Raw genomic sequence first — 112483 nt, 5'->3', positions numbered from 1 at the left:
GTTGACCGACACGGTTTCCGAGGAAATACCGCGATATTGGCCGCGTACGGTCATTTTCGAGACCTCGCCATTGGCTATTGGTTTGAGCGAGCGCAGGACCTTGAGTTTTTCATCGCGCAAGGCATTGGCATCGTCCGATGCCGGTGGTTCCATAGCCACCAGGCACAATAGTTGCAGCATGTGATTTTGGATCATGTCGCGCAAGGCACCCGACTCGTCATAATAGCCGCGCGTGCCTGCACCGACAGTTTCGGCCACGGTTATCTGGACGTGGTCGATATGGGCAGAGTTCCATATCGGCTCGAACAGCATGTTGGCAAATCGCAACGCCAACAGGTTCTGGACCGTTTCCTTACCGAGGTAATGATCGATGCGATAGACCTGATCCTCACGGAAAATCTTGGCGACGCCATCGTTAATTTCCACCGACGATTCCAGATCGTGGCCCAAGGGCTTCTCGATGACAACGCGTGAATCACGGCGATAGAATTTCTTCTTGGCCAGATATTCCGCTATCGGCTCAAACAGATTTGGCGCTACAGCCAGATAAAAGGCACGAACGATTTTGGGATCTTCACGCAACGCTCCCTTGAGATCGCCCCAGCCTGCCTCATTGCTTACGTCATTGACGATGTAGGAGAAGATCGAGACGAAACGGTCGATAACCGCCTTGTCGTGATATTCCTTGCCGACAAATTCATTGACGGAGGTGCGTGCTACCTTCTGGAAATCCGCGTCGCTCAATTTTGAACGCGATACCCCGATAATCCGGGATTGTTCGTCGAACTGACCGTCCTTGAAACGATAATAGAGCGCAGGAATGAGCCTTGCGCCTGGTCAAATCGCCCGTGGCGCCGAACACAACATAATCAAATGGCTGGACTGGAATAATACGGCTGGACACGATAGAATAGTCCCTTCAATGCAAGGTTCAGGCCGGCGCGAAATTCTGCTTGGCTAGGATCAGGGCGCCATGCAGTGGTTCAAATTTGGGCATGACAACAAAACTGCCATAGCGCTTTTCAAGTAACGGAAACAGGGCTTGCCCGAATCCGCCAACTATTGCCATGACCTTGGCGCCGCGCGCCTTGAACCAATTGGCATAAGCATCAATGTAGGTGAGTTGCAACTCCATCAGTTTGATGGCGACCGCATCCCCCTGCTGGTAGTAGTCAATGAACATCGGCATCAACGCGCCATAGTCGGCCGGGTTGCGGTTGTCATCGAATGACCAGTCCATCACTGCGTCATTGTTGCCGCCGAGCTTTGCAATCACCGCCTTGGTGAGTGCGGATTCGTGAGCAAGGCCATCCGCGGCCTCGACAGCAATTCGGACAAGCTCCCGCCCCAATATCGCACCCGACATCTGGTCGCCAATCTCAAATCCCCAACCGCCTATCTGATGACGCTGGCCATCGATGATGGCCAGGCCCGCCGAGCCGGTGCCAACAATTATGACGGCGCCATCCTCACCACCCAGAGCGCCAGCGTGGGCGATGTCGATATCATCATAGACCCGCACCTGGGCAAACGGCCAATTGCGGGTTGCAAATTCTTCACGAGCCGAAATCAGTCGACCGCCGGCCATGCCAAAACAGGCATGTGTACTGGCGGTGGCAGCATAGTCGAGCCCGGCTTTTTCGAATACTTCACGCGTTCCGGCACTAATCGCTGCATAAGCAGGGTTGCCATCGTCAATTTGCAGGTTGGACCGGCCATTGCGGACTTCTGCAAGCGTCTCGAGATTTTCGTTGGCCAGACGGACGCGGCAATTGGTGCCACCACCGTCTACGCCGAGATAATATCTGGGCACGCTTCCCACTCCGTCCTATATGCTGGACCTACATCGAATAATTCGCGCGGACCATAGTGCGAAAGATCATTAGACGAAAGTAGGATAAGGGACAAAATTGGCAGGCGAAGAGCCTGTTTGTTCATGGCAAGGTTGCGCTGAGCGCAAGTGCGACCTCCAAGGAGAGAAAATGATGGTCGGCCATGTACTCGTTTTGGGGGTGCCCGCTCTGGAAAGACCGGATTTGCTGAACGGTTGGCACTTAGGGCGGGACAACATCCAGCCTATCTGGCAACCGCCGAGGCCCTGGATGAAGAAATGCGCCAGCGGATCGGCAATCACCAACGGACGCGCGATCAACGGTTTACCACCATTGAGGAGCCGCTGGACATCGCCCCTGGCCTGTTGCGCGCCGCCAGTAACCACGACGTGATTCTGGTTGACTGCCTGACGCTGTGGATCTCAAACCTTCTGGGCGCCAATGAAAGCGTGGCGGACGCTGTTGATGGCCTCGAGTCCGCGTTGGCAAAAATCGAGGATTGCAGAATTATTCTGGTGTCGAACGAAGTTGGCCAAGGCATCGTACCTGACAACGTACTGGCGCGCATATTTCGGGATCTAGCTGGATCGACCCACCAGCAATTGGCGGAAGTGTGTGCCGATGTATATTTCGTCACCGCCGGATTGCCGATGACGCTAAAGGGGCAGACGGTTGACCCGTCCGGTCGACCGCTGACAAAATTCTAGCCAAGAGCCGACAGCATCAGCAGCGCGACAATTACGCTCAGAGCGAGGAGAATATTCAAGGTCGCCCGGTAGAGTTGGAGCGCGCGCAATATGTCGCTTGCTGCAAGGGCGCGCTTGCCCTCCCCCATTATTGCCAAATCGAGGGTTTCTCCGTCATAGTTGCGTGGCCCGCCCAATGACAAGCCGAGCGCCCCGGCAAAGGCGGCCTCGGGCCAACCTGAATTGGGTGAGACGTGGTTCACGGCGTCACGACCAGCTGTTGCCCAAGCTCGGTCGGGACTGGCGTAGGGGACGATAAAACAAGCAGCAGTTATCAGGATCGCGCTGAGCCGGGCCGGGATCCAGTTTACAAGGTCATCGAGTTTTGCTGCTGCCCATCCATAGTCGCGATATCGTTCGTTCATATGACCTACCATTGAATCGGCGGTGTTGATCGCCTTGTAGGCGACGATCCCCGGCAGGCCGAAAAGTACAAGCCAGAACCAGGGCGCAACGACGCCATCCGAGGTGCTTTCGGCAAGAGTCTCAATGGCGGCACGACTAATCTCGGCCTCATCCAGGCGGTCAGGATCGCGACCAACGATCTGGCTGACAGCGTCTCGACCAGCGTCGAGCGAAAAGTCGAGGGCCTCAGCGACAGCGGCGACCGCTCGTCCAAGTTCCTTTTGCGCAAGCAGAGGGGTCGCCAGCAGCATTTCGAGCAGCCATCCCTGTGGAATCTGGCGGGTCAACTGCTGGACAAGAAGTGCCGCCAGAAGGGTGACGCCAAGCAGGACGGCCATGCTGATTATGCCCGCTTCGCGTCGTTGTTGGGCAATGCATTCACGGCGATCGACGCGGGCTTCAAGATAATCAATGAGCCTTGCCAAACCAGATGACCGGATGGCCAATGGCATTCATCAGGTGCGACGGATAACCGGTGTAGCGTTCGATCAAAAGCGCAAGGGGGGCGATAAGTACGTGCATCAGGCAATATCCATGGGCTGGGCGAGCGCCAGAAGCGCGTCGAGGTCCAAATGCGATTCGAGATGGACAGCAAGTGCGTTAAGCGCGGCGTCGACACCGACCTCGTATGCCAGGGCACTGGTAGCGACTCCCAAAAAGGCGGCGCGAAAAGCGTCCGAGGCAAACACACCATGCAAATAGGTGCCAATGACCTGACCGTTGGCGCTGCGCGCGCCTTCGGGCAGGCCGTGGATTTGCGCAAACGGTCTGGCACAATCGGGACCCTGGGTAAGTCCCATGTGCATGTGATAGCCGGTTAGTGACTGGCCACCGGGCACTTCTGAACCATTAACGACGCCCAGTGTTTTTTCGGGTGCCAGAACAGTCTCAATATCCAGCAGTCCTAGTCCATCACTGGTGCCCGGTGCGCCTTCGATGCCATCGGGGTCGGCAATGGTGCGCCCCAACATCTGATACCCACCGCAAATACCGACAATGCGGCCGCCCGCACGATGGTGGGCGATAATATCAATGTCCCATCCTTCGCACCGCAAGAACGCGAGATCTGAGCGCGTAGCCTTGGAGCCCGGCAGAATGATCAGATCGGCGTGGGGCGGCAACGGATTACCCGGTTCGACAATTACCAAATTGACCTCCGGCTCGGCACGCAATGGATCGAGATCGTCAAAATTAGCAATACGGGGCAGACGCGGTACAGCTATGGTCAGGCGACCGCCGCTGGTCTGACGTGGTGCGTCGAGCGCCAGAACGTCTTCGGCGGGAAGCTTTGCCGCGTCCGAAAACATGGGTAGTGGTCCAAATACCGGTCGTCCCGTGTGTTCGGCGATAAAGGTCTTACCGGCACTGAACAGGCTCGGATCGCCTTGAAACTTGTTGACAAGCGTTGCCACGATCATGTCCCGATCCTTTGGCGCGATGACAGCGAAGGTGCCAACGAGCGCCGCGATAACGCCGCCACGCTGGATATCTCCAATGACAATCACGGGTACTTGCGCCGCACGAGCGAAACCAAAATTGGCAATGTCACCGGCCCGCAAATTGACCTCCGACGCGCTACCTGCACCTTCCACCAGCACAAGGTCGACGTCGCTTGCCAGCTCACGAAAGGCGGCAACCACATCTGGCAACAAGTCACCGCGCTTCTTGAAATAGTCGCGCGCCGACATCGAGCCTGATCCGCCTGCCGCGGACAACTAATTGGGCGCCTGTTTCCTGTTCCGGCTTAAGCAGTACCGGGTTCATGGCGGTGGTCGCGGACCGGCGCGCCGCCCGCGCCTGCAAGGCCTGGGCTCGCCCTATTTCGCCACCATCCTCGGTCACCGCCGCATTGTTTGACATATTTTGCGGCTTGAACGGCGCGACTCTGAGACCGCGATTGGCCATGGCGCGGCACAACCCCGCCACGATCATGGATTTGCCGACGTCGGAGCCGGTGCCCATGAACATAAGCGCCCGAGCCTGTCATGGCGTGCCCACATCTATGACGTGAGCATATGAGCCCATGGTCCGTCCGATGGCGGCGCCCATCGGTGGCAGCGCCTCGCCCCGGGCGTCATTGGCGTGAAAAAGCGGCGGCAGACGCGATTGTTTGGCCGAGGAATAGTGGAATTCATGCCCGGCGAGTAATTGTGGCCAGGGCAAGGCGCTTTGATGCGCCAAACGGCGGTAACCAAGGATGCGCTTGGGGCGATCAATCTGCGTAACAACCGGCAGCAACCCTGTCATTTCGTGGGGAATACCGGTTTTGTCGAGCAAGACCTCGCCCATGACCATGAAGCCGCCGCACTCGCCATAAATGAGGGCGTTTCGCTGTTGAGCCGCCTTTAAGCCGGCCTTGAATTTTGCGGCCGCCGCAATGCCGGCCCCGTGCAATTCAGGATAACCGCCGGGCAAATATATAGCATCGACTCCCGCATCGGGGGCCTCATCTGCCAATGGCGAAAAAAACGACAGTTCCGCGCCTGCGGCTCGCCAGCCGTCCAGCAGATGCGGATAGAGAAAGGCAAATGCATCATCTCGGGCAATGGCAATGCGCTGGCCCAACGGCGCGAGCCGCGCCACGTCCGACTCGTTCTGGATTGGCCGAGCCAACTCCAACAATTGGGGCAGATCGATGTAATTGCCCATGGCCTCGGCGGCTTGAGCCAGAAAATGATCGAACACGTCGATTTCAGCGGGAAGAACCAGCCCCAGATGGCGCTCGGGCAGCACCAATTGCTCATTGCGCGGGATTGCGCCGAGGCAGGGAATACCGGTCGCCGACAGCGCTTCGCTCAGCATTTTTTCATGTCGGGTACTGGCGACACGGTTGAGCACCACCCCGGCAATCTGCACGCCAAATCGCCAGTTGGCAAAGCCCGCCACCAAGGGAGCAATCGACTGGCTCTGTTTGTCGGCATCAACGACAAGCACCACCGGCAGTTCCAATAGTTCTGCCAGGTCTCCGGTCGATCCAGCGCCGTCAGCGGCACCGTCAAACAGGCCCATGACGCCTTCAATCAGCAAATAGTTGGTATCGACGTTGGCTGCCAAATATTGGAGACGGTGCCCGCTCATAGCCCACGGATCAAGATTGATCGCCTGACGTTGTGCCGCCCGCGCCAACAAGATCGGATCGATATAGTCCGGCCCGGTTTTTGCGGGCGCCACGTCAGTGCCCCGCTGATTTAGGGCCGCGAGCAGACCCAAGGTGACTATTGTCTTGCCTGAGCCTGATCGCGGCGCGCCAATCACCAGCCCCTTAACCAAAACTGTTCTCCCGGGCGGGGCCGGTATACCAATCCAAAGCGTCGCGATAGGCGCTGACCGGCCCGACAACGACAATCGCGGGCGTGGGCACATCGGCTAGGTCACTTGCCGCTGCGAGTGTGGTTTCGACAACAGTTTGCTGGGGCGAGGCTGCATTGGAGACGATAGCGAGACGGTCAGTAGGATCACGACCGGCTGCCAGAAGTTTTTGAACTATGGTGTTCAAATGCTTGACGGCCATGAACATGACGATCACCGGAGCGGCCTTGGCAATCGAGGGCCAGTCCAACGGCGAGACATCGCCGGTTTCATCGTGACCGGTCAGAAAGATGACCGCGTGGTTGGTTTCACGGTGGGTAACTGGAATGCCTGCATAGGCCAGTCCTCCCAAGCCGGAGGAAATACCTGGCACGATGCGGAACTTTAGGTTGGCGCGAAACAAGGCCCCGGCCTCCTCGCCGCCGCGCCCAAAAACGAAGGGGTCACCGCCCTTGAGCCGCAAGACGCGTTTGCCCTTGCGTGCCCAATCGATCAATTGCAGCGTGATGTCGGCCTGTTTCGGACTTGGCTTGCCGCCGCGTTTGCCGGCAAAGATTTTTTGCGCACGTGGATTGGCGTGTATCAAAAGGCGATCGCTGACTAGCGCGTCATAAAAAATTACTTCAGCCTGACCCAAGGCGTGGTAGCCCAATAGAGAAATGAGCCCTGGAGCGCCAGGCCCGGCACCGACCAACCAGACAGAGCCAGGTGCAAAATCAGGGAAATCAGCAGCATCGAGCGCTGCGAAATGCCCGCGGCGCACCAGCAAGGACTTTAGCCAATCCAACATTGTATTCCCCTGTTCGGGAACAGCTTATATAGGTCTTTGCCATGAGTGAAACCGTTGATACGCCTGTCCCCAACGCAAACGCGCTTAGGCGTGGCTGGACGACCGGTGCCTGCGCGACCGCTGCCACCAAATCGGCCCTGTCGGCGCTATTGGGCGGCGGATTTGACGATCCTGTGGTCATTCCGCTGCCCGGCGGTCAACGACCAGGATTTTCGCTCGCCCACGAGGCGCTGGGCGATGGCTTTGCCGAGGCGGGCATCATCAAGGATGCAGGCGATGATCCAGATGTTACCCATGGCGCGCTGATCATGGCCTCGATCAGTCACGGATCGACTGGCACCGGGGTTCAGTTCAGGGCAGGCCGAGGTGTCGGCACCGTTACAAAGCCCGGCCTGCCTCTCGCCGTTGGTGAACCGGCGATCAATCCGGTGCCGCGAAAAATGATGACGGCAGTGGTGACCGAAGTAGCCGGACGGTTTGGTGTTGCACCGGATTTTGTCGTTACCATTTCAGTGCGCGACGGCGAACAGTTGGCGGCAAAAACCTGGAATCCACGCCTCGGCATTTTGGGCGGACTGTCGATTTTGGGCACGACCGGCATTGTTATTCCCTACTCATGTTCGGCTTGGATCCATTCGATCCATCGCGGCATCGATGTGGCGCGGGCGATAGGGCTGACTCATGTTGTTGGCTCGACCGGCGACCTCTCGGAAAAGGCGGCGCAGGCGCGGCTGGGGTTGCCAATTGAAGCCTATCTGGACATGGGCGATTTCGCCGGGGGGCTATTGAAATATCTCAAGCAACATCCGGTGGAACAGCTAACTATTGCCGGGGGCTTTGCCAAGTTGGTCAAGCTCGGGCAAGGGTCGCTTGACCTGCATTCGGGGCGCTCGAGCGTCGAATTGGACGGATTGACGGCAATGCTGGCGGCCATGGGCGCGAGCAAAGAGCCTGCTGGCGAAAGTACCATTGGCGAATACAGCAAATGAAGTTTTGGGCATGGCCGCGGGTTTCCGGCTGGCTGATGCGGTGGCAAAGGCCGCCAAGGCACGGGCCGAAAGGGCGCTAGGAGCGACCAAAATTGCCGTCGGCATTCTGGTCGTGGATCGTGCCGGTGCAATTGTGGGTGAGGCCTAGGTGAAAATCCTGATTCTTGGCGGCACAGCAGAAGCACGACATCTAGCGGCAGCGCTGGTGGCGTTGAACCATGACGTAACGACGGCGTTAGCTGGTCGTACAGTAGCGCCGCTGCAGGTGTCGGGACAGCTTCGGACGGGTGGGTTTGGCGGCGTCCAGGGGCTTGCGACCTATATCGCAGCAGAAAATTTCGAGCGCGTGATCGACGCGACGCATCCATATGCCGAACAGATTTCTCGCCATGCGGCGCTAGCATCGCAGCACACATCGCGACCGCTGTTGCGCCTGTTGCGGCCCGGATGGGAGGAGCAACCGGGTGCGGATTGGCAGCGGGTGGCCGACATGACTGCGGCAGCGATGGCGTTACCCAAGGGCGCTATTGTGCTGCTAACGACGGGTCATCGAGGGTTGGAGGCGTTTTCAAAGCGGGAGGATTGTCGCTTTATCGTCCGACTGATTGAAGCGCCAACAACCGTGTTGGCCAGTAACATGCACCTCGTCTTGTCCCGCCCACCCTATTCTATTGATGATGAAACCCGGCTTATGCAGTCAGAACAGATCACCCATCTGGTCAGCAAGAATTCTGGCGGTGTGCAGACCATGGCGAAACTGGCGGCGGCGCAGGCGCTGGGCGTTGGCATCATCATGATAAATCGGCCCGACTATGACTATGGCACGGCAGCCGCCAGCGTCGACAATGCGTTGGGGCTGCTCTAGCCCGACTGCTTTGACTTTTTCTTCTTGCCGACATTGCGCAGCACATGGGCGAACTGGGCGTCGTACAATCTGGAATCCTTGAACCGGGTCTGCCCGAACACCTGACCGACAAAAATCAACGCGGTTCGGGTGATTTTCTCCTCACGGACCCGCCCGCGCATTTCAGCAAGCGTGGTCACAATGATTTCTTCATCCGGCCATGTCGCGCGATAGATGATAATGACCGGGCAGTCGGATCCATAATGGGGCGTCAACGCGGTTTCGACATAGGCCAGATTGCGGATTGAAAGGTGGATAGCCAGCGTTGCCTTGGACGCACCGAGAAGCTCGAGCCGCTCGCCCTCGGGCACCGAGGACGCCTTGCCCGATGTGCGGGTAAGGATGATGGTCTGGGCGATTTCGGGGAGTGTCAGTTCTGTCTGCAGTCGCGCCGCTGCACCGGCAAAGGCGGGCACGCCCGGCACGACTTCATAGTCTATGCCCAAACCATCAAGCCGCCGCATCTGCTCGGCTACGGCGCCGTAAATCGAGGGGTCGCCAGAGTGCACTCGGGCGATATCGTGTCCGATTTCGTGGGCCAGCCTTATGTCCTCGATAATCTGATCAAGATGCATGGGTGCAGTGTCCTTGACCAGCGCGCCGGCTGGGGCGGAAGCCACGATTTCGGGGGGCACGAGCGACCCTGCGTACAGACACACAGGACAACGTTCGATCAATCGTTGGCCGCGCAGCGTAATCAAGTCGGCAGCGCCGGGGCCTGCGCCAATGAAATAGACTGTCATGGCAGGCTCTTTCGTTCGTATCCTCGTGGCGTATAGGCGTAGGTCTGGCCATTGCCGCGCGTCAAAGAACGCGACGATGAGGCGCCGAACAGGACAATGGTCAGCATGTCAATCTCGGTCGGATCGAAGGCGGCAAGTGTGGTGATGCGCAGGTTTTGTTCGGGCCGACCGACATTGGTACCAATAACGACCGGTGTATCGGATGGTCGGTTATCGAGATAGATGGCTTTGGCGTGTTCGATCAGATCGGTGCGGCGTTTCGAGCGCGGATTGTAGAATGCGGTAACAAAATCACCCTCGGCGGCCGCATGCAGGCGTTTGATGATGTGGTCACGAGGGGTCAGCAGATCCGAGAGCGAAATGGCACAGAAATCGTGCCCCAGCAGGGCGCCCGCAGCGGCCGATGCAGATTGCAGCGCCGAAATTCCGGGATGGCTGGCCACGCCGACCCGCCGAGCCGCATCGGAGACGGCGCGCGGGCCGGATGCGTCAAGCAGTTCATAGACCAGCGCTGCCATGGCGTAAATTTGTGCATCGCCTGAGCAAACGAGCGCGACTGTTCGTCCGGTGGCGGCCAATTCAAGAGCGTGGCGGACGCGGGGTTCTTCATCGCCGAGTGGAAATCGATGCTCGGTCTGGTCGTTATGCACGTCGGCAATCAGGTCGAGATAGAGGCCATAGCCCACCCAGTCGGTTGCGGCATCCAGCGCCCGAACGGCAGAGACGGTACGCGAAGTGGCTTCGCCAGGGCCAATACCAACGATGTGCAACTGGCCAGACGCCCGGCCAAAATTTGCGATCTCTATCGGGCTTGGCGCCTTGCCAATCGCACAGGTGGCACGTTTGGATTTTTGCTTGGGCACCAGCAATGTGCCTGCCTTGAGCGCTACTGCCTCACAAACGCCGGGCGTGCCGGTTTCGGCGTCGACGATGGCAGAGGGGGTTACCAGCCGGTCACGTTCCTGATTGAGTTCGACCGCAGTGAACACCCGTAGAGGCACGCCGAAATGGGTTGCCGCTGCGTGCAGGGCCGTCTCATCTGCCTTGAGATCAATGCTGCCAATCGCCGCCAAGGATAATGGTGACAGATCGGCGTCGGCGAGAGTTTTATCAATCAACGCGATAACTTCGGCTGGCTCCACGTCCCTCTCGCATCCAACGCCCGCAACCAGCGTTTTGGGATGAATGACCAACCCCGGCGCGGTGCGCTTCTCGGTTATCGAGATGACAACGGTACCGGCACGGTCGAGCGTATATCCTGCATCGGCGAGCCAGGGGGCGTCACCCTCAAGTTTTACCGCAGCCCCACCGAGTAGCGCGGCCATGGCCGCCTTTGCGGCGGTGGGATCGGCCAAGGCATAGCCTTGCGGCGGCTCGTCGAGTGCACGGGTAAACCGAGCATCAGACGCGGTGGTAAGCGCGGCGATGCCACCAAGCCCCTCGGCTAATTGTCGCGCCAGCATGTTGGCGCCGTGGTGGCCACCCAACAAGGGCACAATGTGGGTGCCATCTGCACTGACGGCAATCACTGGGGGTTCAATATGCTTGTTGCCGATATGGGCGGCCAACAGGCGAACAAGAATGCCAGCGGCGCAGACACCGATTATCGCTGTTCCGGCAGTGAACAGGCGCGGGATGGCCGATTTGCCGTCAGTGATGATGGTGCCGCCGGTCATGGCCGCGATTGCCTTGGCGGTCGGCAAGCCGTTGGCGGCGAAGCATATTATGGCAGGTTTCAAGTCTTGGCCCAGGCTTCCTCTCCGGCAGAGCAGAGAATAATCGAGAAATAGGGGCGCGCGTCGTGCGCGAAATCGGCGAGTTTGGTAATGCGCTGGTTTTGGCCGCTGGCGTATTCGATGACTACGGCATTTCTGGCATGCCCGGTTTGTTCGAGCAGCGCGCGTATGCGGTCGAAATGCCGCCCCAGTTTAATGATGGCGGCGGCGGGCGCTGAGTTCAGTTCAGCCTTCAATCGTTCATCGCGCAACGGCGCGGGCAGGATTTTTAGTGTCTCGTTGCGCGCCGCCAGTGGACGGACAATGGCGGCGGCAGCGGCGGTCAGCGAGGTAATGCCCGGAACAACTACGACGGGCGCGTTGATCCGCTCGAGCAGATACATGGCGGAGCCGTAAAACAGTGGGTCACCCTCACAGAGATAGGCTACGTCGCGCTCTGCATCGAGTTGCGTCTGAATGACGCTCGCGCCCTGATCATAGGCGGCTTTTCCCGGTGCCCGGTCGCGCCGCATCGGAAGACAAATTGGCAGGAGTTGAGCGGATGGGTTGAGATAGGCGCGGGCGATGTCGAAGGCCATGGCGCCTGCCTGTTCGGTCGTCGGATACGCAATGGCTGGCATTGTCGCCAATAGTCGCGCCGCTCTGAGTGTTAGCAGTTCAGGATCGCCCGGTCCCGTGCCGATCAGATACATGGTGCCGGTCATGGTTTTGTCACTAGATATTGGGTGACGGCCATGCGCGGGCGAAGGGCGCGATGGCGACCGATTTGATCGAGCACAGCGGTTTCAATACGCACAATGTCACCGCCAAGACTGAACTGTCGCTCAAACAATGCCATCTCCCCTTCGACCGTCACGGCATTGGCAAGTAATCGACCGCCGGGGCGCAGCGCTTCCCAACAGCCATCAAACAGCGCGCGATTGCCGACATTGCCGCCTAGGAAGATCGCGTCAGGTGTTGGCATTCCCTTCAGATTGGTCACGGCATCGCCGGGCTCAATTCGCAATTGCGGCGTCCCGAGTGCTTCGGCGTTGGTAGCGATCAGTTGCAAGCGAGATGCTGACTTTTCAAAGGCGATCGCCTGACAGTCGCGCGCACTCCTGAGCCATTCGATGGCGATTGAACCGCACCCGGCGCCGACGTCCCAAAGCATGGCGCCGGGGAAGGGTGCGAGCTTGGCAAGGCTTGCGGCGCGCACTTCGCGTTTGGTCAATTGGCCATCGGAAACAAAGGCTTGATCGGGCAATCCCGGCACCGATGGTAGCAGCGCGGCACCATCGCTGGCGACGCAATCAATGGCGAGTACATAAAAGTCGGAAATGGTGGCGGCGTCAAAATGTTCCGCCACTGCGGGGACAATCCGCTCGTCGGGGGCGCCCAGATTTTCCACAGCCGTCATCAATGAGGCGCCATAACCACGATCGACAAGAATTTCGGCAACGCTGTTGGCGGTACCTCGGTCGCTGGTCAATGCCAGAATTCTGTTGCCGGGCTGAATATGGGCGTGAATGGTTTCGGACGGACGCCCATGAAGCGAGATTGTTGCGACGTGCTGAAGCGGCCAGAGCAAGCGCGCCGCCGCGAGTTGGAATGCCGATGGATGGGTATGGATGGCAATCTCGTCGCGTCCATAGCGCTTGGCCAGCGTGGCACCAATGCCAAACCACATTGGATCGCCGGTTGCCAGAATGAGTGTCGGTTTACCGCGCCGGGCATCGATCTGGTCCAGCATAGCGGACAGTGGCGACTGCCATGGTAGGTGGCGAGGGTCACCATCGGCGAAGCGCGGCGGCCCTATGATGGTATCTGCGGCAGCGACTATCGCTTGCAACCCAGGCGGTAAGTCAGCAAGACCACGCTCCCCCACCCCAACGATATCCAGCCATTTACTCATTCGTCGTTGGCCAATTTCGCAATGGCGTTGAACGCCGCACTGGTGATGGCCGAGCCTCCACGCCGTCCCCGCACTGTTACAAAGGGTATGCCGGCCGCATTCGTAGCCAGCAGCGCCTTGCTTTCGGTCGCGCCGACAAAGCCCACGGGCGCTGCGATAATGGCGGCGGGGCGGTCGGCAGCAGCAGCGATCATATCGAGCAGGTGAAATAGCGCAGTCGGCGCGTTACCGATCACAATAATGGCGCCCGCCAGCCGGTCCTGCCATAATTCCACGGCGGCCGCAGAACGGGTGGTTTTGAGCGATTCGGCCATTTTTTCAGTGAGTGGATCGTTGAGTGTCACCACTAGATCGTTGGCTTTGGCCAGGAATTTGGTGATGATACCGGCGCGGACCATTTCACAATCACACAATACCGGTTTTTCAGCGTCGAGCGCTTTGGCAACAGCCTCGACCACATCAGCTGACCCGATTATGTCGTCGGCCAGATCGACCATGCCGCAGGCGTGAATCATGCGGATGGCGACGGGGCGAAGAGCGGACGGCAAGCCTGACAGGTTCGCCTCATGCTCTATCGTGGCAAAGCTTTGAGCGTAAATACCGGCGGGGTCACGCACATGTTGCATTCGCCTACCCCTTATTGCGCTGGCTCTGGGCAAGTTTGCCCTGAATTTTCGGCAGAGTTACCGGCCCTAGCGGATGGTTTGCATGGGGATAGGGATGGTGGTGGTGATCGCCATGATCGTGACTGTGGCCAGCTTTTTTGTTGAGCAAAGCATGATCATGACTGTGACTGTGACTGTGACTGTGACCGTGATCATGGTCACCATGAGGCTCATGGCTATGGAGTGGGGTCCATGGCAGATCATGGGTCTTGCAAAAGGCCTCGTCGCGGCAGGAGGCGTCGCAATCGCCGTCGCAAGGGCAGTTTTCCAGTCCGCCACCGACGCCTTCTACATGATGGTGGTGGCTTTCCTGAGCCATGCCGATTTCGGCCTCAAAACCCAAAACCTGCTCCCGATATTTGCACATGGCACAGTTCATCAGGTTCTGGCCGACCAGCATTTCCTCGAGCCGTTCAACGACGGTGTCGATGACAAGTGGATGATCGTTTAGGTAGGGTGCGTTGAGAATTTCGACACCTGGGTATTTTTTCTGAGCCTCATCGGCGGCAGCATAGATGCGGTTGACCAAAACGCCGGTGAAGAGGAAATAAGGGAAAACCACGATGCGACGATAGCCAAGCTTTACCGCATGATCGAGCGCCGGGGTGACCAGCGGGAAAGTGACGCCGGAATAGCAGACCTCGCCCCAGCCAAAGCCCATGCCCTCCCAGATCATGCGCATGATTTTGGCGACATTGGAGTTGGCGTCGGGATCGGATGAGCCACGCCCGACGACCATCAATAGTGTCTCATGCCGGGCAATGGACTGATCCGGTGCCCCTCTGATTGCCTGTTCGATCCGCTCGCCCGCGGCGCGGATCATTTTTAGATCGACGCCAAGCTCGCGGCCATAGGTGATGTCAAAATCGTCGTGGCTGGCGGCGTAGGTGTTGAGTACCGAGGGAATGTCGTTCTTGGCGTGACCGGCTGCAAACAGCATGCCCGGCACGGCGAATACTTTTTCGACACCCTGTTCACGCAACCGGTCCAGCCCCAGATGAATCACCGGATTGGCAAATTCGAGATAGCCGTACTCGACCGGAATGCCTGGCAGTTTTTCGCGGAGGCGCTCGGCAAGAGTGGCGAATTCACCCACGGCCAGCTGATTGCGGCTGCCGTGGCCACACAGCATGATGCCAGTATTGGGTGGCAGGGTAAGCGGGGTCGAAATGCTCATGATCGCCTCTTGGTTTGAATCAAAGAGGCAGGTTCGCGAAAAAACCGTAGCAGGCTCCGGACTTGGTCCCCGATTTGGGTCGACCGCACCGAACTCTGTTTCAGTTCCTGTGTGGAACGCTGCGCTGATGCAGGTTCTATTGCGCCAGAACTGCGTGGTCAATCAAAGGCTTGCCGGATATGTGGCGGCAATCCGTCGCTTTTGAAAATCAATTGCAAAAACAATGACTTGCCGACAGGTTCGGCAATTGTTATGCCCGCCATTCAGTCTTGAGGGATACTGCTGGCCGAACTATGGGGCAACATTTGGCGGACAAATCATCACGGCAGACCATGATCGTTGCGAGCGTCAGCCTGGCAATAGGGCTGCTGGTGCTCGGGTTGAAGGTCGTGGCCTGGCGCGTTACGGGATCAATCGCGCTCTATTCGGACGCACTTGAGTCCGTTGTCAATGTGGTCACCGCTATAGCCGCGATCATGGCGGTCAGGCTGGCCCAAAGACCAGCCGATGCCGCCCTGCCCTATGGCTATCACAAGGCCGAATATTTCTCCGCTGTCCTTGTCGGCGTGATGATCATCGTTGCGGCAATCCTGATTTTTCGAGAGGCTTTTTGGGGTTTTTCGCGCCGGAGTTCACGGACGCGCCACTCAACGGGCTGTTGACAAGCGCCGGCGCGACAGTGATCAACGGTATTTGGGGCGTGGCACTGTTGCGGTACGCACGCAAGGTCCGTTCGCCGGCGCTTCGCGCGGACGCCAAACACCTGTTCACCGACGTTGTTTCAACCGCTGGTGTGCTCATTGGCCTCGTCCTTGTGGTGGTGACCGGCTGGGCAGTCCTTGACCCATTGCTGGCGGCGTTTGTGGCTCTGAATATTTTGTGGTCGGGTTGGGGTGTCATCCGTGAGAGTGTTGGCGGACTAATGGATGTGGCGACACCACCGTCAACGCTCACGACCATTCGTGAAGTCATTGCCGGCAATGCCGACGGCGCCCTTGAAGCCCACGACATTCGAACCCGGCAAGCCGGAAAACTGACCTTTATCGAATTTCACCTGGTGGTACCGGGCGCCATGAGCGTTGATGACGCGCACAATATCTGCGATCGGGTTGAAGCGGAACTGCGCAAAGCGGTTGAGGATGTGCAGGTCACCATTCACGTTGAACCCGAAGACAAAGCCAAACATTCCGGCATCGTGGTGGTCTAGGCTGCACCCGGCGCTTGCCGAAACAATAAGCTGCAGGCAAACTGACATGATGCGCGCTATTTTCGTGATTGCCATGTTGATCTGCGTTACGCCAGCGATGGCGACAGCGTGGGGACATTATTCAAATTTGCGATTCGGTTACGGCATTGATATTCCACCGGATTTCGTTGGGTCTGGTGAGAGCGACAATGGCGATGGTCAAAGGTTTGAGCGTCCGGTGCGCGCCCAATCCCTTGTTGTGTGGGGTGGAAATGCACTGGAGGGGTTCGAGGACGAAACTGCGGAGCGCATGGAATATCTTACCGACGATGGCTGGAATATCACCTATCAGGCCACGACGCCGACCTGGGCCAGCTTTTCGGCGGTCTCGGGCCAACGCGTTTTGTACCAGCGCCTGATTGCGCTCTGTGGCGGCAGCCAATATGGGGCGTTTCAGCTCAAATATTCGATGCCGGACATCGCGACCATGAACGCGGTCGTTGAGCGACTTGTGACGTCTCTGAGCGTCGAAACATCAAAAACCTGCCGACAATGACCTCAATCGGCTAAAATTCGATGCCAGCCTGGGCTTTTACACCGGTGCGAAACGGATGCTTGATTTCGGTCATTTCGGTGACCAGATCGGCAATTTCGATCAACTCATCCTTGGCATTTCGGCCGGTGACAATGACGTGGGTATCACGGGGCTTGTTTTTCAGCACCTCGATGACCTCCTCGAGCGGCAGATAGTCGTAGCGCAGGCAAATGTTGAGTTCATCAAGCAACACCATCTTGTAACTGGGGTCGGCGATCATCTCTTTGGCCTGTTTCCAGGCGGCGGCGGCGGCGGCGAGGTCGCGCTGACGATCCTGGGTGTCCCAGGTAAAGCCCTCGCCCATGGCACGAATGGTCACAAAGTCCTGAAATTTTTCCAGAATATCGCGTTCACCCGTGCCCCATGCGCCCTTGACGAATTGGACAACGCCAACCTTGAATCCGTGACCAATGGCGCGAAATACCATGCCGAAGGCGGCCGTGGATTTGCCCTTTCCCTTACCGGTATGGACGATCAACAGGCCGCGCTCTTCGGTTTTCGTCGCTAGCATGCGGGTGCGCGCTTCCTTCTTTTTACGCATCTTTTCAGCATGATAGGCGTCGCGCTCGGCTTCAGTCATTAAGTCGGTTTTCTTGGGGCGGTCAGACATGGGGGTCTCCTCGAGAAGAGCGTAGGCGGAGTTGGAGCGAGGTGTCCAGAGGCCACGCGTGATGGCTTCACGGAATTTTTTCAGCAATTCATCATAGCCGAAGCTATTGTTTTTCTTGATGAAATCGCGCGTGCTCTCGTCCTCGACGAAGGCTTCGAAGGCGAGGTCGAAATGGTGCGTTTTGACAGCGCCGGTGGTGGCGGCGAAGGCGAACATGTAATCAACAGTGGCGATGATTTCGAAGGCACCCTTGTAACCATGACGGTGCAAGCCATTGATCCATTTAGGATTTACCACGCGCGAGCGCATGACTTTGGCGATTTCTTCGGTTAGCGTTCGCGTTAACACATGCTCAGGGCGGGAGTGATCGTTGTGGTAGGCGGCGGGTTGACTGCCGGAAAGGGTTTCGACCGTCACGGCCAGCCCTCCCTCGAACTGATAATAGTCGTCGCTATCGAGCAGATCGTGCTCGCGATTGTCCTGATTGTGGACCACCGCATCAATCTGGGAAAGGCGCGCGGCAAAGCGGGCGCGCTCGGGAATGCCTGCTGCCTGAACCCCATAGGCATATTGCCCCCAGTTGAGGAAGGCGTCGGCCAGATTTGCCTTGGTTTGCCACTGACCAGAATCCATCAGGCCCTGCAGCCCGGCACCGTAAGCGCCCGGTTTTGAACCGAAAATTCGATGACCGGCCGCGAGGGCGGCATCGGCCTCACTCGAGCCAGAGGCCATGAGTCCGAGCGCGTCGGTGCGCATGCGGGCGGCGACGGGGTTTTGATCCTCAGGCTCGTCCAAGGCACCAATGGCACGGATAGCGCGGTCGAATAGGGCGATCTGGGCCGGGAAGGCGTCGCGAAAAAAGCCCGAAATCCGGAGGGTCACGTCAATGCGGGGACGACCCAGCCTGGCCAAGGGAATGATTTCATAGCCCGAGACGCGCAGTGAGGACGGGTCCCATTTTGGCTTGGCACCGATAAAGGCCAGAGCCTGGGCGATATCGTCGCCACCGGTGCGCATATTGGCAGTGCCCCAGACAGAGAGCGCCAGGGACTTGAGGTAGACGCCATGATCCTGAAAGTGGCGCAGGATGGTGTTTTCCGCCGATTGGCGACCCAATTCCCAAGCGGTTGGGGTGGGAACGGCGCGATTGTCGAGCGAGAAGAAATTTCGGCCCGTCGGCAGCACGTCCAGGCGGCCGCGCGAGGGGGCACCGGATGGGCCGGGGGCGATGAACTTTCCATCGAGACCGTCAATCAAGGCCTTGATTTCATTGGGACCGCTGGCGGCAAGGCGAGGGCGGATGGTGGTTTGAACGGTTTGCAGAACCGCCTTGGTGGCAGTCCATTCCGGTTCTGGGGATGTGCCTGAAACAAGGCTTGCGGCAAGGGTTTCGAGCACCTCGACCATGTCACCATTGGTGCGCACATCTGTTAGCACCGTGTCAGCGTTGAGTGTCACCTGGGGACCACACCATGGGGAACCGAGTCTCTGCGCTCAGCGCATCGAAGCCCAATTTCAGATCATCGGCCAAAGCGCGAATGATGGACGCCTCGCCGCCGCCATTATCCCCGCGTGGAACACGCGCCAGTGCCACGATCAGATCGCGCTCCAAATCACCGGTGGGCGACTGGCCAAAAATATGCAGGCCGTCGCGGATCTGGGCTTCCTTGAGATCGCAAAGGAAGTTGTCGATTTTGGCCAGCGCCGCGTCGGGATCGTCCGGCAGGGCGATGTCGCGATCAAGGCGGGTGTCGCGGGTGAAATCGAGAATGCGGCGCTTGAGATCGCTGAGGCGGCGGCGGTCCATGCCGGAGGCGGCGTAATATTCGTCGAGCAGGGCTTCGAGATCTTTGAGCGGGCCATAGGTTTCGGCCCGCGTCAGCGGTGGGACAAGATGATCAATGATGGTAGCGCCGGTGCGCCGCTTGGCCTGAGTGCCCTCGCCGGGATCATTGACAATGAATGGATAAAGATGGGGCAATTGGCCCCAAAGCGCGTCAGGGTAGCTGGTTTCATCGAGCGCCGTCGCCTTGCCGGGAAGCCATTCGAGATTTCCGTGCTTGCCATTGTGAATGAGGGCATGGGCGGCAAATTCGTGGCGCAACCAGAGATAGGCGGCAAGGTAGGCGTGGGGCGGCACGAGATCGGGATCATGGTAGTTGGCGGTTTCGTCACGATCATAACCGCGGGCGGGCTGCAGCAGAATGGTGAGGTTGCCAAAGATCAGGGCCGGGAGATGAAAGACGTCGCCGCGCAGGAACGGGTCGGCTTCGGGTTGGCCCCAGCGGGTGGTGACTTCCGTTCGGATTTTTTCGGGCAGCGCAGCGAAGAGCGTATTGTAGCGGGCAAGGGTCAGTTGGGCTTTGCTGGCGCCGCGCTGCGGGTTGGCGTTGGTTGGGCCGGCCTGCAACGATTCGATCAGTGCATTGCCATTCTCGGGAACGTCGAGGCGGTAGCCTTCGGCCTTGAGAGCCTTGAGAATTTCGACGCTCGATTGGGGTGCATCATAACCGACGCCATTGGCCAGACGGCCATCGCGGATGGGATAGTTGGCAAGAATCAGCCCGATTTTGCGTTGCGCACGCGGGGTGGCGCGCAGGCGGGCATAATTTTGGGCCAAGTTCGTGGCGCGGGCGATGCCCGAGGCGTCGGGGGCATAGGCCGAGAGCGGACACTGGCTCCGGTTGTGCCAGAGGGCCTGTTGCTTGTGGCCCACGAGGATGGCGCCGATGCGGCCATCAAGTTCGGGCATGACCACCTGCATCGCCAGGTCCTTGGCAGAGAGGCCCTGCGGGTCGGCTTGATATTGCTCAATAGGACGCCCGCCTTGCAGCAGCTGGATGATGGGCGCGTCAATTTCCGCAAAGGGATTGGATTTTGCTTCAAGCCCATCGAGGCCGAGCGCGAAACCGGTCAGGTTCAGGATGGCGGCTGGCTGGAATCGGGCCAGTGCATTTTGTACGAACCGTACGCATGCCCCTTCCTTCAGCGACGAAATGACCAGTGGGACCGGAACGAGATCGGCTGCCGTCAGAGCAGCAATCAAGGCTTCGAGCGTGGCCGTGCCCGCCCCTTCGAGCGCTGCGCGATAAAACAGGATCGGGATATTGGCGACCGCATCCGGCACCGTTTTGGCGTTGTAGGCGGCAAGGGCTTCGGGTTCGGTTATGCCCAAAGCCGGGTGCCACAGGCCGAAACGGGCAAAGGGGGCCGGGGCGAAATCCTTATCAGCATCCCTGGCCAATCGTTGCGCGCCCAAGGCGTGCGGCGTTGCCAACTGGTTGAGGGCTGCAAGGATCCGGTCGGCATTGTCGGGACCACCAGCGGTAAAAAGGGCGTGCAGGGCTGACCAATCATCGGGGTGGATGGTTGATCGATGCCGCAATATGGGATCGGGATTGGCGTCGCCGGGGAGCAGCGCCAGCGCGATCTTGTGGTTGGCACATAGGGCTGTCAGTTCGTCTACGCCATATTGCCAATAGGCAGCGCCGCCCAAGAGCCGCACGACGACGATCCTGGCGTGACGCACGGTTTGCTCCAGCCAGAGATCGACCGAATAATTGTGAGACAGGCGCAAGGTATTGGCGAGGCGCAGCCCTGTTTCGCCAGAGCGATCGGCAGCGCCGGCGAGCATGGCCAGTTCGCTATCGGCGGCGGAGGCAAAGATCAGCGCGCCCGGCGTCTGGGCCAGATCGATGGCTTCTCCATCCTGCTGGATCGCGCCAGCCTGGGCCGAAAGCAGATGCATCAGGCCGCAGCGCCGTTAAGGCTGGCGGTGATGGCGGCGTGATCAAGCGGTTGTTCGCCAATGACCACAAGGGCTGTTTCGCGCGTTTCGCCATCGGCCCATGGCCGGTCGAAATAGGCGGTAACGCGCGGTCCGACCGCCTGAATGGAGAGGCGTGCGGGCGAACCGTCGATGGCGGCAAAGCCCTTGAGGCGCAACACATCATGGGTTCGAATTGTCGATTCAATGGTGGCCAATAGCTGATCCTTGCCCGAAACTTTTGGCAGGCGGATGGAAAAACTGTCGAAATCATCATGCTCGTGGCCTTCGCCATCATGTTCAAGTTCATGATGGCTCTGGCGCTGTTCGATATTGTCTTCGGTGGACAAGCCGAGGCCAAGCAGTGCGCCGAGGTCAACATGGCCATTTTGAGCGTGGATGATGCCGGTGCCCGGACGTAGTTCAGCGCGGAGGACCGCTTCGATGCTGGCTAATTGTTCAGCCGTTACCAGATCGGTCTTGTTAAGAACGATCAGATCGGCGGCGGTCAATTGGTCTTCAAACAATTCGCCCAACGGGGTTTCGTGGTCGAGCATGGCATCGGCCTGTCGCTGGGCATCGACGGCGGCTTCGTTTGAGGCAAAGCGACCTTCGGCCAGAGCGGCGGCGTCGGCAACGGTGACCACGGCATCGACCGTGACGCGGGATTTGATTTCGGGCCAGTTGAAAGCCCGGATCAGGGGCTGGGGCAGCGCCAGACCGGATGTTTCGATAATGATGTGGTCAAAGGTGTCGGGCCGGTCGAGCAATTGGGTCATGGTGGGAATGAAATCTTCGGCCACGGTGCAGCAGATGCAGCCATTGGCCAGTTCGACCATATCCTCTTCGCGGCAGGTTTCATCGCCGCACCCGGCCAGAACAGCCTTATCGACGCCGATATCGCCGAATTCATTGATGATCAGCGCGATGCGCTTGCCTTTTGCGTGGCTGAGCAAATGGCGCACTAGTGTGGTTTTGCCGGCGCCGAGAAAGCCAGTGATGACGGTTGTTGGGATCTTGCTCATAGGGTGGCGCTCCGGTTGGCGGGGGCAGTGTTTTGAAAAAGCTGGTTGAAATAGCCGATCAACGGGCCGACGAGCAGCCAATAGACGGCTGAGACAGTCAATGCCGAGGCAGCAAAGGCGGTGGCCAGATGGGCAGGCACGGCGCTCGGCTCGTCGGGCGCGGCTGGCGCTCCGATGACATGGGGCGCCAAAAGCAGGAATGTCGCAATAGCAAAGCTGACCGGATTGGCCCGTTTGGCGATTAACAGAAAGGCACAAGCGCTAGCGATTGCCGCGCCCCACCACCAGAGCTGGCGGGCGCCAAGATCGGCGGCGGCCATGCCGGGCAATTCGGGCGGCAGGCCAAAGGCAGGGGCAAGCTGGAAGGCCATCCACCCCCCAAGGCCCCAAAGAAGACCGTTGCGCGGGGTGATGTCGATTTTTACGACAATGGCTGTGGCGACCAGCAGGAAGGCAAAGGCGATTGAGCCCAGCACATCTGCCAGTACCGTATAAAGGGTGCGTTCGAACCCGTCCTGTGGCGCCCAGGCATTATCGGCATGGGCATGAGCCGCCGTCACTGTTGTAGGGACAGCATCGTCATGGGCGGGGGTGTCGGAGGCGTGGTCATGAGCCACAACGGCGTGGTCGTGGACCTGTTCGGCATTTTCGAAAGTTTCGGCCTTCAAGATCAGAGGCACGACCTTCCATTGCTGGAGGGCGGACATAACAAGGCCTGCTGCGAGTCCGGCTAGGACCGCAGCGAAAAAGATTCGCTGAAACAATTGCATTTAATTCTCTCGGGCCGCTCAGCGGCGCTTCCAAATAGCCTAGTGGCAGGGAAAACCCATGGCATGGCGGGTGTCGTGGGCGCCATTATGCAGGGCCATGTCGCTGGCAAAACCGACGCCGTAGAGCATGGTCAGGCCCAAAAACAAGGCAAGACCGGCGGCGATGGCGCGCTGGGAAATTGAAAGAGAGGCAAGAGTGGTCGTCTGGGTCGTTATATTCAAGGCAACACCCTCCGTGTGCGTGTGACAGTGTGGGCACAAGCCCGTTCATCTGTGCTGGCAGGTCTCCTGACTCGCGGTGGATACAGCCCCTCGCCTTCCCGACCAAATTGGCCAGTGGCATTTGAAAGAAGCGCACCGCTTACAGTTGCGGGGGCAGTCCCGGTTTTGGCCCCTGATGGGTAATCCGCACCGTGTTCCCTTTTGATCCTGTTGCCACCTGGGCGCGAGGAACCATCACCCCTTTGGTGTGCCATGACGGGGCGAACAGGTCAATGCGCCAGAACCGGTGTCTGACCGATTGACGCGCCGAATGCTATTGCGCTAAATGTAATGATATTACATATCGACGCGGTATAGGCGATCCATGAGCGAGTATTTTCGAAAGATCAGCATGGCACGCATGGATGCGCGGGTTCGCGTTGGCCTGGTGCTACTGCCAATTGCATTTATCTGGCTGGTGATTGGCTGGTTGGTGCAGCAATGAGCGGGGCAATCGAGCTTGATAATCTGACACTGGGCTATGACGGGCACCCCGCCGTGCATCATTTGAGCGGCACTTTTTCGCACGGGTCGATGTCGGCGGTAGTCGGCCCTAACGGGTCTGGCAAATCAACACTGCTCAAGGCCATTGCCGGGGTTCTGAGGCCGCTGGAGGGCCGCATTGTCCAAGCTGGCGACAGGCGGCAGGCCATGGCCTATTTGCCGCAGCGCGCCGAGATCGACCGGAGTTTTCCAGCTGACGTCACCGATCTTGTGGCTTTGGGCCTGTGGAAGTGGCGTGGGCTGTTCGGCGCCATTGGCCGCCATGACATCAAGGCGCTTGAAGCCGCCTTGCAGGCCGTGGGGCTGGTCGGATTTGAGCGACGCGGCATTGATACTTTGTCGGGCGGGCAATTGCAGCGGGCACTGTTTGCGCGGGTATTGTTGCAGGACGCCAAGGTGATCCTGCTCGACGAGCCCTTTACCGCGATTGACGAGAAAACGGTCAGCGATCTGGTGGGGCTGGTGCAGCGCTGGCATGGCGAAGGACGCACGGTGATTGCCGTGCTGCATGACGCTGAACTGGTGCGGCAAATATTCCCCCAGACATTGCTGCTGGCGCGCGAACTGATCGGCTGGGGGCCGACTGAAACGGTGATGACGCGCGAAAATCTGCGCCGGTCGCGAGGCATGACCGAGGCTTGGGACGAGCATGCACCCTGGCACGAGGACGGGCATGGCCATAGCCATGAGGCGGCGCAATGAGCCTTTATCAGCTATTGATCGAACCGTTTGCGCAATATGGCTTTATGGGAAGGGCGCTGGCAGGCGCGATGATCCTGACGCTGAGTGCGGGGCCGGTAGGCGTGTTCCTGACGCTGCGGCGGATGAGCCTGACCGGGGACGCCATGGCGCATGCGATTTTGCCCGGCGCGGCGGCGGGGTTTCTAATCTCGGGGCTGGCCATCCTGCCGATGACCCTGGGCGGGTTTGCGGCTGGACTGATCGTGGCGCTTCTGGCGGGGCTGGTGGCGCGGTTCAGCATTCAACGCGAGGATTCAAGCCTTGCGGCGTTTTACCTGATTTCGCTGGCGTTGGGGGTGATGCTGATCAGCCTGCGCGGGTCGAATGTTGATTTGATGCATGTGCTGTTTGGCACGGTTCTGGCGCTCAATAATGATGCCTTGATCATGATCGGGGCGATTGTCAGTATTTCGCTGGTGGGGCTGGCGATCATCTGGCGGGGGTTGGTGGCGGAATGTCTTGATCCGAACTTTTTGCGGAGTGTCTCGCGAGCCGGGCATCCGGTTCATCTGGTCTTTCTGGGACTGGTGGTGCTGAACCTTGTGGGGGGATTTCAGGCGCTGGGGACGTTGTTGGCCGTGGGACTGATGATGTTGCCGGCGGCGGCGGCGCGGTTCTGGGTGCGGGGGCTAGAGGCGATGTGCGGGCTGGCAATCGGCATCGGGGCGGTGTCGAGCCTATTTCGGCTTGCTGATTTCCTATCATTTGAGCGTGGCGTCGGGGCCGGCAATCATTTTGGTGGCGGGGTTGGGTTATGCCGTGTCGCTGATTTTCGGGCGACGGGGCGTGGTGTTTTCAAGGCTGCACTCGCGGCGGCACAGAATTGCGTAAGGAGAATTGAATGATCAAACGGGCGGTTTTGGTGCTGGCATTGGGTTTGCTGGGGGGCGGTCATGCGGTCATGGCAGCACCGGTCAAGGCGGTGGCGAGCTTTTCCATTCTGGGCGATATGGTTGCGCGGGTCGGCGGCGACCGGGTGGCGGTTACCACGATTGTGGGCCCCAATGCCGACACCCATATTTACGATCCAAAACCGGGCGATGTGGTCAGCCTTGCCAAGGCAGATGTGTTTTTCGTCAATGGACTGCATTTTGAAGGATGGCTTGAGCGGTTCGTTGGCTCGACCGGTTTTGAGGGACCGGTGGTAGTGGCCAGCGAGGGTATCACGCCGCGGGAAATGGACGAGGATGGCAGAGTGGAGGTTGATCCTCACGCCTGGCAGGATTTGACCAATGGCGTGACCTATGTGCGCAATATTGCGGCGGGTCTGTGTAGCGTCGATGCGGACGGTTGCGCCCTTTATGAGGCCAACGCCAAAGTCTATGCCGACGAAATGCTGGCGCTTGACGCGGCAACGCGGGCGCAGTTTGACGCCATTCCGCAAACGCGGCGACAAGTAATTACCAGCCACGATGCATTTGGCTATTTTGGCGCGGCGTATGGCATCAATTTCCTGTCCCCTGAGGGGATTTCTACCGAGAGCGAAGCTTCGGCGGCGGATGTGGCCAAGCTGATCGAGCAGGTGCGCTCGGTCGGCGCGAAAACGCTGTTTGTCGAGAATATGAGTGATCAACGATTGCTGGAGCAGATCGGGCGCGAAACCGGGGCGGCGATTGGCGGCGCGCTTTATGCCGATGCCCTGTCGACGCCGGACCAAGGCGCGGTCACTTACCTTGAGATGTTCAGCCATAATGTCGCGCAATTATTGCCGGCAATGACGGCGCAATAGCGGAGCGGGATCATGGCGGGAATGGGCGACGATCATGCTGGGCATGACCATGTGTGGGCTGACGATCTGACCAAAAATCAGGGACTGGTGCTTGGCACTCTTGCCCATTCGGACGGGCCGCTATCGGCCTATGACATTCTGGACAAGTTGCGGGAGGATGGGTTGCGCGCGCCGTTGCAAGTTTATCGGGCGCTCGACAAGTTGATGGAGCGCGGGCTGGCGCATCGGCTGGAATCGCTGAATGCCTTTGTCGCCTGCGCCGACGCCAATTGTCATCGACGCGGGCTGATTGCCTTTGCCATTTGTGAGGATTGCGGCAAGGTCGATGAGTTTGCAGATCCGCTGATCGACGAGCGTCTTGGGGTATGGGCCGGTGCCAAGGGGTTTGCGGTGGCGCGGACAACCATGGAAATTCGGGGCAAATGCGCCACTTGCGCCGCCGCCTGACGGGTCAGGCCGTATAGGACAGCAAATGAATGGCGGCGGCACCGTAAACGCGGCGGTCGATCAGTTCAAAGCCGGTGGGAAGTGTGATTTCGGCCTCGGCACTTTCCTCAAATGCCAACGTCGCACCGGGCGCCAGCCAGCCTTTTGTCAGGCACCCCAAGGCAGCTTCGCCCATGCCCTCATTATAGGGAGGGTCTAGAAAAACCAGATCGAAGGGTTTGATCGAGCCGGGAACGCCCAGATCTGTGGCGTCGCGGCGCAGGAGCCTTGTAACCCCACCTGCCCCGAAGGCTTCGATATGATCGCGGATGATGCCGCGCGCCTCGGCGCCCATATCGACAAAGGTGACGTGGGTTGCGCCGCGCGACAGCGCTTCAAGGCCCAAGGCGCCGGTACCGGCGAACAGGTCAAAGACCCGCAAGCCTTCAAAATTGGGGCCAAGGCGACTGGCCAGAATATTGAACAGGTTTTCGCGCACCCGATCCGCCGTGGGGCGAATCGACAGGTCCGACGGCGATATCAGTTGCTTGCCCCGAAATTTACCCGAAACGATGCGCATGGATCAGCCGCGCGGCTTGCGCGGACCGCCCGAAGGTCGGCCGCCGCCGGACCGCCCACCGGGTGCCGGACGACCACCAGGTGCCGGGCGGCCGCCAGAGCGTCCACCGGGACGCGGGCCACGCGCAGGGGCGGCACCATCGCGCTTGGGCTGAGGCTTACCGTCAGGGCGGGTTCTGGGCTTGCCATAAGTCTTGCCCACCGAACCCAATTCGTCGCGACCCGGACGCTGACGTTCGCCTTCGGGGCGCTTGTTGCCGGCACGTGCGGGGCGCTCTGAATCAGCGCGGAAGCTGCGCGGTTTTTCGGAAAAATTGCGGCCGGGGCGACCAGTCACCGGATGGGGTGACTGAGTGCGTTCATTGTCGGGGCGGGTGCGCTGCGCGAAGGCGCGGGCCGGCCGCTCGGTATCGGGGCGACGCTGGGGGCGTTCGCCATCGGGACGCCGCTGCGGACGGTCACCGAAATCACGTTTTGGCTTGTCCGCAAATGAGCGTTTGGGGCGATCGCTGCCGACATCGTCGCGGCGCGGACCGCGTGGCTTGTCATCAAAGGATTTGCGCTGACCATCGGCGCGGGGCCCACCCTTGCCGAATGGTTTATCGCCAGTATCGCCTCGTCCCGGCTTCTTGCCATAGGTTTTTTCGACAAAGTCTTCCTCACGGCCATCGTCGAAGATGATTTTGCGTGGGGGGCGGTTTCGCCCAAATCGCGATCATCGAACCGCTTGACCGGTGGGGCGGAGCGGGTAGCTCCAAAACGGCCGGGACGATCCTGGCGCGGCTTTTCCTCGCGAATTTCGCGCTCGGTCTTTTCCGCACTATCGGTAAAGCGGAAGCGCTGTTTTGCAATTTCGACGGTATTGGTGCCGCGCCCTGTCAGACGGTCGCGGGTGGGCTTTCCAACCAGTTCTTCCTTGCCGGGCATTTCGCTATCGAAATCGACATCGGCCTCTTCGGCGAGGCGTTTGCCAAGCTGTTCACGCAGCATCCGTGCCTTGACGGTTTCGACGGCACCGATGGGAATATCGGCCAGTTGGAAGGGGCCATAGCTGACCCGGATCAGTCGATTGACCTCAAGACCAAGGGCGCCAAGCACGTTCTTGACTTCGCGATTTTTGCCTTCACGCAGGGCCATGGTCAGCCAGACATTGGCCCCCTGCTCGCGTTCCAGTTTGGCTTCGATGGCGCCATAGCGAATGCCTTCGATCTCGATGCCATTGGCCAAACCATCAAGCGCCGCCTGGGTAACAACACCATGGGCGCGAACGCGATAGCGGCGCAGCCAGCCGGTGGCAGGCAGTTCGAGCACGCGCTTGAGCCCACCATCATTGGTGAGTAGCAAAAGGCCTTCGGTATTGATATCGAGGCGGCCAACTGTGACGACGCGCGGCAGGCCATGGGTTGCCAGTGCTTCAAAAATTGTCGGGCGGCCTTCGGGATCTTTTTCTGTGACCACCAGACCCGCCGGCTTATGATAGAGCCAGACGCGCGTGCCCTGCCGGGCAGCAAGTGGGGCGCCATCGACTATGACCTTGTCGCGATCCGTGACGTTGAAGGCCGGTGTGAGGACTTTCTTGCCATTGACCTCGACGCGTCCTGCCGTGATCCAGGTTTCAGCGTCGCGGCGTGAACACAGGCCCGAACGGGCAATGACCTTTGCCAGACGGTCACCGGTGGCGGGCGTTTCACTCATGGCATCAAGCCTTCATAACATGCGGGACCCAAATGGGCGGCGCGGATAGGGAAAAGCTCCGCCAGTGCGGCGGAGCGGAAAAGTGAAGGCTTAGTTGCCGTTGTCGTTGCGGCCCAGAACATTGTTGACGTCGGAGCCGATCAGGCCATCGCCGTTTGGCGTCGCACGGCCAAGGGCCTGACGAATATCGAGCGGACATTTTGGATCACTCAAGGTGACCAGTTCACCATTGGCGGCCTTGCAGACCGTATCGCGACCGCCAACAGTGGTGAAATATTCATCAGGCGGCAGATAAAGCGGCCGCTTGCCATTGACCTTGATCGACTTGTTCGCCGCCATCATACGCGCGGTCAAGGCGCGCGATTCAACTTCGGTCAGCGGGCGACCAGAGAGCGACCGCAGATCAACAACGCGGGCATTGCGCAAGCGCGACAGGTCGGCTTCAGTCAAATTGGACGTATCGATCTGCACGCTATCGCTATCGACCGGCAACTGGCTCGCAATCGAGGTGGTTGGCGTGGGAAGGCTGGCCGTATCGCGCGGCAGCGCCAGTGGCGCACGCGGCGTTGTCGGCTCTTCCTTTGGGGCGTCCTTGGGGATCAGCCCGACGCCCTGAGCCGTCGAGGTGATCACCTCGCGCTCAAAGGTGCCCGGATCGGACAGCGCGTTCGTACCTTCAACCGTCGTGCAACCGGCAAGAGCCGCCAGCACCAGCAGGCCAAGGGCCATCCGGCCCGTCCGGGTTCCGGCCGAAAGAGCAATCTGCCCGGTCAATCCATTGCGCATGAAACGTCCTTCAAAGCTAACGGCGGCGCTTATAGCGCATTGTCGCGCCTAAGACCAGATTCTGGCAGTAAAGTGTTCGCCTCGGCTTTACACCAGCAAGCGTGACCGGCACGACACATTTTCAGACCTTGGCGGCGCGAGTGCGACCCACGCCCAACAGATCGAGAATCAACAGGATGACGCCGAATGTGATCGCCACATCGGCAAGGTTGAAGATATAGAACCCCTGCCCGCCAATATGGAAATAAAAAAAATCGGCAACGGCGCCGAAAAGATAACGATCCAGTGCGTTGGACAAGGCGCCACCGATGCAAAGCGCCAACCCGATACGAATCAATTCGCTGTCAGCCTTGAACCACCATATGGCCAACGCCACAATGGCGACCGCCATAACGAGGCCCAATACCCAGACAGGCAGGCCATCGAGCAGACCATAGGAAATGCCAGTGTTCCAGGTGAGCACATAGTCAAAAAAACCGGTGACGTGAATAATTTCACCACCGCGCCAATCGGTCATGGCGAACGGCACATATCCCGAAAAGGGCGTGACGCAAACGGATTGTCCCGGCGCGATGCAATCGGGGGCAATATGATAGGCCTTTTGCGCCCGATCGATGCCAAAAGCGAGGATCGCGGCGACCAGCGAGGTGTATATTGTGGCAAGGGATTTAAGCGTCATTACGGGGGTACCCCTCCCGATCTCCCCCATAATGGGGGAGGTGACGAGCGCATGGTGTTGAGGCACGGTCATGTCAGAGACCAGCGGCGGCGCGTTCGCGCAGCGCCTGTGCGTCGCGTGGTGTGACGTCAGGGAACTCAGGGTCGGCGCCGACTTCTGGCAGCACTTTCCATGAACGGGCGCAGCGGGTGCCCTCAGCCAATGCCGGTACAACGCCGACATTGGCAACCTCGTCGAGAACAAAGGCATTTTCGGGCGCTGGCCCTTCGATGATCTCGATAGCTGAGGTAATGGCGATATCGGCAAAGTCATGGCCATCGATTGCGGCTAGCAGCGCGGCATCGGCGACATAGACTTTTGGCGCCGCTTCGAGCGACGAACCAATGCGTTTTTCGCGGCGTTCGATTTCGAGCGCGCCAGTGACTACGCGGCGTACGGTGCGGATTTTGGCCCATTTTGCGGCAAGGTCGTCGTTGAACCAATTTTTCGGCACATCAGGGAACAGGCGCAGATGCACCGAAGAATCCTTGCCCGGATGGCGTTCGAGCCAAACCTCTTCCATGGTGAAGACCAGGATGGGCGCGAGCCAAGCCGTCAGGCAATCAAACAGGTGATTGAGCACTGTCAGGCCAGCGCGGCGACGGGTCGAGGAGATCGGATCGCAGTAAAGCGCATCCTTGCGGATATCGAAATAGAACGCTGATAGCCTCGATGTTCATGAAGTTGGACAGCAGCGAGACGATCTTTTTGTAGTCGAAATCATTGTAAGCCTGGCGCACCTGAACATCGAGCCTGAGCCAGCCGATGCAGCATCAGGCGTTCGAGTTCGGGCATGTCGGCAAAGCCGACCGCGTCGGCCGGATCATAGTGGGCGATATTGCCCAACAGCCAGCGCAGCGTATTGCGCAGCTTACGGTAGTTATCGACCGTGGTCTGGATGGCTTCCTTGCCCAGGCGCTGGTCTTCCCAATAATCGGTCGAGGCAACCCATAGGCGCAAAATATCGGCGCCGTACTGTTTGATGATGTCCTGCGGGGCCACTGTATTGCCCAGCGATTTACTCATCTTCTTGCCATCGCCATCCATGGTGAAACCATGGGTGAGCACAGCATCATAGGGGGCGCGACCACGGGTGGCGCAGCCTTCGAGCAGGGACGAATGGAACCAGCCGCGATGTTGGTCCGAGCCTTCGAGGTAAAGCGAGGCGGGCCATTTGAGGTCGGGCCATTTCTGCTTGTTTTCGAGGACGAAAGCGTGGGTCGATCCGCTATCGAACCAGACATCGAGAATGTCGCGGACCATATCGTAATCGGCGGGATCATGCCGGTCTTGCAGGAAGCGTTCCTTGGCGTCATCGGCGAACCAGGCGTCAGCGCCTTCGGCGGCGAAAGCCTCGACAATGCGGTGATTGACCACTTCATCGACAAGAATATCGTTGCTGTGTTTTTTGACGAAGACCGAGATCGGCACACCCCATGCGCGCTGGCGGCTGAGGACCCAGTCGGGCCGATCCGCGATCATGGCCCGCAGGCGGTTTTGGCCGGCACCGGGGACAAAGCGGGTGGCGTCGATGGCATTGAGGGCGCGAGAGCGCAGGGTGTCGCCCGCTTTTCCGGCAATGTCGCGATCCATATAAACGAACCATTGCGGGGTGTTGCGGAAGATCACCGGCTTTTTGGAGCGCCATGAATGGGGATAGGAATGTTTGACGCGGCCACGGGCGACCATAGCGCCGCGTACGGCCAAGGCGGCGATGACGCGGTCGTTTGCGTCGCCTTTTTTGCCTGAATCGTCGATGACGCGCGCGCCTTCAAGGCCCGGCGCGTCTTTGGTATAATAACCAGCGTCGTCGACGGCATAGGGGATTTTGGTGTCGATGCCACGTTCGCCCAACAGACGAGCGGAATCCATCCAGATGCCAAAGTCATCCAGACCGTGACCGGGCGCGGTGTGGACGAAACCGGTACCGGCGTCATCGGTGACGTGTTCGCCATCGAGCAGGGGGACGTCGAAATAGTAGCCGCTGCCGAGATTTTGCAATGGATGGGCGCAGACTATGCGTGACAGTTCTTCGGCAGAAACAGTGTCCAGCCGTTGGAACGCCTGAACTTTCGCCTTTGCAAAAACCTCAGTGGCGAGTTTGTCGGCGATGACGTACCTTTCGCCAGTTTTGGCCCAATTTTCACTTGGGGCTAGCGTGATTTCATACAAGCCATAACTTATCTTGCTTGAATATGATATCGCCCGATTAGCTGGAATCGTCCAAGGCGTAGTGGTCCAAATGACGACGAATGCCTCGTCCTGCACCAACCTCGGATTTATTTCATCCGCAGTCGGGGGACGTCGATCAACGTATGCTTCGCCGGGATCGCGGTGGCCACGCACTACCGGAAACTTTACCCAAATCGTGTCGCTTTCGATGTCGGCATATTCGATTTCGGCTTCGGCGAGGGCGGTGCGTTCGACGACCGACCACATGACGGGTTTTGAGCCGCGATAGAGTTGGCCGGAGGTGGCGACTTTCATCAGCTCGTTGGCGATGGTGGCTTCGGCATCAAAACTCATGGTCAGATAGGGATTTTCCCAATCGCCGAGCACGCCGAGGCGCTTGAATTCCTGGCGCTGCACATCGACCCATTTGGTTGCAAATGTGCGGCATTCCTGACGGAATTCATTGACCGGAACGTCATTCTTGTCGAGGCCCTTGGCGCGATATTGCTCTTCGATCTTCCATTCGATCGGCAGGCCATGGCAATCCCAACCCGGCACGTAGGCTGAATTGTAGCCCATCATCTGCATGGAACGCGACACCAGATCCTTGACGGTTTTGTTGAGCGCGTGGCCGATATGGATATTGCCATTGGCGTAGGGCGGGCCATCGTGCAGGGTGAATTTTGGCCGATCCCTGGCCTGTTCGCGCTGCATGGCGTAAATATCCATTTCCTCCCAGCGAGCCAGCCAATCCGGCTCACGCTTGGGCAATCCGGCGCGCATGGGAAAGTCGGTTTGCGGCAGGAAAAGCGTGGCCGAATAATCGGTTTCGGTGGGGGCGGAATTGGTGTCGGTCATTGCGGGCAATCAATCGATGAACGGATGTGGCCGCCTTGTAGCAAGGGCGGGCCCAAGGAGCAAAGGTTTTGGGTGCGTCGGTCGGACGGTTCAGGTTAAGAAAAACCTAGATGGGTATCCAGTTCGCTGATCGGGGCGGCGGCGGACAGGATGGTTTTGGCGGCAAGACTGTCGCGGCCCATGGCGGCAATCAGATCGGGCAGGCCGGCAAAAACCTGTTGTCCGCGAATGTGACCGACAAGGGCGACGGACAGGGTTTTTCCGTAAATATCTTCTGAAAAATCAAACAGATGGGTTTCAAACGGCGGCAGTTTGTTGTCGAACATCGGCTTGCCATAGGCGGCAACGCCATTAAAGCGTCGGTCGTTTAACATAACTCGTACGGCATAAACGCCCTGAGCGAGATGAAAGCCGGGGGCGTGGAAAGATTGGCGGTGGGATATCCCAGTTCGCGACCGCGCCGATCACCCTCGATCACCACGCCATCGATGAACCAGCGATAGCCCAGCAGGTGATTGGCCCGGGCAATATCGCCTTCGCCCAGCGCCGAGCGGATCAGCGACGAGGAAATGATATCGACCCCCTCCCCGATCAGTTCGAGCGTTTCCACCGCAAAGCCCTTGGCAATACCCGACGCCTTGAGGAAATCAGGCGTACCGCGCCGTCCGCGGCCAAAATGAAAGTCGGACCCGACGATGACACCCGATACCGCCAACGCATTGACGAGAAAGCGGGAAACAAAATCTTCGGCTTCAATCTGGGAAAAGTCGCGGTCAAACTTCATGATGACAATGCCATCGAGCCCCAGCGCCTCGGCCAGCCGCGCCTTGGCGTCGCCATCGGTCAACCGGAACATGAAGGGCTCGGGCGCGAATACGTCGCGCGGGTGCGGCTCGAAAGTGAGGACGATAGCGGGCACGCCGCGTTCGGCGGCACGCGTCTTCAGCGTTTCCATGACGTGCTGGTGACCGCGATGAAAGCCATCGAAATTGCCGATGGCCACCACGGCACCGCGCAGGGCGTCCGGAACATCATCAAGGTCGGATAGGTGGATAAAGTCGGTCACGTGGGCTAAATCCTCTGCTGGCGCGCAGGCGGGACGCAACGTGCATTGACGATACACATATTGCAACCCTACCAGACAAGGCGCGGTAGATAACCGGCCAGACGCACGCCACTGGGCGCCACCAGCGCCTCGATGGCGGCAGGATCGGGATTGGCGAAAGCGTCAATTTCAGCTGCGTGAATGGAGCCGGAAATAAACAGCAGATCAATGTCAAAATCAGCCGCGCCGGTCGCATCGGTGCGCACGCTGTCACCCACGGCCATAATGCGGGATCTCGTCGAGTTTACGCCCAGCCGCCACCTCGGCAAGCCGCAGGGCTTCGTCATAAATCGGCGCGAAGGGCTTGCCCGCCATCTGCACCATACCACCGCGTTCAGCGTAATAGTCGGCGAGAGCGCCGCCGCAATAGATCAGTTGGTCGCCGTGCTCGACCACCTTGTCGGGGTTTGCACAAATCATGGGCAGATCACGCTCGAGCCATTTGGACACACGGGGCGCATAGACTTCGGGCACTTCGTCGTCATGATCAAGATCGGTGACAACCACCACTTCAGCGTCGGCCACATCGCCTCGGATCAGGCCAAGCCCCTCGTACAGTTCATCATCGTCGGTAGGCGGTCCGACATGATGAATGACGCGGTCCCTATAGGGCGCGAGCAAGGCACGCGTGGCATCGCCCGACGATACAATGGCATCCCAGGCGGCGCGCGGTACACCAAATTGATCAAGCATTTCAACGACTGGCCGAGAGGGCAGCGGCGCGTTGGTAATGAGCACCACCACGCCGCCCTGGGCACGATAATTGACCAGCGCATCGACAGCCGAGGGAAAGGCCTTGATGCCATTATGAATGACACCCCAAACATCGCAGAGCAGCGCATCATAGGAAGGGGCGAGCCTGGGCGAGGCCGGATAATTGAATGGAGGGCATAAAAACCTGGGCGCTGGATTGGATCAGCCGTGGATTTGGCAGCTTTTGCAGAATAATCAAGTCATAAGGATGCCCGACGGCCCAAACGGGCGGCTGATCGACGCGAAAAACTACATTTCAGCGCGGCGCGGCATCATTGCGGACGGCACACGCTCGACACCAAGATCGGGTCGAACCGGACCGGCAGTGGCAATGTGATTGCCCTGCGCCAACACAATACCATCTTCGAGAAGTTCGAGAATTTGCGCCTCTCGCGTAATATTGGTCGCCAGCAGTTCGACCCCGAACCGGCCCAGATAATCAGCAATATCGGAGGGGTGAAAATCGGTAAAGGTTTCGGGAGAGGCCATGAATTGCGCCGCATCAACGCGTACGGATCGGACGGCTCGCGCGGCAAGGTCGGCAACGTCAGTGCGCAGGGACCTCGTATTGGCCAGCGAATAGCCAATGCCCTTCTTGACCATGGCGGCAACAACAGCGCGTTCAACCGTGTTGAGATTTGTCCAGTCGGCTTCTGGTACCAAGAACACAAGACCAGCACAAACAGCCCGATTGGCTTCGAGCGTTGCCAGTACTTGTTCGGCACCATTGGCATCGCTGAGGGTGGCACGCGACAGGGGGATAAACAGATTGCTGGCCTGGCCGTTGGTGCGGGCGCGGCGGGCTATAGTTACCGCTTCCATTAACGCCAATTGCTCGATCTGGCGGATAACATCGTGCCCCCCACGACGCGGCATGAAATCGACCTGATCGGCCAGGTCGCCATCCTCAAGCATCAGGCGTGGCACCAGATCGTGGCCAAAGGCGCGGCGCTGGGGCAATTTGACTGTTGGAAGGACATGAAAGATCAGGCGGTTTTCGGTCAGTGACTGGCGCAATTGGTCGAGCGAAATTTTGGGTTCCGGCTCGCGCAGCGGCGCGGCAATTGCAGGGGCGGCGGGCGCTGGACGCTCTGGTTGGGGGGCTTGGCGGCAGTCTTGCCGCGTTCCTCGATTTCAGAAACGGCTTCGGCAACCTGACGAATGACAGTGCCCAAAACCGAGATATCCGCCTCAACACCTTCAAGGCGCGGACCAGCCTCAAGATCGGCCAAGGCATTGATGCGTTGACCCAACACGGCCCCGGCCTGCGCATCAGTGGAGAGCAGGCGCGACAAATCCTCAATGGCGCGTTCGAGACGGTTTTCAGCACGTTGGCGCAGTTGACGTTCCACCAGCACCACCGCCACGCAGGCGAACATGACGGCGACCAGAAATGATTCGAGCGGCGTCAGGGTCAGCCCGTAATAGCTGGTGGCCCCCAAACCGAGGGCAGACAGCGCGATGAATATATAAACCAGTGACTGCACGAGCGGTCTCGGGCTCCATTGCCGAAGATTCGGTTACTCCTCTTAGCATCATGGGTAAGAGCGCAAAAGCGGACTATGCGCGCTATGCAGTGTTGTTTCGTCGTTTGGGAAGCAAAGCGGAACGGATTATTTACCCTGTTCGTCAACAATCGGGAAACCAAGGGCGCCGTGCGGTCGCGTCAAACCTTTGGCAGAATTGATTGTGATGAACAAGGATCGGGCTTTATGCCGAAGCTGAACCAAGCCGATACTGCCAGAGGTGGTTCGCTGTTGCTGATCGAGAGCGACGCGAAAAGCGCGCAATTACTGGTGGCGAGCCTGACGGAATGCCTGTCAGGAGCACCCGAAATCGTGACGGCACCCAATGGTCGGCAGGCACTGACCTGCCTGCGGTCGGCGCAGTTCGACATTATCTTGGCGGATCTGTCCAGCCTTGGCGATATCAGCGAACGCACCGAGGATGTTGTGGGGCGGCTGGTCAAATTGGCGCACGGCGCGTTGGTTCTGGCGCTTTCCGACGGCGCCTCGGTTTCTAGTGCGGTGGCCGCGATGCGGGCGGGCGCTCATGATTATGCGGTCAAGCCACTCAATGGCCCGGCGCTGGCAGCGCGGATCGGGGAAATGGCCGAGCGACACGGCAAGTGCCGAACGCTCTCGGTCGAAGCGACACCCCATATCGAGGTTGCCGATTTTGCCGGTTTTATTGGCGGCTCGAGCGCCATGCAATTTGTCTATGAACAGATCGAGCGCATCGCTGCATCGGCGGCGCCGGTATTCATTACCGGTGAAAGCGGCACGGGTAAGGATTTGTGTGCTGAAGCGTTGCACAGCAAGGGCCTGCGTACGGGCAAACCAATCATTGCGGTCAATTGTGCGGCGATTCCGCGTGACCTGATGGAAAGCGAATTGTTCGGGGTCGCACGTGGCGCTTTTACCGGTGCCCATGAAGACCGAAAGGGCGCCGCGGAACTGGCGGACGGGGGAACATTATTTCTCGATGAAATCGGGGAAATGGACCTGTCGCTGCAATCAAAGCTGTTGCGGTTCTTGCAGACAGGCGCGCTGAGCCGGCTCGGTGAGGCGGGCGTGCGGCAGGTCGATGTGCGGGTGATCTGCGCGACCAATCGCAATCCGATGCAATTGATCAGCGAGAAGAAATTTCGCGAGGACCTGTTCTATCGCCTGCATGTGCTGCCGATCCATTTACCGCCTTTGCGCCAACGCCCCACCGATGTGCTGGTTTTGGCGCGGCATTTTCTGGGACATTATGGCCAGGAAGAGCGCAAGACTTTTGCCGGTTTCAGCCCCGAAGCGGCCAATTGGCTGGTCTCGGGCGAATGGCCAGGCAATGTGCGTCAGCTGCAAAATCTGGTGCGGCGGCTGGTGGTGATGTACGATGGTGGTCAGATTACGGCCAGTATGGCCAAGACAGCGGATGTGGAAGGTCAGCATCGCCCGGCTGAAAATGTACCCGCAATGATGCCACAACCCGCCAGCATCCTGCCGATGTGGCAGCAGGAGCAACGCATAATTGAAAATGCGATTGTCCAGTTCGGGGGCAATATTTCCATGGCGGCCGCGGCATTGGAGATCAGCCCGTCAACGATTTATCGCAAGCGCCAAAGCTGGGCCGACCTTAGCCGCGTGGCCTGATCAGGCATCGTCGCGTTCGAACTTTATTTTGTCACCCGAAAAGGCAAGATGATCACGGATCGGTTCGGCCAGCGGGCGCGGGTCGGGGTAATACCAGACGGCATCCTCGGCGGTCGCGGTCAAGGTTTTCAGGGTAAAATAGGCCGCGTCGCCCATAGAAGGACTGTGGCTCGTGGTATCGGATGCCTCCAGAATGTCCGGCCGTACTTCATCGCGCGGAATATAGAGTTGCAGCGGTACGCCGGGCTCATCCACTTCAAGCGCATGGATGGTACTGACGATTTCGGCATCATCGAAAATGACGCGAACGCGGCCAGTGGCTGGCCTGATCTTGATGTCTTTGGGCTGTCCTTTGTCCGTCATGATTTCCTGCCAGTGCTGTTTATTCTGGTCAGGGACAAAACCATTCGCGCGGCTTTTGGTTGCCGCAAGGGGCAAAATGATAAATCTGTGCCGGTCGTGACCTTGACGCTCAACGGGGTCTCCCCTATATCCCCGCTCAGCTGTTAGCACTCTAGTATAGTGAGTGCCAACAAGCGTCAGATTTGCGTTTCATACAGTTTCTCATAGGAGCAAACATGAGCTTCCGTCCCCTGCACGACCGCGTGGTCGTCCGTCGCCTTGATGGCGAAGAAAAAACCAAAGGCGGGATCATCATCCCCGATACCGCCAAGGAAAAGCCAAGCGAAGGCGTTATCGTTTCAGTTGGCCCCGGTGCCCGTGATGACAATGGCAAGACCGTCGCCCCAGACGTCAAGGCTGGCGACCGCGTGCTGTTCGGCAAATGGAGCGGCACCGAGGTCAAGGTCGACGGCGAAGACCTGTTGATCATGAAAGAAAGCGACATCATGGGCGTCATCGAGGGCTAAGGCTTTCGCCTGACCCAACGATTTCCCATTTCATTATAAGGAGCGCCTCACATGGCTGCTAAAGAAGTAAAATTCTCCACCGATGCTCGCGACAAGATGCTGCGCGGCGTCAACATCCTGGCCAATGCGGTCAAGGTTACCCTTGGTCCAAAGGGCCGTAACGTTGTTATCGAAAAGTCTTTTGGTGCGCCGCGCATCACCAAGGACGGCGTGACCGTTGCCAAGGAAATCGAACTGGAAGACAAGTTCGAAAACATGGGCGCCCAGATGCTGCGCGCTGTTGCTTCCAAGACCAATGACACAGCAGGCGACGGTACCACCACCGCAACCCTTCTGGGTCAGTCGATTGTCAATGAAGGCGTCAAGGCAGTTGCCGCCGGCATGAACCCAATGGACGTCAAGCGCGGCATCGATCTGGCCGTGCTCGAAGTTGTCGAAAACCTCAAGACCCGCGCCAAGAAGATCACCTCGTCGTCCGAGGTTGCTCAGGTTGGCACCATTTCGGCCAATGGCGAAGCCTCGATCGGTGAAATGATCTCGGAAGCCATGCAGAAGGTTGGCAATGAGGGTGTTATCACCGTCGAAGAAGCCAAGACCGCCGAAACCGAACTCGATGTCGTTGAAGGCATGCAGTTCGACCGCGGTTACCTGTCGCCATACTTCGTGACCAATGCCGAGAAGATGACCGCTGTTCTTGATGAGCCGCTGATCCTTCTGCACGAAAAGAAGCTATCGAACCTGCAGGCCATCCTGCCAATCCTTGAATCGGTTGTGCAGAGCCAGCGTCCGCTTTTGATCATTGCCGAAGACATTGAAGGCGAAGCTTTGGCAACGCTGGTTGTCAATCGTCTGCGTGGCGGCCTCAAGGTTGCAGCCGTCAAGGCACCTGGTTTTGGCGATCGCCGCAAGGCAATGCTGGAAGACATCGCGATCCTGACCGGTGGCCAGGTTATCTCGGAAGATCTTGGCATCAAGCTGGAAAATGTCACCATCGACATGCTGGGCACTGCCAAGCGCGTTGAAATCACCAAGGAAAACACCACCATCGTTGATGGTGCTGGCACCAAGGACGACATTTCGGGCCGCGTGAACCAGATCAAGGCGCAGATCGAAGAAACCACTTCGGACTACGACAAGGAAAAGCTGCAGGAACGTTTGGCCAAGCTGGCTGGTGGCGTTGCCGTGATCAAGGTTGGCGGCTCGACCGAAATTGAAGTCAAGGAACGCAAGGACCGCGTTGATGACGCGCTCAATGCTACCCGTGCTGCTGTTGAAGAAGGCATCGTGCCCGGCGGCGGTACCGCGCTGTTGCGTGCGTCGTCCGACCTCAAGGCCAAGGGTGCAAACTCCGATCAGCAGGCTGGCATCAACATTGTTCGCCGTGCCCTGCAGGAGCCCGTGCGCCAGATCTCCAACAATGCGGGTGACGAAGGCTCCGTGGTTGTCGGCAAGATCCTGGAAAACGCATCGGTCGACTTTGGTTACAATGCCGCAACCGGCGAATATGGCGACATGATCGCCATGGGTATCGTTGATCCGGTCAAGGTGGTTCGCACCGCGCTGCAGGACGCCGCATCGGTTGCTTCGCTCTTAATTACCACCGAAGCCATGGTTGCCGAGGTCCCCAAGGAAGCTGCACCAGCAATGCCTGGCGGCGGCGGCATGGGCGGCATGGGCGGCATGGGCGGTATGGATTTCTGATCCAGCCCAACCAGAAGCTACGAAGTCTCGTTACTTCCCAGTCACGAACTTTGCCGGAGGCGCAGTGGAAACACTGCGCCTTTTTTGTTGTGTCGCGCCGTGGGTAGTGGCAAGCCATTGGGTCACGGCAGGAGGATACAGGCGATGAAATCACCGACGCGACGACCAACCAATGCACTGGACCGCGCTGAAGCCGCGTTCAAGTCCGCGACCAGCGGCCCGGAACCTGAGGCGCCGAAGAGTAACCGGGCGCCCGAAGGCAAGGAGCAGGTTTCACTGCGACTGGACCGCGCCGTTCTGGAGCATTTTCAGGATGATGGCCCCGGCTGGCAGGATCGGATCAACGCTGCCCTGAGAACGGCGGCGGGATTGGACTAGGAGTGCCGACGCATGGTCGAACGAGTTGATGATCCATCGTTTATCATCCGTATGGCATCCCACGATGACCAAGATGAGATCACCGGAATAGATAATCTGGCGGCCAAGGAGAGCGAACGCCTCGCGAATATCGGCAGGTGGATCTCGGATGGCTCATGTCATCTAATCGCGTGCGACGACACTGTGGCCGCCTATGGCGTTCTTACCGACCATTTTTTCGACAATGGATTTATCGAAATGCTGATGGTAGCCGAACGTTTTCGGCGGCGTGGGTTTGGTCTGGCACTCGTTGAACATTTCAAGACCATGTGTATTGGGCCCAAACTGTTCAGGCTCAACCAATCTGTCGAACCGACCGATGCACCAATTGCTTCTCAAAGCCGGGTTTTGTACCAGCGGCTATATAGAGAATTTGGACAAGAACGATCCGGAAATCGTGTTTTTCCGATCCGTCGCATAGCGAATTGTGGCGGTCGGTTTTCGACGGCGTCCTAATCAGGACCAAAACAGCAGTTTTAACGCCAGGGCAATCGAGACAAGGACGACGAGTGGGCGGATGAGGCGGGCACCGAAGCGGATGCCGGTATGGGCACCAAAATAGCCGCCAAGCAGCTGGCCGATGGCCATGGCGATGGCGGCGGGCCAGACAACGTCACCGGCGGGAATGAATATGGCGAGCGCCGCCAGGTTTGACGTCAGGTTGAGAACCTTGGTGTTGCCGGCGGCGCGGGTGAGGCCAAAACCAAACAGGGTGACGAAACCGATGGTAAAAAATGACCCGGTGCCGGGGCCAAAGATGCCATCGTAGAAGCCGATGATGAAACCCAGGAGAGGCACGAACCGGGCAAAACCGAGGCGGGCCGCCTTGTCAGCATCGGAAAGATTTGGCGCGAACAGAAAATAGAGCGCGATCGCTATGAGTGCGACCGGCACGGCGACAGCCAAAAGCGAAGTATCGGCCTGCTTGACGACCAACGCGCCGCAAAGACTGCCCGCGAAAGTGAGGGCGACGGCGGGCAGCAGGGCCCGGAGCTTTACAAAGCCGCGCCGCCAATAGGTGACCGCTGCCATGCCGGTGCCGAAAACAGATTGCATCTTGTTGGTGGCAAGCGCGGAAACCGGGGGCATGCCGGTGGCGAGCAAGGCAGGCAGCGCAATCATGCCGCCACCACCAGCGATGGCATCTATAAAGCCGGCGCACATGCCGACACCGGCCAGCGCCAGCAAAATCATCGGATCCAGCATTGCTTCCCCCGGCCGACAAGAACTGGGGGCGGTCCGTTACCCTTTTCCAACTCTTTGAGACTATACCTGTGCCAATTGCGCTGCAAATGGATGGCTCTGTGACTGCACAACTTAAAAACGGCAACCGCGTTGCTGTTATCATTCCATGCTACAATGAAGCATTGGTGGTGGGCGACGTGGTGAAAAGCTTTCAACGCGCGCTGCCCAACGCCCGTATCCACATATTCGACAATAACTCCAGCGATGGCACGGCCGAGAAGGCGCGCGAAGCGGGTGCGGTGGTGCACCATGTTGACCGGCGCGGCAAGGGCAATGTGGTGCGGCGAATGTTCTCCGATGTCGAAGCCGATGTTTATGTGATGGCCGATGGCGACAATACCTATGATGCCGCGCGAAGCGGCGAAATGGTTGATCTTTTGATCGCGCGCGAGCCTGGACATGGTGGTGGGTACCCGCCGACCGGTGGGTGACGGGGCCGAGTACCGCCCTGGCCATGCCTTCGGCAATCGGATGTTGACCGGGATGGTGCGGCATATTTTTGGCGACGGATTTACCGATATGCTGTCCGGTTATCGGGTACTGTCGCGGCGCTTTGTCAAATCGTTTCCCGCGCTATCGAAGGGATTTGAAATCGAAACCGAGTTGACCATCCATGCGCTGGAGCCTGCGAGCGCCCTGCGCGGAAGTAGAAACCGACTATCGCTCGCGGGTCGAAGGCTCGGAGAGCAAGCTGGGCACCGTGCGCGACGGGCTACTAATCCTTAAATCGATTGTACGACTTTACGTGCGCGAGCGGCCGCGCCAACTTTATCTTGCTTTTTCGATTGGTGCGGCTATTGCTGCGCTCCTGATCGCGGCGCCGGTGTTTGTCGAATATTGGGCCACGGGCCTTGTGCCGCGCCTGCCAACGGCGATTTTGTCGGGTCTGACAATGATGGCGGCGCTGGTCTCAGGAGCTGTGGCGGTCATTCTGGATAGCGTCGTGACCGGTCGAGCTGAAGCCAAGCGATTGAGTTATCTGGCCATACCGATCATCATGGCTGAAACCGAAAGTGACTAGTTTGAAACGCGTTTTGCCCTTCGGGCTGGCCGGAATTGCTGGATTTTTCATGGATGCATCGGTGCTGATGGCCATCGTTGATGCCATCGGGCCATTTTGGGCGCGGGTTGTCTCATTTGCCTTCGCGGTTTTGACGACATGGCTGATCAACCGCAATTTTGCCTTTTCCGATTGCGCGGCAGAGGCGGATGGCATGGGGCGGGAATTTGCGCGCTATTTTGCGGCCATGATCCCGGGCAGTCTGGTCAACTGGCTGGTCTATGGGGCCATGATGCTTCAACTGCCCAGCGACGGCGGCTTTCCACTGCTGGCGGTCGCCATGGGCAGCATTGCGGGCATGGCCACCAATCTGGCGATGGCGCAACGGTTTGCCTTTACGGCACGGCGCTAAAGCTTGATGCTGGCATTGAGTTTGGCCAGCAGCCTGTCGCGCTGCGCTTGCCGGTCGGGCGTCCAATTTGCCGTGCGCGATACAATCAGATTGGCCTGGCTTTTCAGCATCACACCGTCTTCCAGAATACGCAGGGCGTTCGCGGTCAGGGTCGAGCCGGTCGAGGTGATATCGACAATGATATCGGCAACGCCAGAGGCTGGCGCGGCCTCGGTGGCGCCCAGGCTTTCGACAATGCGATATTCGGCAATTCCGGCGCGGGCGAAATGCTGACGGGTAATGGTGATGTATTTGGTGGCGACGCGCAGCCAGCGGCCATGACGGGAGCGAAAATCGGACGCGACATCGGCCAGATCATGCATGTGGGTGACGTCGATCCAGGATGAGGGTACGGCCACGACAACATCGGCGGCGCCAAAGCCCAAGGGTTTGGCGAAGTCTACTGATTGGGGACCGGTTTCGGCGGTTTCGTGGATCAGATCAGTGCCGGTGACGCCAAGGTCGATGGTGCCACGAATGAGTTCGCGGGCAATTTCGCCAGCCGGAAAAAACCGCACGGTGACCTCGGGGTGACCGTCGAGCGCACCGAGATAAGAGCGCGGCCCGCCGGGGCGGAAAATCGTCAGACCGTTTTGAGCAAACCAGTCGCGGGTCAATTCCTCAAGGCGGCCTTTTGAGGGAACGGCAAGCGTCAATTCACTCATGGGGCGCACTCCGCTTCGAGCCGGTCAACCCAGATGGCGCAGCCGGAGGCAGCGATGGGCGCGGTGGCGCCAAGGCGTTCGAGCAGGCGATCATATTGCCCACCCGACACCAGCGCTTGACCGCCCCGCCCCAAAACTTCGAATACGACGCCGGTATAATAATCGAGCCGGGGCGAAAAGCTGGCGTCAAAGCTCACCTCGGATGAGTTGCCCAGTTCGTTAAGGTGACGGCGCAGGGCACGCAAGGGGGTGGCGAGATCAAGCCCATGCTGGTGCGCCAATTGTTCGATGCGGGTCAACGCCTGCAGGGCTGGACCGCTAATGGCAAGATAGTCGCGCAGCAGCGCCAGCGTGGCGGCGGGGACATGTTCGGCATCGAGCGCCTGTTGTTCGAGATAGCGGGCAGCGATTTCGTCGGGCGTGCGGCCCTGGGAAAGGCTGATACCAGCATCGACCATCTGCTCGGTGATTTCGGTCAACAGGGCATCATAGCCGGGCTGGGGTGTCCGTTCCAGATTTGGGGCGGCCGCCAGACGGACCAGCAGACGCTCAAGCGCTTCGGTGTGGCCGAAACGGTGGCGAATGCGCGGGCGCCACGGATCAGGCATGTCGAGTTGGACCAGGAGCGTTTCGAACAAGCCAACGCCGCCGAGGCGAATATTGGGCACCGACACCGCGTACAGATCGAGCGCAGCCCGGGCAAAGGTCAGCACCTGATCAAGCGCAACATCGCCATCGGGTTGGGCCAGAAGTTCAAGACCGGCCTGTTCAAATTCGGCCGGACCATCCTGACGCTGGCGAAAGATCGGGCCGAAATAGGCAAAGGCGGCGGGCTGACCAACGCCATTTGAAATGTAATCGGTGACGATGGGCAGGGTATATTCGGGACGCAGGCAATATTCCTGGCCGGTGGTTGCTGTGGTCAGCATCAGGCGACGGCCAAATTCCTCGCCCGCCAGATCAAAATAGGGGTCGGCAGGCAAGAGCAGCGGCGGGTTGGCGCGCGTGGCGGACTGGGCTTCGACCAGAGCCTTCGAGTTGGGCGCGGCGCGCGGCGGGGCTGCTCATTGATAGGCAGCCAGAAGTTCTTTGATTTTGGCGACGATTTCGGTGCGGCCACATTCAAACTGGCCGGGGCGCGTGGCCTTCCATTCGGCATTGTCGGAAATGGCGGCGGCGGCTTGCTTGCCGGCGATCAAGTCCTTGATCTGGACGATATTTTGTTCGCGCTCCTGCGTGCCCTCAATGATAACAGCAGGCGAATTGCGCTTGTCGGCGTAAGCGATCTGCTTGCCAAAATTTTTCGAATTGCCGAGGAACATTTCGGCGCGAATGCCAGCGGAGCGCAGTTCGGAGACCATTTTCTGGTAACCGGCGGTCTGGTCCTTGTCCATGACCAGAACAACAACCGGGCCAAGGGGCTCGGTGGTGGGCACATTGCCGGTTAGTTTTAGGGCATTAAAGAGGCGGGAGACACCGATGGAAAAGCCGGTGGCGGGCACTGGCTCGCGGCGGAAGCGGGACACCAGACCATCATAGCGGCCACCACCGCCGACCGAGCCAAAAACAACCTGCTGGCCTTTTTCGTTGGTGACCGGGAAGGTCAGTTCGATTTCAAAGACCGGGCCGGTGTAATATTCAAGGCCACGGACGACGGACGGGTCGATTTTGATTTTGTCGGGTCCATAGCCGGCGGCGTCGAATAGGGTCTGCATCGCTTCGAGTTCGACAATACCCTGGGTGGCTGGAGCGCTCTGTCCAAAGTTTTCTCGCATGGCCTCGAAAAACGTCAGGTCTTCATCCAGTCCCCCAGGGCTCTGAGCCGATTGCGAGGATTTGCCGTCAGACCCAGCGGTGAACGCAAACCAGCGGCCGAATTCGATGAATCGCCCGAGTTCACCGATCTGTTCGTCACCAAGTCCAGCGCCCTTGGTAAAATCACCGCTCTCGTCCTTGCGGCCCGCACCCAATAGCAGTTTGACGCCTTCGGGACCGAACTTGTCCAGCTTGTCGATGGCACGCAGCACCGTCAGCTTTTGCTCCTCAGACGTCACGCCTGCGGCGTCCAGCACGCCATCCAACACCTTGCGGTTGTTGACGCGGACGACGTATTTGCCCTGCAAGCCGAGGGCGTCCATGACGTCGGCCATCATCATGCACATTTCGGCGTCGGCCTCGGGGTCGCTTGCCCCAACGGTGTCGGCGTCAAATTGCATGAACTGGCGGAAGCGGCCGGGGCCCGGGCGTTCGTTGCGGAAGACATAGCCTTGCCGATAAGAGCGATAAGGCTTTGGCAGGGTTTCAAAATTTTCGGCGAAGTGACGGGCGAGCGGCGCTGTCAGATCATAGCGCAGGCTCATCCATTGTTCGTCATCGTCCTGAAGGGAAAACACCCCGGCGTTGGGACGGTCGGTATCGGGCAGGAATTTGCCCAGCGCTTCGGTATATTCGAACAGAGGCGTTTCGACCGGATCAAAACCATAGCGCTCATAGACCTTTCTGATCTTGTCGATCATTGTGCCGACCGCGGCGATTTCGCCGGGGGTGCGATCTTCAAAGCCGCGCGGCAGGCGGGGCGCGATAAGCTTGGGCTTTTGGGGCTTGTTGGTCATGCAGATAAATCCAAGCGGAATGAGGTCGAATGGCAATCGTTGCGGCGTTCCTAGCGGATCGCTGGCGGAGTGACAACCACGCGAAGGCTGGCGGGCGCCGAAAGCTCTCCCCGCCCCTGTTCGGGGCGAGGAAGCGTCGATTACGGGCAGGCCCTTTCAGGTGTAGCGGTCAAAATCCACTGTGGTGAAGTGGATCTGGCTCCCGTGCCGGTTTTCGGTCGGCGGCGGCAGGCCTACGTCGTCATAAAGGTGGCGCGGCAGGTCCGGCGGTAGGCGCGGACGGCGCCACCAGGCGCGCAACGCTGCGGCCAGAACCGGCAGCAAGCCGAGCCGCATGACTTCGTCGGCGATCAGGTTTTGGGGGCGCAGCGGCGTGCTGGCCTGTTCAGGGCTGTAATAGCTCATTTGTGCTCCGGGCGCGCGCAAACGCGGCCGGCCTCTCTAATGGTGACGGTGATGAGCCGGAATCAGGGACGCAATTGCCCGAGGTGTCGGCACATCGGTTGGGGTTGGTGGGTATGTCCTTGACTGCGAAGCAGTCGGAAATGCAGGGCGGCAGTTTTAGCTTCGGTGTGCCGAATGCATTTGATGCCCGAAATGGGTGGCGGTTATGCAATGTGTCATTAAGCGCCTCCTTCGGGCTAGAGTGGACGTTTGAAGCGATAGGCTCACGGCTTTGTGTTCGCCAAGCCCGGATGTGGCAGGTTGACGCAGTCGGGCGTAATTGTTGCTCAATAGTCACACAATTATCAGGTCGGGCGGACCAGTTGCTGGCGTTGCCACTCGATTTCGGGTCGGCAGAAGCAACCATCGATATGATCATTGACCAATCCCATCGCCTGCATGAAAGCGTAGCAGGTGGTGGGGCCGACGAATTTGAAGCCACGCTTGCGCAAATCCTTAGAGAGCGCACGGGAGGCCTCGGTGTGGGGCATGGCCAGCACATCGGCGTGGTTTAGTGTTGTGGGGCGAGCGTCCAGTTTGGGCTCGAACGACCAGAAGTAGGCGGCGAGCGAGCCGAACTCGGCTTGCACTTCAAGGGCGTGGGCAGCGTTGTTGATGGCGGCGAGGATTTTGCCACGATGACGAATAATCCCCGGATCGCTTAAGAGCCGATCAACATCGTCATCGGTCATGGCCGCGACCTGCGGAATATCGAATTCATGAAACACCTGCCGAAAGCGCTCGCGCTTCCGCAGGATCGTGATCCAGGACAGGCCGGCCTGAAAGCCCTCGAGGCAGATTTTTTCAAACAGGCGTGTGTCGTCAGTGACCGGTCGCCCCCATTCGACATCGTGATAGTGCTGATAGAGCCTGATCAGCACCCGGCCAAACGCAGCGGGACTTGCCGTCGTCGGGTGGGCTGGCATTTGTATCGGTCATGAAAAGCCTTCGGATTGGTCGGTTCTAACGCGTTGGCGGCGCTGCTGGGCTGGCGTCGGGCAGGATGCCTGATCGAACAATCGGGTCGCAAATCAAGGCATTGAGAGCCTGATGATAACGCCTATCGGGTTGCTATTGCCACACAGAATTCGAGCGTGCGGAACGCGCTTAACAGCGCTTTTACCATTTTGGCGAGCGATGGCTTAACCATGCCGGTTCACGCCTAATTGGCGATTATCTTGCCATCATATGGTCAGCATTATTTTGGGTCCGCAAATCGACATGGACCGGAGAAATCAACGGTGGGGGCGGTGATGGTTCGCGGAATTGGTCTGGGCAGGGGTATTGTTGCCCTGGCGCTGGGTGTTGTGCTGAGCCTCAGTCCAGCTGCGGCGCGTGGTCTGCGATTTGTACCGCCACCCGGCATGACGATTACCAATGGCACGCCGACCAACGGGCTGATGCTCAAGGCCGATTATCATATTGCGCCACAGTTTCTGCGTCAGATCGTGCGCTATCAGACACGCGAGCATAGCGGCACGATCGTCGTCGATACGCGGGCGCATTTTCTCTATTTCGTGCTCGGCGGTGGCCGGGCCCTGCGCTATGGCATCGGGGTCGCCAAGGCGGGATTTGAGTGGGGTGGCACCCATCAGATCACACGCAAGGCAGAATGGCCCGGCTGGACACCGCCGCCTGAAATGCTGCAACGGCGACCCGATCTGCCCCGGCATATGGAGGGTGGTCCGGACAATCCGCTAGGCGCACGCGCGCTCTATATCGGTTCAACACTATATCGCATTCACGGCACTACAGAACCATGGAGCATTGGCCTTGATGTTTCTTCGGGCTGTATTCGCATGACTAACATGGATGTGATCGACTTATACAAGCGTGTAAAACTTAACTCCAAAGTGGTTGTTCTTTGATAACGAATTTGGCGCATTATTTTGCGGCCTGCGTGACGCAGACCGACAGGGACATGTATGCCAAATGACTGCACTGTTTAACCTCATCAACAGGTTCCGTTCCGATGAACGGGGTGTATTTGCCGTTATCTTCGGCTTGTCTGCTGTCGTTTTGATTGCGCTTTCAGGTGCGGTGGTCGATTTCGTATCGATGGAGCAAACGCGCAACCGGGCGCAGGTGGCACTGGATGCTGCGACTCTGGCGCTGCAAAAACAGATATTTGTCGCGCCGCTCGACGAAAACGGCATCAGGGCGAAAGCCCAGGCGCTGATGCTGGACCGGATCAATGATGCAAACGTCACCGCCACGGTGGACGGCATAACGGTCAATATTGCGGATGGTTCGCTGACGCTCACCGCCGAAATGAGCATGCCGACGCTCTTCGTTCGATTGGTCGGGGTCGACACGATGCGGGCGCGCATCCTTTCCGAGGCAACTCGCAAAAAGGTGAAGCTGGAAGTCGCCATGGTGCTCGACAATTCCGGCTCGATGGGCAGCTCAAGCCGCCTGACCTATCTCAAACAGGCCGCCAACTGCGCCACCAACATCATTTTCTACGACAACAATGTCGATAACACATCATCATGTAGCCCGGTCACGGGCGCGACCAAATCAACCCAAGTCAAAATTGGCGTGGTGCCCTTTACTTCAACGGTCAATGTGGGCACAGCCAACAGTTCGGCGAGTTGGATCGACTCGGCAGGCATTTCTCCCATTGCCAATGATAATTTTGACAATGACGACAATGAAAACACGCCCTTTACCGGCAATGTCGATCGGCTTGCGCTTTACAGTTCAATCACCAATGAAAGCTGGAAAGGCTGCGTGGAAACCCGCCCGCACATTGCCACCGGCGGAGCGACTGGGTTTCTCGATACCGATGATACACCGGCAACAACGAGCTTGCCCGCCTCAATGTTCGTGCCCTATTTTGCACCCGACATCTCGGAGTCCACAAGCGGATTGGGCGGCGCTAACAATTATACCCAGGATTCGCCGCCGTCATGCGACCGGCCTTCGGCGGGCGGCGCCAGTTGCACCAAGATCGAGGTTTATGACCGATGCAACTCAAGCCACAGCAACAATAATTGCAGGGTGGACAGCTCAAGCTACATCTTCACGGGGCCGCAGAATACCACCGCAGGCGGAAAATATGTCGGTTCCTACCCGCCATCCTGCGATTGCCGTTCGTGGGGACCAAGTGTGTGGGCTTATGTATCGGGTAGCGGCAGCAGACGTACCTTCACCAAGACCCAGGTGTGTCTCAACGGTTACATACCAACGGGCCTGAGCGCTCGTGAATATCAGGAGCGGATATGTAAATATGATGGCGCCATCAGCTATTCGAGTGGCAGCATGGGACCAAATTCCTATTGTAGCACGGCCCCGATTCTGCCGCTGACGGACAGTCCGAGACTCGGTACATTCATCGATCAACGCCATGGTGGCCTTTGGGGCAACCAATATCCACGAAGGCACGGCATGGGGGTTCCGCGCGCTGTCGCCGGGTGAACCGTTTACCCAGGGCGCGGCCTACGCGGAGGCTGTTTCCAAAGTCATGATCGTGATGACCGACGGCGAGAACACCCATTACAAGTCGGGCGACCTGAACGGATCGTCGATCTATATGTCCTATGGCTATCCATACAACTCCAACAATAGCGACAGGCTCCTACGGCAGCGATATTGATCGCCTGGGTGCCATCAATTGGTCCGATGGCCAGCTGGAAACCGAAATGAACACGCGAACCTCGCAGACCTGCGCCAATGCCAAGGCCGCGGGGATCAATGTCTATGTCATCGGGCTGGCGACCGACAATACCAGCAACCCAACGGCCGTCCGGGCGATGCTGACTGGTTGCGCCAGCGATCCGGGACAGGCCTATTTCCCCAGCGCTCCATCAGAACTCAACAGCGTGTTCAGGACCATCGCCCAGCAATTGGCGGCCCTGCGGCTGGCCCAGTAGCGCCAGACAATTTCGGGGTAGTGCGACCTAGTAGGTGGCGCGCCCCCCGACAGGTCAAAGACCGCGCCGGTGGTAAAGGAATTATCTGCCGATGCCATCCACAGGATCATGTTGGCGATTTCCTCGACGGTAACGAAACGACCGCGAGGAATTTTGGACAGCATATAGTCGATAAATTCCTGGCTGACCTGATCCAGAATACGGGTTTTGGCGGTCGCCGGAGTGACGCAATTGACCGCGATGTCGTGCCCTGCCAACTCCTTGCCCAACGACTTGGTCAGTGCAATGACCCCGGCCTTGGAGGCCGAATAGGCGGACGCATTGGGGTTGCCCTCCTTGCCGGCAATGGAGGCAACATTGACGATACGCCCGTAATTGCGTGCGGTCATGGCAGGGGTAACAACCTTGCAGCAGTGAAAGGTACCATCCAGATTGACCGCCTGCACCTTGCGCCAGTCGTTCGTGGGATATTCGGCCAAGCTATGTGTTGGTCCGGCAATACCGGCGCTATTGATCAAAATGTCGACGCCACCAAGGGCGGCTTCGGTTTGGGAAAATGCCGACTCAACGCTCGACAGGTCGCTGACATCGACCTGTATCGCTTCATAACTGGCACGATCCATGGCGCTGATCTTGGCCTCTAACGCAGAAACATCCATGTCCCAAATCGCGACCCTGGCACCCGAGTCAACGAGGCGCGCACACACTTCGGCGCCGATGCCGTTTGCGCCGCCGGTCACGACGGCACGCCGACCCTTGAAATCATAGCTATTCATGGTGTTATCCTTGTTTCTTGTTGGCCCACCAAGTGCGGGCAAGTGGTGCCCCGGCAACAAAGGCATTGGCGGGCAGTGCGTCGGCGATCCGCAGACATTCGTTCCATTTGGCCATGCGCTCGCCGCGGGTAAAAGAGCCAACCTTGAGTTGGCCTGCACCCAAGCCTACCGCCAAATGGCTGATTGAAACATCCTCGGTTTCGCCGGAGCGCGCCGAAACGATCGTGCCATAATTACTAGATTGGGCGGCGCGGAAACAGTCAATACTTTCCGAAACCGTGCCGGCCTGATTGACCTTGATCAGAACAGCATTGCACGCCCCTGCCCCGGCGGCCTGTTTAACAAGGCCGGCGTTGGTAACCAAATAATCATCGCCAATGATCTGGACGCGATCCCCATAGGCGGCGGTAAAGGCTGCGACGCCTTCGGGATCGTCTTCGGCCAATGGATCTTCGATAGAGGCGATGGGATAGGTGTCGAGCCAGCGGCCCAAGAGAGCGATCATTTGATCGCTGTCAAGTTCGCGATCTTCCAGGGCAAGGCGATATCGACCCTTGCTACCAAATTCTGAAGCGGCGATATCGAGCGAGATTATGACCCGGTCCCCGGGGGTTTCGCCGGCCATTTCGATGGCCTTGACCAACGTTTCCAGGGCCTCTTCATTACTGGCAAAAACCGGCCACCAGCCACCTTCGTCGGCGACACCGGCGAGCGTTCCCTTGGCCTGCATGATCTTGCCGGCGGCATGATAGATTTCGGCGGTGGTCTCCATCACCTCGTCAAAGTCTTTTGCGCCGGGCACCATCACCATGAAATCCTGCACGTCGACGCGACGACCGGCATGGGCGCCGCCGCCAAATATCTGGATCTCGGGCAGTGGCAGGCTGGGCGTCCGTCCCGAAATTTGCGCAATATAAGCCCAGAGGGGGACTGAATTTGCGGCAGCGGCAGCGTGTAGCACTGCCAGCGAGGTCGCGACCATGGCATTGCCACCAAGCTCGGATTTCAACCTGGTGCCATCAATATCCACAAGGGCGGCGTCAACGCCGAACTGATCACTGGCATCCATGCCGCGTAGGAGCGGCGCGATGCGGGTAGTGACATTGTTTACGGCGGCAGAAACGTTCATGCCCTTAAGGGCTGTACCACCGTCACGAAGGTCCACCGCCTCTCGGGTACCGCGCGATGCTCCAGCTGGCGCGATGGCGCGCCCCACCGCGCCATTGGCCAGAGTTACTTCGACCTCGACAGTTGGATTGCCGCGACTGTCCCAAACTCGGCGGGCGCTGGTTTGGATAATGGAAAAATCAGTCATTGGGACAGTCCTGTTGCGATGGCGGCAAAGAGTTGCTCCAGCGTGGGCAGCGGCTCGGCGATCAGCGGCACCGCCAGCGTCCGAACGGCGTCGCGCCCTGGCGTCGACAGATATTCGACTGGGGATTTGCCGTCGACGCGCGCCAACATCAGCGCGGGCAAGAGAGCGGCAACGCGTGCATCCAGATCGGCTGGCTGCTCCCACGAAATGCGCGTGGCATAGGTCTGCCAGAATTGGGCAGCGGCAGCCAGCATGGACTGGCGCGAGGCTGGAAGATGGACAGATTTGAGCACCAGATGATTAAGACAGAAAGCCACATCAAAGGCCGGGTCACCCATGGTGGCGCATTCGGCATCGAGAATAATCGGCTTGCCATGTCGCAAAAGGATATTTTTGGGACTGACGTCACCATGGACCAACCCTTTTTGGCTAGCGTAAAGACCATCGGCCAGGCCAATCAGCCTATCGGCAATATCGGGATGACGGGTGGCGGTAAAACGCAAATAGGGATCGAGACGCAAGGCATTGAAGTCGTCGGCGTTTTGAAAGGCTGAACGATCGAAATCCGGCGCGGTGGATGCGGCGTGAATGGTTGCCAGAACAGTAGCGACCGCAACCGCTTCGTCGCGGAACGGCGCCTCGGCCAGCAAGGCTGCTTTCCATAAATAGACGTCATCGCCGTCAATAAACTCCATGGCAAACCCATTGTCGCGGTCAGACCAGCCGAACAGTTTTGGCGTTGCCTCGGGTGTTGTAGCTGCTGCGAATTGCAGCCAGGCATATTCGGCACGGCCGCGATGCACCGGGGCATACCAATCCTCGGCGACATTGAGTTTTGCCAAGGCAAATTTTACGCAAACCTGTTTGTCCGCGAAGCTGACAACGCCGATATCGGATGCAACGCCACCAGTTAGCCGTCGCACGCCCGCTATGGCTTGCGGATTGCAGAGGCCGAGCGACACCACAAGGTCGCGACAATCCTGTTCGAAGGTTGAACTCACCTTGACTTCCTCCAGTTCGGACTTGATGTTCACGTGAACAATTAGTAACTCAGGGGTATGACTGTCAAGCCGCGCAGCAACAGCGGCATGAGTTTGGCACGCATACAGGATTATAGATTGGTAATTTCGATCAAATCCATCGCCCGTGATTTGGGGATTTCGCATATGACTGTGTCGCGGGCACTGTCAGGGCACCCCAATGTCAATGCCGAGACACGGCGGCGCATCGTGGCCCGAGCGGCCGCACTGGGCTATGTAAAAAGTTCGGCGGCAAGCGTTATGCGCGGGGCACCGACAGCAATCGTGGGCCTGTTGCTGCCCAATATCGTCAATGAATTTTATGCGCGCTTTGCTAATGCGCTGGCGGTCTTGTGCGCCGATTTGGGGTTCGATCTGGTCATTAATCTGACCAATGACAGCGCCGCCCGGCAGGCTGATGCCATAAGACGGCTGCGGGCGCTGCAAGCCCGGACAGCAATCATGGTGCCGGCACCGGGCCAACTGGCGGGCGATCGCGCGTTGCACGAGGGCATGCGGATCATCCATCTCATTCGCGCCAGCGACAGCGGCCAGACCGATACACTGCTGTTTGACGAGAGGACAGCCATTATGTCGGCAGTCGTGCACTTGCTCGACAATGGACACAGGCGGATCGGCTATATCGGCGGGAGTGACAATCTCTCGTCGGGTCGTGAGCGCCTGTCGGCGTTCACGGCGGCGCTTGCCTCGCGCGGCCTTCGTCCGGACGGCGAACTGATCCGAACCGGCGACCCATTGTTTGAGACGGGTAGTCGCTGCATTGCCGAACTTATCGCGGAGACCAAGATCGAGGCGGTTGTATGCGGGGGCTTTGAAATTTCGCGCGGTGCGCTGGAGGCGTGTCTCAATACCGGCGTCAAATTTCCCGACGATCTGGGGTTTATCGGTTTTGGCGATCTTGGTGCCTATCGATGGATTGGCGGCGGCATTACCGCGATCGACCTGCCGGCCGACGCGTTGGCCGAGCGGGCGGTCGCAATGCTGAACGATGACCAGTGGCAAAATGAACCGCAAGAGGCGCTGCCGTGCCGTCTTCTCATTCGGGGGTCGACCCGGATGAGAATGCCGCATTAAGTGCGACGGCACGCGGCAAGGCCAATGCGGACGGTCACGCAGGGACAATTGATGACCCACCGGGGCTTTAACGGATGTTCGCGCCTGGATTTTAGATGGTACCACCTCTCGGGATCGAACCGAGGACCTCTAGATCCACAATCTAGCGCTCTAACCAACTGAGCTAAGGCGGCAATAGCCTGTGCGGGGCGCAAAGCACCCGAAAGCGCGCGGAACATAGGTCGAGATTGGCGCGATGACAAGACCCGATTTTCACACAATTTGAATGCCGGGATTTGTTGCTGGTGACGGTTCGTAAGGCTTTGACGTTTTAACCATGCTTGCGGTTTGTGCCGCCGGATTCGGCCTGTTTCTATGGACCGGTCGGCATGTGCACTATATTGAAGAAAGCTTAAGGTTTCCGCCAATTTGTCCCAAAGTGGGACGGGCGCAGACCGCTGGACCGGACAGAACCTGTTAATGAACGCCGACTGGATGACATCGCCGACCGGACGCCGCGTTTTGCAGCATAGTAGCGATGCGCGCCCCGCCTGGCTTTGGTCCCATGATGGGCAGGAGCTGTTGTGGTCCAATGCGGCGGCACGCTATTTTCTGGCCAAGAACAAGAAGCATGGCATCAAGCTGGCCGCACCCGCCATACCGATAAAGGGCCAGGTCGCGCGCATCGTCCGGCTGGGCTCCGTCGGTCGCTCGAGTCTGTCACGGGTTCAATTTTTGGCCGGAGACAAGCCTGCGTCCCATACGTGCGCCTGCACGCCGCTCAAATGGAACGACGAGCAGACCGCGGTATTGATTGTCGGCGTTGACCCGATTGCACAATTGTTTCTGGACGATCTTGCGGCACAAGGTGACGCTGGGCCCGAGAGCGCCACTGAGGCGCTGCCCTCTCAATCCGGAACCGACAATAGTGATCACACGCCGGTCGAGGACAGTACGCCATTGCCAACGCGCGGCGGTTTGGGGGCGCTTGTGGATCGGCTGGCAGCGCGCGACAGGGTCTCGAGCCCGCCAATTAACGATGAGAACGTGACTGCGCCGGAGACTATCGAGGAAACGCAGGCCAAAACGCCGACATTGTTTCGGGTTACGGGCCGTGGATTGCGGGTGCCAGTGAAAGCGTCGAGCGCTGCGCTCGGACCAAACGCGGACCAAAGGGCACTTGCCCGGCTGGACAATGAGGGCGGGGTGTTGCCCGAAATCGTCGAGGCAACAGCACCAGAATTTGCCGAGCAGGCTGACAAAGTCCGCGCGGACGCCGCCGCACCCGTCGACGCGCGCCAGAAGGACCCTAAAGCCGATCCGGTGGCGCTGGCACGGCTCGACAATGAGGGCGGGCTATTGCCCGAAATTGCTGAAGCTGAAGCTGAAGCGTCCGAATTTGCTGACCAGGCCGCAGACCTCGAGGCCGCTGATCTGGATAGCCAATATCCAAATGAAGAAACCGATGCGGAGCGGGATCTTGAAGACCTTGTTCGCCTCGATGGTACAGACGAGGCGCCTCCCGAACAAGAAGACGACGCTGTCGCGGCCGCAACGCCGTCGGCTGACGCCGATGGCGACGTGTCGGACGCTGTTGACCGCGTATCGCGTTATAATTTCGATGAATTGTCGCGCATTCTCAATGACCGCGTCGGCGAGACGGCGCCGTCGACCGCGCAGATACCCGCACCAAGCAGTGCTGATATAACACCGGCGACGACAGGTACCGGGGCGCTGATCAATCTGGGCGGCGAAACGCTGGTGCTCAATCGGCTGCCGCTGGGCATATTGGTGTTTCGCGATCAGCAGGTGCTGTTTGCTAATCGGGCCATCACCGATATGACCGGCTATGGCTCGGTCGAAAGCTTGCGCGCGGCAGGGCTGGCCGCGATCTTTCCAGCGGCGGGACCTGACGGACAGAGCGCGGGACCGGTCAACCATCTGGTGCAGCGGGATGGCTCCTTGGTACCGGTTACGGCACGGTTGCAATCCATATCCTGGCAGGGGCGACCGGCGCTGATGCTGTCTGCCAGCGCCACCGAGGTCAGAACTGGCCACGAGGCGGCTGTACGCGCCTTCGCCGAAGCGTTTGCCGAAGCACGCAGCGACGGTTATTTCGAGACCAATCGCGCCGGCACCGTATCGAGCGTCAATGCCAAGGCCAGTGCGCTTTTTGGCAAGTCGGCAGAGGATCTGGTGGGGCGGACTCTGATCAGCCTGATGGCACCAGGCGAAATCGCTGAGTTCCAGGCATTTCTGGAGCGTCCGGCCCGCTTTGCGGAAACAGCGCGACCCTGCGTGGCAATCGGCGGCGAGACGCCGGGGGTTGACCTGTTGGTTTTTGCGCAGGGTCAGGCGGGCGTTGTCAGCGGCTATTTCGGATTTGTGCATCGCAGCGACGAGCAACGCGCCCTGCCCGCACCGGCAACAAGCGGCGAACCCGAACCGGCGCTTTTATCGCGGATCAGCCGTGGCGTCCGGCGGCCACTCAACACGATTATCGGCTTTTCCGATCTGATCCGCTCCGAAGTTTTTGGCGCGCTGCAGAACGACCGATATGAAGACTATGCCGCCGACATCCGGGTCGCGGGCCTTGAAATCGCAGCGCTGGTTGATGAGTTAGACGATTATGTGCGCCTCAAGGATGGGCGGTATTTGCCTCAGCGCGCCAGTATCGATTTGTTGGCGTTGCTGGAAAGCTGCGTGCAACGGGTACGCCAGCAGGCGGGCGCTGCCCGGGTTATCGTGCGCAGCGCCATTTCGGAAAAATTGCCACGCATTACTGCTGATCGTGCCTCGCTGGCTCAGGCGGTGCTCAACCTTTTGGCCAGCGCCATCGACCAGACGCCACTCGGCGGCGCGGTCGTGATATCGGCAAAGATCGAAGACGATGGCGCGGTAGCCATACATGTGCGCGACAGTTCGAGCGCCTCAGCGGACATGAGCGAGCGGTTCGTGGTGTTCCGCGATGGCGTCGGCCGCGACGGCGAGGCGCTGGCGCCGGTGCGATCCAGCGTTGGGCTAGCGCTGACCCGGTCCTTGTTAGCGGTCAATGCCTTTTCGCTCAAGGTGGACCCCGCTGGCGCGCAAGGCATGTTGTTTTCGTTGCTCATCCCAGCCGATCTGGTGGATTATCCAGCCCAACTCTGATTGGGGCGGTTTGCCGCAGGCAGAAAAGGCGACAAACACAATCAGCTAAACAACTGATACTACTTTGAATTAGTCTAGGTTCTTCGAACCATTCTAATCTGTAACACATTGTTTTTGCTTAATTTATTGACATTCTACCCCTCCTGACGCACAACCTCGTTCAAAGCCGGAGTTCGGCACGATTGAGACGCGGAGACTGAAATGCATAAGAACTTGGGCATGGCAATTATGGTGACGAGTGCCATGGTGGCTGCCACGCTGTGCTCACCGGCCCTGGCGCAGAATGGCGAGGTCAACATCTACAGTTTTCGCCAGCAAAGCCTGCTGCAGCCGCTGCTCGACAAGTTTACCGCCGAAACCGGTATCAAACCCAATGTACTCTATGCCAGCGACGGGCTGTTGGAACGGGTACGAGCCGAGGGCGAGCTGTCGCCCGCGGACGTGGTGGTGACAGTCGACATCGGCAATCTGGTTGGTGCCAAGGAAATGGGCATTACCCAGCCGATCGCCGCACCAGCGCTGACTGAAAAGATACCGGCGGCTTATCGCGATGTTGACGGCGACTGGACAGCCCTATCGCTGCGGGCACGCGTATTTTATGTATCCAAGGATCGTGTGGATGCCACCGCGCTAACCTATGACGACATTGCAAAGCCCGAATGGAAGGGGCGCCTGTGCACGCGCCCGGGCGAGCACGCCTACAATATCGGATTGATCGCGCAGCGTATTGCCGCCATCGGACTGGATGCAACGCGCGAGTGGTTGACCAAGGTGCGTGATAATCTTGCCTATCCACCCAATGGGGCCGACCGTGAGCAGGTCAAGAACATTCTCGATGGCACCTGCGACCTGGCGATTGCCAACACCTATTACATGGGCGTGATGCTCAACAACACCGCCGAACCGGAGCAGAAGACCTGGGCCAACTCGGCGCGGATCATTTATCCCGATGTCGATAGCGATGGCACGCAGGTCAATGTTGCAGGGGCGTTCATCGCCAAATATTCACCGAATGTTGACAATGCCAATAAGCTGATCGAGTTCCTGCTGTCCGATGAGGCGCAGGCAATTTACGCCGACACCAATTATGAATATCCCGTGGTACCAGGGGTGGAACCAGCGCCATTGGTCAAGTCCTGGGGGACGCTCAATCCATCGCCGATATCGCTGGTGGAAATAGCATCGCACCGGGCCGAGGCAGCATCATTGGTGGATGAGCCTAAAGTTCAACCAAGGGGCGCAGAACTAGCGTCGTGAAGACGGGATCACGACAATAACGGCACTAATTGGCATGGCAAAATCGAAGGCAACCGGCAGGGGATTTTCCCTGCCGGTTGCGCCGCTATTGCTGCTTGGACTGATGGGCCTACCCATATTGTGGCTGTTGTATGGGGCGGCCGGCGCGACATTGAGCGGCCGCAACGGGTTGGCCGCAACCATGTTGCCGCTGGCACTGAGCGAAACCGTTACGCTGATGGTGGGGGTGGGGATTGTAACCGGAATCACGGGCCTGATCGCTGCGTGGCTGGTGACGCACTACGAGTTCCCGTTGCGGCGGCTATTTGACTGGGCGCTGATCCTGCCGCTGGCAGTGCCCACCTATCTGGCTGCCTATACTTATGTGGAGATTTTCGGCTTTGTCGGACCGGTGCAACAATTGGTGCGCATGATAACAGGTGCCAGTTCGCTCAAGGACTATTGGTTTCCCGATATCCGCAGCAATTGGGGCGCGGTGATCGTATTGTCGGCGGTACTGTATCCCTATGTTTACGCGGCGTGCCGGGCATTTTTCTGATGCAGTCGGGCTCGCTCAACATTGCCGCGCGGACGCTGGGCGCCAGCGGCTGGCGTACCTTCATGAGTGTCACCCTGCCGCTGTCGCGTCCACCGATCGTGGTGGGCATGACGCTGGCAATGATGGAGGTGGTCAACGACCTGGGTGCCGTGCAGTATTTCGGGGTCAATTCGATCACAGCCATCATCTATTCAACCTGGATCAATCGCTCCGATTTTGGTGGGGCGGCGCAATTGGCGGTGACGGTGGTACTGGTGATCGGACTGTTGATTGTGGCCGAGCAACATGCGCGACGACATCGCGTCTATCTGGCCAATCGCGACAGTCGGGTGCCGCCGGTGCGGACGCGGCTGCGCGGGGGGCGGGCTCTGGTGGCACTCCTTTATTGCAGCGTGTTGCTGGGCTTAGGTTTTGTTCTGCCGGTGGGTGACCTACTCTATCTGGCGCTTCGGCGGCTGACACCAGACAGCTTTGTTCTGACCTTTACGGCGCTGGTACCAACAGTAACACTGGCCTTTTTTGGCGCCCTGGTCACGGTAGTGATCGGTTTTTTTGCAGCGCGACAGACCAGTGGGCGGGCGAGCGGGGCGTCCAAGGGCGCCATTAGGTTAGCGACGCTGGGCTATGCGATACCCGGCACCGTGTTGGCGCTAGGACTATTGCAACCGCTGGGCCAGGCAGATTTGTGGTTCAACCGGCTGACAATGGCGCTGGCGGGTTGGCGACCGGGACTGATCCTTTCGGGCTCAATGGCCGCTTTGGTCTATGTTTACGCGATCCGGTTTCTGGCGGTCAGCCATTCAACGCTGGATGCAGCAATGCGCAAGCGCGGCAATTCCATGCTTGACGCGGGGCGTGTACTGGGCGCGCGCGGTTTGGGACTGCTGCTTCGGGTCGATCTGCCCACCCTGACACCGGCAATCCTGACTGCGGCGACACTGGTGTTTGTCGAGATCGTCAAGGAGTTGCCTGCAACGCTATTGTTGCGCCCGTTGGGTGTCGATACGCTGGCGACAGTGGTCTACTCCAGTGCCAGCGTCAGTCTTTTTGCCGAAGCGGCGATGCCCGCGTTATTTATTGTTCTGGCGGGGTTGATCCCGGTTATTCTTGCTACCCAGATCGGCAATCGTAGGAAAGTATAACCCGCATACCTGCTGCCATGTTAGTAAGGGTGTCGTATAGATTGGATTGGGAGTCGACGCCACATGCGTCGACATATTTTTGGTGGCAAGGCCGCTGAAATTGGAGACGATTTATGGGCAAGACGAAGCAAGCCGCAGGGCTCGCCATGGCGTTGGTGCTGAGTGTAGCAGGTGCGGCGCTGGCAGCACCGAGCGAAATTCGCATCGGTGTGGCGCTCGAACCGCCAGTGCTTGATCCAACGGCTGGTGCCGCTGAAGCCATCGATATCGTGGTCTACCAGAACGTGTTCGAGGGCCTTACCCAGATTGACCAGAATGGCACGGTGCAGCCCGATCTTGCCTCGTCCTGGACGATTTCGCCAGATGGGCTGACCTATACGTTTACATTGCAGCCCGACGTGACATTTCATGACGGCACCAGTTTTGACGCCGATGACGTCAAATACAGCTTTGACCGTATCAAGGCGCCCGACAGCCTGAATGCACACAAGGAGTTTTTCGCCGATATCGAGGCGGTCACGGTCGTCGACCCGCTGACGGTGGAGATCACCCTGAGTAAGCCCAGTGGGCAGTTTCTGTTCGATATCGGGCGCGGCGACGCCGTGATCGTGGCGCCTGAAAGCGCCGCCAATAATGCGACCGACCCGATTGGCACCGGCCCGTTCAGCTTTGTGCGCTGGGACAAGGGCAGCCGAGTGGTGCTCGAACGCTATGAACCCTATTGGGGCAAGCGTGCGCAATTGAGCGAGGCGAGCTATGTATTTATCAGCGATACAGCAGCAATGACCAATGCGCTGCTGGCCGGTGATATCGATGGGACCAACAATTTTGCCGCTGAAGCGCTCGATGTGTTCAAGGGCGATCCGCGATTCAAAATTTTGGTGGGTACCACCGAGGGCGAAACGCTTTTGTCGACCAATAATAAAAAAGCGCCATTCGACAATCTCAAGGTTCGCCAGGCCATGGCCCATGCCATCGACCGCAAGGCGTTGATCGACGGGGTGACCTATGGTTATGGGGTGCCGATCGGTAGCCATTTCGCCCCGCATAACCCCTACTATGTCGATCTGACCAACACTTATCCGTACGATCCCGAGCCTATCGAAGGCGCTACTGGCCGAGGCCGGCTATCCAGACGGATTTAGTGCAACGCTGAAATTGCCGCCTGTCGCCTATGCGCGGACCGGCGGGCAAATCATTGCCAGCCAGTTTGCGGCGATCGGGATAAAGCTCGAACTGATCAACGTGGAATGGGCGCAATGGCTCGAGGATGTCTATGCCAACCACGATTTTGACCTGACCATTGTCAGCCATGTCGAACCGTTCGACATTGGAAATTATGCCAATCCCGATTATTACTTTGGTTATGACAACCCGAAATTTCAGGCGCTGATGGAAACCTTGAATGGTACGACCGACGATGCCAAACGCAAGGTTCTGGCTATCGAGGCCCAGACCATTCTGGCGCAGGATGCGGTCAATGGCTATTTGTTCGAGTTACCGCAGATCGGCGTATGGAATGCCAAGATCGAGGGGCAATGGCAGAATGCACCAATCGAAGGCGTCGTCCTCAAAGACGTGCATTGGGTGGACTGAGATAGCCGGATATAGGTTTAGGCCAACCGTTTCAGCTGTGGCGGCGCGTGCTGCGGGCGGCAAGGCCAGTGCGACCAAATGTCGGCGTCGCGGATGATTATATTTGTCCTGCGGCGCCTTGCCGGGTTCGCCGTGACACTGCTGGTGGCGGCGGTTGTCGTGTTCTTTCTGCTCGACCTTTTGCCGGGTGATCCGGCCCAGTTCATTCTGGGCATCAATGCCAATCCAGAAAGCCTGAGCCAATTGCGGGCACAGATGGGCCTCGATGCGCCTGCCTGGCAGCGACTGTTCATCTGGATATGGGACATGCTGCATGGTGATTTTGGCCAGTCCTATACGCAAAATGCACCCGTGGCCGAACTGATCGGTGAACGCCTTTGGGTCACCCTACCGCTTTCAATATTGGCGATGATCATTGCGACGGCCGTTGGTTTGCCCCTCGGCATTCTGGCAGCGCGGCGGCGTGGAAAATTTCTCGATACCGGCATTATGGTGCTGGCCCAAACCGGCATAGCGATCCCCAATTTCTGGTTCGGCATGTTGCTGGTCTTATTGTTTGCGGTCACCTTGCGCTGGTTACCACCGGGTGGATTTATTTCCTGGGGCGAGGATCCGGTGGCGGCGGCGCGGGCGCTAGTGCTGCCAAGCCTGGCGCTGGCACTGCCACAAGCCTCAATTCTGGCGCGCGTGATGCGCACTGCACTGGTGGACGTGCAGGGACAGGATTTCATTCGCACGGCGCGCGCCAAGGGCATGACCATGGGTGAGGCGGTGTGGCGCCACGGCGTGCGCAATGCATTGCTGCCGGTACTGACCTTGTTGGGCCTGCAATTTGCGTTTCTGGTAGCCGGTACGATCATCGTCGAAAATGTATTTTACCTGCCGGGCCTGGGACGATTGATATTTACAGCGATTTCGCAGCGTGACCTGATTTTGGTGCGCGGGGCAACGATTGTGCTGATATTGGCGGTGACGGCGACGATGCTGGCGATTGACCTGCTCTATGCACTGGTTGACCCACGCCTGCTTAGTGGAGCACGGCAATGAGGCGGGCGTTTCGACACCCCAGCCTGATACTTGGCCTTGCGGCCTCTGGCCTGTTCGCGCTGCTGGCACTGGTGTCCCTGGTATGGACCCCCTACCCGATTGCCGAGATTGATATTGGCCGACGCTTTTTGGCACCGAGCCTGGCGCATTGGTTGGGCACGGACAATCTGGGGCGTGACCTGGCCTCGCTTGTCATGGCGGGCACCTTGACCAGTTTTGTCGTCGCCGCGCTGGCGGTAACCATTGGTGCCGGACTTGGCGTCCCGCTGGGACTGGCCGCAGCGGCATGGGGTGGGGCTGTGGAGTGGGCGGTGCTACGCCTGTCCGACTTTGTCTTTGCCTTTCCCGCCGTCATCGTTGCTATTTTAATTACGACATTGTTCGGGCCGAGCGCCGTCAATGCGATCCTGGCGATTGGCATTTTCAATATCCCGGTATTTGCGCGGGTGGCACGCGGTGGTGCCCTGAGCATCAAGACACTGGATTTCGTGGCGGCGGCTCGGCTGGCGGGACTCGGCAACTGGGCCATCGCCTTTCGACACCTGCTGCCAAATATCGCCAGCCTGATCATCGTACAGGGCACCATCCAGCTATCACTGGGCATTTTGGCCGAAGCCGGACTGTCCTATATCGGGCTGGGCACGCAACCGCCAGCAACGAGCCTGGGACTAATCCTGCGCGATGCACAAAGCCTGTTCCTTTTGCACCCGTCCTTGAGCCTGGTGCCGGGGCTGGCCATCGTGATCATTGTGGTGGCGCTCAATCTGGCCGGGGACGGATTGCGTGATGTGATTGACCCGCGGCTCAAGCATCAAGGGGGGACTGGTGTCACTCCTTAGCGTCGAAAACCTTGCCGTGCATTTTGGCACCCATGCCGCCGTTGCCGACATCAGCCTGTCGCTGGAGCGGGGCGAGAGATTTGGCATTATCGGGGAAAGTGGATCGGGCAAGACGTTGACCGCGCTGGCTATAACCGGGCTGTTGCCCGAGGGTGCGATCATGGCCGGCAGCATCTGCATTGACGACCAGCCAGTGCCAACCAATGAGCGCGCCATGGCACGCCTGCGTGGCAAGCGCATCGGCATGGTATTTCAGGAGCCGATGACGGCACTCAACCCGCTGATGCCGATTGGCGACCAGATTGGCGAAGCCATTCGATTGGGGGACACCGGCGGGGTCGAGCACATCGAGTTGCCGATGCTGCTCAAGGAAGTGGGGCTGGAAAATCGCCATGGCCAGCGCTACGCCCACCAATTGTCGGGCGGACAGCGGCAAAGAGCAATGATCGCGATGGCACTGGCCAGCCAGCCCGATATTCTGATTGCCGATGAACCCACCTCGGCGCTTGACCTGATCACCCAACGTCTGGTGCTCGATCTGATCAGTGAATTGTGCACGCGACGGCAAATGGCTTTGCTGTTCATCAGTCACGACCTCAAATCAGTGGGGGCGCTGTGTTCACGGGTTGCGGTGGTGCATAATGGTCGGTTCGTGGAAGTGGGTGGCACCGGCAAGGTGTTTGGCGCCCCGCAACAGGACTATACGCGCCGATTGGTGGCCGCCGCTGAATTCAAGATGAAACCGGTCACACGACCGCCAATTGGGGAGACCTTGCTCGAGGTGCGCGGCCTGACCCGCGACTACCGCCAGGGGGGCTGATATTTGGACGCAAAAAACCGCTCCGCGCAGTCGATGACGTCAGTTTTGCCATCGGGCAAGCTGAGTCCGTGGCGCTGGTGGGTCCGTCCGGGTGTGGCAAGAGCACGCTGGCGCGGATGATTGTGGGACTGGACAATGCCAGCAAGGGCGACATGGTGCTGGCCGGGCGGGCCTATAATGGCGCGAATCTGCCCAATGCGTTGCGGCGCGACGTTTCACTGGTGTTCCAGGACCCGTTCGGTAGTTTTGATCCGCATCTGACTATCGAACAATCGCTGGGCGAACCGTTGCGATTGGAAAAGCTGGTAAGCCCGGCTCAGCGCAGTGCCCGATTGCATCAAGCGGTGGATGCGGTCGGGCTTGACCCACAAATGTTGCAACGGCATCCGCATGAATTTTCTGGTGGGCAGCGCCAGCGGTTGGCCATTGCGCGCGCGCTGGTCACGCGGCCACGGCTGGTTGTTCTCGATGAGCCTGTGTCCGCCCTGGACATGTCCGTTCGAGCCGATGTGTTGGCGCTGCTGGCACAGTTGCAGGCAGATTTTGGACTCACCTACCTGATCATCAGCCATGATCTTGACATGGTGCGCGCAATTGCCGACCGCGTCCTGGTAATGGAGGCTGGACAAATTGTGGAGATTGGCGAGCCGAACCAATTATTCGCGTCGCCCCTTCACGAGTTGACCCGCAAGCTGGTCGAAGCGCGGTTGCCTGATCTTGTCTAAGCAAAAGGCATGACCTCAGCCGATCCGGCCAACATAGCATTGTAGTGGCGCCAGAGCGATCTGGCCGTTGATCGGTTCGGCGGTGACGCCGGGGGCCTCAACGCTGGACAGGGTCATATTGGCCGGTATGGCAAAGCTGGCCTGTGTCGCCTCCATGTTGAAGATGCAGAGCAAGGTTTCATCGCCGTGCTGGCGGGTGAAGGCCAAAATTGTTTCGGGCGCGTCAAGAAGGGCGATAGTGCCTTTGGCCAAGGCCGGGTGTGCCTTTCGGAAGGCCAGATTGGCGCGATAAAAGGCAAGAACGCTGTCATTAACCAATTCCTGCTGATCCACGGCGCGGGTCATATGGTCGGCGGGCACCGGCAACCAGGAACGCGTGGCGGTCGAAAAGCCGGCGAGGTGGGCATGGGCCTGCCATACCATAGGGGTTCGGGCGCCATCGCGGCCCTTGAATTCTGGCCAGAACTCGATGCCGTAGGGATCAACCAAATCTTCAAATGCCAATTGAGCCTCAGTCAGTCCAAGGCTCTTCGCCCTGATAAAGACAGACCGAACCGCGCATTGTCAGCAATAGGGTGGCGGCGAGGCGGGTGAAGGCGGCCTCCTGACCGTGGACTGCCCAACGGCTGACATGACGCACCACGTCGTGATTGGAAAAGGCCAGACAAATCCAGCCGTTGGGTGCCTTGGTTTCCGTGGACGCGATGGAGGCACGAAAGTGCTCGGCGGAAAACTCGCCACCGAGATAATCGAATGTATAGGCCATGTGCAGGTGATCATCGCCCGACGTGTATTGCGCCATGATCTCCAGTTGGTGTTGGCTATCGCCGATCTCGCCGACGGTTGTGGTGCCCGGATATTGGTCCATCAGCGCGCGGACACGTTCAAGGAACTTCAAATTTTCCGGACGTGATTTGTCGTAAATATGCTCCTGGAAATTATAGGGGTTCACCGCCGGCGCGGTTGAGGCATTGAAGTCTTCGGGTTTGACGACGGGATTGTTTTCAAGCCCCTCGGAGCAAAAATAAAAATTGACCGTATCGAGCCGGAAGCCATCGACCCCTCGCTCCAGCCAAAAGCGCATTTCGCCCAGCACAGCCTCCTGAACGTCCGGATTGTGGAAGTTCAGATCGGGCTGTGAGACCAGAAAATTGTGCATGTAATATTGCATGCGGCGGCTGTCCCAGGCCCAGGCGGAACCACCAAATATCGACAGCCAATTGTTGGGTGGCGTGCCGTCGGGCTTTGGGTCGGCCCACATATACCAGTCTGCCCGCGCATTGGTGCGGGACTGGCGACTTTCGGCAAACCAAGCATGTTTATCCGAGGAATGGGAAATCACCTGATCAATAATAACCTTCAAGCCGAGGCTGTGGGCCTTGTGCACGAGGTGGTCGAAATCCTCAAGCGTGCCGAAGCTGGGGTCGATATCTCGATAATTGGATACGTCGTAGCCAAAATCCTTCATCGGCGAGGTAAAGACCGGTGACAGCCAAATGGCATCGACACCAAGATCAGCAACATATTCCAGACGACCGGTAATACCGGCCAGATCACCGATGCCATCGCCATTTTGATCCTGAAACGAGCGCGGATATATCTGATAGATCACCGCGCCACGCCACCAATCCGCATCAAGTTCGGGCTTTGGGGCGGTGCGCTCTTCGGTCATATTGGTCAATGCGGTCATGGACAGGCTCCGAGGATCAACGCCAGATCGCAATCTGGCCCGCTGTGGGCGACATCAACAGCGGCACTGCGGCAACGCATCTTGGAGAAGAGCATATCATTTGAGGCCACGGCGCAAGCCCCTACAAGACAGCAGCGGCGGCGATGGGTGCGTCGGGTACAGCAACCATGGCTTTTATGGACGCAGTTTCGGCGTATCGGCGAGGATTTTTGTGGCGATGGCCCGGAACGCCTCGGCCTCTGGGCCAGTAGGATTGGATATCATGACTGGCTGGCCGGTATCAGAGGTCTCCCGAATGGACATGACCAGTGGCACGGCGCCCAGAAAGGCCATTTTTTGAGTTGATGCGGCGGTTTCGGCACCGCCATGGCCAAAAATATCGTAGCGATTGCCGGTATCGGGGGCGATGAAATAGCTCATGTTCTCGACAAGGCCGAGCAGCGGCACACTGAGGCGGCGTAGCATGTCGATGGCTTTTTTGGCATCGATCAGCGCCAGATCCTGTGGGGTGGAGACGATGATGACGCCGTCGACCACCGCCTGCTGGAACAGCGAAATGTGGATGTCGCCGGTGCCGGGCGGCAGATCGACAACCAATATGTCCAGATCGCCCCAATCAGTTTCGCGCAGCAATTGGCGCAGGGCCGATGTGGCCATGGGGCCACGCCAGACCACCGCCTGATCCTGGGTAAGCATGGAACCGATGGAAATTGCCTTGAGACCATAGGCGTCGTGGGGGAAAAATTCCGTCCTCGCGCACTGCGGGCTTGCCTTCCAATCCCAGAAGCTTGGGCAGGGAAGGTCCGTATAGATCGGCGTCCAGAATGCCAACGCGCAAGCCTTCAGCTTGGAGCGCCAGCGCGACATTAACGGCGGTGGTGGACTTGCCGACACCGCCCTTGCCGGATCCGACCGCAATGATTTTTTTGACTCCCGGCACCGGCGATTTGGGTGCAGGACCGGGGCGGCCCTGAGCAGCGGCCTGCCCGGTGGCCGGTGGTTTGGACGAGGTCAGCGACACCATGACCTTGTGATCAGACGCCACGGCTTCTGCCGCGCTCTGGGCGGCAATTCTGGCCGGACCGAACGCTGCCTCCATGCCCGGCGCCACGGCAATAGCAAAAGCCACGGCACTCGTGGTGACGATAATTTCGGACAATCCGGCGTAACCGGACAGTGTCCCACCCCCTGGCACTTCAACGCTCGACAGCGCAGATTTAATGGCGTTGGCAAGTTCGGTATCGGCCATTCAGGTGCTCACTTTTGGCGCGGGGGTTGGAAAGGCCCCTCCCCGGCCTCGCCATAACGAAGAGGTGCGCATTTGGCGGACGCAACACGATCTTGTGCGATCACCAACACCTCTGCATCAATCGGTCAATCAAAAATCCTAGAGGATTGACTGACCTGTGGCTTTCCAGTCCTTGAGGAACCCTTCGATACCGGCGTTGGTCAAAGGATGATCAGCCAGTTTGCGAATAACAGCTGGCGGAATGGTGGCAACGTCAGCGCCAGCCAAAGCGACCTGGGTGACATGGTTGGGTGAACGTATCGAAGCGGCCAGAATTTCGGTTTCGAAATTATAATTGTCGTAAATCTGGCGGATGTTTTCGATCAGTTCGACACCCTCGATATTGATGTCATCCAGACGACCGATAAAGGGCGAAATATAGGTCGCGCCGACCTTGGCGGCGAGCAATGCCTGATTGGCGGCAAAACACAGGGTAACGTTGGTCTTGATATTCTTGCCGGAAAAATATTTGGTTGCCTTCAGACCGTTCAATGTCAGGGGCAGCTTGATGACGACATTATCGGCAATCTTGGCCAGAGTTTCGCCTTCGGCCACCATGCCGTCATATTCGAGCGAGGCTACCTCGGCCGACACCGGCCCCGGGATGATGCCGCAGATTTCCTTGATGACTTCCTTGAAGTCACGACCGGATTTGGCGATCAGCGATGGGTTGGTGGTCACGCCGTCGAGCAGACCGGTCTCGTGCAGTTCCTTGATATCCTTGATTTCAGCCGTGTCGACGAAGAACTTCATCGCTTCCTCCAATATAAATCGTTGCCGTATACGCAGTTAACTCCTGTGTATCACGGTGGGGTCGTGTCGCAATCAGCGATCAGGCCATTGCGGCAATCAGCGCATCTGCAAGATCGCCGGCCCGATCTTCGGGGATGCCGGCGACATTGATGCGGCTATCACCAATCATATAGATGCCATTGGCGGTTTTTAAATGATCAACCGTCGCTTTTGGCAGTCCGAGTAGGGAAAACATGCCACGGTGGGTGGCGATGAAATCGAAATCCTTGGAATTTGAGCGGTTGCGGATGGCGTCGCTCAATGTCTCGCGCAAGGTGATCATGCGATTGCGCATGGCCTCGGGCTCGGTTTCCCACTCGGCGCGCAACGCCGGGTCTTCGAGGATAGTGCGGATGATTTCGGCACCATGATCGGGAGGCTGGGAATAGCTGGAGCGGATGATATTGAGCAGTTGGGACTGGGCAATATCGGCCTGCTTCTCGTCGCGGGCAATCAGGATGGCCGCGCCGATGCGCTCGCGGTAGAGGCCGAAATTTTTGAGCCGGAGAAGGCGATCAATGCTTCGGGCACAGCAGCAACCACCTTGCGGGTGCCATAGGCGTCGGCCTCCAGACCATCGCCAAAACCGAGATAGGCAAGATCTCATGAAGGGTAAAGCTCCGGTGCGGGCCAGACTGGCCGCCACCTGGTCCCATTGGGCGTTGGTCAGGTTGGCCCCGGTCGGGTTATGGCAGCAGCCATGCAGCAGGACGACGTCGTCCTTGCCCAACTTATCGAGCACTGCGAGCATCTGCTCAAACTTCACCCCACGGGTTTCTGCATCAAAATAGGGGTATTTTTCGACCTTGAGCCCGGCATTTTGGGCAATGGGCATGTGATTTGGCCAAGTGGGGTCCGACACGTGGATGGTGGCGCCGGGGCGGGCGCGATTGACCAGTTGCATCAAGACCCAAAGCGAGCCGGTGCCCCCGGGCGCCTGGGCGATCCGCACGCGATCCGATGGAACGTCATCTGCCAAAGTGAGCCTTGAGAACCGCGGCACCAAATGCCTTGTTGCCCGCAATGCCGAGATAGGTCTTGGTCTTGCCATCGGCCAGAATGCGCGCCTCGGCCTTTTTGACCGACGACATGATGGGTGTGACGCCGGTTTCGTCCTTATAGACGCCGACGCCCAGATCAATCTTGTCGGTGCGGGAATCGGCAGCATATTCGCCCATAAGGGCCAATATCTTGTCGCCAGCGGCCTTGGTCAGCGTCTCAAACATGCGTTTTTGTTCCGATTGGAAAGGCGTGATCTTTATAGAAGGCGGTAGAAATATTGCAATTGGTCTGCCATCGAAATCGGGAAGATTGGCTAAGGTTTGATCCCGCGTTGCGCAAGTTCTTCGATCAATGAGGGGATGGCTTCGAACAGGTCTGCGATCAGGACGATATCGGCCAGCTTGACCAAGGGCGCTTCTGGATCGCTATTGATGGCGATGATTTTTTTGGCACCCTGAATGCCGGCCAGATGCTGGAGCGCGCCCGAAATGCCGACGGCGATATAAAGGTCGGGCGCTATTATCTTGCCAGTCTGGCCGACCTGCCAGTCATTGGGTGCATAACCGGCGTCGACCGCTGCGCGTGTGGCCCCGACTCCCGCGCCTATGACCGCGGCAAATTGTTCGACGAGTTTGAAGCCTTCGGCAGAACCGACTGACACGCCACCCCCCACCACTATCCGGGCTGTCGCCAGATCCGGCGTGTCGGCTTGGGTGCGATGGGCGGCGATCATTTTGGCAACGGTGCGGACTGGATCAGTTGGCAGCGGCATGATCATGGCATTGCCGCCATCCCCCATGGGCGAAAAGGCACTGGCGCGTATGGTCAATATCTGGCGCGGTTGGGCCGAGGCGACGGTCTGGATAGCGTTACCGGCATAGATAGGGCGATCAAAACGCCCAGGACCATGGATTGCGATAATATCGGTGATGGGTTGAATATCGAGCTTGGCAGCAAGACGCGGCGCGAGGTCGCGGCCAACGGCGCCCGCCGAAGCAACGATGTGGGAATAATCGGACGCCAATCGGGCGATCACGGGGACAAGCGCCTCGGCAGACTGGGTCACAAAGCCTTGATCCTGACCGACGAGGATGCGGGCAACGCCGCTTAATCGCGCCGCCTCGGCAACAATCTGGTCGACCCCCTCGCCCAGGACCAGCAAATCGACGTCACCAAGGGACGAGACGGCGGCGACGACCCGTGCCGTGGCCGGAGACAATGTGCCTAGATCATGATCGGCAAGAACCAGAACAGTCATCAGTGCGCCTCCGTGCCACTATGCAGGGCGGCGATTTCGTCGGCCAGCGCACCGACATTGTCGACGGTACGGCCGGTGGCGCGCGCGGGCGGCGGAGTGGTTTTTTCAATCGTCACACGGGGCGACAGGTCAACACCGAACTCGTCGGCGCGCCGGACATCCAGCTTTTTCTGACGGGCTTTCATGACCATTGGCAACGCGGCGTTGCGCGGAGTATTCAGGCGCAGATCCGCGGTAACAACAGCAGGCAATGGCATGGCAATGGTGACGCGACCAAAATCGACCTCGCGGCTCACGCTGAGCCTGGCCATCCTCAAGGCGGAGTTCAGAGGCGAACGTTGCCTGCGGCCAATCGAGTAGACCGGCGAGCATTTGTCCGACGTGATTGCTATCATCATCGACCGCCTGTTTGCCCAAAAGTACAAGGTCGGGCTGTTCCTCAGACACGATTGCTGCGAGTAGTTTGGCAATCGACAGCGTTTCAAGATCAGCCTCGGTTTCAACCAATATGCCGCGATGCGCGCCCATGGCGAGCGCCGTCAAGATAACGTCGGTGGCCGGTTTTGGGCCAATTGAGACAACGGTAATCTCGTCGGTTTGTCCCGCTTCGCCAAGTTGGACTGCCGCTTCCACCGCGTGCTTACAGAACGGGTTCATCGACATGCGCACGCCGCTGGTTTCAACGCCCGAGCCATCTGGACGAACACGAATGCGCACATTGTGGTCTACCACGCGCTTGACAGCGACAAGGATTTTCATGGGCCAGCCATCTCCGAAATGAATGGCTGTGTCTTTACAAATCCCCGACTAGAGGACAAGGCGCGGAAGAAAAAATTCGCCCATGAGAATGGGGCTTTGTTAGAAAACCCTGCCGCTGCGTAGTTGACGAGAGCAGCTGGTACAGCGACATTGGCATACCATTTGTCGATCCCCGGAACTTGTATGCCCGTTTTGAACCGTATTGCAGATTTTCACGCCGAAATCGCTGGCTGGCGCCAGGATTTCCATGCGCACCCTGAATTGCTGTTTGACGTGCATCGCACCGCCGGTCGGGTCGAGCAATTGTTGAAATCCTTCGGCTGTGACGAGGTGATAACCGGATTGGGGCGAACCGGGGTTGTCGGCATCATCAATGGCCGGCAAAGCAATAGTGGGCGCACTATCGGGCTGCGCGCCGACATGGATGCGCTGCCGATATTGGAAAAGACAGGCAAGGCCTACGCAAGCACGTCGGCGGGTAAAATGCATGCCTGCGGGCATGACGGGCACACAGCCATGTTGCTGGGCGCCACCAAATATCTGGCGGAAACGCGCAATTTTGACGGTCGAGATCGCGGTGATCTTCCAACCGGCAGAAGAAGGCGGCGGCGGCGGACGGGAGATGGTACAGGACGGGCTGATGGAAAAGTTCGACATTTCCGAAGTATTCGGCATGCACAACATGCCGGGTATTCCGCTTGGCCAGTTCGCGATTCGTGAGGGCGGCATCATGGCGGCGACCGACGAGTTCTTGATCGACATTACCGGGGTTGGCGGGCATGCGGCCCGACCGCACGCCACCATTGATCCAATTGTCGTTGCGGCCCATTTGATCGTTGCGCTGCAAACCTTTGTATCGCGCAATATTGACCCGATGCGTCAGGCGGTGCTGTCGGTGACCGTCATGGAGGCGGGCGGGGCTTATAATGTCATTCCTCGCGAGGCGCGCCTGAAAGGCACGATCCGTACGCTTGATCCACAGGTGCGCAAGTTCATGGAAGAGCGGCTCAGGGCCTTTGTGCCCGAATTTGTCGCCAGTTTTGGCGCCACGGCGAGCGTTGGATACCGGCATGGCTATCCAGTGACGGTCAATGCGCCGGCCCAGACCGAGTTCGCCGCGCGCGTTGCGGTCGATGTGGTCGGTGAGGATCGGGTCGAGAACAATGTGGATGCGTCGATGGGTGGCGAGGATTTTGCCTATATGCTCGAAGCGCGGCCAGGTGCCTATATTTTCATCGGCAATGGTGCTTCGGCTGAATTGCATACCGACGATTATGATTTTAACGATGAGAGCCTGACGGTCGGCGCCAGTTATTGGGTGCGCCTGGCGGAGAAAGCGCTGCCCGCGACATGAGCGCCCTGCCCGCGCGCTGGCGTGCAATCGCGTGGATTTTTGCGACATTTCTGATTTCTGCTGCGGGCGGTTTTATTGCCAGCGCGCTAGGAATTCCTGCGGGCTGGCTGATGGGCGGCGCCGTCAGCGTCAGCGTCGCGGCAATGATGGGCGTGCCGGTGCAACTGCCAAAATGGCTGCGGGACGTTGCCTTTGTACTGGTGGGGCTGTCGATGGGCGCCACGGTGCCATCGGACACGCTATCATTGATTTCTCACTGGCCCATAACACTTGCAGCGCTTGCGATTGAACTGGTCTTGATCATCACGATTACCGGCTGGATTTTGGCACGCTTTTTCAAAGCTCGATACAGGCACCGCCTATCTGAGTTCGTTTCCCGGACATTTGTCCTTCATCATGGGCATTGCCTCGGCCGGGGTCGGTGATTCTCGCCAAATTGCCATTATACAGGTCATCCGGATCCTGATTTTGACCATTTGCGTGCCGATCGGGGCCCTGTTTCTGCCACCGGTGACAAAATTTGCGTCGGCGGGACCAGCTGATATTGTGCCCGTGAGCACCTTGCTGGCACTCGCCGTCGTCTGCGCATTGGTGGGGTTCGGCTTTGTGCGCCTCAGAGTTCCGGCTGGGTTCGTGCTGGGATCGATGGCGGTCTCGACCAGCGCCAAACTTGCAGGCTGGTTTGAGGGTGCGCTGCCCTCCCCGCTGGTAATTTTCACGCTTATCATGGTGGGCACGCTGATCGGCTCGCGCTTTGCCGGGATTTCGCGCGCCGAGATCGTCCGTGCAGCCTTTGGCGGGATCGTGGCGACAATGGCGACTGTGGGCATTGTCACTGTCGTGGCATTCACCGCCAGCCTCATTGTGGATATGCCGTTTGCGCAGATATGGCTTGGCCTGTCTCCGGGCGCGCTGGAGGGCATGGGCGCACTCGGCGTGGCGCTGGGCTATGACACAGCGTTTATTGGCGCTCACCATGTCATTCGCCTATTATTGCTGAGCTTTGTCATTCCGGCTGTGGTGCTGTTGATCCGGCAGCGCGAGAGCCGTCGGCGCTCTCAAGCCTAAGTCCGCCACAATCATTGGCAATATGATGGCAGATTGGAGATTCAAGATGATAGTCAAACCATTGATGCCAGCCCTTCTGGTGCTGGCAATGTTTAGTGTTCCTGCGATGGCCACGCCATTTTGCACCGATGATCGCGGCGGCGTCAGCATTACATTTGGCGTCGGCGGGCCGCGCTCCTCAAGCGAGTTCGACCAGAACCAGCTTGATCTTATGCAACTGCGGCGCATGGGGGTCGATGCCACCAGCGTTGAGCGCTGGAACGGCTGCCTGCGTGCCTTTGTCAGAAACCCCGGCGGCGGTGAGACCATGGAATATTATGATCCCAATACGTTTCGCCAAGTGTTTTAGCGGGAACCTGCACCCCGACCAAATTGCTACGCGAGCCGATTGGTTCGCGTAGCTACGATTTCTGCCAGGTCCAGTGATCAGGCGAATTGCACCGAAATCGTTTCTGCAGCGGGGGTTTCGATAAAGCCAAAACCGTTGGCGCCCAGCGTCAATATTTGATCCTTGAGGGTCGCGCGTCGGGAAACCGGATCAGGTTCGATGGCGTTATCCAGGCCACCAAGCGTAAGGTCCAGACTTTGGGCGGACAGGTTGAACAGGCAGATTATTGCGGTGTCGCCAATGGTGCGGCGAAAGGCCAGCACGGGCTCGGCGGTATCAAAAAATTCGATGTCACCGGTCACCAAAGCGGGTTGCCGTCGCCGCCAGGCGAGAATCTGGCGATAGAAGTTGAGCATCGATGCCGGGTCCTGGCTCTGTGCCGCGACGCTTAACAGGGCGTGGTTTGCCTTGACTGGCAGCCAGGGCTTGCCGGTGGTAAAGCCATTTGGTGCGTCGCCTTTTTCCCAGGGCATTGGCGTGCGGCAGCCATCCCGTCCCTTGTATTCGGGCCAGAAACGAATACCCGGCGGGTCGGTCAATTCCTCGAAATTTATGTCTGCCTCGGGCAGGCCAAGCTCCTCACCCTGGTAGAGGCACACCGAGCCCTTGAGCGACATCAACAGGGCCGCGGCCTGCTGACCCAATTCAACAGGATGTTGGCTGAACGGCGCCCAGCGGGTGATGTGGCGGCGGACATCGTGATTGGAAAAACTCCAGCAGGGCCAACCATCGCCGCTGGCATTGAAAAATGATTCAATGCGCGTGCGGAAATGGCTGGCAGTATATTCCTCGCCTAAAAATTCGAACGAATAGCACATGTGCAGCTTGTCGCCGCCCGAGGTATATTCGGCCATCAATTCGACCGCCTGGTGGCTGTCACCAACTTCGCCCACCGACGTGGTGCCGGGAAACTCGTCGAGCAAGGCGCGGACGCGGGTCAGGAACACGACATTTTCGGGGCGGCTCTTGGAATAGACATGCTCCTGCATGTCGTAAGGATTTACTGCATAGGGCAAATGTTCAGGACGGCGCGCCGGCGGGTTGGAGCGCAGCATTTCGTCGTGGAAGAAATAATTGACCGTATCAAAGCGGAAGCCGTCAATGCCGCGCTCCAACCAGAAACGCATGACGTCGAGCACGGCGTCCTGAACAGCGGGATTGTGAAAATTCAAGTCCGGCTGGGCGGCAAGAAAGTTGTGCATGTAATATTGGCGACGAGTCGAATTCCATTCCCAGGCGCGACCCCCGAACACTGATGGCCAGTTGTTGGGCGGTGAACCATCTTCAAGGGGATCGGCCCAAATGTACCAGTCGGCACGCGCATTCGTGCGACTAAGCTTGCTCTCGGTAAACCAGGGATGGTGGTCAGAGGAGTGGCTGAGCACCTGATCAACGATGACCTTGAGGCCCAGCGAATGGGCGCGGGCGATCAGGGAGTCAAAATCTTCAATAGAGCCAAAAAGCCTGTCGATATCGGTATAATTGGAGACATCGTAGCCCATGTCTGCCTGAGGACTTTCAAAGATCGGGGAGAGCCATAGGCAGTCAACGCCAAGGCTGGCGATGTGATCCAGGCGGCTCATGATACCGGGCAGATCGCCAACGCCGTCGCCATCGCTATCCTGGAACGAGCGGGGATAGACCTGATAGATTACCCCGCCCCGCCACCATTCCTGCATCTTGTCGCTCCAATTGTTTGGGGTTGTCCGTGCAGCCAGCTAGCGCGAAATAGCGCGCGTTTCCAGCCTCACCCCCGGATGGGTGTCATGCACCTGTGCCATGGCGGGGCTGAAAATTTCCGCTAGCCGAGGGCGCTCGCCGAAAATGCCTCGGTAGCGTTGGCGCGGGCCGATAGAGCCGCAAGTCGGCAATAGCTGGTCTTCATATCGATGGTTTTTATGGTGCCAGCGAAATCATGGATGGTGACTGCAGCAATATCGGCGCCATTGGGCTTATCGCCACCAAACCAGCCGTCAGTAGGGGTTTTGGCCTCGAGCGCCGCGAGACCACCTAGAACCTGGCGTTCCATGCGATCGCGCCACTCAGGCCATTGCAATTGAGCGGGCCTTCGTTCTGTTTCGTAGACATAGGCGACGGCTTTTTCGCCCGTAGCACCGGCCAATGCCATTAGCTGCTGGCATTGGAGGCGTGGTCCCGCGGCAGCCGGGATCAATCGGTTTTCGGGCGCGGCGGTGTCCTCGAGATAATCGATTATGGCACCGGATTCGATCAAATGGTCGCCATTTTCGAGCGTCAGCGCCGGGACGCGCCCCAATGGGTTGATCGTCTTGAAGGATTCAAAATCCGCGCCGAACACGCCGACTTCACGGCGTTCGAATGCGCGGCCCTGCAGCGCCAACCAAAGGGCGATCCGGCGAACGAACGGCGAGCGGCGACCGCCATAGAGGACTAGAGCGCTCATATGACAGCACTCAGCAGCGGCTCACCGGCGAAGTGAGCATCGAGATTGGCAACGACCATTGCGCCCATCGCGTCGCGGGTCTGGTGGGTGGCGCTGCCCTGATGCGGCGACAACACAACATTGTCCAGCCCATATAATTGCTCGGGTACATTGGGTTCATCCTCAAACACATCGAGCGCGGCGCCTGCCAGCTGGCCATTGGCCAGCATTTCAACCATGGCCGCTTCATCGATCAAGGTGCCGCGGGCAACATTGACCAAATAGGCTTTTGGCCCGAGCGCCTCGAGCACCTGACGCGACACAATGCCCCTGGTGCCCTTGCCACCGGGGGCGATGACAACGAGCCAATCGCAGTCCCGCGCCATATCGGTGAGATTATCGTAGTAGACGTAGGGCTCGTTTTCCTGATGGGTGCGACCAAAGTAAACCACACGCATTTTCATGGCCTGTGCGCGCACGGCGATTTCCTTGCCGATGCGACCAAGACCGAGAATGCCAACCGTCTTGCCGGTCAGTTCGCTGAACAGACCGAAATTGGCCTGCGGCCATTTGCCTGCCCGCACATATTGGTCGGCCTGTGGCAGGCGGCGTGCCAGCGCGATCATCAGGCCGATGGTCATTTCAGCCATGGCATCATTGAGCACATTGGGCGTGTTGGTGACGCGGATATTGCGCGCTTTGGCGGCAACCGCATCGATTGTGTCGTAACCAACGCCAAAATTGGCGATGAGTTCAAGCTTGGGCAACTTGTCCATCAGGGTGGCGCTGACACTGCCCCCGGCGATGGCCCGCAGCGACGGCGCCAAGCGGGTCAGCAGCGCCTCGGGATCGGCGGCTTCGTGCAATTTGTGCACTTGATAGCGTTCGGCGAGCGCCGTCTCGCAACCAGCGTGCAAAGGATGGGTCTGCAAGATTTCGGTGGGCATGGCGGTCTCGTTGATATGAATCAGGCGGTGGGGTGAACGATTGATAGCTGCCCATTGCCGCCAAGTCGACACACTCCGACCCGTTGGTGTGACAAATTCGGTTTCGAGCCGCTGGACGCGGGCGCGCAAATGTGTAGCAATGGCAGGGTGATGGGACGAGCCGTAACACCAGTGGAGCACAATGGGCGACACAACGCCGTTCGATGAAATGTATAATGCGGATGGATCGGTCCGCGAGCCCTATAGCGCCCTGGCCCAATGGCTGGATGAGCAGCCTGACAAGGGCTTGAGCCTTATGTCCGCCGACGCGGAGGCAATTTTTCGACGTCTGGGGATTACCTTTGCGGTTTATGGCTCGGACGAAGGCAACGAGAAACTTATTCCGTTCGACGTCATCCCGCGCATAATTTCAGCAATGGAGTGGCGGCGGCTGTCGCGGGGTATCGAGCAACGGGTTCGGGCGCTCAACGCGTTTCTTTATGACATTTATCACCGTCAGGAGATTTTGCGGGCGGGCCGCATTCCCGAAAAACTGATCCTGCAAAATTCCGCTTTCTGCCCTGAAATGATGGGACTTGAGCCCGCCAAGGGAGTTTATGCGCATATTATCGGTGTCGATATTGTTCGCACCGGCCCCGACGAGTTCTACGTTCTTGAAGACAATTTGCGCACGCCCTCGGGCGTCTCCTACATGCTCGAGGATCGTGAAGCGATGATGCAATTGGCGCCGGATCTATTCCAGCGCTGCAAAGTTGCGCCAGTTGAAACCTATCCTGAAAATTTGCGTCGGACGCTGGAAAGCGTCGCACCGCATAACACCAGTGGCGCGCCAACGATCGCGGTTTTGACTCCGGGCATCTACAATTCGGCCTATTTCGAACATTCGTTTCTGGCCGATCAGATGGGCGCGCAACTCTGCGAGGGGCCGGACCTGTTTGTCGATGGCGGGCGGGTCTATATGCGCACCACGACCGGACCCGAGCGGGTCGATGTAATCTATCGCCGGATCGACGACGATTATCTGGACCCGCTGACTTTTCGTTCCGATTCCATGCTGGGGGTCCCGGGCCTGTTTGATGCCTATCGATCTGGCAATGTGACGCTGGTCAATGCTCCGGGCACCGGTATTGCCGATGATAAGGCAGTCTACACCTATGTGCCAGAAATCGTTGAATTTTATCTGGGCGAGAAGACATTGCTCAACAATGTGCCGACGCACAATTGCGTCGATAGTGACGAGCGGGCATGGGTGTTTGACAATTTGCAGGATCTGGTGGTCAAGGAGGTGCATGGCTCAGGCGGCTACGGCATGCTGATTGGTCCCACTTCGAGCAAGGCGTTGCGCGAGGAATTCAAGAAACGGATCGAGGCGCGGCCGGACAATTATATCGTGCAACCAACCTTGGCACTGTCGACCTGCCCGACATTTGTGCGTTCGGGGATTGCGCCTCGCCATGTTGATCTGCGGCCCTATGTATTGATTGGCGACGAGGTGCGGATAACACCTGGTGGTCTGACACGGGTTGCCCTCAAGAAAGGCTCGCTGGTGGTCAATTCCAGCCAGGGCGGCGGCACCAAAGATACCTGGGTGCTAGAGGAATGAGAATGTTGGGGCGGACGGCACAGCATCTGTTCTGGCTCAGCCGCTATGTCGAGCGCGCCGAAAACATGGCCAGATTGCTCGATGTCGGCTACCGCATGAGCCTGACAGCACGCCGTGAAGGCGGTGCCAGCGAGCACATGCTCTCGATGATGCAGGCGGCCGAAGTCGACGAGGCCTTTGCGGAGAAATATGAGCAGGCCGATCTCGATAGCGTTGTTTATTTCATGATGTTTGAGCCGGACAATCCGTCCTCGGTTCATTCGTGCCTATTGGCGGCACGCACCAATGCGCGTTCGGTCAGAACAGCGATTACGCTCGACATGTGGGAAAGCCTAAATAGTGCGTGGCTGACCTTTTCGCAGATCAAGCCGCGCGATGTGAAGGGGGCCAAATTGCTCGGCGTGCTGCAATGGGTCAAGCAATTGAGCCACGAGTTCCGCGGCGCACTGTTGGGCACGAAACTGCGCGACGATGGCTATTGCTTCAGCCAGGTTGGCAATTTCATCGAGCGGGCTGACAATACAGCGCGCATTCTGGACATGAAATATTATGTGCTACTGCCGCGTGCCAAGATGATCGGCGGTGAGCCTCGATATTCAGCAATGGACGCTGATCTTGCGGGCGGCTTCGGCCCATCGCAGTTATCGTCACGTTTATCATGATCGCTACAAGGCCCATAATATTGCTGATTTTCTGATCCTGCGGCCGGAAATGCCGCGCTCGCTGAGCCTATTGCGCCCAGATGATCGAGGAGACACTGGCTGGACTAACCAAGATGTACGGGGTCAAACAGGAATGCCATGAGGCGGCGGCGCGATTGTCAGCAATGGTGGCGGGCAACACTATGGACAAGATTTTTGCCGACGGTCTGCACGATTTCCTGACGGAATTTCTGGCGCGTAACTATCGGGTGACCGAGACGCTGTCCGACAGCTATAATTTTTACTAGGGCCAGGACAAAGACACAGAGCCATGCGAATTGCCATCCGCCACGAGCCTGTCAATTACCCCGCCTGAGGGGTCGACCAATGCGGTGATGCATTTGCTGCTGACACCGCAAAGCGGACCAACACAAACCGTTGAAAGCTGGAGTGTTTCGACCACAGGCATCGGCAATGCCGCCCGGTTTTCCGACGCATTTGGCAACACCGTGCATCTGGTAAACCAGGCGCGACCCGAGGGTGACTGGGTGGTTAGCGTTACCGGAGTGGTCAACACTATCGACCGCCATGGCGTGCTGGGTCGGCCCAGCGGCGAGCCGGTGCCGGCAATTTACAAACGCAGTACGGGGCTGACCAAGTCGCCGGTTACAATGTGGTCCAAATTTCGCGGATCAGGCGAGAGCCGGTTGGACATATTGCACGGACTGATGGCGCGCGTCGGCGAAGTGCTGGGCGATGGCAATGGGGGACAGGCCCAAAGCCAAGGCGTTGACGGGCAGAGCCAATCTCAGGTCAGTGAGGCGGTCGCCGCCAGTGCCCATGATTTGACACACAGTTTTATAGGCGCGGCGCGGGCGCTCGACATCCCGGCTCGGTTTGTCACCGGCTATGTAGCGGCATCGGATGACAATGAAGCCGATTTTCATGCTTGGGCCGAAGCCTATGACGATGATTTGGGCTGGATTGGCTTTGACTGCCTGCTGCAAATGTGTCCGTCAGAACGCCATGTGCGGTTGGCGGCGGGGCTCGATGCGATTTCAACCCAACCCTTGCGGGGTGCGCCTGACGGCGACAGCATGACACTGCGCAAGGTCAGCGTCGAGATGGTGCCTTAGGGTGAACCGGGCGGTCTGCTATTGCAGCCAGGCGGCAAACGGGCCACCGGCGATCATTGCCCAGTAGAGGCCGTAGCGGCTTTTTGTGCCATTGTTGACACGGGCAACAGCCAAACCAAATTCAACAAATTTCGGACTGAGCAGGGTTGAGCGATGCCCGTTCGAGCCCATCCAGCCATCGATGGCCTGTTCGAGATTTTTTTGCCCCCCGCCAGATTTTCGCCGACGGCACCATAATAGCCGGCGTTTGTTACGCGTTGGCGCAGGGTCACGCCCAGATCGTGGCTGAGCTTGTCTTTGGCCGCCATCAGATTGGCCTGCGCGCGGGCGGCTGCTTCAAGCTGGGGGTTATAAGACCAAGCGGGTCGACCATTGGCCTTTCGCACCGCATTGATGGCGGCCAGTATCTGCTTGCGAGTCAGGGATTCTGGGCGATTATCGCCTGCCGGAATGGTTTTGGGGATTACACCCGCACAGGCGCTTAGCGTCCCGGCACTGGCAAGCACGATGAAGGCACGGCGCGACAAAACAAGCATAGAGCAATCCAATAGAAACAAGCCGGATTGCCCGGCGATCATGTTCAATTCGGGCTGACACCAACCAATGACCAGCATAAGGCCACCGCGAATTATTTGAAATCGCAATTCGGCGCCGTAGGCGATATCTTGCCGTCCTGGGGATGAGGCATCAAGCACTTTGTCCTGGACTATACCGGCGCCGTGACGATTTTCATGGCGAGGAGCAAAATGGACACCGCAGCATGAGAGCAGTTTTCAATAGTTGGCAGTTTTGGGCGTTGCTTTCGGCAGGGTTTGCAGCGCTTACGGCGATATTTGCCAAAATCGGCATCACCAATATCAATTCCGATTTTGCCACGCTGATCCGAACGGTGGTGATCCTTTTAGTGCTGGCCGCCATCGTTGGCACAACCGGGCAGTTTCAGCCGCTCGACAGCATCGCCAGCAAGACCTGGCTGTTTCTGGTGCTGTCAGGGCTTGCAACCGGCGCGTCCTGGCTTGCCTATTTCCGGGCACTCAAAATCGGGCAAGCGGCCCAGGTGGCGCCGGTCGACAAGCTGAGCGTGGTGTTGGTTGCCGTGTTTGGCGTCATGTTTCTGGGCGAAAAACTCAGCCTGCCGAACTGGCTGGGGGTCGCCTTGATCATGAGTGGCGCGGTTCTGGTGGCTTGGCGCTAGGCGGGTTCAGGCTTGATCATAGGCGCTAAGCAAATGCGGCAATACTGCCAAGTCCATGGTGATTGGCTTGTCCGCCGCCATATTCCAACACGCAGAAAGCGCCGAGTGGGCGGCCGCGAATCCCAACACCCGCTTGCGATTGAACCCGAGACGGGCAGAAAACGCATCAGCAAGGTCGGCAACGCGGCGCGGGTCGGCGGCAAGTTTTTGCATGTCGGCTGGATTTCGGAACATGTTGGCCACTTCGTAGGCCGGATCGCCCAGGAGACCCTTGGGGTCTATTGCAAGCCAACCACGCGAAGAGGAAAGAACATTGTCATGGTGCAAATCGCCATGCAGCGGCACCTGGGCAGCCGGTTTATCAAAGAGTTTTAGCGCAACGCCGGTAGCACGCGCATAAAGGTCACGCGCCGTATGGGGCCAATCGCGTGCTTCCGCCTCAAAAAGAGCGGTAAAACGTTGGCGCAACGGGATGAGTTCGGGGGGCGGCGTATCACGGGCTCGGTGTAGTTGGGCGATTATGGTGCACAGGGCAACCGTGCTTTCTGCGTCCCGCCCTGCCCGCACCGGCTCGGCCAGCGTGTCGCCATCGAGCCATTCCATGAAACTGGTGTCGCCGTGGGTATCAAAAATGGCAGCGGCGCCGTTGCCACCATACCAATTCATCAACGCCGCGCCACGTCGTTCATCATCACCGATGCCGGGCTTGAGGATTTTGAGCGCGGCGAAATTGCGGCCGTTTTGTTCAACCTTGAATATCCAGCTGGTTGCCGTTTCGGCAACCGGGGTCGAGCGGGTCAGTGACCAGCGGATCATGGCGCGACTCAGGGCGGTCTCGGCGGGTGATTGGTTCATCATTCAGACATTAAAGCAGAAACGGGGGTTTGGTTCGATATGGCAGCGGCAAATGCGGTGACTGGTTCAGCATGACGGTGGAAAGTTACTGGCGGGTAACTATTGGTTAGCCTTAACGCTTGGCGAAGGGCTAACCGTGTTGTTTGCCAATCTTGTCGCACGAACGCTTCGTAAACAATCGCCATGGCACCCTTAGGGCGACGCAAAGACAGCGCCCGACATCTGGAGGGACTGACAATGGCCGATATAGACGCCCAAACCGAAACGCACGGTGGTACACCAGACGACGCCGCAGCCAACGCGCGGCGGGTGCCGATTCTATCGCAACTTTTCAACGGCGTGGCCGGGCTTTTGACCCTATTGATCGGCGGCATCGTTGTGCTGATCGTCGTGTTATGGAAAGCACCCTAGGCTAGCCGATACGATAGGCATCCTTGGCCGCCTGGTAGCTCAAATGCACAGCGACGTCGCGCGCAGCACTTGCCGACAGGCGGTGCTCGGCGATCCATCGGGCAAGAAAACCACACACTTCGCGCCGCCATACATCGTGGCGAGCGGGTATCGAGAGCAAAGCGCGGGTATCGTCATTAAAACCGGCCAGATTGTAAAATCCGGCCGTTTCAACAACCTGATCGAGATAGCGTCGAATGCCTTGCGGGCTGTCGTGGAACCACCATGGCGGTCCAATCATCAATGAGGGCCAATAACCGGCCATAGGCGCCAGTTCGCGGGCATAAGTAGTTTCGTCCAAAACGAACATGAGCAGGCGCAGGTTAGGTTCATTACCACACCGGCCTAACAGTGCGCGTAGTCCATTGCCATAATCGGTCGGGGTCGGAATGTCGGCGCCGAGATCCGGCCCGCGTTCGGCAAAAAGCAGCGGATCGGTGTTGCGGGACGAGCCGGCGTGAATTTGCATGACCATACCGTCTTCAACCGAGAGAAGCGCCATTTCGGTCAACATCTGGGCGCGGAACAATTGGGCGTCGGTTGCGTCATGCTTGCCTGACAAAATCTTGTCGAGCAGGGCCTGTTTTTCGACCAGCGCCAAGTCGGCGGTCATGGCATTGGGTACGCCATGGTCGGTTGCGATGGCGCCAAAACGCCGGAACGTCTCACGACGCTGGCGGTGGGCGTTGATCAATCCCGGCCAGGAACTGACATTTTCGCCGGTCAGCGCCGAGAATTGTTGGAGATTTTCGACAATGGCGGGACGGCTGGGATCGGTGACATCGTCGGGTCGATAGGTGGTGCGTATCCGGCCAATCAACCCCTGCTCCAACATGGACTGGTGGTGATGCAGCGGATCGAGGGCAAATTCGGTAGTGGCGATCACCTCGACATTGGCGCGGTCCAGAATGGCCAGCGGCAGAAGATCGGGCTCACCCAGTCGGGTGGCGATCTGGTTGTAAATGTCGTCGGCGGTCTGTGGAGATAGCGGGGTCTCAATGCCAAAGGCAAATTTTAGCGAATGATCAATCCAGAGGCGCGAGGGGGTGCCAGCAAACAAATGGTAATTGGCCGCCAAGACACGCCAGGCGCTTTGTGGATCGGCAACCTTTTTCCATCCCGGCGCGGCACACCAAGCTCATCATAGCTCAATCCCCGGCTGCGCAGCAGGCGCAGCACATAGTGATCGGGCGTCAGGAACAAGGCGCTGGGGTCAGAAAATCTCTGGTTCCGGGCAAACCAGGCCGGGTCGGTATGTCCATGGGGGCTGACGATGGGGAGCGCCTTGACGCTCTCATAAAGATCGCGCGCCAGCGAACGCATTGGCTCGGCGGCGGGAAACAATCGGTCTGGGTGCAAATGCTGGTTCATGGCGCCATTCATGGCAGAGGTTCGGGAGGTGGTCAATTGCTTCCATACAAGATGGAACGCATGGTTGTTTAGTCAATATTGACTCTAATTGGCGCCGATCGGCCACTGCCGCGAAAGTCGCGCTAAGGCTCGATTTGACGCTGAGGCGGGAGGGTCGGAATTTTCTCCCTGGAGCGGCGTTGGCAGGCATCGGTTGGAGGATCTGATGGCCCACATTTTTTTGATTGCCGACAAGCAGTGGCGCCGTGCCAACTATCGCTGGGTGATGATGGGGGCATCGGCTATCGCTGCGGCCGGCATTATTCTTGCAGCGGCGACTATCATGGTGATGTTGGGCTGATCAATGCAGCGTCGGGGGCTTGAGCAGGCTCCTCGGCGTCAAGCGTGCCCGGCTTGGAGGCGGACGCCCAGAAAACGATATAGAGCACCTCAACGCCTTTATCGTCGACAATTTCAATACACCGCGCCGCATTTGGCTTTTCGCCTTTTTCCAATGCCCGCGACAGCATGGTTCGGCCAATCTCGGCAGCCTGCTCGTGGGCTGCATCAATATCGGGCAGATCCTGTCCGATTTCGTCGACCACAAAATCATCGTCGGTCCGATAGTGAAAGAAAAACTTCGGCACTGATAGCACTCCATTACCTGTTCACAACAAACCCGGCGAAGCCGCTATTGGTTGCGTAGAACAACGCCATAGGACTGAACAGAAACCGATTGTGACCGGTGGGGAAAGATTTGGCCAGTGCCGACCGATAATATTGCTGGCGGGGCCAGAGCTTGATCAATTCCGGCCCCAGTGCACTCAGTCGGACTTGCCCAGGCGAATTACCCGTTTTCCGAATGCCTCGCCGTTCAACAGGCCAATAAAGGCGCCGGGCGCCTGTTCCAGACCGTCTATGATTTCTTCACGATACTGAATTTGTCCGGCCTCGATCCAAGCACCCATTTCCTTGGCGAACTCGGGATAGAGGTGACCAAAATCTTCAAAGATGATGAAGCCACGTATGGTCATGCGTTTGCGCAAGATCAGCCCCATCAACCAGTTGAGTCGATCCGGACCATCAGGCAATCCGGTGGCATTGTACTGGGAAACCAGACCGCATACGGGAATTCTTGCATTGGTATTGATCTGGCCGAGAACGGCGTCCAAAACCTTGCCACCAATATTTTCGAAATAGATATCGATGCCATCGGTGGTGGCAGCAGCCAATTGATCGGCAAAGTCGGCGGCCTTGTAATCGACACAAGCGTCAAAGCCCAGCGTATTGACGGCATGGCCACATTTTTCGGTGCCACCGGCGATGCCGACCACATTACAGCCCAACAGCTTGCCGATCTGGCCGACCGTTGCCCCGACCGGACCGGTAGCGCCGCCCACAACAATGGTTTCGCCGGCCTTGGGTTGACCAATCTGTTTCAACCCGGCCCAAGCGGTAAAGCCTGGCATGCCCAGGACACCCAGAGCCCAAGAGGGATGCAAAGGATTACGCCCCAGATTGGCGACGCCTTTGCCGTCCGAGAGGGCATAGTCCTGCCAACCGTTGAAGCTGAGCACCCAGTCGTCGGGCGCGAAGCCCTCAATAGATGAGGAAACAACGCGGGACACCGTACCACCGACCATCACCTCACCGATGCCGACGGGGGGTGCGTAGGACGGCGCATCACTCATGCGGCCACGCATATAGGGATCAAGTGAGAGATATTCCGTGCGCAGAAGCATTTGTCCTGCCTTTGGCTCGGGTACTGGCACAGTATCCAGGCGCAGCGTTGCATCTGTCGGTTCGCCCTTGGGGCGCTCGGCGAGTACAAAGCGGCGGTTGGCTGTGTCTGATTGGGGCATGTAATTTCCGATTTCTGGTTGGGCGAGGCTCACCTACTGGTCTAGTTATGGAAAAACTCCTGGTAGAGCCAGCAGATTTGGTGTCGTGGCATTAGCGACAGTAGACTGGCCGTTCCTGATCACGGACGCACGTTGCCAACAGGCTGGCCTCAAGCGAACCAATTGAACCGTCATTTTTCCGGTCAGTGCGCTACCGTCGGGAGGCTGTAATCGCTGGGACACCCAGTTCTGTGATTTCACAACTTTATGACGAGAGGAAGAACAGAATTAACCGCCCCCGAGACTGTCGGGGGCGGTTTGGCCTGGAAAACGCGGGGTAATTCGAACCGAAGCGGTTCACACGACCAGGGAGCTACAATTTATGGTCCCGCCGGACCCTGAGCGTTTTGATTTCGAACGGGGCCAGAGTGACCGAAATGCGTTCGTCGTGACACTCAACCGCGGCTCCCTTCGTCTCCCTCAGATCAGACTGCCACGCACTTTGCGCACCCAACAGGTATAAGTTGGCCTGCGTTTGTTTCCCGCTTGCTTCATAAACGCGAACAATCATTTCGTCGGCGGCACCATCTTCGGGCGATTTGATTCCGGACAGCACGACGTTGGTGGGCGCAAGTGTAAGATAAGGCCCTTCCTGAACAAGCGGGCCCGTTGGCACGACGTGGCACCGAACCGGTGTATTCAGTTCCTGCCCCATTTCGATGGCTTGCCCATCCGTCCAACTCCCTCGGTAGGGCAACAAGCAGAAATCAAAAGTGTGCTGGCCATGCTGTGAGGAGGATTCATCGGTGACCATGCCGGCATATTCGACTGTTGGCGCTCGAAGCAGCGTTGTCCATATGGCGCCGCCGGCGATTTCAGCACCCACAAGGCCGCTATTTGCCAAAGCCACGCCGCTATTGCCCTCTTCGACCGCAACCCAGCGATGAACCGGCCATTCGCCCCGCGCGGTGCGCCGCGAATGGTAGGGCATCCGACGCACGGCTCCGAAGGGGATTTCAAAAATCCCGGTGGAACTCTCAAAGCCGGTCGTTACCTTTAGCCGGACACGGCTGGTCTCGCCGCTCCAGTTAATTCGAACGGCCAGATCGAGCCCTGGTTTTCCGGACTGAAGGGAACATTCCATCTCCCATTCAAGCGGATTTGGCGCATTCGTCCACAGGCTCGGAAATCGACCGCGAATGATCAGGCGCTGCCGTAGCAACGATATAAAAGGTCCCTCAAGCTCGGGAATACCGGCATGCGATGAGACCTCGGCTCCGCCCAAATCTTCAATCTGGAAGCTTCCCAAATCCTTCTGCAGAACAATCTCGGCGCCAATGACTCGGCTCGCTTCCCCGTTCGCGCCAGCCATTTTTATCTGCAGGCCATTTTTTGCGCTGGCCGTCACAGTCAGGTGTTCGTTGGAAATACTCGCCTGTTTCGGCGGCTCGTTGGGGCTGGCTGGCGCCGTCGGTGCGGGTTTCACCTTCGCCTTAGAGTCTGCGCAGTCGATTACGATACGCTTGGCCTCCGCACCAGAAAACATTGTTCTGAACATCAGCACATCGCCATCGATTTCAAACGGCAGTTCGTTATCCTTGTCGCGCACACCGATGACGCTGGCGGCGTCGACCTTTGTTGGCAGCACAACTTTGACCAACGCATCGCGCGACCACGGCAGTCCGTTCATGGCTATGCAGGTAAGCTTACCAGTGCCATCGTCGCCGGCAAGACGCTCGGCACACCGTTGCAACAGATCGGCCGCACCAACTTCAACTTCGCCCAACTGCGCGATAGTGTCGTCGTAAACCGAGGTCGGGTGCGATCCAGAATAGACATCGTGGCTCTCGGCGAATGCCATCTTCCACCAGGATTCAACTGCCGTCTCCCGCCAGCCCGTCACGCCGAGCAATGTTGCCCATTTCTCGGCCTCCAGTAGTGATGACTCGGCCTTTCTGTGGTGGCAGCGAATAGCCACTCGCTGTCCGAAGGTACCGGTGAATTCGGGATTCAAATCGCTATCATATTCAGGCCATTCGGCATCGTGTGCCGCAAGCGCATCAAAGAAATCGGTAATCGTGGCGAACGCCCAGTTGCCGTCAGAGCGCGACGCATTTCGGTCGTTGACGAGAGTGGCTATGTGAGTGCTCGCGATACCGTCATACTCGGTGTAGGGCATTACCAGTACCGGACCGTCGACCCCTTTGGTTGCCGCCTGTTCAAAGAGCGCGTCGATCTGCCTGTACCTTTCCGTCATGCCGAAGAAAACGCGCTCGGGCACCACGTAGGGCGAATTGGCGTCTCGGCCAGCGACCAGAATGCGGCTGCCGTCCAAACCGCGCGCAATGAATACATCGCGATGCAGGGTCCCTCCGAAGCGATTGGCCAAAAGGTTGTTCTGTCCAAACTGCCGTAGAATTTGTGGTACCTGAGCGTTCACACCGAACGTATCAATCAGGTACCCGGTATTTGCAGTCACCCCGAACAGTTCTTGAACGCAGCGAAGGCCCAAAAGTTGATTTCTGACAAAACTCTCGCCGGACGGTCCGTTGGTTTCCAAGGTTGAGGCCAGCCCCCCGGCAAACTCGATACGACCTTGCTGCACATAATCACGCAGGCGCGCGATCAGGTCGGGCCGCCGTTGGGACAAGATCCGAAAATGCGCTGCCTGCTCGAGCAGATAGGTATAGGCAGGATGGGTGTCCAAAACATCGAGTAGCCGCACCATTGCGGCCTCCAATATTTCGCAATGCTCGTCCCGGTTCATCTTCCAGGCCAGATCGATATGGGTCAATCCAACGACATAGTATTTAGCTGCGGTCTTACTCATGGCGATCCTGCCGTCTTATGTTTGATACCAGGTGGATGAAATGATGCATCGGCTACTTCAATCCGGCCGAGGTCATTGCATTGACGAACTGCCGCTGGAACAGCGCAAAAACGATAATTATGGGAATGACGGAGATGGTCGCGGCAGGCAGCATGTACTGGAGCAGAGGGCTATGGACTGTCGCAAGTCCGGCGATGCCCATGGGGAGCGTCCGCATGTCGGGCGAGCTGGTTACAACAAGTGGCCACAGCAGGGAGTTCCAGGATTCAATGAACGACAGAATTGCCAGCGCAGCGATTGGTGGCTTGCACAGCGGCAAAATGATCTGCGTAAAAATCCCAAATTCACCCATACCATCAACGCGCGCCGCATCAATGTAATCGAGCGGAATTCCATGCATATACTGGCGCATCATGAATATGCCGAACACAGTAATGCCCTGGGGAATAATAAGAGCCCAATATGTGTCGGTCCAACCCAACCAGCTTACGAGAATGTATCTTGGAATTAGCATCACCGTGCCAGGCATCATCATGCTGGTCAGGATCGCTATGAAAATTATGTTCTTCCAGCGAAATTCGAATTTGGCGAAGATGTAGCCTGCCAGCGCGGACGTGAACACCGCCAGAATAGTGCTCGCCACGGCTACGATGGTGCTGTTTAGGAAATATCGACCAAAGGGCATCTCGTTGAAAATGTAGATATAGCCCGAAAGTGTCGCGTCTTCAGGCCAAAACGTTGGGATCGCCCGTGACAGTTCCACGCTGGTTTTGAATGATGACAGCACCATCCATACCAACGGAAATGACACAAGGAGGGCAATAATTGCCATAAGGAGCCACTTTGACGCCCGAGGCAAACTAACAGCTTTGCCCAAGTATGAATTCCGCGCCACAGTTATGTCCTTTTCTTCAAATCACAAATTGATCGTAGACGGTCGCATTGAGATAATCTTTGCTTGCTGGTCGCGAGGTAGAACACCGAACAGGCGCTAATACTCCCATTTCGTCCGTCCAATTCGAAGCTGTACGATCGAGATGACGCCGACAATCAGGAACAGGAGTACCGACAGGGCGGCGGCGTAGCCGACACGCCCCGCAGAAAATGCAGCTTCCCAAATCTTGTAAACAACGGTTCGCGTTGACCCCAACGGACCCCCTTGGGTCAGCACATAGATCGGCTCAAATACCTGGATCGTCCAAATCGAGATTATGACGACAAGGAACAGTATTGTCGGCGCAACCAGCGGTATGGTCACGAACCATGTTGTCTGCCAGGGCGAGGCGCCGTCGATGCTGGTTGCGTCATATAGCGAGCGCGGAATGTTCTGGAGAGCCGCCATGAAGATGAGAACGTCGAACCCCACATTCTTGAATGCATCCATCAGCGCAAGTGATGGCAGTGCCTCATCGACGCTGCGAATGAAAGGTTGAGCGGGAAGACCAAGCGCCTGCAGGACCACGTTGAATAGTCCCAAGTTGCTGAACATGTACAAAAATATGGCCGAGTATGCGACCATGCTCGTAATGTAGGGGGCGAAAAATCCGAAAATCATAAAACCGCGACCAACCAAAATCCTGTTTAGTGCAAGCGCGATGAAAAACCCCGGTATGATGGTTGCCGGGATGCGGATTGCCGCATAAATCAGTGTATTCTTGAGCGCCTCGGGGACGGCGCTATCCTCAAAAATGGCCTCTTTATAGTTGGCCAAGCCGACGAATTCGTCCCAAAAGAAGTCCCATAAGCTGTAATAAACTGACGTCGCGAACGGGTAGAAAACGAACGTCACCAGATAAATCAGGATCGGTGTTAGTGACATCCACACAAAGCGTGATTGCGCCCGGTTCAGTTTTGACTGTGCCATCGTTTCGGTCCTCAACGAATTGGGCGACAATATTCAGCCGGAGACGCATGGATAGCCCCGCGACACCAGCGTGCCGCAGGGTTTGTGGCTGATTAACGTTCCATGCGCGCGGTCAGTCGATTGATTTCGACTTCCGCATTGGTAAGGGCATCGTCGACGGTAGCCTGACCTCGACCAACGCTCTCAAGCATCTTGTCCATCTCCTTGAGTACGTCCGAACTCAGATACTCGGTGAGGTTGTCGGTAACAGCATATTTTAGGGCGTCCACATAAGGCGCGATGTAAACGGTGTCGGTAACCTCGGGCAAGGCAAGGGCCTTGCTAACTGTCGGCATCTCTCCGGAAAAGGCCGACCAGCGCGCTGCTATTTCAGGGCGCAGCAGGAATTCGAGGAAACGCCAGGTGCCGTCTTTTTTAGCCCCGTCAGCACTAACCAAATGGGCCCATACTTCCTTGATTGCCCAGTAGTCCGGCTGATCAGCGCTTACGCCGGGAAGCGGGGGCTGCGCCACGTGACCGACATGGATATCGGGATGATCCTTGGCGAGGATTGAGTCATACCAAGGACCAACCATGGTGGCGGCAATTTGGCCCTGATTGAACCCGGTGATGGTGTCACTGAATTCATAATCATCGACCTTCCACTTCTGGAAGATATCGGCGTATTGCTGGAGCGCCGCCTTACCCGCATCATCATTAAAGGCAACTTTTCCGTTTTCATCAAACGCGGTGCCGCCCATTTGCAGGAGCCAGGCCAAGAATATGGTGTGCTGCTCCTGCTGGGCAGAAAAGCCCGCCTGCGTCATCTTTCCGCTGGCATCGTGCTTGGTAACGCCCTGGGCCAGTTGCATGAATTCTTCCCAGGTTTTCGCCTGGGAGGGGTCGATGCCGGCGTCAGTCCATAGCTGTTCATTGTACATTATCACCCCGGACGAGGGATAGTAATTGTACGGAACCGCGTAGACCTTGCCATCCCGACTTACTGGTCCAAGTGAAGCGGGATACAGATCCTCCTTCAGCTTGGCGGTAAAATCGTCCGGAACTGGCGTCAGTCGCCCGCTAGCCAGAAAGGGCACGAATGCCGCGCTCGAAATGAACGTGATATCATCGAGATTGCCTGCCTGCAGTAGCGGCAAGAACTGATTGAACAATTGCGGTGTGAAGTTTGCGACAATATCGACATCAGGGTTCTCAGCTTCGAACTCGGTGATGAACTCTTCGAGCGCGCCTCGAAAATTCACCACGTCGAACGCCATGAATGTCACTTTCTCCTGGGCCTGGGCGAATGCGCTGCCCCCCAAACCAAACAACAACACCGCGGCTGCGCTGAGTGTCCGAAATTTCATAACTGACCTCCTCCTTGGAGTTTAACATTCTGTTGGTGGTGCATCATCGGACCATGGGTGGTTGCAGGAGCCTGAGCCCCGAAACATCCGGGATCAGTTATCCAGCCGAGCGGCGACGCTTAAACGCCCACGGTAAACCGAAGACTCTCGGCCTTGATTTCCGCTCAACCATGATATTCCGAACATACACGACGTTCGAATGAACAAGACATCGTTTACGGCATTCTGTCAATACGCACCGTGATGAAGCATCTTTCAGAATACGATTTGGTGTGCGATAGTCCCTTGTCAGGCGTCAATCGCACATCAAATATGTTGACTTTTAATGTGCGGTGCGTTTTACGACGACAATTGATTTGTGAGTTGGACGCATGATTGAGAATGACAGCAACGCCTACATCACCGATATGCTGCTCCAGCCGGAATGCCTGCGCCGCTTGCGGATGGAGGATGTGGTCGACGCGGTCGAACCAATCGGCAACACAATTGGCGCCTACAAGCGGGTCATATTGACGGGGATGGGCTCGTCGCACGCGGCGTTACGACCTTTGTGGCTCTGCCTTTTAGAGAATGGCACGCCGGTTTGGCTAGTCGATGCAGCCGAATGCCTTGGCCATTGCATGCAATTGATTGACGAGACGACATTGGTGATCGTTGCCTCACAATCGGGCCGAAGCGCCGAGATTGTCGCTCTGGCGGATGCAGTCCAGTCGCGCGATGGCAAGCTTCTCGCCATAACAAATGATGTGAGCAGCCATCTGGCTCGATCGGCGGATGCTGTGATCGATATTTGTGTTGGGGTCGAGCATGCGGTGAGCACCAAAACCTACCTGAACACCCTCGGTGTTGGCGTTGTGCTTGGCAGAATATTTCTGGACCGCAAACTCGATGATGCACTGCAACGCACCGCAGATGCGCTCGAACACTATCTTGAGAACTGGCGGCAGCGAACTGAACGCCTCAAGGAAACGGTTGGTCTTCCGACGCGCACATATTTTCTCGCACGCGGCCCCTCGCTTGCTGCCGCCGAGTATGGTGCACTTATCGCCAAGGAGGCGGCCCGCTGGCCAATAGAGGCGCAAAGTGTGCCCCAGTTCAGGCACGGTCCGCTCGAACTGGCCGACGAACGCTTGACCGTGGTTATTCTTGCCGGACGGGACAAAATCGCCCACGCCTACAATCGGGCACTTCACGACGACCTCACGGGATTTGGCGCCCGTTCATTCTGGCTCGACGTCGCGCCGGTAGACGGTCCCCTGACGATCCCTGTCGTTGAGCCGGACACAAGCTGGATAGTTGAAGCGGTGCCGCTGCAGCTGTTAAGCGTGGCCATCGCCGAACAATCGGGCATAATTCCGGGCTCGTTTCGTCATCTGCAAAAGGTCACAACGGTATTATGAGTGTGTGCGGCGTCGATATCGGGGGCACTAATGTGCGTCTGGTGGTTCTGGATGAAGGGGGCGGCACTCTTGCCCATCGGCGCCTTGGGACATCACCCGAGCGCGGCGCCGAGCAAACGATAGACGCGATCATCGTGGCCATCGAGAATTTGGTTGCGCACGCAGGCGCAACCCCGCTCCAGGCTATTGGCGTTGGCATTACCGGCCCCGTCGATGTTGTGACCGGGGTGGTTTCCAATCCTTTCACGCTGGAGGGCTGGCCGCCAACCGACCTGCGCGAACCATTCGCAAGTGCCTTCGGCGTACCTGTAACCATCGATAATGACGCCAATGTCGCGGCCGTGGGAGAATGGTGGCGTGGCGCTGGCATGGGTGCCCGGCGAATGACGATGGTGACGATTGGCACTGGTATAGGCGTTGCAACGCTGATCGATGGGTATGTGCAGCGGACAAGCAGTGGACGACACGGGGAAGCGGGCCATATGGCCCTGAACCCGGCCGGGCCCGAATGCTATTGCGGCGCAAGAGGATGCTGGGAAGTGCTCGGCTCCGGCACGGCGCTCGGGCGACATGCCAGGGCCTTGGCCAAGCACGAGGATGGCACATTGCGGGCGATGGCGAACGGCGATCCTGAGCAAGCAACCAGCGCGCTATTGTTCGCGGCGGCGGCGGCAGGAGATAACGCTGCGCGGGCGGTGATTGACAACGTCGCCAACTGGCTGGGACTGGGCCTCGTCAACCTTGCCTCAACAGTCATGCCCGATGTATTCGTGCTTTCGGGAGGTGTGATGGAGCATTTTGAGACCATTCACCCCAGGATTGAACAAGTCTTGCGGCAACATTCGGTAATGATTCCGACAGCAATACCAGTGGTGGTAGCGGCGCTTGACGATGAAGCGGGTGCCGTGGGGGCGGCGAAGATGGCGCTTGACTTGATAGGGCAGTCCGCGCGCTGAATTCAGAGCACCATTGCGGTGGACTTGAAATACAAAGGACTTGCATGTCGACCATCAATTCGCGCCAGACCCACGTGCTGCAACTTCTCGAGACCGAGGAGCGCGTATCCGTCGCCGACCTGGCGCGGCAGTTTGGTGTCTCGGACATGACCGTTCGGCGTGATCTTGAGGCATTGGAGAATAACGGTGCCATCAATCGCGTGCACGGTGGCGCGGTTCGCGCGCAAAGCCGCAGCTACGAACCACCCTTTTCAGCGCGCATCGCGCGTCGAACCGATGCCAAGCGCCGCATAGCGAACGCCGCAGTTTCGTTACTGAGCAAGGGCGAGACGGTAATTCTAGATGCGGGCACGACAACGCTCGAGATTGCCCGAATTCTACCGGGCCATCATGAGCCTGCGGGTATTGGCGATGAGCCTGCATATCGCCAATCTACTCATCGACCAGCCGCAAATTACCCTGATGATGTGCGGGGGTGTCGCTCGGCCTGGCGAACTCTCGATGACCGGCGCGCTCGCCGAGCGGGCGTTTTTGGATTTCTCCTTCGACACCTATTTCCTGAGTGCGGGCGGGATCGACTTTGACATGGGTGTTACCGAGTATAATCCCGAGGACGCAGCGGTAAAGCGTGCAGCTTTTGCCAACGCACGCCGGCGCATTGCCGTGGCCGACGGCAGCAAGATCGGCACTACGGCTTTTGCGCGCGTTTGTGCCGTCGACAGTCTGGACATGATCATTACCGACAATTCCGCTGCCGAGGGCAAGGTTCAGGAATTTCGCGAGGCGGGGATTGAGGTCGTCGTCACCTGAGCACCAACCGCCAACAATCAGATCACTTTGTCACTTTGCGCGTCGAACAGGTGAATATTAGCCGCGTCAATACGAAGGCCGACGATATCGCCGGTGCGGGCGTTGCTACGACCGGTTTCGACGATGGAAATCTCTGGATCGGTATCGGTGCTCAGATAGGCCATCGAGCCGGTAGACTCAATAAAGGCAATCGGCAAATTCAGCGCCGCAGCATCAGTGCTGACAATTGCCAGATGTTCGGGACGCATGCCAACAGTCACGCGGCGGTCTGCGTCGATCTTTCGACCCAACTCCATAATTGGCGCGTCAGGGAGGTCGAGCGAGACTTCATGGCCGCTGGGCGCGATGGTGCCGGGCACGAAGTTCATGGCGGGAGAGCCGATGAAGCCGGCGACGAACTTGCTTACTGGGCGGTCATATAGTTCGAGCGGACGCCCTTGCTGCTCGATTACACCGGCGCGCATCACCACAACGATATCGGCCATGGTCATCGCCTCAACCTGATCATGGGTAACATAGACCGAGGTGGCGCCGAGCCGATCGTGCAAGGCGCGGATTTCCTTGCGCATCTGCACACGCAGGGCGGCGTCGAGGTTGGATAGCGGTTCATCGAACAGAAATGCTTTTGGGTGCCGGATAATTGCGCGCCCCATGGCCACTCGCTGGCGCTGTCCACCGGACAGTTCCCGTGGATAACGATCGAGCAGGCCGACCAGGCCGGTGGTCGCCGCGACCTCCTCGGCAGCCTTGCGTGCCTCCGCCCTGGCCACGCCCTTGAGGCGTAGGGAATAGGTCAGGTTTTCTGCCACACGCATATGGGGATATAGTGCATAGGTCTGAAACACCATCGCGACGTCGCGTTCGCGCGGCGGAATGCCTTCCATGGACCGACCATCAATTTCCATATGTCCACCTGATATTGCCTCGAGTCCGGCGAGGGAGCGCAACAGGGTGGACTTACCACAGCCTGATGGACCGACGAGCGCGACGAAGCTTCCCTTGGCAATGCTCAGATTAATATCCTTGAGGGCATGAAAATCGCCGTAGTGCTTATCGATGCCACGTAACTCGATCTGGATATCCTGACTCATTTGGCAACTCCTGCAGGGATGGCGGCACGGCAAAAAGGGATTGAATTTGGTGTCATTTGATGGCTCCGACGACAACACCACGGGTCAATGTGCGCTGGAAGATCAAAAAGAATATCAGCGTTGGCGCTATCCCCAACAGTGCCGCCGCAGCGGTGGTGGTTGGGGTCGATACATATTGCCCGTTGAGCACGCCCATCGACACTGAGACGGTCTGGTTGTTGTTTGAGGCCAGCAACACGAGTGGCAACAGGAACTCATTCCAGGTCCAGATGAAAAAGAAAGTGGCCAGCACCGATAGCGTCGGACGGAGAACCGGCACGACGATGGTCCACAATATTTGCCAATTCGTCGCGCCATCCATTTCCGCGGCCTCAATGATCTCGCGCGGAAATGTGGTCATGACCGAGGCGAGCAGGTAAGTACCGAAGGCGCTTTGCAACACAGAAAAAACGATGATCACGGCCCAAAGACTATCGAACAGACCGACCGACTTGGAGAGGTAGTAGATTGGATAGACCAGAGACTCCTGCGGAATCATGATGCCGATCAGCAGGAGGATCAGTATTTTACTGCCCCCCTTGATGCGACCAATGCCGATGGCGTAGGCGTTGAGCAGGCTGAGCAATACGGCGAACACCGCCGTAGCCGCGCTGATGATCGTGCTATTGATTAACTTTCGAGTGAAATCAACATTGGTCCAAAACGCAGTCAGCGCGCTTAGATCAAAGCTTTGCGGAATAGCCAGTGGACCATGAGCGGCATAGTCGTCCGGCGTTTTTATGGCGTTGAAGAAGGCCAGAACGAACGGTGCCAGAAACAGCAGCAGACCAATGGTTACGGCGGCGAGTACCCACCAACGTCCGGCGCCGTGCATGGTGCCCGGATTAGCAGTACGGGTCTTGAGTGTTGCGACGCCGCGCAGGGGCGCAGAAGCTTCGTCCATAATTACGCCCCGTTCTCGGTTTGGTGGGCCTGCACCCGCAGAAAGATGATGCCCAGAACGATGGTCATCAGCATTTGGGCGGTCGTGATTGCAGCGCCATAGCCGACGCGATTGGTCGCAAAGAAATGGTAGTATGAGAAATAGGATGGAACGAGCGTCGAATTGTCCGGGCCGCCAGAGGTGAGCACATAAATCGGCGCGAACACCTTGAGCGCGGCAATGGTCGTGGTGAGCCCGACGACAAATATTTCGGGTTTCAATAGTGGCACGGTGATGGTCCAGAACCGTTGCAGCCACGTGGCCCCATCCAGTTCCGCAGCTTCGTTGAGGGAGGGGTCAACTCGTGCCAAACCGGCCATGAAAACCACAAGGCAGTAGCCGAGTTGCAGCCAGACCATGACCACCATGACAGCACCGATGGCCAACCGGGGATCGCCTAGCCAGTTCTGTGCCAGGTCATGCAGACCCACGCCTTCAAGAATGGAGTTGAGGACACCGAAAGGATTAAGGATCCAGCCCCAAAGAATACCAGCGGCCGATATCGGCAGTATCTGCGGCAGATAAAAGCCGGCCCGAAAAAAGCTCGATAATCCTTCTCCGAAACGGGCGCTGATATAGTCAAACAGAATGGCAGCGAGGAACACTCCAAGTATGGTCGGGATGACCGCCATGGCGACCACAAATGCTACTGTGTGTTCCAGCGAGGCCCAGAACGCGGCGTCATTGATCAGCTTTATGTAATTGTTCAGACCAACGAATTTGGGCAGACCGATACCTTTCCACCGGGAAAAGCTCAGACCGGTGTTCATGATGAAAGGCAGGAAAATTATGAGGACAAAGCCGATGGCCCCAGGGATCAGATAGAGCCAATATCCGGCCTGTCCGCGTGCTCGTTCGATGCTGTTGGCCATCGCTGTGTCACCTCAAGGTTCGTCTATCCGGCCTGCCAGTACTGATATTTGGTTGGCATGAGTGACCGGTTTAGCATTGCATCAGTAAGCGTTACGCTTAGTGCGATGCCCGAGGGCGCAGGGCGCACGCACGCCCTGCCCCAATCTTATGCTCTGTCAGACCTACTGTTATTGGTCTGACTGAACATCGTCATATGGTTTTTGCATCCGCTCGGCGAATTGCTCGGGGGTCACGGTGCCTGAAATCACCGCCTGTGTTGCCTGGAGCACAACGTCGTAGTAGCCCGGCACCGGCCAGTCAGGATAGAAGCCAAGTCCGTTTTGGGCCACCAATTGGTTGAACAATGTCACCTCTTCGTGCCCCACGGGATCGGTCACCATGGCGGGATCGGCGGCAATGGGCAGACCGCCTGAATTGCCGAACAGGGCCTGGTTTTCCTTGCTCAGAGTGATGTCGATGAAATCGTAGGCCAGATCCTTGTTCTCGGCGTTTTTAGGGACGACCCAGATATTACCGGTGGAGGCGGGGGAAATCACATTGCCGGGGAACAGGAACTGGCCGACATTGTCGCCCATCGCGGCCGCAAACGGTGCACCATACCAGGTGCCGGTGACCACCATCGGGGACTTGCCCGAGGTGAACTGACTGGCCATGTCTGCTGCCTTGAAACCGGTAGAGTCCTTGGAAATATAGCCTTTTTCCACCCATTCCTGCAGCTTTTGACCCGCATATAGAAATGGCGCTGTATCCAGCGGGGCCTTGAGGCCCTGGAAATCGCTGACCCAACCGGCGTCGGCCTGTGACAAGGCCAGTTCGTACATCAAATGCTGGGCCGGATAGTCGTTGGCAGCTTCGGCAATTGGGGTGATGCCCTTCTTGACGAAAATGTCCATGTCTGCCTCAAGTTCGGCCAAACTTGTGGGCACACTGATGTTCTCGGCGGCAAACATTTCCTTATTGTAGTAGACCGAAACATATTCACCGTAATTGGCAACGCCGATCAGCGGGCCTGAGCCGTATATGCCGTTTTCGTCATATCTGCTCAGCTGGTTACTGGCGTCGGTCAAAACCTTGTCCCAGCCGCGCTCCTTGGCAACATCGTCGAGCACCGTAAACAGGCCTTGTGAAGCCGCCAAACCGGCGACAGAATTGCCCTTGTTGTATTCCATCAGATCCGGCGCCTCGCTGGAATTGAGGATCAGCGTGCCGGCCTTAGTGATTTGATCGAACGTCTTGAGTTCAAATTGTACGTCGATATCAGGATGGTCGGCCTTGAAAGTATCAAGCGCCTGGGTCCAGGTGATGCCCGCTGCGCTGTCGGCCGCTTCGTACCACCAGATCCTGAATGTCTTGTTGTCGGCGTGTACTACACCGGTTGCCAGTGCCATGGCGCCAATCGCCAAGGCCATTTTTGATAGAACGCGCATTTAGTCCTCCCATGTGCGGATCGGGCCGCGGTTGATTAGGTTCGTCGACCATGACCTCGTTTAGGTCACCGCCGAAGTTCAGGCTGGGTTGGCGACAAAGCCGTCTCCCCGGCAATTTTTCAAATAATTGAGGGCATGGACCTGCCCGGTCATTTCCAACTCATCGCGATAGACCGGGTCGTGCCAACCTTCGATATCGATGGCGCCGGCATAGCCAGCCAAACGAAGTTCGGAGATCACATCGACCCAATTGCTGTCTCCGAAGCCGGGTGTGCGCATGAAGACAAATTTTTCCTTGCCGAACACGCCATGCTCACGAATGACCTCCCACCGGACCGTGGCGTCCTTGCCGTGGACGTGGAAGAACTTGTGGGCCCATTTTCGGATCTGGGGCAGCGGATCAATCAGATAGACCAATTGATGGCATGGCTCCCACTCCAACCCGACATTGTCGTCGGGCGTTTCATTGAAAATCATCTCCCATGAGTCGGGATTGTGCGCGATGTTCCAATCGCCCGTCGCCCAATTGCCCTCCATGGCGCAGTTTTCGAAGGCAATCTTTACGCCCTTATCGGCGGCGCGCCGGGACAATTCAGAAAATATCTGCCGGTAGCGCGGCAGGCTATCGGTCAGTGGTTTGTTGCGGATTCGACCCGTGAAACCAGCGATGCAGGTGGCGCCAAAGTGGTGGGCATTGTCGATACAATCCTTCCAACCCTGTAACGTCTCCAGATCGAGGGATTGTTCTTCGAGCGGATTGCCGAACATGCCAAGCGTCGAGATAGTGATGTCACGGCCACCGATTGCGTCACGACAACGCTTGCCCAGTTCAGCCAGATCCTGGCCATTGGTGGTCTGCCAGAAAAATGGCTCAAAACTTTCAAAACCGTGGTCGGCAATATTGGCGATATTTTGCGCCGCCTGCCCCTGGGTGGCCTGGATCATGGTGCCGATGCGGATGGATTTGGCGGCGTTGCTCACTATTGTGTCCTTATGCGCAGATTTTGACGCGGCGCTGGGTATTGGCGCTTTCGATCGCGGCAAACACCATGGCCAGGCTCTTGATATTGTCGCTGCCGTCCGTTTCAGGCGTCCGACCGGTAGCAATGGCCGAGATGAATTCGGCCAACACACTGGCGTGGCCATGGGTCTGGTCAGGATCGGGTGCGGTGGGCACTGGCACTGGTCGCAACTCGCGTAGGAAGCCACCGTCATTGGCCGTTACCCGCGCCTCGAAGCTATCGGCCCCGTCCCAAATCAAGCTGCCCCTAGTGCCGATGATCCGCCAGGCGCCTTCCCAACTGGTCGGCGCGCCTTCAGCGCACCATGACCCGCGATAGTTGAACACAACACCGTCGGACATTTCGAAAATGGCATTAGCCGCAGCGCCTTGCGCGTACCATGAGCCACGCGGATTGGTTTCAAGGCAATAGACGGATTGCGGGACCTTGTTACCCATAAAGCGCGCAGCATCGAGCGTGTGGATGGCCATATCGAGCAGTAGCGGACTGTGCATCTGGTCTCGAAAGCCACCAAAGTGTGCGCCGATGAAAAAATCGCCATGCAGGGCGGTGAGATCGCCCAGAACGCCGCTATCGAGCATGGAGCGAATCCGCCGAACACCAGAAATGAAGCGCCGGTTTTGAACGATCGCGTGGGTGCGGCCGGTTTCGGCCGCCAGCGCCACCAACGCCTGAGCGTCCGCGAGCGAGGATGCCATCGGCTTTTCACTCAGGACATGGCAATTGTGGCGCAGGCCGGTTTCCACCACGGCGCGCCTAGCGTCCGGGATGACGACGTCAAACATCAGGTCCGGCTGGGTTTGAGAAAGGATTTCGCCCAAGTCATGGCCAATGACTGCGTCATGCAACCCGAACTCGGCGGCGCGCGCTGCTGCCGTCGCTGGGTCGAGATCAACAAGGCCGACAATTCTGATCCGCCCCTTGAGCAGGTCGCTGCTGGTTATCGCCTCAAGCCATCCCTTGGACATGGAACCACATCCGACGAGCACAGCGCGAAATATCATGATTTCCTCCCGACGGACCACCTATTGCCTTGCCGTCTGTGCAGCACTGGTGCAAAATTGTTCCGTAAACGTTTACGAAAACTATTGCAGGTGAATATTGCTGTCAATGGGCGTCGCCGCAATTTTCTCCAATGTTGAGCGTGCGTCGGCGCATCGACCCCGCCATCGGCCTCCTCTAGGCGGCAGGGTCCATCCATGCGAAGAGCACTGAGGCGCCAATGAATGAGGACAAGAGCAGACACATGAAAGGCATCCGGCGGCTCGCCAAGCATCTGAACATTTCCATCGGCACGGTATCGCGGGCGCTTAACGGCAAACCGGACGTGAACGAGGAAACGCGCAAACGCGTGCTGGCTGCTGCTGTCGAACTTGGATATGAGCCCAATCAGGCAGGGCGCTCGCTTCGAAAGGGGTCCACTGGCGCTGTCGGTTTGATGATTGAATCCAGCCCTGAAACCGCTGCCAACAGCGACAATTTCTTTCTCGGCCTGATCGATGGCCTGCAGTCGGTGTTGTCACGCCAAAGCCTTGACCTGTTGGTCCTGCCCTGCCCCAGCGAGGAAGATCCAAATGACTATTTGCAGCGCATGGTGGCGCGACAACTGGTCGACGCGATGATTCTGTCGGCAACGCAGCACAGGGATCCGCGCATCGCGCTTTTGTCGGGCGCCGACATCCCATTTGTCACCATGGGGCGCGCGGGATTTGGCGATAGCCACGCCTGGATCGACCTCGACTTCGAAGGTGTCGCAAATCGGGCAATCGACCGGCTGGTGGGCCAGTCACATCGGCGCATAGCTGTGGCGGTACCGCCGACTGACGTCAATTTGGGCTCAATCTTTCTGGACGGTTACAAGACGGCACTGCGTCGGCACGGGCTACCGTTCGATCCTGATTTGGTGATTTATGCGAAAACCACAGAACAGGGCGGGTATGTTGCGGGCGATCAGTTGCTGGGCCTGTCCGAGCGGCCAACGGCGATACTGCTAGTTTACGAATTAATGGCAATTGGGCTCTATCGGCGGTTGAGCGAGGCGCAACTGCGGGTGGGCAAAGATATGGCGGTAATCGGCTTCAGAGAGTCGCCACGCTCGCGTTTCCTGTCGCCACGGCTTACTTGCTTTCGAATGTCACTGCATGAACTTGGCGGATCGCTGGCAGAATCGCTGCTGGCGGTTATGCCCCAGTTTCAGGCGCAATATCCGCTCGGCGCCGTGCACATGATCTGGCCGATGGAACTGGTCGAGGGGGAAAGCGACGGACCGCCGGGCGGGTAGGTTCGCATGACCACCATCGCGGGGTTTAGCGAACAGAGAAATGGTGCGCCTTTCCGGCGACCAGTCAAACCAAATCTTCACCGAACTTGCTCAGTGGGAGCAGATTTTAAAGGACACTTCGTTGGCCAAGCCAACGCCGCCCTCTTTGTGAGGTGCGGGTCATGTCCAAGCTCACACCAAAATTCAACGCCGCGCGCAACGTGGTGGCAGACGCCCTCGCATCTCAAGCTGCGATAACTCCCGCCGTCGTGCCACCTGAGGCAATCGAAAAGCCCAAACGTCCGGCGCCATTTTCCATACGCCTGAGCGATGCTGACCGCGCCCGCTTAGCTGTTGAGGCTGCGGGCGCTCCGCTGGGGCAATACATCAAAGCCAAACTTCTCGGCTCGGTGGTCGTGGAGCGCAAGCGCCGGAAGGGCCTATCCATACAGGACAGGGAGGCGCTTGCGCAGGCACTGGCGCTGCTGGGTCGCTCTCACCTTTCCAGCAATCTGGCCCAGATTGCCCATGCCGTGAATATCGGCGTGTTGCCGATCACCCCTGAAACCGAAGCCGAACTGCTCGCCGCCCTCCAGGATGTGCGCCTGATGCGCCGCCTGCTGTTCAGCGCGCTCGGATACCGCTCGGAGGATCAGCCATGATCCTCAAAGCCTCACAGCGCGGCGGCGGCCAGGACCTGGCCGTCCACCTCATGCGCATGGATGACAATGAGCACGTAAAGCTGCACGAGCTGCGGGGCTTTGCGTCCGACAATCTCAAAGGTGCGTTCAAGGAAGCCGAAGCCATCAGCCAAGGCACAAAGTGCCAGCAATATCTCTTCTCGCTCTCCCTAAGTCCGCCTGAAGACGCCCGTGTATCCGTCGAAGAGTTCGAGAACACGATTGGCCGCATCGAAGATCGGCTGGGCCTCAAGGATCAGCCGCGCGCCATCGTCTTCCACGAAAAAGAAGGCCGCCGCCATGCGCATTGCGTGTGGAGCCGCATCGATGCGGAGACCATGACCGCCAAGCAAATGAGCTTTTACAAAACAAAGCTCATGAGCGTATCACGCGATCTCTATCTTGAGCACGGCTGGAAAATGCCGCGCGGCCTGGAGAATGCAGCCGAGCGCAATCCTACCAACTTCACACTCGCTGAATGGCAGCAAGCCAAACGCCAGGGCATGGAGCCGCGCTGGCTTAAGAGCGCCTTGCAGGATTGCTGGAAGCGCTCTGACAATCAGGCGTCTTTCGAGGGCGCTTTGCAGGATCGCGGCTTCTTTCTCGCCAAGGGTGACAAGCGCGGCTTTGTTATCCTCGACCATCAGGGCGAAGTCTATTCGCTCCCCAAGATGCTCGACCTCAAAACCAAAGAGGTTCGGGATCGCCTCGGCGATGGCGACAAGCTCAAGTCCGTGGATGAAACCAAGGCTGTCATTGGCGAGCGCATGACGCCTGCCATACGGCGGCATGTCGATGAATCGCGGCAAGAGTTCCAGCGCCGTGCGACCCTGCTTGCCCAGAAGAAAGCCGAAATGACGGACGCGCACCGCAAGGCGCGCGCCGATGCCGAAGGCAGGCAAGCCGTCCAGTGGGAAGCCGAAACTAAAGAGCGCGCCGCGCGCCTGCCAACGGGCTTGCGCGGTCTCTGGCACCGCATCACCGGACAATATCAGGAGGTGCGACGCTCCAACGAGCCTGGAAGCCAAAGACACGGCGCTCCGGCACAGCCAGGAACGCCAGCAGCTCATCGATGCCCAGCGCGACGAGCGCGCCGTCCTGCAATCCGACTTCAAGCAACTCCGTAGCGCTCAAGCAAAGCAGCTCTTGGAGCCTGCGCGAAGATGTCGGGCGCTACCTCAAATTCACGCGAGTCAAAGACCAGTCGCAGGGTCTAGCGCGTGATGTGTCCCTCGGCCTGCGGCTCGAACGATAATCCCTTCCATTTCGGAGATACGATCATGTCGTCCAACAACAATGATACGTCCACTGCTGGCGCTGGCCTTGCCATCATCGTGGCGGGCTTTGCCTTCTTTGCTCTCTTCCTGTTTGCCGTCGCCGCGTTCATCACCTTCGTTCTGTCGCTCCTTTGTGTGGTCGCCTGCTTCAAACCACTGCGGATCGGTAAGTGGGAGTTGACCACCGAGGAAGCCAGTTGGTTTCTTCTGCGCGGCACAATCGGCATGTGGCTGGTGCCTGCATTCATCTACTTCTGTGATGTGGCCTTCAGCCTCGGCGTCGTCTGGTCCTACCTGCCGCACATGTTCCTGTTTGGATATGTGGCTGGGTCTTTAGGCTGGGAAGTGCTTACAGCGGATTCCAAGGCCGAGCAGGCAGAGGCGGAAGTCCTACCTCCTGCTCAGCAGATCACTCATCAAGCCAGCCGCTCCCAAGTCTCGCCCTGGCAAAGCCAGGAGCCGGAAACCTTCGGCTATGCAAGCTGGGACGATGAAGAGGAATTCCGCAAATGAGCCTTCGGCAAGCTCATGGAGATGTATCAGTTCTTCTGGATGTTCGAATCCCATGCGCAGCAGCGCCTGTCATGGCAGGACGCAGAAGAAATGCGCATCGCCAGGATACGGGCGGAGGCGCAAGCCTCTGCCCAGCTCCACGCCATGCTGGACGCCAACCCCAGCGGATCGCTGGGGTCTTCGCGTCTCAATGACGAAGACATTCTCATTCGCTCGGGGCTGCTATGAACGCGCTCACCACGACCTATCGGCATATCCGGCGCGGCATTGAACTGGGTTTTTATCGCGGCCAACCGCTTATCTATGACGGGACCGAACCCGTCGCGATCGATGCCCAGGCAGGCAAAGGAAAATTCACGCGCTTTCTCGGCGTCAATATTATCTCGCCGCGAACCGCGCACCTGACAAAAATCCTGACCGACCCGAAAGATGCGGAGCCTGGCCTGGTCAACCTGGAAGACGCTGGAGCGCCAAGGCTACCGCGTTCTGTTCATCAATCCTGGCCGTCTGTACGGCTACCCTTCCGAAACCTACAACTTCAACACGCGGCTCTTAGAAGTGACGGCGAGGCCTGAGCCTGCGCACGGTTGTCGGTGAAGCCGCCTATGACGCGGCAAGCTACTTGGTGCCTGTTGATCCGAACCCCGCTCATCGCTGGATCGGCCAAGGCACGCGCACGGCCTTCGCTCTCTACAATGAGATTACCGCGCTGTTTCCTTCTGAGCGCTGGTCTTGCTCGCCTGGTGGCTTGTGGGATTTTTTCGGGCGAAGCCGTGAAGAAATCTATGATGACCTGATGGTCTGGGCCAGTGATAGGCGGATGCAGAACCAGTCCGGCATGTGCAGGCAGATTGCCAGCCTCACGGAATCCCGCGACCAGTGGAATGCTTATGGCTCGGTGATCGTGGAACGGCTGCGGGGTTTTCAGCCTGGATCAGCAGCAAGGGAAGCAACGGACCGCAATTCGTTCGATCCGGCTGACATGAAGCATGAGCGCACGGCGCTCTTCATTATTGGCTCGGCGCGAAGCGAAACCAGCCGCGCCTTTGTCGGTGCAATGACGGCGGCTGTCATTGAGCGCTTCGCCGATGCGCATGGGCCTTTGCGCGCCCTTGTCGTCGGCGAAGAATGGGGACAGCTCTATGTCTCGAACTTCCATGAAATCCTGACCCTGTACCGCCAGGGCGGGATCAACTTTCTGGGCGTGTTCCAGAACGCTGCCGCTCAGATTGAAAGCCGGTATGGCAAGGAAACCGCACGCATCTGGAAGAAGGCAGTGGCTCACACGCTTTATCGGGGATTGCCAGATACCGACACGCTCAAAGACATCGAGCATCGGTCTGGCAAAACCTCGGTCATGGTGCGCGGCTTCAACGTCAACATGAACCAGGTCAACGGCTCAGGTGACAATCTCTCGGAGCAATCAAGGCCGTTGCTTCAAGTGGAGGACATTCGCGCAGCTACGGGCGGAGAGTCCGCCCTGCTAGAGTCACGTGACCACGGGTTTTTCACGGTGGATGTGCCGAACTTTTGGGATCGTCTAGAGCTTTCGGGCATGCTGCGTGATGTGAGAAGGATGCCAGAAAGACATGCCGCAATAAGTCATGGCCCAAAACAGTTTCCGGAAGGAAGTAATAGACAACTCCCCCGTCAAACGCGTTAATTCCCCAAAAACATCAATCAAGAGCATATATTTACTTTGAAAGGCTGTGCCAAGAATCGCTCGGACATCAATAGTGCTGGAAATTTCTAGTTCGGTGTAATATTAATGTGGCTATGAAAAATGCAAGGGCCGCAGAGGGCCTCGAGTTAACACGCTTCATTTTAGTATGGTCGAGCCTTAGCCCGGTTTTCGTTCTATGGGCTATTCGCGGCGTCGATGCAATCGAGGACGCGTATTGGATACCGATCTGCGTGTTACTTTTCCTGCTGCCGACCTTGATCCTATGGTTTATATTGCGCCAAGCGCGCAAGGCAGAAAACACAAAGACAATCCATATTTCGTCGGCAAAAGATCAGCGGGAACACTTGCTTACGTACTTGTTTGCAATGCTCATTCCGTTGTTTGATGCGAACACGGATGATATGCGCGATCTGACTGCGGTTTCACTGGCCTTCATCTTCGTCATGTTCCTCTTCTGGCACATGCGACTGCACTACATGAACCTCTTCTTCGCGATGTGGGGATATAGAATATTCACGGTAGAGGCGAAGATCGGGACAATTGAGAAGGACCGGACCCGCGACCGTTTCGTCACGTACGCGGTGATCTCCCGCAGGCACTTCATTCCAGACGACGATGCTCTCACCGGGTACCGACTCGGTGGACGTGTCCTATTCGATAAGGCCACAGATGATTGAGAACGACGTTGATATCGGCAACATAGCATCCGTTAATTTCGGCATTGCCCTGCGGAGCAACGGCAACCTTTATTTCGTGCCGACTGACGCGGGGCTAAAAGACGCCTTGAAAGAAATGATCGCTGGCACCGTCGCCGCGCTCAATGCTGCCCAAGGCGATTGGCAGGCCTATGACATATCAGAAGATTATGGGCGGCGGCGTCGCGTCTACTGCAGTCGTGACAACGAGTATATGGCCGTCTTTTCGACCCTATTTGATGCAGGCTCACTCGACGATCTGACGAACCTGCCGGATCACGTGCATGATATAGAGTATTACTTCACCGAAATCACCGACAATCAGAACCGCAGAATGGTTGGCGTGAGAAAGGCGACACAGTTCAAGGGAACCGTGAAGGCGAAAAACCGACTGGTGCGCATGACGAATGACACGCTGTCGATCATCGAAGATACCGTCTTCAAGCTCGATAACGAATTCGATGTGCTCGTCACGGACGCAAACGTTTACATTTTAAACGATACTCAAATGCAGCAGGCTCGCGGATATTACATCTCGTGTGGCGGCAACAGCCACAGATAAGATTCAGGCTATCGAAAACACGATCACCTTCCTCGATCTATCGCGGATAAAAGAGAAGATCGAGAAGCATCCAAGGGTCGCGCGATATGCGGCCTCGATCGCGCAAAACCCATTGATCGGGAACTTCCAACGAGCGAAAATAGAACAGGCTCGCAGGGCAGCATGGGATTGTCTTCAAGGAGCTTGAAACTGGCAAGCTTCAATGCCGCGTTCAGGACGAGGCGAAGCTCATGGAACTGCTGGACGCGCGGCGCTATCATTTGGACCTGGCAGATAATGGCGGCGATCCATATCGGGCGACAGGCAGACAGAAGGTCTAGCTAGCCGCATCGTTCTACCCAATCGGATGAAGAGCATTACCCACGAGCCTGTGACAGTTCGGTTGAGTGCTGAATCGAACCTGCGTTAGAATTGAATCTCAAGTTCCGACCACCGGCCTTTTCCAGTGTCGTCGGGGATGTGATGGGCAATGTCAGCAACTGTCAAAATCGTTAGCTTTTCGGACGGCAACTGCCAAAGGTGGAAGATGTAGGCCTCGCCATATTTCACCGCTGAATCCCACTCGCCGCGCGTCAGGATCATTCGAGGTGGTGATCGCTGAGACGATTTAACTTCAATGAGTCTCATTTTTCGGACCGTACTCGGCAATATCGTAGGACTGGATGTCGTAACCAGCAGAATTATCGTCCAGGGCAACCCATTTGGGTTCTTCAGATATCCCTAATTCGGCAAGTCGAACGCGCTCGTAGTCAAGCGACAGCCGCTCACCGTGGCGGCCTTGCTTGTTCTTCTGTTCATCATCGGCCGTGCGCATCATGGACGCGAAGGCGTCCCACCATTCTACGACCTCTGCAGACGGATCGTGGACGAAAAGGCCTGCGGAACGGAATGTTTGCAGCTCGTCTTGCGTGAGAGCGGTTGCTAATCGCTGGCGACCGTAGGGAAAGAAGCGGCACCACCAAGGTCGGTTGGTCTCGATCAAGATTCCAAGACCTTCTCTCAACCCC

Annotated in this window: 109 protein-coding genes, 1 tRNA gene, 16 pseudogenes and 1 riboswitch (2 of these 127 running past the window's edge); of the genes and pseudogenes, 57 read left to right on the top strand and 69 right to left on the bottom strand. The window is 58.1% G+C overall.

Going from position 1 to position 112483, the window contains the following annotated elements; translation table 11 throughout:
* Positions 1-904, bottom strand: a pseudogene (gene zwf, locus PSQ19_RS18095) (glucose-6-phosphate dehydrogenase) (it extends 582 nt beyond the left edge of the window).
* Between the two features lie 27 nt (positions 905-931).
* Entirely contained in the window at positions 932-1813 is an 882-nt protein-coding gene (locus tag PSQ19_RS18090; protein ID WP_282218885.1) for a BadF/BadG/BcrA/BcrD ATPase family protein, read from the bottom strand.
* Between the two features lie 234 nt (positions 1814-2047).
* Between PSQ19_RS18090 and PSQ19_RS18085 the strand changes: the two genes are divergently transcribed.
* Positions 2048-2539 carry a bifunctional adenosylcobinamide kinase/adenosylcobinamide-phosphate guanylyltransferase gene (locus PSQ19_RS18085; protein ID WP_282218884.1) on the top strand — a complete coding sequence of 164 codons (492 nt, stop codon included), beginning with the start codon at positions 2048-2050 and terminating at the stop codon, positions 2537-2539.
* Here the strand turns inward: PSQ19_RS18085 and cbiB are convergent.
* The 4 genes and pseudogenes from cbiB to cobA all read right to left on the bottom strand — a co-directional run bounded on the left by cbiB (position 2536) and on the right by cobA (position 7082).
* Positions 2536-3505 (bottom strand): annotated as a pseudogene (gene cbiB / locus PSQ19_RS18080) (adenosylcobinamide-phosphate synthase CbiB). The gene PSQ19_RS18085 and the pseudogene cbiB sit on opposite strands and share 4 nt — an antisense overlap.
* Positions 3505-4951 (bottom strand): annotated as a pseudogene (locus PSQ19_RS18075) (cobyric acid synthase). The pseudogenes cbiB and PSQ19_RS18075 overlap by 1 nt, the downstream one beginning before the upstream one ends.
* Before the next feature lie 15 nt (positions 4952-4966).
* On the bottom strand, positions 4967-6253 hold the full coding sequence (locus tag PSQ19_RS18070; protein WP_282218883.1) for a cobyrinate a,c-diamide synthase: 1287 nt from the start codon (positions 6251-6253) through the stop codon (positions 4967-4969).
* Positions 6246-7082 (bottom strand): uroporphyrinogen-III C-methyltransferase, encoded by an 837-nt coding sequence (gene cobA / locus PSQ19_RS18065; RefSeq protein ID WP_282218882.1) that lies wholly within the window; start codon positions 7080-7082, stop codon positions 6246-6248. Before cobA ends, PSQ19_RS18070 begins: the two co-directional genes overlap by 8 nt.
* Before the next feature lie 41 nt (positions 7083-7123).
* Here cobA and PSQ19_RS18060 point away from each other — a divergent pair.
* A pseudogene (locus PSQ19_RS18060) lies at positions 7124-8219 on the top strand (cobalt-precorrin-5B (C(1))-methyltransferase).
* Entirely contained in the window at positions 8220-8936 is a 717-nt protein-coding gene (locus PSQ19_RS18055; protein ID WP_282218881.1) for a cobalt-precorrin-6A reductase, read from the top strand.
* On the opposite strand, the gene cobM is transcribed toward PSQ19_RS18055, so the two are convergent.
* From cobM to PSQ19_RS18025, 6 genes are read right to left on the bottom strand one after another with little or no spacing between them, the layout of a single operon-like run.
* The gene (gene cobM, locus PSQ19_RS18050; RefSeq protein ID WP_282218880.1) at positions 8933-9718 is read right to left on the bottom strand and encodes a precorrin-4 C(11)-methyltransferase; all 786 of its coding nucleotides are present in this window, start codon (positions 9716-9718) and stop codon (positions 8933-8935) included. The genes PSQ19_RS18055 and cobM overlap by 4 nt on opposite strands.
* Entirely contained in the window at positions 9715-11457 is a 1743-nt protein-coding gene (gene cobJ / locus PSQ19_RS18045; protein ID WP_282218879.1) for a precorrin-3B C(17)-methyltransferase, read from the bottom strand. The genes cobM and cobJ overlap by 4 nt, the downstream gene beginning before the upstream one ends.
* A complete protein-coding gene (gene cobI / locus PSQ19_RS18040; protein WP_282218878.1) occupies positions 11454-12158 on the bottom strand; it encodes a precorrin-2 C(20)-methyltransferase in 705 nt (234 codons plus the stop codon). The genes cobJ and cobI overlap by 4 nt, the downstream gene beginning before the upstream one ends.
* Positions 12155-13348: a precorrin-6y C5,15-methyltransferase (decarboxylating) subunit CbiE gene (gene cbiE, locus PSQ19_RS18035; protein WP_282218877.1), complete on the bottom strand. Its 1194-nt coding sequence runs from the start codon at positions 13346-13348 to the stop codon at positions 12155-12157. Before cbiE ends, cobI begins: the two co-directional genes overlap by 4 nt.
* The gene (locus tag PSQ19_RS18030) at positions 13345-13974 is read right to left on the bottom strand and encodes a precorrin-8X methylmutase (protein WP_282218876.1); all 630 of its coding nucleotides are present in this window, start codon (positions 13972-13974) and stop codon (positions 13345-13347) included. The genes cbiE and PSQ19_RS18030 overlap by 4 nt, the downstream gene beginning before the upstream one ends.
* A 4-nt stretch (positions 13975-13978) precedes the next feature.
* A complete protein-coding gene (locus PSQ19_RS18025) occupies positions 13979-15190 on the bottom strand; it encodes a sirohydrochlorin chelatase (RefSeq protein WP_282218875.1) in 1212 nt (403 codons plus the stop codon).
* Positions 15191-15522: 332 nt separating this feature from the next.
* On the opposite strand from PSQ19_RS18025, the pseudogene PSQ19_RS18020 reads away from it, so the two are divergent.
* Both PSQ19_RS18020 and PSQ19_RS18015 read left to right on the top strand, forming a co-directional pair.
* Positions 15523-16397: pseudogene (locus PSQ19_RS18020) on the top strand (cation diffusion facilitator family transporter).
* Between the two features lie 46 nt (positions 16398-16443).
* Positions 16444-16932, top strand: a complete 489-nt coding sequence (locus PSQ19_RS18015) for a hypothetical protein (protein ID WP_282218874.1) — start codon at positions 16444-16446, stop codon at positions 16930-16932.
* Between the two features lie 10 nt (positions 16933-16942).
* Here the strand turns inward: PSQ19_RS18015 and cobO are convergent, their stop codons facing one another.
* From cobO to PSQ19_RS17990, 5 genes and pseudogenes are all read right to left on the bottom strand, one after another.
* The gene (gene cobO, locus PSQ19_RS20155; protein ID WP_282220744.1) at positions 16943-17551 is read right to left on the bottom strand and encodes a cob(I)yrinic acid a,c-diamide adenosyltransferase; all 609 of its coding nucleotides are present in this window, start codon (positions 17549-17551) and stop codon (positions 16943-16945) included.
* A 54-nt stretch (positions 17552-17605) separates the two neighbouring features.
* Positions 17606-21329: pseudogene (gene cobN, locus PSQ19_RS20150) on the bottom strand (cobaltochelatase subunit CobN); the annotation flags it as partial.
* Positions 21329-22372 carry a cobalamin biosynthesis protein CobW gene (gene cobW / locus PSQ19_RS18000; protein ID WP_282218873.1) on the bottom strand — a complete coding sequence of 348 codons (1044 nt, stop codon included), beginning with the start codon at positions 22370-22372 and terminating at the stop codon, positions 21329-21331. The gene cobW and the pseudogene cobN, both read right to left, overlap by 1 nt.
* A complete protein-coding gene (locus PSQ19_RS17995; protein ID WP_282218872.1) occupies positions 22369-23142 on the bottom strand; it encodes a CbtA family protein in 774 nt (257 codons plus the stop codon). The genes cobW and PSQ19_RS17995 overlap by 4 nt, the downstream gene beginning before the upstream one ends.
* 39 nt (positions 23143-23181) lie before the next feature.
* The gene (locus PSQ19_RS17990) at positions 23182-23364 is read right to left on the bottom strand and encodes a CbtB domain-containing protein (RefSeq protein WP_328517694.1); all 183 of its coding nucleotides are present in this window, start codon (positions 23362-23364) and stop codon (positions 23182-23184) included.
* Between the two features lie 39 nt (positions 23365-23403).
* Positions 23404-23615, bottom strand: a riboswitch (cobalamin riboswitch).
* Positions 23616-23844: 229 nt separating this feature from the next.
* On the opposite strand from PSQ19_RS17990, the gene aztA reads away from it, so the two are divergent.
* From aztA to PSQ19_RS17970, 4 genes and pseudogenes are all read left to right on the top strand, one after another.
* A complete protein-coding gene (aztA, locus tag PSQ19_RS17985; protein WP_282218871.1) occupies positions 23845-24609 on the top strand; it encodes a zinc ABC transporter ATP-binding protein AztA in 765 nt (254 codons plus the stop codon).
* A pseudogene (locus tag PSQ19_RS17980) lies at positions 24606-25479 on the top strand (metal ABC transporter permease). Before aztA ends, PSQ19_RS17980 begins: the two are co-directional and overlap by 4 nt.
* Before the next feature lie 10 nt (positions 25480-25489).
* A complete protein-coding gene (locus PSQ19_RS17975) occupies positions 25490-26377 on the top strand; it encodes a metal ABC transporter substrate-binding protein (protein WP_282218869.1) in 888 nt (295 codons plus the stop codon).
* Between the two features lie 21 nt (positions 26378-26398).
* Positions 26399-26824: a Fur family transcriptional regulator gene (locus tag PSQ19_RS17970; RefSeq protein WP_282220742.1), complete on the top strand. Its 426-nt coding sequence runs from the start codon at positions 26399-26401 to the stop codon at positions 26822-26824.
* Between the two features lie 4 nt (positions 26825-26828).
* Here PSQ19_RS17970 and rsmD read toward each other — a convergent pair whose 3' ends face one another.
* The 12 genes and pseudogenes from rsmD to PSQ19_RS17910 form a co-directional block, all read right to left on the bottom strand.
* The gene (gene rsmD, locus PSQ19_RS17965; RefSeq protein ID WP_282218868.1) at positions 26829-27383 is read right to left on the bottom strand and encodes a 16S rRNA (guanine(966)-N(2))-methyltransferase RsmD; all 555 of its coding nucleotides are present in this window, start codon (positions 27381-27383) and stop codon (positions 26829-26831) included.
* 3 nt (positions 27384-27386) lie between these two features.
* Positions 27387-27719: a hypothetical protein gene (locus PSQ19_RS17960; protein WP_282218867.1), complete on the bottom strand. Its 333-nt coding sequence runs from the start codon at positions 27717-27719 to the stop codon at positions 27387-27389.
* Positions 27716-29077, bottom strand: coding sequence for a pseudouridine synthase (locus PSQ19_RS17955; RefSeq protein ID WP_282218866.1), 1362 nt, complete (start codon positions 29075-29077; stop codon positions 27716-27718). The genes PSQ19_RS17960 and PSQ19_RS17955 overlap by 4 nt, the downstream gene beginning before the upstream one ends.
* A 90-nt stretch (positions 29078-29167) precedes the next feature.
* Positions 29168-29863, bottom strand: coding sequence for a hypothetical protein (locus PSQ19_RS17950; protein WP_282218865.1), 696 nt, complete (start codon positions 29861-29863; stop codon positions 29168-29170).
* A 121-nt stretch (positions 29864-29984) separates the two neighbouring features.
* On the bottom strand, positions 29985-30542 hold the full coding sequence (lspA, locus tag PSQ19_RS17945) for a signal peptidase II (RefSeq protein ID WP_282218864.1): 558 nt from the start codon (positions 30540-30542) through the stop codon (positions 29985-29987).
* Positions 30543-30615: 73 nt separating this feature from the next.
* Positions 30616-33611, bottom strand: a pseudogene (gene ileS, locus PSQ19_RS17940) (isoleucine--tRNA ligase).
* Positions 33612-33706: 95 nt separating this feature from the next.
* Complete coding sequence (locus PSQ19_RS17935) at positions 33707-33985, bottom strand: riboflavin kinase (protein ID WP_282218863.1); 279 nt, start codon at positions 33983-33985, stop codon at positions 33707-33709.
* Complete coding sequence (gene ribF / locus PSQ19_RS17930) at positions 33979-34677, bottom strand: bifunctional riboflavin kinase/FMN adenylyltransferase (protein ID WP_282218862.1); 699 nt, start codon at positions 34675-34677, stop codon at positions 33979-33981. The genes PSQ19_RS17935 and ribF overlap by 7 nt, the downstream gene beginning before the upstream one ends.
* A gap of 68 nt (positions 34678-34745) precedes the next feature.
* Positions 34746-34940 (bottom strand): hypothetical protein, encoded by a 195-nt coding sequence (locus PSQ19_RS17925; protein ID WP_282218861.1) that lies wholly within the window; start codon positions 34938-34940, stop codon positions 34746-34748.
* Entirely contained in the window at positions 34927-35517 is a 591-nt protein-coding gene (locus tag PSQ19_RS17920) for an HAD family hydrolase (protein ID WP_282220741.1), read from the bottom strand. Before PSQ19_RS17920 ends, PSQ19_RS17925 begins: the two co-directional genes overlap by 14 nt.
* Before the next feature lie 201 nt (positions 35518-35718).
* Positions 35719-36486, bottom strand: coding sequence for an EAL domain-containing protein (locus PSQ19_RS17915; RefSeq protein ID WP_282218860.1), 768 nt, complete (start codon positions 36484-36486; stop codon positions 35719-35721).
* A complete protein-coding gene (locus tag PSQ19_RS17910) occupies positions 36471-36956 on the bottom strand; it encodes a hypothetical protein (RefSeq protein WP_282218859.1) in 486 nt (161 codons plus the stop codon). Before PSQ19_RS17910 ends, PSQ19_RS17915 begins: the two co-directional genes overlap by 16 nt.
* A gap of 225 nt (positions 36957-37181) precedes the next feature.
* Here PSQ19_RS17910 and PSQ19_RS17905 point away from each other — a divergent pair, with 225 nt between their 5' ends.
* On the top strand, positions 37182-38609 hold the full coding sequence (locus PSQ19_RS17905) for a sigma-54-dependent transcriptional regulator (RefSeq protein WP_282218858.1): 1428 nt from the start codon (positions 37182-37184) through the stop codon (positions 38607-38609).
* Here PSQ19_RS17905 and PSQ19_RS17900 read toward each other — a convergent pair whose 3' ends face one another.
* Positions 38610-38972: a DUF427 domain-containing protein gene (locus PSQ19_RS17900; protein WP_282218857.1), complete on the bottom strand. Its 363-nt coding sequence runs from the start codon at positions 38970-38972 to the stop codon at positions 38610-38612.
* A 215-nt stretch (positions 38973-39187) separates the two neighbouring features.
* Here PSQ19_RS17900 and groES point away from each other — a divergent pair, with 215 nt between their 5' ends.
* The 4 genes from groES to PSQ19_RS17880 all read left to right on the top strand — a co-directional run bounded on the left by groES (position 39188) and on the right by PSQ19_RS17880 (position 42052).
* Positions 39188-39478, top strand: coding sequence for a co-chaperone GroES (gene groES, locus PSQ19_RS17895; protein WP_282212131.1), 291 nt, complete (start codon positions 39188-39190; stop codon positions 39476-39478).
* Between the two features lie 51 nt (positions 39479-39529).
* The gene (gene groL, locus PSQ19_RS17890) at positions 39530-41179 is read left to right on the top strand and encodes a chaperonin GroEL (protein ID WP_282218856.1); all 1650 of its coding nucleotides are present in this window, start codon (positions 39530-39532) and stop codon (positions 41177-41179) included.
* A 144-nt stretch (positions 41180-41323) separates the two neighbouring features.
* The gene (locus PSQ19_RS17885) at positions 41324-41557 is read left to right on the top strand and encodes a BrnA antitoxin family protein (protein ID WP_282218855.1); all 234 of its coding nucleotides are present in this window, start codon (positions 41324-41326) and stop codon (positions 41555-41557) included.
* A 12-nt stretch (positions 41558-41569) separates the two neighbouring features.
* Positions 41570-42052 (top strand): GNAT family N-acetyltransferase, encoded by a 483-nt coding sequence (locus tag PSQ19_RS17880; RefSeq protein WP_282218854.1) that lies wholly within the window; start codon positions 41570-41572, stop codon positions 42050-42052.
* Here the strand turns inward: PSQ19_RS17880 and PSQ19_RS17875 are convergent, their stop codons facing one another.
* Positions 42053-42802, bottom strand: coding sequence for a TSUP family transporter (locus tag PSQ19_RS17875; RefSeq protein WP_282218853.1), 750 nt, complete (start codon positions 42800-42802; stop codon positions 42053-42055).
* A gap of 98 nt (positions 42803-42900) precedes the next feature.
* Here PSQ19_RS17875 and PSQ19_RS19575 point away from each other — a divergent pair, with 98 nt between their 5' ends.
* From PSQ19_RS19575 to PSQ19_RS17865, 3 genes are all read left to right on the top strand, one after another.
* Positions 42901-43272, top strand: coding sequence for a glycosyltransferase (locus PSQ19_RS19575; RefSeq protein WP_328517693.1), 372 nt, complete (start codon positions 42901-42903; stop codon positions 43270-43272).
* Positions 43273-43454: 182 nt separating this feature from the next.
* Complete coding sequence (locus tag PSQ19_RS19570) at positions 43455-43862, top strand: hypothetical protein (protein WP_328517692.1); 408 nt, start codon at positions 43455-43457, stop codon at positions 43860-43862.
* A gap of 1 nt (position 43863) precedes the next feature.
* Entirely contained in the window at positions 43864-44253 is a 390-nt protein-coding gene (locus PSQ19_RS17865; protein WP_282218852.1) for a GtrA family protein, read from the top strand.
* Here the strand turns inward: PSQ19_RS17865 and hisG are convergent.
* From hisG to PSQ19_RS17840, 5 genes and pseudogenes are all read right to left on the bottom strand, one after another.
* Positions 44250-44957, bottom strand: a complete 708-nt coding sequence (gene hisG / locus PSQ19_RS17860) for an ATP phosphoribosyltransferase (RefSeq protein ID WP_282218851.1) — start codon at positions 44955-44957, stop codon at positions 44250-44252. The two genes, PSQ19_RS17865 and hisG, sit on opposite strands and share 4 nt — an antisense overlap.
* Positions 44954-45946 (bottom strand): ATP phosphoribosyltransferase regulatory subunit, encoded by a 993-nt coding sequence (locus tag PSQ19_RS17855; protein ID WP_282220740.1) that lies wholly within the window; start codon positions 45944-45946, stop codon positions 44954-44956. The genes hisG and PSQ19_RS17855 overlap by 4 nt, the downstream gene beginning before the upstream one ends.
* A 75-nt stretch (positions 45947-46021) precedes the next feature.
* Positions 46022-47569, bottom strand: coding sequence for a histidine--tRNA ligase (gene hisS / locus PSQ19_RS17850; RefSeq protein ID WP_282218850.1), 1548 nt, complete (start codon positions 47567-47569; stop codon positions 46022-46024).
* A gap of 156 nt (positions 47570-47725) precedes the next feature.
* Positions 47726-47974: a hypothetical protein gene (locus PSQ19_RS17845; RefSeq protein ID WP_282218849.1), complete on the bottom strand. Its 249-nt coding sequence runs from the start codon at positions 47972-47974 to the stop codon at positions 47726-47728.
* Positions 47975-48318: 344 nt separating this feature from the next.
* Positions 48319-48952, bottom strand: a pseudogene (locus tag PSQ19_RS17840) (DNA-3-methyladenine glycosylase I).
* A 314-nt stretch (positions 48953-49266) separates the two neighbouring features.
* On the opposite strand from PSQ19_RS17840, the gene PSQ19_RS17835 reads away from it, so the two are divergent.
* The 4 genes from PSQ19_RS17835 (at position 49267) to PSQ19_RS17820 (ending at position 51888) form a co-directional block, all read left to right on the top strand.
* Positions 49267-49881, top strand: coding sequence for a L,D-transpeptidase (locus tag PSQ19_RS17835; RefSeq protein ID WP_282218848.1), 615 nt, complete (start codon positions 49267-49269; stop codon positions 49879-49881).
* A 64-nt stretch (positions 49882-49945) separates the two neighbouring features.
* On the top strand, positions 49946-51433 hold the full coding sequence (locus PSQ19_RS17830) for a TadE/TadG family type IV pilus assembly protein (protein WP_282218847.1): 1488 nt from the start codon (positions 49946-49948) through the stop codon (positions 51431-51433).
* A gap of 46 nt (positions 51434-51479) precedes the next feature.
* Positions 51480-51611: a hypothetical protein gene (locus PSQ19_RS17825; RefSeq protein ID WP_282218846.1), complete on the top strand. Its 132-nt coding sequence runs from the start codon at positions 51480-51482 to the stop codon at positions 51609-51611.
* 46 nt (positions 51612-51657) lie between these two features.
* The gene (locus PSQ19_RS17820) at positions 51658-51888 is read left to right on the top strand and encodes a hypothetical protein (protein WP_282218845.1); all 231 of its coding nucleotides are present in this window, start codon (positions 51658-51660) and stop codon (positions 51886-51888) included.
* On the opposite strand, the gene PSQ19_RS17815 is transcribed toward PSQ19_RS17820, so the two are convergent.
* From PSQ19_RS17815 to PSQ19_RS17805, 3 genes are read right to left on the bottom strand one after another with little or no spacing between them, the layout of a single operon-like run.
* A complete protein-coding gene (locus PSQ19_RS17815; RefSeq protein WP_282218844.1) occupies positions 51804-52664 on the bottom strand; it encodes an SDR family NAD(P)-dependent oxidoreductase in 861 nt (286 codons plus the stop codon). The genes PSQ19_RS17820 and PSQ19_RS17815 overlap by 85 nt on opposite strands.
* A 4-nt stretch (positions 52665-52668) precedes the next feature.
* Complete coding sequence (gene eno, locus PSQ19_RS17810; RefSeq protein ID WP_282218843.1) at positions 52669-53979, bottom strand: phosphopyruvate hydratase; 1311 nt, start codon at positions 53977-53979, stop codon at positions 52669-52671.
* Positions 53976-54980 (bottom strand): phosphotransferase family protein, encoded by a 1005-nt coding sequence (locus PSQ19_RS17805; protein WP_282218842.1) that lies wholly within the window; start codon positions 54978-54980, stop codon positions 53976-53978. The genes eno and PSQ19_RS17805 overlap by 4 nt, the downstream gene beginning before the upstream one ends.
* A gap of 87 nt (positions 54981-55067) precedes the next feature.
* Here PSQ19_RS17805 and PSQ19_RS17800 point away from each other — a divergent pair, with 87 nt between their 5' ends.
* Positions 55068-56093, top strand: a complete 1026-nt coding sequence (locus tag PSQ19_RS17800) for a LacI family DNA-binding transcriptional regulator (protein WP_282218841.1) — start codon at positions 55068-55070, stop codon at positions 56091-56093.
* A 96-nt stretch (positions 56094-56189) separates the two neighbouring features.
* On the opposite strand, the gene PSQ19_RS17795 is transcribed toward PSQ19_RS17800, so the two are convergent.
* Positions 56190-56266: transfer RNA gene (locus PSQ19_RS17795), tRNA-His, on the bottom strand.
* 286 nt (positions 56267-56552) lie between these two features.
* Between PSQ19_RS17795 and PSQ19_RS17790 the strand changes: the two genes are divergently transcribed.
* From PSQ19_RS17790 to PSQ19_RS17750, 10 genes are all read left to right on the top strand, one after another.
* Positions 56553-59222, top strand: coding sequence for a sensor histidine kinase (locus PSQ19_RS17790; protein ID WP_282218840.1), 2670 nt, complete (start codon positions 56553-56555; stop codon positions 59220-59222).
* A gap of 201 nt (positions 59223-59423) precedes the next feature.
* Positions 59424-60479, top strand: coding sequence for an extracellular solute-binding protein (locus PSQ19_RS17785; protein ID WP_282218839.1), 1056 nt, complete (start codon positions 59424-59426; stop codon positions 60477-60479).
* A gap of 34 nt (positions 60480-60513) precedes the next feature.
* On the top strand, positions 60514-61017 hold the full coding sequence (locus tag PSQ19_RS17780) for an ABC transporter permease family protein (protein ID WP_282218838.1): 504 nt from the start codon (positions 60514-60516) through the stop codon (positions 61015-61017).
* Positions 61017-62159 (top strand): ABC transporter permease, encoded by a 1143-nt coding sequence (locus tag PSQ19_RS17775; protein ID WP_282218837.1) that lies wholly within the window; start codon positions 61017-61019, stop codon positions 62157-62159. The genes PSQ19_RS17780 and PSQ19_RS17775 overlap by 1 nt, the downstream gene beginning before the upstream one ends.
* Before the next feature lie 113 nt (positions 62160-62272).
* The gene (locus PSQ19_RS17770) at positions 62273-63304 is read left to right on the top strand and encodes an ABC transporter substrate-binding protein (RefSeq protein ID WP_328517691.1); all 1032 of its coding nucleotides are present in this window, start codon (positions 62273-62275) and stop codon (positions 63302-63304) included.
* 13 nt (positions 63305-63317) lie between these two features.
* Positions 63318-63755: a periplasmic substrate-binding domain-containing protein gene (locus PSQ19_RS19565; protein WP_328517690.1), complete on the top strand. Its 438-nt coding sequence runs from the start codon at positions 63318-63320 to the stop codon at positions 63753-63755.
* A gap of 93 nt (positions 63756-63848) precedes the next feature.
* On the top strand, positions 63849-64802 hold the full coding sequence (locus PSQ19_RS17765) for an ABC transporter permease (RefSeq protein ID WP_282218836.1): 954 nt from the start codon (positions 63849-63851) through the stop codon (positions 64800-64802).
* Positions 64799-65641 carry an ABC transporter permease gene (locus PSQ19_RS17760; RefSeq protein ID WP_282218835.1) on the top strand — a complete coding sequence of 281 codons (843 nt, stop codon included), beginning with the start codon at positions 64799-64801 and terminating at the stop codon, positions 65639-65641. Before PSQ19_RS17765 ends, PSQ19_RS17760 begins: the two co-directional genes overlap by 4 nt.
* Positions 65628-66461, top strand: coding sequence for an ATP-binding cassette domain-containing protein (locus PSQ19_RS17755; RefSeq protein ID WP_282218834.1), 834 nt, complete (start codon positions 65628-65630; stop codon positions 66459-66461). The genes PSQ19_RS17760 and PSQ19_RS17755 overlap by 14 nt, the downstream gene beginning before the upstream one ends.
* Before the next feature lie 68 nt (positions 66462-66529).
* A complete protein-coding gene (locus PSQ19_RS17750; protein WP_407649034.1) occupies positions 66530-67186 on the top strand; it encodes an ATP-binding cassette domain-containing protein in 657 nt (218 codons plus the stop codon).
* 15 nt (positions 67187-67201) lie between these two features.
* Here PSQ19_RS17750 and bglA read toward each other — a convergent pair.
* The 8 genes and pseudogenes from bglA to PSQ19_RS17710 form a co-directional block, all read right to left on the bottom strand.
* A pseudogene (gene bglA, locus PSQ19_RS17745) lies at positions 67202-68858 on the bottom strand (beta-galactosidase BglA).
* Between the two features lie 192 nt (positions 68859-69050).
* Complete coding sequence (locus PSQ19_RS20085; RefSeq protein ID WP_407649183.1) at positions 69051-69581, bottom strand: P-loop NTPase; 531 nt, start codon at positions 69579-69581, stop codon at positions 69051-69053.
* On the bottom strand, positions 69493-70125 hold the full coding sequence (locus PSQ19_RS20080; protein ID WP_407649033.1) for a P-loop NTPase: 633 nt from the start codon (positions 70123-70125) through the stop codon (positions 69493-69495). Before PSQ19_RS20080 ends, PSQ19_RS20085 begins: the two co-directional genes overlap by 89 nt.
* A gap of 138 nt (positions 70126-70263) precedes the next feature.
* Positions 70264-70917: a fructose-6-phosphate aldolase gene (gene fsa / locus PSQ19_RS17735; protein ID WP_282218833.1), complete on the bottom strand. Its 654-nt coding sequence runs from the start codon at positions 70915-70917 to the stop codon at positions 70264-70266.
* Positions 70918-70996: 79 nt separating this feature from the next.
* Complete coding sequence (locus PSQ19_RS17730; RefSeq protein ID WP_282218832.1) at positions 70997-71935, bottom strand: aminotransferase class I/II-fold pyridoxal phosphate-dependent enzyme; 939 nt, start codon at positions 71933-71935, stop codon at positions 70997-70999.
* Complete coding sequence (locus PSQ19_RS17725; RefSeq protein WP_282218831.1) at positions 71925-72182, bottom strand: aminotransferase class I/II-fold pyridoxal phosphate-dependent enzyme; 258 nt, start codon at positions 72180-72182, stop codon at positions 71925-71927. Before PSQ19_RS17725 ends, PSQ19_RS17730 begins: the two co-directional genes overlap by 11 nt.
* An 89-nt stretch (positions 72183-72271) precedes the next feature.
* Positions 72272-73216 carry an electron transfer flavoprotein subunit alpha/FixB family protein gene (locus tag PSQ19_RS17720; RefSeq protein ID WP_282218830.1) on the bottom strand — a complete coding sequence of 315 codons (945 nt, stop codon included), beginning with the start codon at positions 73214-73216 and terminating at the stop codon, positions 72272-72274.
* Positions 73216-73975 (bottom strand): annotated as a pseudogene (locus PSQ19_RS17710) (electron transfer flavoprotein subunit beta/FixA family protein). The gene PSQ19_RS17720 and the pseudogene PSQ19_RS17710 overlap by 1 nt, the downstream one beginning before the upstream one ends.
* 183 nt (positions 73976-74158) lie before the next feature.
* On the opposite strand from PSQ19_RS17710, the pseudogene PSQ19_RS17705 reads away from it, so the two are divergent.
* From PSQ19_RS17705 to PSQ19_RS17690, 4 genes and pseudogenes are all read left to right on the top strand, one after another.
* Positions 74159-75329 (top strand): annotated as a pseudogene (locus PSQ19_RS17705) (M20 aminoacylase family protein).
* Positions 75326-75754, top strand: coding sequence for an AbrB family transcriptional regulator (locus PSQ19_RS17700; protein ID WP_282218827.1), 429 nt, complete (start codon positions 75326-75328; stop codon positions 75752-75754). The pseudogene PSQ19_RS17705 and the gene PSQ19_RS17700 overlap by 4 nt, the downstream one beginning before the upstream one ends.
* Positions 75726-76397 (top strand): AbrB family transcriptional regulator, encoded by a 672-nt coding sequence (locus tag PSQ19_RS17695; RefSeq protein WP_407649031.1) that lies wholly within the window; start codon positions 75726-75728, stop codon positions 76395-76397. Before PSQ19_RS17700 ends, PSQ19_RS17695 begins: the two co-directional genes overlap by 29 nt.
* Positions 76398-76443: 46 nt before the next feature.
* Complete coding sequence (locus PSQ19_RS17690; protein WP_282218825.1) at positions 76444-76746, top strand: hypothetical protein; 303 nt, start codon at positions 76444-76446, stop codon at positions 76744-76746.
* A gap of 77 nt (positions 76747-76823) precedes the next feature.
* Here PSQ19_RS17690 and PSQ19_RS17685 read toward each other — a convergent pair whose 3' ends face one another.
* The 3 genes from PSQ19_RS17685 to PSQ19_RS17675 all read right to left on the bottom strand — a co-directional run bounded on the left by PSQ19_RS17685 (position 76824) and on the right by PSQ19_RS17675 (position 80133).
* Positions 76824-78464 (bottom strand): alpha-glucosidase, encoded by a 1641-nt coding sequence (locus PSQ19_RS17685; protein WP_282218824.1) that lies wholly within the window; start codon positions 78462-78464, stop codon positions 76824-76826.
* 122 nt (positions 78465-78586) lie between these two features.
* The gene (locus PSQ19_RS17680; RefSeq protein WP_282218823.1) at positions 78587-79207 is read right to left on the bottom strand and encodes a glutathione S-transferase family protein; all 621 of its coding nucleotides are present in this window, start codon (positions 79205-79207) and stop codon (positions 78587-78589) included.
* Complete coding sequence (locus PSQ19_RS17675; RefSeq protein WP_282218822.1) at positions 79204-80133, bottom strand: 2-hydroxyacid dehydrogenase; 930 nt, start codon at positions 80131-80133, stop codon at positions 79204-79206. Before PSQ19_RS17675 ends, PSQ19_RS17680 begins: the two co-directional genes overlap by 4 nt.
* A gap of 181 nt (positions 80134-80314) precedes the next feature.
* Between PSQ19_RS17675 and PSQ19_RS17670 the strand changes: the two genes are divergently transcribed.
* Genes PSQ19_RS17670 through PSQ19_RS17650 form a run of 5 tightly spaced genes read left to right on the top strand, consistent with a single transcriptional unit; the run spans position 80315 to position 83513 of the window.
* Entirely contained in the window at positions 80315-81736 is a 1422-nt protein-coding gene (locus tag PSQ19_RS17670; protein ID WP_282218821.1) for a circularly permuted type 2 ATP-grasp protein, read from the top strand.
* Between the two features lie 2 nt (positions 81737-81738).
* A complete protein-coding gene (locus PSQ19_RS17665; RefSeq protein WP_282218820.1) occupies positions 81739-82398 on the top strand; it encodes an alpha-E domain-containing protein in 660 nt (219 codons plus the stop codon).
* On the top strand, positions 82319-82540 hold the full coding sequence (locus tag PSQ19_RS17660; RefSeq protein WP_282218819.1) for an alpha-E domain-containing protein: 222 nt from the start codon (positions 82319-82321) through the stop codon (positions 82538-82540). The genes PSQ19_RS17665 and PSQ19_RS17660 overlap by 80 nt, the downstream gene beginning before the upstream one ends.
* Positions 82479-82685 (top strand): alpha-E domain-containing protein, encoded by a 207-nt coding sequence (locus PSQ19_RS17655; protein WP_282218818.1) that lies wholly within the window; start codon positions 82479-82481, stop codon positions 82683-82685. The genes PSQ19_RS17660 and PSQ19_RS17655 overlap by 62 nt, the downstream gene beginning before the upstream one ends.
* A gap of 30 nt (positions 82686-82715) precedes the next feature.
* The gene (locus PSQ19_RS17650) at positions 82716-83513 is read left to right on the top strand and encodes a transglutaminase family protein (RefSeq protein WP_282218817.1); all 798 of its coding nucleotides are present in this window, start codon (positions 82716-82718) and stop codon (positions 83511-83513) included.
* A gap of 18 nt (positions 83514-83531) precedes the next feature.
* Here PSQ19_RS17650 and PSQ19_RS20075 read toward each other — a convergent pair.
* Both PSQ19_RS20075 and PSQ19_RS20070 read right to left on the bottom strand, forming a co-directional pair.
* Positions 83532-83711: pseudogene (locus tag PSQ19_RS20075) on the bottom strand (CAP domain-containing protein); the annotation flags it as partial.
* Between the two features lie 92 nt (positions 83712-83803).
* Positions 83804-84049, bottom strand: a pseudogene (locus tag PSQ19_RS20070) (CAP domain-containing protein); the annotation flags it as partial.
* 224 nt (positions 84050-84273) lie between these two features.
* Between PSQ19_RS20070 and PSQ19_RS17640 the strand changes: the two are divergent.
* A complete protein-coding gene (locus PSQ19_RS17640; RefSeq protein WP_282218815.1) occupies positions 84274-84708 on the top strand; it encodes an EamA family transporter in 435 nt (144 codons plus the stop codon).
* 6 nt (positions 84709-84714) lie between these two features.
* On the opposite strand, the gene PSQ19_RS17635 is transcribed toward PSQ19_RS17640, so the two are convergent.
* Positions 84715-85524, bottom strand: a complete 810-nt coding sequence (locus tag PSQ19_RS17635) for an aminoglycoside phosphotransferase family protein (RefSeq protein ID WP_282218814.1) — start codon at positions 85522-85524, stop codon at positions 84715-84717.
* 276 nt (positions 85525-85800) lie between these two features.
* Here PSQ19_RS17635 and PSQ19_RS17630 point away from each other — a divergent pair, with 276 nt between their 5' ends.
* Positions 85801-85974: a hypothetical protein gene (locus tag PSQ19_RS17630; protein ID WP_282218813.1), complete on the top strand. Its 174-nt coding sequence runs from the start codon at positions 85801-85803 to the stop codon at positions 85972-85974.
* A gap of 1 nt (position 85975) precedes the next feature.
* Here PSQ19_RS17630 and uxaC read toward each other — a convergent pair.
* Positions 85976-87396 (bottom strand): annotated as a pseudogene (gene uxaC, locus PSQ19_RS17625) (glucuronate isomerase).
* Positions 87397-87589: 193 nt separating this feature from the next.
* Between uxaC and PSQ19_RS17620 the strand changes: the two are divergent.
* On the top strand, positions 87590-87724 hold the full coding sequence (locus tag PSQ19_RS17620; RefSeq protein WP_282218812.1) for a hypothetical protein: 135 nt from the start codon (positions 87590-87592) through the stop codon (positions 87722-87724).
* Here the strand turns inward: PSQ19_RS17620 and PSQ19_RS17615 are convergent.
* From PSQ19_RS17615 to PSQ19_RS17590, 6 genes are all read right to left on the bottom strand, one after another.
* Positions 87705-88010, bottom strand: coding sequence for a DUF6894 family protein (locus PSQ19_RS17615; protein WP_282218811.1), 306 nt, complete (start codon positions 88008-88010; stop codon positions 87705-87707). The two genes, PSQ19_RS17620 and PSQ19_RS17615, sit on opposite strands and share 20 nt — an antisense overlap.
* A 177-nt stretch (positions 88011-88187) precedes the next feature.
* Positions 88188-89225: an NADP-dependent oxidoreductase gene (locus tag PSQ19_RS17610; protein ID WP_282218810.1), complete on the bottom strand. Its 1038-nt coding sequence runs from the start codon at positions 89223-89225 to the stop codon at positions 88188-88190.
* Positions 89226-89577: 352 nt separating this feature from the next.
* Positions 89578-92034 (bottom strand): glycoside hydrolase family 38 N-terminal domain-containing protein, encoded by a 2457-nt coding sequence (locus PSQ19_RS17605; RefSeq protein WP_282218809.1) that lies wholly within the window; start codon positions 92032-92034, stop codon positions 89578-89580.
* Between the two features lie 52 nt (positions 92035-92086).
* Positions 92087-92866, bottom strand: coding sequence for a carbohydrate ABC transporter permease (locus tag PSQ19_RS17600; RefSeq protein ID WP_282218808.1), 780 nt, complete (start codon positions 92864-92866; stop codon positions 92087-92089).
* A gap of 159 nt (positions 92867-93025) precedes the next feature.
* Positions 93026-93898 carry a carbohydrate ABC transporter permease gene (locus PSQ19_RS17595; protein ID WP_282218807.1) on the bottom strand — a complete coding sequence of 291 codons (873 nt, stop codon included), beginning with the start codon at positions 93896-93898 and terminating at the stop codon, positions 93026-93028.
* 92 nt (positions 93899-93990) lie between these two features.
* Entirely contained in the window at positions 93991-95244 is a 1254-nt protein-coding gene (locus PSQ19_RS17590) for an extracellular solute-binding protein (RefSeq protein WP_282218806.1), read from the bottom strand.
* Positions 95245-95615: 371 nt separating this feature from the next.
* Here PSQ19_RS17590 and PSQ19_RS17585 point away from each other — a divergent pair, with 371 nt between their 5' ends.
* The 4 genes and pseudogenes from PSQ19_RS17585 to PSQ19_RS17575 all read left to right on the top strand — a co-directional run bounded on the left by PSQ19_RS17585 (position 95616) and on the right by PSQ19_RS17575 (position 98410).
* Positions 95616-96644 carry an SIS domain-containing protein gene (locus PSQ19_RS17585; protein ID WP_282218805.1) on the top strand — a complete coding sequence of 343 codons (1029 nt, stop codon included), beginning with the start codon at positions 95616-95618 and terminating at the stop codon, positions 96642-96644.
* Positions 96641-97600, top strand: a complete 960-nt coding sequence (locus PSQ19_RS17580; RefSeq protein WP_282218804.1) for an ROK family protein — start codon at positions 96641-96643, stop codon at positions 97598-97600. Before PSQ19_RS17585 ends, PSQ19_RS17580 begins: the two co-directional genes overlap by 4 nt.
* A 44-nt stretch (positions 97601-97644) precedes the next feature.
* Positions 97645-97935, top strand: a pseudogene (locus PSQ19_RS20065) (DeoR family transcriptional regulator); the annotation flags it as partial.
* A 7-nt stretch (positions 97936-97942) separates the two neighbouring features.
* Positions 97943-98410 (top strand): DeoR/GlpR family DNA-binding transcription regulator, encoded by a 468-nt coding sequence (locus PSQ19_RS17575; RefSeq protein ID WP_282218803.1) that lies wholly within the window; start codon positions 97943-97945, stop codon positions 98408-98410.
* A 17-nt stretch (positions 98411-98427) separates the two neighbouring features.
* Here the strand turns inward: PSQ19_RS17575 and PSQ19_RS17570 are convergent, their stop codons facing one another.
* The 6 genes from PSQ19_RS17570 to PSQ19_RS17545 form a co-directional block, all read right to left on the bottom strand.
* Entirely contained in the window at positions 98428-99501 is a 1074-nt protein-coding gene (locus tag PSQ19_RS17570; RefSeq protein WP_282218802.1) for an ABC transporter ATP-binding protein, read from the bottom strand.
* A 52-nt stretch (positions 99502-99553) separates the two neighbouring features.
* Positions 99554-100444 (bottom strand): carbohydrate ABC transporter permease, encoded by an 891-nt coding sequence (locus PSQ19_RS17565; RefSeq protein WP_282218801.1) that lies wholly within the window; start codon positions 100442-100444, stop codon positions 99554-99556.
* A 2-nt stretch (positions 100445-100446) separates the two neighbouring features.
* On the bottom strand, positions 100447-101355 hold the full coding sequence (locus tag PSQ19_RS17560; RefSeq protein WP_282218800.1) for a carbohydrate ABC transporter permease: 909 nt from the start codon (positions 101353-101355) through the stop codon (positions 100447-100449).
* A gap of 168 nt (positions 101356-101523) precedes the next feature.
* Entirely contained in the window at positions 101524-102783 is a 1260-nt protein-coding gene (locus tag PSQ19_RS17555) for an ABC transporter substrate-binding protein (RefSeq protein WP_282218799.1), read from the bottom strand.
* A gap of 78 nt (positions 102784-102861) precedes the next feature.
* Positions 102862-103764, bottom strand: coding sequence for a sugar phosphate isomerase/epimerase family protein (locus PSQ19_RS17550; RefSeq protein WP_282218798.1), 903 nt, complete (start codon positions 103762-103764; stop codon positions 102862-102864).
* A 10-nt stretch (positions 103765-103774) separates the two neighbouring features.
* On the bottom strand, positions 103775-104809 hold the full coding sequence (locus tag PSQ19_RS17545) for a Gfo/Idh/MocA family protein (protein ID WP_282218797.1): 1035 nt from the start codon (positions 104807-104809) through the stop codon (positions 103775-103777).
* Positions 104810-105051: 242 nt separating this feature from the next.
* On the opposite strand from PSQ19_RS17545, the gene PSQ19_RS17540 reads away from it, so the two are divergent.
* The 9 genes from PSQ19_RS17540 to PSQ19_RS17500 all read left to right on the top strand — a co-directional run bounded on the left by PSQ19_RS17540 (position 105052) and on the right by PSQ19_RS17500 (position 111476).
* The gene (locus tag PSQ19_RS17540; RefSeq protein ID WP_282220738.1) at positions 105052-106086 is read left to right on the top strand and encodes a LacI family DNA-binding transcriptional regulator; all 1035 of its coding nucleotides are present in this window, start codon (positions 105052-105054) and stop codon (positions 106084-106086) included.
* Between the two features lie 161 nt (positions 106087-106247).
* The gene (locus tag PSQ19_RS17535; protein WP_282218796.1) at positions 106248-106727 is read left to right on the top strand and encodes a hypothetical protein; all 480 of its coding nucleotides are present in this window, start codon (positions 106248-106250) and stop codon (positions 106725-106727) included.
* The gene (locus PSQ19_RS17530; protein WP_282218795.1) at positions 106724-107872 is read left to right on the top strand and encodes a relaxase/mobilization nuclease domain-containing protein; all 1149 of its coding nucleotides are present in this window, start codon (positions 106724-106726) and stop codon (positions 107870-107872) included. Before PSQ19_RS17535 ends, PSQ19_RS17530 begins: the two co-directional genes overlap by 4 nt.
* A 153-nt stretch (positions 107873-108025) precedes the next feature.
* Positions 108026-108535 carry a hypothetical protein gene (locus PSQ19_RS17525; protein WP_282218794.1) on the top strand — a complete coding sequence of 170 codons (510 nt, stop codon included), beginning with the start codon at positions 108026-108028 and terminating at the stop codon, positions 108533-108535.
* Between the two features lie 15 nt (positions 108536-108550).
* Positions 108551-108763, top strand: coding sequence for a hypothetical protein (locus tag PSQ19_RS17520; RefSeq protein WP_282218793.1), 213 nt, complete (start codon positions 108551-108553; stop codon positions 108761-108763).
* Positions 108760-109110 carry a hypothetical protein gene (locus PSQ19_RS17515; protein WP_282218792.1) on the top strand — a complete coding sequence of 117 codons (351 nt, stop codon included), beginning with the start codon at positions 108760-108762 and terminating at the stop codon, positions 109108-109110. The genes PSQ19_RS17520 and PSQ19_RS17515 overlap by 4 nt, the downstream gene beginning before the upstream one ends.
* A 50-nt stretch (positions 109111-109160) precedes the next feature.
* Positions 109161-110198, top strand: coding sequence for a TraM recognition domain-containing protein (locus PSQ19_RS17510; protein ID WP_282220737.1), 1038 nt, complete (start codon positions 109161-109163; stop codon positions 110196-110198).
* Positions 110199-110305: 107 nt separating this feature from the next.
* Complete coding sequence (locus PSQ19_RS17505; protein ID WP_282218791.1) at positions 110306-110896, top strand: hypothetical protein; 591 nt, start codon at positions 110306-110308, stop codon at positions 110894-110896.
* Positions 110889-111476 carry a Kiwa anti-phage protein KwaB-like domain-containing protein gene (locus PSQ19_RS17500; protein ID WP_282218790.1) on the top strand — a complete coding sequence of 196 codons (588 nt, stop codon included), beginning with the start codon at positions 110889-110891 and terminating at the stop codon, positions 111474-111476. The genes PSQ19_RS17505 and PSQ19_RS17500 overlap by 8 nt, the downstream gene beginning before the upstream one ends.
* Before the next feature lie 405 nt (positions 111477-111881).
* Here the strand turns inward: PSQ19_RS17500 and PSQ19_RS20060 are convergent, their stop codons facing one another.
* Positions 111882-112058 carry a hypothetical protein gene (locus PSQ19_RS20060; protein ID WP_407649028.1) on the bottom strand — a complete coding sequence of 59 codons (177 nt, stop codon included), beginning with the start codon at positions 112056-112058 and terminating at the stop codon, positions 111882-111884.
* A gap of 31 nt (positions 112059-112089) precedes the next feature.
* Positions 112090-112483: the 3' portion of a hypothetical protein gene (locus tag PSQ19_RS17495; RefSeq protein ID WP_282218789.1), read on the bottom strand. The gene runs 185 nt beyond the window's last position; 394 of the gene's 579 nt are visible here — the last part of the coding sequence; its start codon lies beyond the right edge, outside the window — the gene reads right to left on this strand; it ends in the stop codon at positions 112090-112092.

The sequence above is a fragment of the Devosia algicola genome (genome assembly GCF_028816455.1).
GTDB lineage: Bacteria > Pseudomonadota > Alphaproteobacteria > Rhizobiales > Devosiaceae > Devosia > Devosia algicola.
The sequence above is the reverse complement of the archived record's forward strand: the minus strand, read 5'-3'. Positions and strand labels throughout refer to the sequence as shown.

Excerpts from the sequence above, each read along its gene's own strand:
- cobA (WP_282218882.1), bottom strand. The coding sequence starts at position 7,082 with ATGTTGGATTGGCTAAAGTCCTTGCTGGTGCGCCGCGGGCATTTCGCA.
- cobM (WP_282218880.1), bottom strand. The coding sequence starts at position 9,718 with ATGACAGTCTATTTCATTGGCGCAGGCCCCGGCGCTGCCGACTTGATT.
- cobI (WP_282218878.1), bottom strand. The coding sequence starts at position 12,158 with ATGACCGGCACCATGTATCTGATCGGCACGGGACCGGGCGATCCTGAA.
- cbiE (WP_282218877.1), bottom strand. The coding sequence starts at position 13,348 with ATGAGTAAATGGCTGGATATCGTTGGGGTGGGGGAGCGTGGTCTTGCT.
- PSQ19_RS18030 (WP_282218876.1), bottom strand. The coding sequence starts at position 13,974 with ATGCAACATGTGCGTGACCCCGCCGGTATTTACGCTCAAAGCTTTGCC.
- PSQ19_RS18025 (WP_282218875.1), bottom strand. The coding sequence starts at position 15,190 with ATGAGCATTTCGACCCCGCTTACCCTGCCACCCAATACTGGCATCATG.
- PSQ19_RS18015 (WP_282218874.1), top strand. The coding sequence starts at position 16,444 with ATGATGCGCGCTATTTTCGTGATTGCCATGTTGATCTGCGTTACGCCA.
- cobO (WP_282220744.1), bottom strand. The coding sequence starts at position 17,551 with ATGACTGAAGCCGAGCGCGACGCCTATCATGCTGAAAAGATGCGTAAA.
- cobW (WP_282218873.1), bottom strand. The coding sequence starts at position 22,372 with ATGAGCAAGATCCCAACAACCGTCATCACTGGCTTTCTCGGCGCCGGC.
- PSQ19_RS17995 (WP_282218872.1), bottom strand. The coding sequence starts at position 23,142 with ATGCAATTGTTTCAGCGAATCTTTTTCGCTGCGGTCCTAGCCGGACTC.
- aztA (WP_282218871.1), top strand. The coding sequence starts at position 23,845 with ATGAGCGGGGCAATCGAGCTTGATAATCTGACACTGGGCTATGACGGG.
- PSQ19_RS17975 (WP_282218869.1), top strand. The coding sequence starts at position 25,490 with ATGATCAAACGGGCGGTTTTGGTGCTGGCATTGGGTTTGCTGGGGGGC.
- PSQ19_RS17970 (WP_282220742.1), top strand. The coding sequence starts at position 26,399 with ATGGGCGACGATCATGCTGGGCATGACCATGTGTGGGCTGACGATCTG.
- rsmD (WP_282218868.1), bottom strand. The coding sequence starts at position 27,383 with ATGCGCATCGTTTCGGGTAAATTTCGGGGCAAGCAACTGATATCGCCG.
- PSQ19_RS17955 (WP_282218866.1), bottom strand. The coding sequence starts at position 29,077 with ATGAGTGAAACGCCCGCCACCGGTGACCGTCTGGCAAAGGTCATTGCC.
- PSQ19_RS17950 (WP_282218865.1), bottom strand. The coding sequence starts at position 29,863 with ATGCGCAATGGATTGACCGGGCAGATTGCTCTTTCGGCCGGAACCCGG.
- lspA (WP_282218864.1), bottom strand. The coding sequence starts at position 30,542 with ATGACGCTTAAATCCCTTGCCACAATATACACCTCGCTGGTCGCCGCG.
- PSQ19_RS17935 (WP_282218863.1), bottom strand. The coding sequence starts at position 33,985 with ATGTTAAACGACCGACGCTTTAATGGCGTTGCCGCCTATGGCAAGCCG.
- PSQ19_RS17925 (WP_282218861.1), bottom strand. The coding sequence starts at position 34,940 with ATGGCCGTGGGTGACAGCGTGCGCACCGATGCGACCGGCGCGGCTGAT.
- PSQ19_RS17905 (WP_282218858.1), top strand. The coding sequence starts at position 37,182 with ATGCCGAAGCTGAACCAAGCCGATACTGCCAGAGGTGGTTCGCTGTTG.
- PSQ19_RS17900 (WP_282218857.1), bottom strand. The coding sequence starts at position 38,972 with ATGACGGACAAAGGACAGCCCAAAGACATCAAGATCAGGCCAGCCACT.
- groES (WP_282212131.1), top strand. The coding sequence starts at position 39,188 with ATGAGCTTCCGTCCCCTGCACGACCGCGTGGTCGTCCGTCGCCTTGAT.
- groL (WP_282218856.1), top strand. The coding sequence starts at position 39,530 with ATGGCTGCTAAAGAAGTAAAATTCTCCACCGATGCTCGCGACAAGATG.
- PSQ19_RS17885 (WP_282218855.1), top strand. The coding sequence starts at position 41,324 with ATGAAATCACCGACGCGACGACCAACCAATGCACTGGACCGCGCTGAA.
- PSQ19_RS17880 (WP_282218854.1), top strand. The coding sequence starts at position 41,570 with ATGGTCGAACGAGTTGATGATCCATCGTTTATCATCCGTATGGCATCC.
- PSQ19_RS17875 (WP_282218853.1), bottom strand. The coding sequence starts at position 42,802 with ATGCTGGATCCGATGATTTTGCTGGCGCTGGCCGGTGTCGGCATGTGC.
- PSQ19_RS19570 (WP_328517692.1), top strand. The coding sequence starts at position 43,455 with ATGCGCTGGAGCCTGCGAGCGCCCTGCGCGGAAGTAGAAACCGACTAT.
- hisG (WP_282218851.1), bottom strand. The coding sequence starts at position 44,957 with ATGAGTGAATTGACGCTTGCCGTTCCCTCAAAAGGCCGCCTTGAGGAA.
- hisS (WP_282218850.1), bottom strand. The coding sequence starts at position 47,569 with ATGACCAACAAGCCCCAAAAGCCCAAGCTTATCGCGCCCCGCCTGCCG.
- PSQ19_RS17845 (WP_282218849.1), bottom strand. The coding sequence starts at position 47,974 with ATGAGCTATTACAGCCCTGAACAGGCCAGCACGCCGCTGCGCCCCCAA.
- PSQ19_RS17835 (WP_282218848.1), top strand. The coding sequence starts at position 49,267 with ATGGTTCGCGGAATTGGTCTGGGCAGGGGTATTGTTGCCCTGGCGCTG.
- PSQ19_RS17830 (WP_282218847.1), top strand. The coding sequence starts at position 49,946 with ATGACTGCACTGTTTAACCTCATCAACAGGTTCCGTTCCGATGAACGG.
- PSQ19_RS17825 (WP_282218846.1), top strand. The coding sequence starts at position 51,480 with ATGATCGTGATGACCGACGGCGAGAACACCCATTACAAGTCGGGCGAC.
- PSQ19_RS17820 (WP_282218845.1), top strand. The coding sequence starts at position 51,658 with ATGAACACGCGAACCTCGCAGACCTGCGCCAATGCCAAGGCCGCGGGG.
- PSQ19_RS17815 (WP_282218844.1), bottom strand. The coding sequence starts at position 52,664 with ATGAATAGCTATGATTTCAAGGGTCGGCGTGCCGTCGTGACCGGCGGC.
- eno (WP_282218843.1), bottom strand. The coding sequence starts at position 53,979 with ATGACTGATTTTTCCATTATCCAAACCAGCGCCCGCCGAGTTTGGGAC.
- PSQ19_RS17800 (WP_282218841.1), top strand. The coding sequence starts at position 55,068 with ATGAGTTTGGCACGCATACAGGATTATAGATTGGTAATTTCGATCAAA.
- PSQ19_RS17790 (WP_282218840.1), top strand. The coding sequence starts at position 56,553 with ATGAACGCCGACTGGATGACATCGCCGACCGGACGCCGCGTTTTGCAG.
- PSQ19_RS17785 (WP_282218839.1), top strand. The coding sequence starts at position 59,424 with ATGCATAAGAACTTGGGCATGGCAATTATGGTGACGAGTGCCATGGTG.
- PSQ19_RS17780 (WP_282218838.1), top strand. The coding sequence starts at position 60,514 with ATGGCAAAATCGAAGGCAACCGGCAGGGGATTTTCCCTGCCGGTTGCG.
- PSQ19_RS17775 (WP_282218837.1), top strand. The coding sequence starts at position 61,017 with ATGCAGTCGGGCTCGCTCAACATTGCCGCGCGGACGCTGGGCGCCAGC.
- PSQ19_RS17770 (WP_328517691.1), top strand. The coding sequence starts at position 62,273 with ATGGGCAAGACGAAGCAAGCCGCAGGGCTCGCCATGGCGTTGGTGCTG.
- PSQ19_RS17765 (WP_282218836.1), top strand. The coding sequence starts at position 63,849 with ATGATTATATTTGTCCTGCGGCGCCTTGCCGGGTTCGCCGTGACACTG.
- PSQ19_RS17760 (WP_282218835.1), top strand. The coding sequence starts at position 64,799 with ATGAGGCGGGCGTTTCGACACCCCAGCCTGATACTTGGCCTTGCGGCC.
- PSQ19_RS20080 (WP_407649033.1), bottom strand. The coding sequence starts at position 70,125 with ATGGCCGATACCGAACTTGCCAACGCCATTAAATCTGCGCTGTCGAGC.
- fsa (WP_282218833.1), bottom strand. The coding sequence starts at position 70,917 with ATGAAGTTCTTCGTCGACACGGCTGAAATCAAGGATATCAAGGAACTG.
- PSQ19_RS17725 (WP_282218831.1), bottom strand. The coding sequence starts at position 72,182 with ATGTTTGAGACGCTGACCAAGGCCGCTGGCGACAAGATATTGGCCCTT.
- PSQ19_RS17720 (WP_282218830.1), bottom strand. The coding sequence starts at position 73,216 with ATGACTGTTCTGGTTCTTGCCGATCATGATCTAGGCACATTGTCTCCG.
- PSQ19_RS17700 (WP_282218827.1), top strand. The coding sequence starts at position 75,326 with ATGAGCGCCCTGCCCGCGCGCTGGCGTGCAATCGCGTGGATTTTTGCG.
- PSQ19_RS17695 (WP_407649031.1), top strand. The coding sequence starts at position 75,726 with ATGGGCATTGCCTCGGCCGGGGTCGGTGATTCTCGCCAAATTGCCATT.
- PSQ19_RS17690 (WP_282218825.1), top strand. The coding sequence starts at position 76,444 with ATGATAGTCAAACCATTGATGCCAGCCCTTCTGGTGCTGGCAATGTTT.
- PSQ19_RS17685 (WP_282218824.1), bottom strand. The coding sequence starts at position 78,464 with ATGCAGGAATGGTGGCGGGGCGGGGTAATCTATCAGGTCTATCCCCGC.
- PSQ19_RS17680 (WP_282218823.1), bottom strand. The coding sequence starts at position 79,207 with ATGAGCGCTCTAGTCCTCTATGGCGGTCGCCGCTCGCCGTTCGTTCGC.
- PSQ19_RS17675 (WP_282218822.1), bottom strand. The coding sequence starts at position 80,133 with ATGCCCACCGAAATCTTGCAGACCCATCCTTTGCACGCTGGTTGCGAG.
- PSQ19_RS17670 (WP_282218821.1), top strand. The coding sequence starts at position 80,315 with ATGGGCGACACAACGCCGTTCGATGAAATGTATAATGCGGATGGATCG.
- PSQ19_RS17665 (WP_282218820.1), top strand. The coding sequence starts at position 81,739 with ATGTTGGGGCGGACGGCACAGCATCTGTTCTGGCTCAGCCGCTATGTC.
- PSQ19_RS17655 (WP_282218818.1), top strand. The coding sequence starts at position 82,479 with ATGATCGAGGAGACACTGGCTGGACTAACCAAGATGTACGGGGTCAAA.
- PSQ19_RS17640 (WP_282218815.1), top strand. The coding sequence starts at position 84,274 with ATGAGAGCAGTTTTCAATAGTTGGCAGTTTTGGGCGTTGCTTTCGGCA.
- PSQ19_RS17635 (WP_282218814.1), bottom strand. The coding sequence starts at position 85,524 with ATGATCCGCTGGTCACTGACCCGCTCGACCCCGGTTGCCGAAACGGCA.
- PSQ19_RS17630 (WP_282218813.1), top strand. The coding sequence starts at position 85,801 with ATGGCCGATATAGACGCCCAAACCGAAACGCACGGTGGTACACCAGAC.
- PSQ19_RS17620 (WP_282218812.1), top strand. The coding sequence starts at position 87,590 with ATGGCCCACATTTTTTTGATTGCCGACAAGCAGTGGCGCCGTGCCAAC.
- PSQ19_RS17610 (WP_282218810.1), bottom strand. The coding sequence starts at position 89,225 with ATGCCCCAATCAGACACAGCCAACCGCCGCTTTGTACTCGCCGAGCGC.
- PSQ19_RS17605 (WP_282218809.1), bottom strand. The coding sequence starts at position 92,034 with ATGAGTAAGACCGCAGCTAAATACTATGTCGTTGGATTGACCCATATC.
- PSQ19_RS17600 (WP_282218808.1), bottom strand. The coding sequence starts at position 92,866 with ATGGCAATTATTGCCCTCCTTGTGTCATTTCCGTTGGTATGGATGGTG.
- PSQ19_RS17595 (WP_282218807.1), bottom strand. The coding sequence starts at position 93,898 with ATGGCACAGTCAAAACTGAACCGGGCGCAATCACGCTTTGTGTGGATG.
- PSQ19_RS17590 (WP_282218806.1), bottom strand. The coding sequence starts at position 95,244 with ATGAAATTTCGGACACTCAGCGCAGCCGCGGTGTTGTTGTTTGGTTTG.
- PSQ19_RS17585 (WP_282218805.1), top strand. The coding sequence starts at position 95,616 with ATGATTGAGAATGACAGCAACGCCTACATCACCGATATGCTGCTCCAG.
- PSQ19_RS17580 (WP_282218804.1), top strand. The coding sequence starts at position 96,641 with ATGAGTGTGTGCGGCGTCGATATCGGGGGCACTAATGTGCGTCTGGTG.
- PSQ19_RS17575 (WP_282218803.1), top strand. The coding sequence starts at position 97,943 with ATGCGGGCACGACAACGCTCGAGATTGCCCGAATTCTACCGGGCCATC.
- PSQ19_RS17570 (WP_282218802.1), bottom strand. The coding sequence starts at position 99,501 with ATGAGTCAGGATATCCAGATCGAGTTACGTGGCATCGATAAGCACTAC.
- PSQ19_RS17565 (WP_282218801.1), bottom strand. The coding sequence starts at position 100,444 with ATGGACGAAGCTTCTGCGCCCCTGCGCGGCGTCGCAACACTCAAGACC.
- PSQ19_RS17560 (WP_282218800.1), bottom strand. The coding sequence starts at position 101,355 with ATGGCCAACAGCATCGAACGAGCACGCGGACAGGCCGGATATTGGCTC.
- PSQ19_RS17555 (WP_282218799.1), bottom strand. The coding sequence starts at position 102,783 with ATGCGCGTTCTATCAAAAATGGCCTTGGCGATTGGCGCCATGGCACTG.
- PSQ19_RS17545 (WP_282218797.1), bottom strand. The coding sequence starts at position 104,809 with ATGATATTTCGCGCTGTGCTCGTCGGATGTGGTTCCATGTCCAAGGGA.
- PSQ19_RS17540 (WP_282220738.1), top strand. The coding sequence starts at position 105,052 with ATGAAAGGCATCCGGCGGCTCGCCAAGCATCTGAACATTTCCATCGGC.
- PSQ19_RS17535 (WP_282218796.1), top strand. The coding sequence starts at position 106,248 with ATGTCCAAGCTCACACCAAAATTCAACGCCGCGCGCAACGTGGTGGCA.
- PSQ19_RS17530 (WP_282218795.1), top strand. The coding sequence starts at position 106,724 with ATGATCCTCAAAGCCTCACAGCGCGGCGGCGGCCAGGACCTGGCCGTC.
- PSQ19_RS17525 (WP_282218794.1), top strand. The coding sequence starts at position 108,026 with ATGTCGTCCAACAACAATGATACGTCCACTGCTGGCGCTGGCCTTGCC.
- PSQ19_RS17520 (WP_282218793.1), top strand. The coding sequence starts at position 108,551 with ATGGAGATGTATCAGTTCTTCTGGATGTTCGAATCCCATGCGCAGCAG.
- PSQ19_RS17515 (WP_282218792.1), top strand. The coding sequence starts at position 108,760 with ATGAACGCGCTCACCACGACCTATCGGCATATCCGGCGCGGCATTGAA.
- PSQ19_RS17500 (WP_282218790.1), top strand. The coding sequence starts at position 110,889 with ATGATTGAGAACGACGTTGATATCGGCAACATAGCATCCGTTAATTTC.
- PSQ19_RS20060 (WP_407649028.1), bottom strand. The coding sequence starts at position 112,058 with ATGATCCTGACGCGCGGCGAGTGGGATTCAGCGGTGAAATATGGCGAG.